We start from the raw sequence: 110067 nt of genomic DNA, 5'->3' as shown, positions 1-110067 counted from the left end.
CGGGCACTGACTTCCTTTCGCCGCCCTGGAGATCCACCGATGTCCCACGCGCTCGACGCCGCTGCCCTTGACCAGCTGTTCCGTACGGCCCGCACCCAGAACGCCTTCCTCGACAAGCCGGTCCCCGAGAGCCTGCTGAAGGAACTGTACGACCTGGTGAAGTGGGGCCCGACCGCGGCCAACACCACGCCGGCCCGCTTCGTCTTCGTCACCTCGAAGGAAGCCAAGGACAAGCTGGCCCCGGCGCTGTCCGAAGGCAACCTGGCCAAGACCATGGCTGCGCCGGTCACCGTCATCATCGGTTTCGACCTGGACTTCCACGAGAAGCTGCCGTACCTGTTCCCGCACACCGATGCCAAGGCCTGGTTCGATGGCCCGCAGGAAGGCCGCCACGAAGCCGCCATCCGCAACGGCAGCCTGCAGGGTGCCTACCTGATCCTGGCTGCGCGCGCGCTGGGCCTGGATGCCGGCCCGATGTCCGGCTTCGACCCGGCCAAGGTCGACGAAGCCTTCTTCGCCGGCACCTCCATCAAGTCGAATTTCCTGGTCAACCTGGGTTACGGTGATCCGGCGGGCCTGTTCCCGCGCCTGCCGCGCCTGTCGTTCGACGAAGCGGCGCGCATCGCGTAAGTCGCTGTATCGATTTCGGGCCCGCTGTTCCGCAGCGGGCCATTGCTGCACCGTGTACCCACCCTACGATCCGGAGAGTTCCTCAGATGAGCGCCACCCGTAAACTGCTGCTGCCGCTGGCCCTGACCCTGGCCATCGCCGCCTGCTCCAAGCCGGCCGACACCGCTGCCCCGGCTGCCGATGCCGCCGCCCCGGCCACCACCGAGCAGGCTGCCACCCCGGCGGCTGATGCCGCCGCCGCGGCGCCGGCTGCCGAAGCGATCAAGATCGCCTCGGGCACCTACAAGCTGGACCCGAGCCACACCGACGTGCTGGCGCAGTGGAGCCACTTCGGCTTCTCCAACCCCAGCGCGCACTTCGGCAACGTCGAAGGCACCCTGGTGTACAACGCCGAAGACGTGACCAAGTCCACCGTGGAAGTGAAGCTGCCGCTGAGCGGCCTGAACAGCTTCACCGCCAAGTTCGACGAGCACCTGAAGAGCGCCGACTTCTTCGACGCCGCCAAGTTCGCCGATGCCACCTTCAAGAGCACCAAGGTGGAAGCGGCCGGCACCAACAAGCTGACCGTCACCGGCGACCTGACCATCAAGGGCATCACCAAGCCGGTCACCCTGGACGTCACCGTCAACGGCGGCGGCGAGCACCCGATGGCCAAGGTTCCGGCGGCTGGCTTCGATGCCACCACCACCCTGAAGCGCAGCGATTTCGGCGTCGGCGCCTACGCCCCGAACGTCAGCGATGAAGTGAAGATCCGCATCACCACCGAAGCCACCGGCGAAAAGCCGGCCGCTTGATGCACCCAGCTCACTCGTCGTGAGAAGGCAGAAGGCCCGCTGAAAAGCGGGCCTTCTTTTTGGGTTCTGCATGCGAGGCACCCGATGCCGATGGGGTTGCCGGCCAGCGGCCGGCACTACCCGGCAGGTGCCATCCTGCATCTGGTGGGTGCGGACCGTTGGTCCGCACGATCCTTCAGCGCAGCGCGCCCAACCACACGCCACACGCTTCGCTCGGGCTCCGCTTGGCCTTCACTGTCATCCCGCTCACCCGCACGAACGTCTGCGCCGCCTGCGCCACCCTCTGGCGGGCGATCAGCGCCGCCTGCTTGGTGGCCGCCTGCTGCTTGCGCAGCTGCACGATGTTGATCGAAGGCCGACCCACCGGCGCGTACTTCTGGTCGCGGCGCAGCACGTCGGCCACCTGCGCCACTTCGAATTCGGCCTGCAGGTAGCGGTGCTGTGCTTCCACCAGCTCGCGCAGCGGCGCGCGCAGTGCAGCGGTATCGGCGAAGGCGGCCAGGGCCGCGTCGCAGGCGGCGTCATCGGCGAAGCGGGTACGCAGCGCGTCCACGCTGGCCAGGGTCAGTTTGGCCATGTGGGCCTCGTTGCTGCAGGAAAGGAGCGCGATTGTCGCATTGCTTGCCGGCTGATGCGTTGAACCGGGCGGCGGAATACCTGTAGAGCCGAGCCCACGCTCGGCTCATCGCGCCCAGCACACGGTTTTCCGATGGCGGAGCGGAGAGCAGCCGAGCGTGGGCTCGGTTCTACAATGGCTGCGGTATCACCCACGGAAGGAAGACCCATGCAGGACGCGCAGTACTGGTTGAACGAATTCTGGTCGGGCCTGAGCGTGCTCGATCTGGTGGGCGGCAGCGTGCTCGGTACGCTGCTCGGCCTGGTGCTGGGCATCGCCGGCTGGCGCTGGCTGCATCGCCGTGGTTGGTTGCAGCGGCGCAAGCGCTGGCATCACTGGCTGCTGGCCAGCTACGTGGTGCTGCTGCCGCTGGCCACTGCCTTCTTCGGCCTGCAGCTGGGTTTCACTGCCGGTGCGCACCGCGCGCTGTTCAAGCAGCTCGATCATTTCCAGCCGCACCTGCAGACCCTGGTGGAAGGCTGGAGCGAAGGCTTTACCGATTCGCTGGACGACCCGCGCATGCGCGAGGCACTGCGCAGCCAGGGCACGGTGGGCGACGTCGCCGACACCATCGCCTCGGCCTACCTCAGCGAGCATCCGCTGCCTGGCCTGGACCGTCTTGGCAACGGCCCATTGGCACGCGGCACCGGCTGGGTGATCGGCAGGGTGCGCGAGGGCCTGCTGCGCAGCATGGTGGAAGACACACTGGTGGACAGGGCCGGTAGCCTCGGCCTGGAACCCAAGGTGGTGCGCGAGGCGCTGACCATGCACGTGGATGAGCTGCTGCACACCCGTGGCGTGCTGCGGCTGGTGAAGGCGCAGATCAACGGCATGATGCCGGGCGTGTACTTCGGGCTGCTGTTGCCGTTGTTGATCATCGCCCTGCTGGTGGCGCTGGAGATCTGGGCTGCGCAGCGGTTCGGGTGGATGCGGCAGACGGTAGTGCCGGCCGCTGGCCGGCAATTGCAGGTTCCTGTCGAGGGTTCATGAGGTTGCCGGCCAGCGGCCGGCACTACCCTTCGGAGGGCGTGCGGACCAACGGTCCGCACCCACCGCCTTTTGATCAATCGCCGTCGGTTTCGTCCGGGTGGGCCTTCCAGTAGCCGGTCGAACGAATCCAGTCGCGCGGCACGCCCAGGTGGCCTTCGATGAACTTGCGCATCATCCGCGCGCGGCGCGATTCGGTGGCGATCCAGTAGAAAACATCACCGTCCGGGGCCTCGAAGTCGGTCAGCATGTCTTCCAGCAGCGTACTGCTGGCCGCTGGGAAGCCGTTGCGCTCCAGCCAGTGGATGCGCACGTTCTCGTACTGCGGCAGGTCCTGGCGCTCGGCCTCGTCGCGCACTTCGATGAAGGCCTGCACCTCGGCACTGTCCGGCAGCACGTCCAGCCAACGGGCGATGGCCGGCAGTGCGGTTTCATCGCCGATCAGCACGTAGGCGTCGTAGCTGTCGGCCACCACGAACGAGCCGCGCGGGCCGCCGATCACCAGCACGTCGCCCGGCTGTGCGCGTTCGGCCCATGGCCCGGCCACGCCCTGGTCGTGCAGCACGAAGTCGATGGCCAGCTCGCCGGCTTCGTGGTCCCACCAGCGCGGGGTGTAGTCGCGGGCGGGCGAGGGCTCCTTGCCGTCCGGGTAGCTGCGGCCTTCGGCGGTCAGCACCGGCAGCACCATCTCGCCCGCAGCGTTGGGGAAGAACAGCTTGATATGGTCGTCGGCGCCGGGCGAATCGAAGCCGGCCAGGTCGTCGCCACCCAGCACGATGCGGCGCATGTGCGGGGTGACCTCTTCAGTGCGCAGCACGGTCAGTTCACGGAAGCGCACATCCAGGCGTAGGCGCGTGTTGTTGTGTTCGGTCATGGGGGTTACCTGTAAAGGTGTCGCGCGGGGCGCGCGGCGTAGGGGAGACCTGGCTGGCGTCAGTCTGGCTGGGTCGTTGAAATCGGTGGTTGCTCGCTACCGACCGTACCGTTGAGCAGGGCCGAGGCCCGCGTCAGCAGCGCCGCCACTTCGTCCGCCTCGCCCTCGGCCCAGCGGCCGTGGTGATGCACCAGCGCCCGCTTGAACTCGCGCAGGGCCGCGGCCAGCGGCGGCGGCAGCGAGGCCTTGGTGATCTCGCGGGCACGGTCGAAGGCACGTCGCTGCGCCAGGCGTACCTGGGTGCGCTGCACCTTCAGCTCGAACTCGCCGGCAGCGGTGATGCGGAAGATCCGCTTGCCATCCACTTCCTCGGCCTCGATCCAGCCGGCCTGCTCGAAGCTGGCCAGCAGCGGGTACATGGTGCCGGCACTGGGCGTATAGGCCTGCATGAACTGGTTGCTGATCAGCTGCATCAGCTCGTAGCCATGGCGCGGCTGCTCGCCGATCAGGGCCAGCACCAGCAGGCGCAGGTCGCCGCGGCTCAGCACACGTGGCTGGCCGTTGCGGCGCGGCACATCCGGATCGGTGGAACGGGCTCTGGGAGAAGGGGGGCGGCTCATTTCGATATATCGGTAAACGAGTGTGCAAACGATATATCGATATGTCGAAAGCGACAACATCCGATCCGGCCACAAGCAGGTGCGATTTGGGCCACGGCGGTCCGCGTGCGCACAGCAAAAGGGGCGCCCCCTGCGAGGCGCCCCGGCGATGCTGTGGAAGGGAGCAGGGCCATCGGGCCCATCACTCGCGACCCACCCTGGGCCCGCCGCCGGCAGCGATCCAGAGGCAGGTGCGACATGTTGTCGCCGGTTCAGAACCGCTGCCCGGCGCCCACCTACGGCGGTTCCGGAGTTGCCCTACAACCGTCATCGGCAGAAGTAACACTGCGTCCTGCGCATGGGCGCAGCGGCCCGCAAGCGACAGCCCGCGCCGCCGCCAAGGCCCGCCGCAGGGCCATCAGCGGGCCCGGCAAGCCCCTTGCGGACACTGGCCGGTTGCATCCATACGCCTGCGTAGCCAAGTGACGAAAGCCCTTGGTGCGCTACACTTTGCGGTCTAGAAATCTATACAACAGTCGCGCGCGTGCGTGCGGTTATGGGAGCGCTAATGAACTGGTTGAACGAGGTGCTGAACAACGACCCGAATCCTGTGGAAACCCAGGAGTGGATCGAGTCGTTGAAGGCCGTTATTGATGTCGAGGGCTCCGAGCGCGCGCATCAGCTGCTGGAAGGCATGGTGGAACTGACCCGTCGTTCGGGCGCCTACCTGCCGTTCTCTCCCACCACCGAATACGTCAACACCATCGAACCGCAGTTCGAGGCCAAGAGCCCGGGCAACGCCGAGCTGGAATGGCGCATCCGTTCGATCATCCGCTGGAACGCGATGGCCACCGTGGTGCGCGCCAACCGCAAGCCGGGTGACCTGGGCGGCCACATCGCCTCGTTCGCCTCCGGCGCCACCCTGTACGACGTGGGCTTCAACCACTTCTGGCGCGCCCCGAGCGAAAACCACCCGGGCGACCTGCTGTTCATCCAGGGCCACAGCGCCCCGGGCATCTACGCGCGTTCCTTCCTGGAAGGCCGCATCAGCGAAGAGCAGCTGGACAAGTTCCGCATGGAAGTGGACGGCGGTGGCCTGTCCTCGTACCCGCACCCGTGGCTGATGCCGGACTACTGGCAGACCCCGACCGTGTCGATGGGCCTGGGCCCGCTGGCCGCCATCTACCAGGCGCAGTTCATGCGCTACCTGGAAAACCGTGGCCTGATCGAGAAGTCCGACCGCAAGGTGTGGTGCTTCATCGGCGACGGCGAGAGTGACGAGCCGGAAACCCTGGGTGCCATCGCCCTGGCCGGCCGTGAAGGCCTGGACAACCTGATCTTCGTGGTGAACTGCAACCTGCAGCGCCTGGACGGTCCGGTGCGCGGCAACGGCAAGATCATCCAGGAACTGGAAGGCGTGTTCCGTGGCGGCGGCTGGAACGTGATCAAGCTGCTGTGGGGCGGTTACTGGGATGCCCTGCTGGCCAAGGACACCAACGGCGTCCTGAAGAAGCTGATGATGGAAACCGTCGACGGCGAGTACCAGAACTGCAAGGCCTTCGGCGGCGCGTATACCCGCGAGCATTTCTTCGGCAAGTACCCGGAAACCGCTGCGATGGTCGCCGGTCTTTCCGACGACGACATCTGGCGCCTGAACCGTGGTGGCCACGACCCGCACAAGGTGTACGCCGCCTACCACCAGGCCGTGAACACCAAGGGCATGCCGACCGTCATCCTGGCCAAGACCGTGAAGGGTTACGGCATGGGCAGCGCCGGTGAGGCACTGAACCCGACCCACCAGACCAAGAAGCTGGACGACGAAGCGGTGCGCCACTTCCGCGACCGCTTCAACATTCCGGTGACCGACGCGCAGCTGGCCGATGGCCAGGTGCCGTTCTACCACCCGGGCCCGGATTCGCCGGAAGTGCAGTACCTGCAGGAACGCCGTGCCGCGCTGGGCGGTTACCTGCCGCAGCGCCGCCGCAAGGCCGACAAGACCTTCGTGGCGCCGAAGCTGGAAGCCTACGAGCGCCTGCTGAAGAGCAGCGGCGAGCGCAGCTACTCCACCACCATGGCCTTCGTGCAGAGCCTGAACATCACCCTGCGTGACAAGGAACTGGGCCCGCACATCGTGCCGATCGTGGCCGACGAAGCCCGTACCTTTGGTATGGAAGGCCTGTTCCGCCAGATCGGCATCTACGCGCCGTTCGGCCAGAAGTACAAGCCGGTCGATGCCGACCAGCTGATGTTCTACCGCGAAGACCAGAGCGGCCAGGTGCTGCAGCAGGGCATCAGCGAGCCGGGTGCGATCAGCTCGTGGATGGCCGCCGGTACCAGCTACTCGGTCAGCAACGTGCCGATGCTGCCGTTCTACATCTACTACTCGATGTTCGGCTTCCAGCGCGTGGGCGACATCGCCTGGCAGGCGGCGGACATGCGTACCCGCGGCTTCCTGCTGGGTGGCACCGCCGGCCGCACCACGCTGAACGGTGAAGGCCTGCAGCACGAAGATGGCTTCAGCCATCTGGTGGCCGGTGGCATCCCGAACGTGCGCAGCTACGACCCGACCTTCGGCTTCGAAGTGACGGTGATCCTGCAGCACGGCACCAAGCGCATGATGGAAGACCAGGTGGACGAGTACTACTACGTCACCCTGATGAACGAGAACTACACCCACCCGGAAATGCCGGAAGGCGCGGCCGAAGGCATCGTCAAGGGCATGTACCTGCTGACCGACGCCGGCAAGCCGAAGAAGGGCGAGCTGCGCGTGCAGCTGCTGGGTTCGGGCACCATCCTGCGCGAAGCCATTGCCGCGGCCGAGCTGCTGGACAAGGACTTCGGCGTGACCGCCGACATCTGGAGCTGCCCGAGCTTCAACGAACTGCGTCGCGATGGTTTCGACGTGGAACGTGCCAACCGCCTGCATCCGGAAGGTGAGCAGCGCAAGGCCTACGTGACCGAGCTGCTGGAAGGCCGCCAGGGCCCGGCGATTGCCGCCACCGACTACGTGCGTGCGTATGCGGACCAGATCCGTGCGTTCGTGCCGATGTCGTACACCGTGCTGGGTACCGATGGTTTCGGCCGCTCGGATACGCGTGCGAACCTGCGCCGGTTCTTTGAGGTTGACCGGTACTACATCGCGCATGCCGCGATTGCGGCGCTGGCGAAGGAAGGGAAGATGACCGCGAAGGATGTGGCCCGGGCGATCAAGCAGTACAAGATTGATCCGGAGAAGGCTAATCCTGTTGGGGTTTGATCTCCGGACATAGTCCTATATAAAAAGACGGCCGACTGGCCGTCTTTTTTTTTGTATCATGAATTTCTGTGGAGTGAGGAGTAAGGGCCTGATGGACGCAGCATTGACGAAGTTCGAGATTACCGGCTTGCACGGAAAATTCGATGTTAGCATTCCCATTAGGGATAACAGGCTAATACTTGTCGGTGTTAATGGTCTCGGTAAGACGACCGTGGTTAATTGCCTGTACTTCCTTCTTACATCGCAATGGCAAAGGCTACTTGATATCGAGTTTGATGAAATCGCGGTCGAGATAGATTCTGAGTATGTTCGCCTCGGTCGGGCCGATATTCAGCAAAAAATAGATTCGGTAGACAGGCATTACGATAGCCTTATGAGGCTGTCCTCCAAATCTGTGCTTCCGGCGCGGATGGTTAGAAGATTAATAGATAGTAGAAACTTCGCGCAAGCTCAGTTCTCGACGGGAGCTGCGCTGGATCGCCATGTGCAATCTATTTCCAAAGAAACAGATATACCTGTTCCTTATGTTAGAAAGCTAATTACCGAATTTGAGGGTGCTAGAGATCTTTTTGGAGGAGCTGCCCAGGATTCGCAGAATATGGCCGAATTTCTTCACAGGATGCAGGGGTTCGGTGACTACCAAGTTCTCTATCTTCCTACATATCGAAGGATTGAGCAGGACATCAAATCCATATTCCCAGCGCTTGATGAGTCCGATCTAAAGAAGTTTCATGTGCGGTCGGATCAGGTGAATTCGAACAGTGGCAGGGGCTATATCGAACTCGTCCAGTTTGGAATGCAGGATGTTGAATCAAAAATTCGAGAAGGGTTGGAGGAGATTCGTGAGACCGCTCGGAGTCAAATGACGAATCTCACGGCGACATACTTGAAGGATATTATTTCGAATAGAGCAGATGAGGTGCGGTCAGAGTTCTTCCATGGTGTTGACGATGGTATGGTTGAATACGTTCTTGGAAGAGTAGAGGAAAATACTCTAAGTGAGAACGATAAGGTCGAAGTCCGTATTTCTATCGCCAAGATGAGGGAGGGGCGCTCTGGATACACTGCTCGAGATAAATATCTTGCCTATTTCTTCCACCGGCTTTTGAATATTTACGTTGGCCTGGATAGGGTGGAGCAAAATATCAGGGCGCTGATGGATACATGCAATAGATACTTGGTTGGCAAGCGCATGATATACGACGATGTTAGTTTCTCGTCATCTATCGTTGGCGGGGATGGTGGCGCGCTTACTTGGAAAATGCTCTCCTCTGGAGAGAAGCAAATTGCTTCATTATTCTCGCATCTAATTCTTTCAAGGAATGAATCTCAGATAGTAATTATTGACGAGCCAGAGTTGTCGCTGTCGGTTCCCTGGCAGAAAAGGCTTTTGCCAGATGTGGTGGCCACAGAGCGCTGCCGTCTTTTGGTTGCAGTTACCCACTCTCCATTTATCTATTCCAATAAGTTGGACGGGTATGCCATCGATCTTTCGCGCTGCATTACTCGATACGGTAAGGCAGGGTGAGACTATGGATTACGTTCAGCAGTTAAAGGATGAAGCTGCGTCTGGGCATGCGGCGTTCCACGAGTATGTGCTCCTTCTTGATATTTCAGGCTCTAGCTCGCTTTTTCTATTTTTTGAGGGAGAAGACGATCCTGCATTCTATGTGCCCTATGTTTTGACTACAGTTCCTTCTGCGGAGTATTACGAATTCGTATGCCTTGGGCGCGATGAGGTGCTAAAGGCTGCCGAATTAGCTGCGCGAGATGGTCGAAGCCAAGGTAGGGCCAGATTCTTTATTGATAAGGATCATTCGGATATCGTTGGTGGCAAGCAACCCGAGCTTGAATCAATTTATCAAACAGATTTTTACTCTTTTGAAAATTTTGTTGTTTGCAGTAGCGTGTTTAGGCGCTATTGGGTTGAAAGGCTTAGGCTCCGTATAACGGATAAGCGCTACCCGGAGTGGCTAGAGAGGTTTGAACGGTCGCACAGGCAATTTTGCAAGAGGTCGAAAGTCCTCATGTCATGTGTTCTCATCGGTCGCGGGTATTTGGGTGATAACTCGGTTAAGTTGAATCTGAACAACGCAGATTTGTCTGAAGTGTTCGTGCTCGATGCATTGTCGGCTACAGTGAAGTGGAAAGGTGATGGGCTTTCATACTTTCTTAGGTCTGTGAATATGCAGAATTCAAATTGTGCTCCGGGCCGGATACGTAAAGCTGCGAGCAAGGCGCTTTCTGGTGACCCAAAGGGATATGTTCGCGGAAAATATGAAGTCTGGTACTTCGTAAAATTTCTTCAGCTGATGACTTCCATCCTTTCAAATAAGGCGGCGGCTAAGAGTAGCGGCTGTGATAGGGCCAAACCCTCTGATTCAATCTCAATGAACAATTTTCTATCGGTAATTGGATCGCTAACTCCATTCCCCGAGAGTCTAAAAGAATTCATGGCGGACCTGGCATGATTGTGGGACAGTTCTGCATTAAATTGGCGCTCGAGCGTAATGAATATTGCCATGCTATTCGAGAGAGATTAAATCTGTATGCAGTAAAGGTTTCCATAGAGACGAAATGATGCAGGTCACTTTGTCTTTCATCTATTGCGTTGTGTGGAGGAGGGCCTGCGTGCATTTTTGACGTCAGCTTCAGTACCACCATGGCCGTGCAGCAACAGTCCAACTGCCGGGCGCGAAGCGCCGACGGTGGCGGCGTGCAACAGTGGCAGCTACCGCATGAGGACGCGACTTGCAAAATGGCGATCCTGCTGAGCAGTCTAGAATTGATTGCGAAGAACGCCTTGTTGATCGTGAGCGTCAAGAATGGCCTAGAGCGGAACAGGGCGCGAATGAAAGCAAGATTGGGATGCGGTTGTAAGGACTTTTTCCTCGCAAGGAAACGCTAGGAAGAAGGCAGGTCAAGCTCAGCCTCATTTCAAGTCCCGCAAAGCGTGCTGATTGCGACATAGATAGGTAACATCCCGTCTCGGAGGCCAATGGCCACATGAACCAGGTGAGACAGGGGAAGTAAGCATGGCATACTGGTGGGTGAACCAGAAGCAAACGTTTGATAGAGCTGTTAAGGCGGGTTACCTGTGGTCCCCGAAGACCAATGTGAAGGGCGATGCGAATCCCTTCTATGAGCACATGACTCAAGTACAGCCAGGTGATGTGGTCTTTGCTTTTGCCAATACCCGCATCCAGGCCATCGCTATTGTCAACGGCGCGCATTATGCGAAGGATCGCCCCGAGAACTTCAAAGCGACGGACAACAATTGGGGTAACGATGGTTGGGCCGTCCCGGTCGACTATCGCCTAGTGGATGAGCCACTGAAGGTGAGCGACCACATGGACCGGATTGGGCCATACCTTCCCGGGAAGTACTCACCGCTAAGGGCCGACGGCAAGGCCAATCAGGCTTACCTTTTCCCCGTGCCCGACGCGATGGCTGCCGAACTACTAGCGCTTCTCAATGTCGATCAGGAAGATTTGGACGAGTGGCGAGACGAAGGCCCGGTCAAGGAGCTCGCGGAGGACATGCGCATTAGCGAGACCGAGAAGTCCCAGCTCACCAAGGCAAGAAAGGGTCAGGGCATCTACCGAAAGAACGTGAGCGCTATTGAAAAAGCTTGCCGCGTTACGGGTACAAGCGATGCTGATTTTCTGATCGCTAGCCACATCAAGCCATGGGCGAAGAGCGATAATCGCGAGCGCCTAGATGGAAGTAATGGGCTGCTGCTGGCGCCCCATATCGACCGGTTGTTCGACCGGGGGTACATCTCTTTTGAGGATGACGGTGGTCTGATTCTGAGCAAGGCGCTGCCGGAGGCAGTACGGTTGCAGTGGGAAGTGTCTCAGAAGACCTCGCCCGTTCCGTTCTCGGCAGCGCAGGTCCAGTACCTGAATTATCATCGGACCGTGTTGCTGCGTAAGTAGACAAGAATCACCGGCTGCAGGTATCCCCGATGCGGGGATGCTTTGCGGGACATGCTAAAGTGAACTTCTGCCGACGGTCGCTGCCGTTCCAAAGCTCAACTACTCAGTGGGGCGGAAGGAGAAATTAGCTTCAGTAACGCCCGATAGGCAAAACCGTCACCTGCTACGACGCAAGAACGCCGCATGTCGTAGATGGGGCCTGTGAGGAGCCGAATGATCTGATTCGTAGGCATCAATTGCACTGAGAGATTGCACTGAGAGACTACTCCGGCAGAAGCCGCATGCACCAATGCGAGAGCAGTGGCAGAACGCAGGGAACATCAATCTTCCTGCCCGCATACAGCACAATCAAAAGCTGCTCCAACGAGTTGTCCACCAGCATCACGGGCTTGCCGTCGCAACTGACCTCGAAGTATCTCTCTCCCGCGTATCGCGCGTCCTGCACCATGCTCTCGCGCACAGGTCGAACGGCTTCCTCGCGCATTACAGCAAATTCAGCGTCGGACACCTTCCGAAACGTCAGCAGTTCCAGGTCGGCCTTGGGTACATGCCGGCTCGCGATCGCCGCAGACAGCGCCGCCAGCAGCACAGCGCCATAGATCAGAAGCTTCATTCGACGCTCTGCAAACAGGGGATGGACTGGAGGGCGAACGGTCAGTCGATGGCACGCGGATGGCCGGCAGCCGCGCGACGGACGGCCAGGTCCAACTGGGCTACTCCCGCACGTGCAGCCGCTCAGCAACCTGCGCAGTCAACGCCACACACGCCATCTTCAACCCTTCCATCACTCGATCCCCGAGGTATTCCTCGGGCGCACCGTTCTGCCGAGTCCGCTCCGCAGCCAGCATCAGCTCCGCCACCACGCGCAGCCCCGCCAGCGCGCAATCCGCATCCGCCAGCTGAAGACACCGCCCGGGCAGTTGATGCCGTTCCGGCCAAGGCTGGCTATTCGCAGCTGCACCAGTTCCGATGCGGTGCAGCGTGGCGACGAAGGCGTTGGGATCGACGGACGGTTCGCGCTCGGGTTCGGCGTTGTCCGGATCGTACTGCGCGTGCAGGGAACGGAAGTCCGATGTGTTCATGGCAATGCTCCGTACAGGACAGATAGCAGCGCCACCAATAAAGGTGGCGGACGGTGCGGGCTCGAAAACCGGTAAATGCCAGACCGGCGGGTCCGAAGACCCCCACGCACCGCCCGCCATGGAACACGAACGGATTGCCAGCCGGCGCCACACAAACGGTGGCGCCGGCTGGCAAGCGCATACAGCTGGCATAAACACGGGTTTTCGAGTCCCGCGCCACCCTTTTCCGGTGGCACACCAAGGTGTACTCGCATGGTTGCGAGATGCCAAGAAACCGTAGGCCGCAACGGCCGCAAATGCTGACGCTTACGGCATTGTTGCATGGCGCGCGCGTGGCAGAACCCTTGCGGTGCAGTGGTTCCGGCTGGTGTTAAGTTACCGCCCGCATGCGCATTGAAAAGCACGGTTTGCAGAGGATCGGGGTCTCAAAAGCGACAATCCGCCCGCATGGCTGAGATCCGAAGTTGGCCGATTGCGACACAGCTTAACGTTGCAGCGCCATACCCGGCCGTGGCCACAGCGCATCGTCGCGCTCCAGGTCGTAGTCGCTGCCGAACGCCAGCGCCGCCTCGCGCGGCGGAAGGTCTGCGTAGCAGCCCAGCAGGTACTCATCCATGCCAGCATCGCGGTGGTCGATGGCGAACAGGTGGAGAGGCTCCTTGTCGAACGCTTCCAGCCATGCGGTGTCGATCCTGGTCATGGTCATCCTCCAGAGTGCGGGAATAGTGCCTGCATCATCGCGTGCCTGCTAACACAAGAACTGGCCCATGCAATGTTCATCGGCAGGAATCCCCATCCCGCCTCCGGCTATGTGAAGCCAGTTCAGATCCTGCCGGCCGGCGCGGTGTATAAACTGCCGACACGTGAGTGCCCGAATGTGAGGAACGGATGCGACACCTACTGAGGCCATGGATGGTACTGCTGCCCCTGCTTATGGGCGGCTGTGGTACGCAGACACCCCGGATGTATGGCGATGGTTTCCCCGTCGCCAAACCGATGGACCTGGTCCATGCAGGTGCGACGGTAGAGGCGCGTTTTGAACTGCCGCCGCCTTGGGAGAAGGATCCCAAACCTCGCTCGTTCCTGATTGGATTCCGTACCGGTGGACCAGCCAAGCGCCCGGACATGAAACCGGGCGATGTCGACTTCCTTGAAGACGCCCGGATTCCCCTGAAGGTGCAGCTATGGAAGTTGGATGGGGACACCGAAACGCCCATAGCACTACAGGTATTGAATCGCGATCTGCCTGCTGTCTGGCAGGGCAGCCGCTATCAACCGTCCAAGGGCGATGTGTACGAGTACAGGAGCGCCGTCGGCGCGGATTCGAACAGTCTTGTCAATGCAGGAAAGTACGACATGTCCCTGGCCTACAGGGAGTACGAGGTGGCCCGTGCTGATTCCGGGGATCTGACGGCTGGTAAGTACCGGCTGAAGGTGACCAACCTTCAGGGAAACCCAGACGTTGCGCATCTCAACTTCGAGCTTCTCGTCGCCAACTACAACGTGAAATAGGGCTATGTACAGTCAACAGCCTCAACGATTGGGTGTTTCATAGGCTGCGCTGGGACAAGCCCGCATTGGGTCGTCAATGCCTCGTGCTCTGCAGCCCACGGCGACTGATCAGCCGCTGTCGCATTTGCAGCTCTCCCGTTCTGTGGTGGCAGTCGTCATGGATTGCTTCCAGGCCTGCGTGTATAAGAAGGTCTGGTGAGAAAACACCTATCAATCAAAGTTGAAGCGAGGACGGACGATGCTGCGACTGGGACGACGGATGCTGGGGGCAAGCGCATGCTTGGCCTTACTACTGCTAAGCGCTTGCCAGGCTCAGACAGCTCCGCCGCGATCTGAGCCTTCTTCCGGTGCTGCGCAGAACATTGTGCCGCTTGTCAGGCCGCTTACGTTGACGTCAATGGCCGAGCCCATGGTTGTAGAGTTCAATCTTGAGCCGCCCGGTAGAAACGCCGCGCCAACACTCCTGGTTGCCGTCCGCGTAAGTGGGGAGGATGGCGCAGCAGCGCTCGAGCGCGCCTTGATGATTCGACGCGCTGGCCTGCCTGCACGCGTGCACCTCACTCGGCTCGGGGAAATGGGTGAGGCAGATGCTCCACTCGTGCGTGTCGAGCAGCAGCCAGGAACGGCCGCCACTCTTGTGCCGATCAGCGCTGATGGGCAAGTTTCAACGGTGTGGCTCGATGACGTGGACGACACTTCACTTGAGGCGGCGGGGCTGTCCAGTCCGCAAGGGCACTACAAGCAGTTGGCGATGGCTTGGGGCCAGAATCTCTCTCCAGGCCGGTATCGCCTGAGTGTGGAGTTACTTGACCCCTCAGTGCGCCTTGCGCCAATCCCGGCAGAATTGCTGGTCGCCTACAAGCACAAGTCAAAATAGGAGCGCTTCATGGACGAACGATATCGCGTGACAATCTACGTTGCGGCGCCAGGAACCCCGATGTTGGGGGGCGGAACGTCTGCCGCGGGTCACGTCTACTACACGGTGGACGATGGCCGTGAGAGCATCAGCTATGGCTTTGCGCCGAAGGAGCACGGGGCAACGACCGGTCCCGGCAAGGTTTATGACTCCGACGCGGGTGATTACCAGAATCCCTTTTACCAGCGAACGCTCGAAATCTCGAAAGATCAGTACGAAAAGCTCAAAGAATTTGGTGATGCGCCGGGCAAGCACGGGTTCAATACGGAGTATCACGGGCTCAACAATAGTTGTATTGATTTCACTTGGGGTGCGTTGAACCACGCGGGACTTCATCGCACCAATGCGCTTTTCATGCAGGACAAGGATTTCCAAGGCGGCCTCAAGCCTCTCACCAACATCGAGTACATCCGTAGTATCCGCGCGCCTTTTCCGGACAGCGCGTTGAATACCGAGCACTACAACAAAATGCCGGAGAGAACGCTGTTCCAGCGAATCATCAGCGATGAGCAACTGCCGCGGGGCGATCGGGATATGCTTGATTCCATCCGCAAGGGCGTGGCGGGCATCGATGAGGGGCATGGCCGTTCCTACGATGCGACCAGCGAGAGGATCTCAGTGGGGTTGTTGGCCACGGCCAAGGAGAGCGGGCTGGAGCGCGTTGATCATGTGGTATTGGGCAATGCGCCAAGCGATGGTTCGGCGCAGCGACTGTTCGTTGTGCAGGGGGAGCTCAACGATCCGGCCCACGTGCGGGCGTCGATGGCGGCGGAGGAGGCCGCGCGAACGCCAGTGGAGCAGTCCTTTGCCAAGGTCGAGCAGATTTCGAAAGCCCAGCAGGAGCGCGCCTCGTTGGCGCCGCAGGAGCTGGCCATGGAACAAACCCGGGCGCCGCTGCAGATGGGCTGACTTCCAGCGACTGCACGGCAGATCACAGTTTCGAGCGCCTCGGCCTCGAAACTGCTTTCACCTCCACCTGCCCCCCATCCCACCTATGCCATCATCCGCCCAGGACCGCAGCACCCATCAAGGCTGAACAGGCATGGAGCAGGCAACACGCTACACCGTAACCCTTTATCTGGCCGCGCCCGGCACCCCGCTGAAAAGTGGGGGCATCTCGCCGCGCGGCCACATGTACCTGCAGGTCGCTGCGGGCGACGAGGCTCACAGCTACGGTTTCGCGCCGCCGCGCCAGGCGCCGGGCGAAACCCGCACCGGCGTTCAGTACGCACAGGTGCGCCACGACGATGCCGACGAGCATCTGGACCCGTACTACAGCCGCACCCTGGAAATCACCGAGGAGCACTACGGCTGCCTGCGTGATTTCGCCGAGGAGCCGGCCGAGTTCGAGTTCGATGTGGATCGCCCGGCCACCATCAACCGCTGCAGCGATTTCGTCTGGGCGGCGCTGCACTACGCTGGCCTGCATCCGCTGCCGGCGACGCTGGATGGCGGCAGCAATCTGGGCGAGTTCGCGGTGCTGTTCAACCTGCCGGAGATCCAGTGCATCGCCGCGCCGTTCCCGGGCAGCGACCTGAATGCCGAAACCCATCATGCGATGCCCGAGCGCGAGGCCGAGCATCATCGCCAGGGCGACCGTGCCAGCGATGAACCGCCGCCGACGCCGATTGAAGTGGCCGGCACGCTGCTGGACCCTTCGCATCCCGACCATCGCCTGTTCTCGCAGCTGATCCAGAAAGTGGCCGAGCTGGACGCGGCGCACGGCCGCCCGTTCGATGCGGCCAGCCAGCGCATCAGCGCCAGCCTGCTGGTGCTGGCCAAGCAGAACAACCTCTCGCGCGTGGACCACGTGCTGCTCAGCCGGCCGACCCAGAACAGCCATGCCGCCGAGAGCATCTTCATCGTGCAGGGCGACCGCAACGACCCGGGGCACCGCCGCGCCAGCATCGCCACCGAGGTGGCGGCCAAGACCGATGTGGCCGATTCGCTGCGGTTGAAGGAGCAATGACGCGGCCACTGCGGCGGGGGCTGATGGTACTGGCGGTGCTGGGCGCGCTGGCGGCATGCCGTGCGTCACCAGCGCCTGAGGTTGCGCCGTCCCTGCTGACGCGCGCACAGGCCGAGGCCCGCACGGTTGTGCCGCTCACGCGGGTCGTGCAGTTGCAGAAGGCCGGTCGGATTGCCGAGGTCACGTTTGATTTGCCGGCGCCCCAGAAGCCGGCCATTCCGATCCTGAACATCGGGTTGCGGCTGCAGGATACCGATGGGCGCTCGTTGCTGGACGCGTGGGAGAAGATCAGGCTGGGAAAGCCACCCACGCGATTGCGCCTGGAGCGGATTGATGGCGGCGCACTTGGTCCTGTACAGCTATGGCAGAGCACTCCTGACGGGCGCGACTCACAGAGAATTCCAGAAGATGAGGTTGTGCGATATCTGGCTGATACAAGCTTGGATGACAACACACTGATCGAGGCCGGTTTGCACTCGGATGAGATGCTGTATCAGGTGCTTCAGTTCGCGCAGGTCGGTTGGCTGGAGCCGGGCCGGTATCGGTTGACAGTCGACCTGATGGAGGACCGCCCGCAGCTGGAAGGGCTCCAAGCTGAACTTATTGTTGGATATCAATCGCTAGGGAAGTAAGACATGAGCAAGGAAGCAGAGCGCTATACGGTCACGATTCATCTCGCCGCACCGGGCACGCCGAGAGTCGATGTGGGCGACGCGGGCCAGAAGAGATTGTTGGATCCGTCATTTGCCGGGCACATGTTTCTTTCGCTGGCGCGATCAAATGACCCGGTACCCGTGAGCAGGGGATTCACGATGGGGAACGACCGTGCGAATCCCTCGCTGGGAAAAGTCGATGACACGGATCTGCGGGTCTACGACAAACCCCGCTTCGAGCGCACGATTGAGATCAGCAAGGAGCAGTACGACCGCATCCTCGAGTTTTCGGCGAACCCGAAGAAGCACGGCTTCGACATGGAGTACGACTTCTTCTCCAACGCGTGCACCGATTTCGCATGGGGTGCCCTGAACCACGCAGGCCTGCGCCCGGTCGGGCTGGCCGGGGAGATCAGCAACTACGAGGGCGCTACCAGGGTCCTGGACAACATCCGCGCGGTCAACGCCATTCCGCAGCAGGTGAAGGGCAGCGAACTGGACAGGGTGCAGTGGAACCCGATGCCGAAGCAGACCTTCCGCGAGTGGATGTTCACCGAGAACGGCGAGCAGTGGCGCGGCAACAGCACCCTCGCGGCAAGCGGCACGCCCGCAGACCCGGCGCATGACGATCATGCCCGCCTCAACCAGATCCACCAGCAGGTGGCCGACCTCGGCGCTTTCGGGGCGCGCAACGGCAATGTCAGTGCCAGCCTGCTCGCGCTGTCGAAGGAGCAGCAGTTCTCGCGCGTGGACGAGGTGGTGCTGGGCGAGCAGCGCGGTGATACCGCACCGAAGCTGTTCATCGTGCAGGGGGACCGCAGTGACCCGGCACACCAGCGCGCCAGCATGCCGGCGGAGGTTGCTGCGCAGGCACCGGTGGAGGCCTCGTTCGATCGGGTCGCGCAGTTGCAGCTGAATGAGCCGCAGCGAGACGCGCAGCGCCTGCAGGAGGAGCAGCAGCTTCAGCAGAGCCACGGCCCACGGTTGGCATAGCGGCGGGCGCAGCATCGAGGTCGAGCGTCGGCCATGCCCGCGCCGGCGCACGCCACGCCCCCCACCTGCTACCATTCCCCCGCAACCCCAGCCAGCCCACCCGCGCAGACAGATGCAGGTCGGGCCGTCGCAGTACGGCCCAGCGAGCCAGGACACCTTCCCGTGCCCATTCAAGGACGCTCGCATGTTCAGTACTCCTCTCTTCCGTTCGGCCGCCCTGGCCCTTGCTGTATCGCTCAGCCTCGGCACGCCTTCTGCATTCGCCGACAACGCACCCGCCGCCAGCGCCACCGCCGCTGTGCAGCGCAAGGCCGTGGCCAAGGGCCTGTACGAGCTGGCCTACAGCCCGAAGCAGAACGCCGTGTTCGTGGCCTCGTCCGGCGGCTTCGGTGATGACGCCGGCCCGGCCCAGGTGCTGCGCCTGAACCCGGCCACGCTGGCCGTGGAAACCCGCATCCCGCTGGAGCGCAAGGCGTTCGGCGTGGTGCTGGATGACGCTCACAACCGCCTGTACGTGGGCAACACCGTGGACCTGTCGGTGACCGTGGTCGACACCGCGCAGAACAAGGCCGTCGGCACCATCCAGCTGATGGAGAAAAAGGCCGGCAAGGACGGCAAGGCCGCCTACACCCATGACCTGCGCGAGCTGGTGGTCGACAGCGCGGCCAACCGCCTGTACGTGACCGGCCACAGCAGCCAGCCGGACGTGAGCAGCGTGCTGTTCGTGATCGATACGAACACGCTGAAGGTGATCAACACCATCGACGGCCTGGGCAATGCCAAGGCACCGGGCTTGGCGCTGGATGCGGCCAACAAGCGCGTCTACACCAGCAACCTGCTGGCCGAGCTGGTGGTGGTGGGCACCGATTCGAACACGGTGGTGGCGCAGCACAGGATCGCCGCCGAGCAGCCGATGAACATCGCGCTGGACCCCGCCGGCAAGCGGCTGTTCGTGACCGACCAGGGCTCGGAATTCCTGCGTGGCTACCAGGCCAAGAGCAGCGGCCTGGTCAGCAAGCATCCGGGCCAGCGCGTGCTGGTGCTCGACCGCAGCACCGGCAAGGAACTGGCCAGCATCCCGACCGATGCCGGCCCGCTGGGTATCCTGCTGGATGCACCGCGCAAGCGCCTGTACGTGACCAACCGCGAGGCGGGCACGGTGACGGCCTACAACAGTGACAGCTACCAGAAGGTGGCGACCTACACGGTGCCGACCCACCCGAACAGCCTGGCGCTGGATGCGAAGAACAACGTGTTGTTCGTGAGCATCAAGAACGGCGAGAAGGATGACAAGGGCGCTGACGAGAGCGTGGCGCGCATCCAGCTGTAAGGCGCTGACGCCGGGCTCGCCCGGCAGCGTGCCGCATGAAGAAGGCAGGGTGCCGACCCTGCCTTTTTCTTTGCCGGGTTGCAGTGCCGAGCGCCAACCCGCTAGGGTTGAACCCTAGGGCAGGGAGCCAAAGGATCTGAATCATGCTGGGTAATCACCGCTGGTTGCGCGCCGGCCTGTTGATCATGTTGAGCGCTGGGCTGGGCGCCTGCTCCGCCCGTGATCCTGTCCCACCCGAGCCACTGGACCTGGCCCAGCCGATCGCCGTGGATCAGCCAGGTCAAGGGGTGAGTTTCGAGTTCGAGATGAATGCGCGAAATTACATCCCACATCGCACCTACGCCGTGGAGCTGGAATTGCAGCGCCAAGAGACGCCCAAGCCCGACGAGCCTGACGTGGGCACAATGAGGATCCCGTTCGAGGTAACCCTGCAGCAATGGGGCGCTGATGCCTGGAAAGATGTTCCCACCTACGACAGCTACCAGGCGGGGGCACTCAACGCGGGAGAGCCGCTTCCGGAATGGCATGCGTCCAGCGAATGGCGGTATACGTCGCCGCACATGGGCAGTGACGGCCAGTACACGCTGAGCCTGGTTGCTCTGCCAGTGGAGCCTGATACCCGCTATCGCGTTCGGGTTCGCACGGTACAGGCCACGCCGGAATTGCAGCATTACTCGGCTCAGTTGCGGGTACACGCCGCCCGACTGCCAGGCAAGTAAACGACCTCACCACCGGAAGGAACGAAGGAATCAACTTATGGACAAGCCACGCTACACCGTAGAGATCGTTATCGCTGCACCTGGCACGCCGCTGATCGACCCCAGGACGCACAAGCAGGCCGTCGACGCGGAGGGCATTCCGCAGACGTCCGCCCCCGGCCACATGTTCTACGTCCTGCATGCACCCGGCGTGCCTGCGAAGAGCTATGGATTTGCTCCCAAGGAGCACGGAAGCGTGAATGGTCCTGGCACCATCATGGAGGACGACGCAACGGTCTATAAGGACCCGCGCTATACCCGCACGCTCGAGATCAGCGAAGACCAGTACAGGAAGCTCCAGCAGTTCGGATCGGACCCGGAGAAGTTCGGCTTCAGCAAGCACTATCAGGACGTACGCCACAACTGCGTGGACTTCACCTGGGAAGCCTTGAACCACGCAGGCATCGAGCGGAAAAGAAGTATCGACGTGAACGCGCTGGGAGGTCCTGCTGGGCAGCTTCTTCCGGATGTCCGCATTCCCCTGGACATCAAGGGGGCAGGCAAGGATGGATTCCGACCGCTGCGCAACATCCATGGCGTGGACAGCATTGATCCGCCGTTTCCGGACAGCGAGCTCAATCAGAGGAAAACCAATCCCATGCCGGAGCGTAGTTTCAAGCAACACATGCTGAGTGACGCTGAGGGCATGGGCGAACGAAGCGGTGATCGTCTGGCCCGGCACGGTAACGACCCGCTGCTCTCGCAGATCCACCAGGGCGTGGCCCGGCTTGATGCAGAGCGGGGCCGCAGCTTCGATGCCACCAGCGAGAACATCAGCGCCAGCCTGTACGCCCTGGCCAAGTCAAACGGACTGACCCGGGTCGACCACGTGCTGTTGAGCGATCGTACTGCGCAGGCCGACGCTGCGCAGAACATCTTCATCGTGCAGGGCGAGCGCAACGACCCGGCACAGCTGCGCGCCGGCATGCCTACGGCGGTGGCCGCGCAGACGCCGGCGGAAACATCGTTCGAGCGCGCCGAGCAGTTGTCGCAGTCTGCGCAGGTGCGCACGCAGGACGCGTTGCAGCAGCGCCAGGTGCAGGAGCAGTCCGGGCCGCGCATGGCCTAGCGCAGCAAGCGCCACGGCGAGCCGACGTACTCGCGCTGGGCCGCCAGTAACACTGGAGGCGGCTCAGCCCAGACGGTGTGCCGGGTTCTGCTGCTGCTCCTGCTCACGGGCCTGCTGTTCGGGCACTAACCCCACGGCCTGCTGCTGCGGGGCCAACCCCAACTTCTGCATCGACTGCTCCACCGGCGTCTGCGCCGCCACCGCGGTCGGCATCATCGCGCGCAGGTGCGCCGGGTTGGCCGGGTCGCCCTGCACCACGAAGATGTTGTGCCCGGCCGGGTGCTGGGCCGTGGCGTTGCTGACCAGCACGTGGTCGACCTGCTGCAGGCCCTGTTCGCGGGCGAGCACGGTCAGGCTGGCGGTCAGGCGTTCGCTGGTCTGGTCGAACGCACGGCCATGCTGGGCGTCCAGTGCGGCCACGCCCTGACGGATCTGCTGGTTGAGGCCGTAGTCGGGGTGGTTGGGGGTGATCTCTGCCATGGCGATCGAACGGTAGCGGTGGGGCGGGGTGAACCCCGCCAGTATAGATCCGGCTGGTGAAGGGCGCCGGAAAGGTCAGTCCGCCGGCCGATGGTCGTAGCTGATCACCCGTTCGGCCAGCCAGTGCCCGTCCACGCGGCGCCAGACCTGGATGAAGCGGGCCTGGCCGGTCCAGCGTTCCACGCCGTCCTTGCCGCGCTCGTAAAAGCGGTGGTCGCCGATTTCCAGGGCTCGCTCATCGTGCAGCGGAAACACCTGCAGCGAAGATTCCACCAGCTCGCGGCGCAGCTGCCAGCCACCCTCGCGCGCGCTGCTGCACAGGTTGGCCACGCTGTGGCGGAAGTCCTCGCGGCTGCTGGCCGACTTGCCATCCTTGTCATGGAAGAACTCCATGTCGTCGGTCGTCATCGCCGCAGCCTTGTCGGCATCGCAGGCCTCGAAGGCCGCAGCGAAGAGCTGGGTATCGGCCTGGCGGATCTGCAGGCGCAGGGTGTCGGCGGGCGCTGGCGCGACAACGAGGCCGGCGGCCAGCAGGGTCAGGGTGGGCAGCAGCATGGCGAGGCTCCAGGGAGGATTCACGCAGGCTCGCATGGCGTTTGGGCCACTGCAGCCGGCTTCCGACGAAACGGCCCTGCCACGGAATGAATGCCCATATTGGCGGCCCGGTTCCAGCCTTGAGGGCGTTGCCTGTGCAGGGGATGTCATGAGCGACCGGGATTCCCTCACGGCCGCCACAGGTGACGGCCATTAGCCTGCACTCCTTCCCTTCCACAGGAGCGCCCATGCCTGCTTCCCGCATCCGCCTGCACGTTGAAGACACGGGTGGCGATGGCCGCCCGGTCATCCTGATCCACGGCTGGCCGCTGTCCGCCGATGCTTGGAAGACGCAGGTGGCGATCCTGCGCGACGCCCAGTATCGGGTGATCAGCTACGACCGGCGTGGTTTTGGCCGCTCTGACAAGCCGGCCGAAGGTTATGACTACGACACGCTGGCGGCGGACCTGGCGGGGCTGATCGAGGAGCATGACCTGCGCGACGTCACTCTGGTCGGTTTCTCGATGGGCGGCGGCGAGGTGGCGCGCTACGTGGCGAACCACGGCCAGGATCGCCTGCACAGTGTGGTGTTCGCGGCCGCTGTGCCGCCGTTCCTGCTGCGCAGCGACGACAATCCGCAGGGGCCACTGACCCAGGCCAAGGCCGATGAAATGCGCAGCGGGCTGGAGAAGGACCGCGAAGCGTTCTTCGATGACTTCACCCGCGACTTCTTCAGTGCCAACGGCCAGTTGATGGTGACCGAAGACACGCGCCAGGCGGCGATCGCGCTGTGCCATCAATCCGACCAGGCGGCGGCGCTGGGCTGCATGAAGGCGTTTGCTACGACCGATTTCCGGGATGACCTGAAGAAGATCACGGTGCCGACGCTGGTCCTGCACGGTGACAGCGATGCCATCGTGCCGTTCGAGGGCTCCGGCCAGCGCACCCATGAGGCGATTGCGGGCAGCGAAGTGGTGATCCTGGAAGGTGCACCGCACGGCTGCAACACCAGCCACGCCGACCGCTTCAATCTGGCGCTGCTGAACTTCCTGAAGCGGTAAGCTGCCGCGATGCGCGAGCCAAAGACACCCCCGTGGAAGAAGCCCAGGTCCAAGGGGCAGACGTCGCAGCCGCTGTCGGATGCGCAGAAGGCCGCGGCGCGGCAGCGGGCGGAGGAGAACGGGCGGCGCTATCCGAACCTGGTGGACAACATGTGGGCGGCGAAGCTGCCGCGTGGGTCGTGATTCACAGGCTGGGTGCGGGCCTGGTGTAGAGCCGAGCCGATGCTCGGCTGGCGCGCGCAGCGCGTGCCAGCCGGGGAAGGGGCAAAGGGCCGCCGAGCATGGTCTCGGCGCTACGGGCCGGGCAGTGGCCGCCAGCCCGACTCCCGCCATGGCGCTACGTCGCGCCTCTGCACGTTGATCGCCTCGACCGGCAATCCTGCCTGTCGCGCCAGTTCGGCACGCAGTACGTCGCTGTCCACCGGCAGCGCGATGGCCACCTGCAGCTGGTCGCCCTGCTGACGGACCTGGGTGGGCACCACCGCATGGGCTTCATGCTCGCCGCCGGTGCGAGCAATCGGATAGCGCATCGCCACGGGCCTTCCCAGGTGTGCCAGTACCGGGCGCCATGCCTGCAGCACGACAGACTGTGCTGCTGCGGGAACCCGCACCTCGATGATCGTTCCCGGGTAGCCAACGACATTGCCCACCATCACCTGGAAGCGCGCGCCATCGGGGATGGCGACCACAGTGGCGGCCAGCACGCCTATCGACAGGACAGCTGCGGCGAAGCGCCAACTGCGCGGCGCGGCGGCGGCGCGGGTCGCCGTGCGCAGCCCCGGCTTGCGCCGCAGCTTGCGCGCGTAGATGCGCCGATCCTTCCTGCGCGGGCTGCTGCTGTGCGCCGGCAGGTTCAACGGGACGCGTGGCAGCCGGGCGGCGCGCGCGTCGATCAGGCGCGCGAGCAGCCACCACGCGAGCACGAATGCCAGCAGGGGCAGCAGCGTTCGTACGATCAGGTACAGCATCACCATCGGGAATACCAAGGAAAATTCGCATTCAAACAACCGTGCCATCGTAACGGCGCCGCGTAGTGTGTGTCGCATCCGCCAGCCGACACGTGCGAACTGCTTGGTTAGGATGGCTCTTTGCTGTCATGGATGAACCGATGAGCGCTGCCACCTCCCGAATCCGCCGCATCTGTGGGCAGGGGCCGATCCTGCTGATGCTGCAGCTGGTCGCGTTGCTGTCCGTTGCACTGGCTTCCGGGTTCTTCCATTGCCGCGTCGACCTGCTGCTGGAGCCGATCACCGCGGCGTGCGGTGGCCCGGACGAGCAGGCGCGGTTGCAGATGGCCGAACAGGTGATGGCGCGCGCCGGTGCATTGGACGACTGGCAGCCATTGAGCTGGATTCCATTGGCGGGCATCGTGCTGGCGCTGCTGGGTGCGATGGCGGTGTGCGCGAGCCGCGCGCTGTGGCTGCGCGATGGGCTGCGCACGGCGAACGTGGCGCTGCTGCTGCTGCATGGCGGCGCACTGTGCTTGGCCGGGTGGACGCTGCACCTGTACGAGAACGCATGGAACAGCGTGGCGCGCTTGTCACCCACGGCATGCCTGATGGACCTGGTGGCGGAGGGCGATACCCCGCTGGTGCAGGCGCAGTCCGTGGTGTTCCACATCCTGGCGCGTGAGAACGCAACGCTGATGCGCAATCCGGACGACCTGGCGCTGGTGCTGGTGGCGTTGCTGATGGCGACGATGGTGGGCGGCATCTCCCTGTGGCGGGCGATCGTGCGGGTTCGGGCGGCACGATCGGCAGTGGCCTGACGGGCCTCTGCGGCCGACCGGATCCGAGACATGCAGGGCGCACGCTCGGCGGCGCGCGGCAATCGCGCTACAGTCGACGCCTCGCCACTCCAGGGAAGACCCGATGCGCTTGTTGCTGCGTGCGTTGCCGTTGTTGCTGTATTCGCTGGCCGTACACGCCGCCGAGGTGGACCGTCGTATCGCGGTGACCATCGATGATCTGCCATGGGCACGGCTGGACCAGATCGTGCCGCCGGATCTGCAGGCGCGGCACGAAGCGTTGATGGCCCAGCTGCGCGAGGCCGGCGTGCCGGTGGTGGGCTTCGTCAATGAGAACAAGCTTGAGGTGAATGGACAGGTGCAGCCGGCGCGGGTGCAGATGCTGCGCGACTGGCGCGATGCGGGCTATGTGCTGGGCAACCACACGTACTCGCACATGGATCTGAATGCGAAAGGCGTGGCGGCGTTCCAGCAGGACTTCCTGCGCGGCGAGACGGTGCTGCGACCGCTGCTGGCCGAGAAGGGGCAGACGCCGCAGTGGATGCGCCACCCCTACCTGCGCGCCGGGCGCACCGCGGATGAGCGCGTGCAGATGGAGGCGTTCTTCAAGCAGCAGGGCTATCGCGTGGCACCGGTGACGGTGGACAACGGGGAATGGGTGTGGGCGTTCGCCTATGCCAACGTGATGAACGAGCAGGCGGATTCGCCGGCGCGCGACGCGACGCTGGCGCAGCTGCGCAAGGGCTACGTGCCGTACATGCTGAACAAGCTGGATTACTACGAGAAGCAGTCGCAGGCGCTGCTGGGGTACGCGCTGCCACAGGTGTGGCTGATGCACGCCAACGAGCTCAACGCGGCCACCTTTGCCGAACTGGTGGCGGCCACAAAGCGCCGCGGCTATCGCTTCATTTCGCTGGACGAGGCGATGCGTGATCCCGCGTATGCGCGGGGTGCTGAAGGCTACGACGGCCGCTATGGCCCGAGCTGGCTGCACCGCTGGGCGATGGCGGAGAACAAGCCGAAGGACTTCTACGCCGGCGAACCGGAGGTGCCGGCGTGGGTGATGAAGCTGGCCAAGGTTGATTCGGAGTGAGGCTCAGCGCTTGACGGCCAGCACGCCGTCCAGCGCCAGTTCCGCCTTGAAACCAGCCTTTTCCAGGCGTTTGGCCACTTCACGCGGCACGTCGCGGCCGCTGGTCAGCTTGTTCGGCGCGCCGGTGTAATGGAACAGGCGACCGCCCTTGCGGATGACGCGGGCGAGGTGGCCGTAGAACACCTGCGAGTACAGCTCGCCGGCGATGCCGAAGCGCGGTGGGTCGTGCAGGATTGCGTCGACACTGTTGCTGGCCACCCGTTCGATCTGCTGCGAAACGTCACCGTGGCTGAACTGCAGGCGACCACCGGCGGCAGCCGAGTCTGGATCCGGCGACCACGGGTTGAGCGTGCGCAGCCACATCACATCGGCGTTCTTCTCGAACGAGCGGATCTGGCCGACACCGGCTTCCAGCGCACAGGCGGCGAAGTAGCCCAGGCCACCGCAGGTATCGAGGATGACCTTGCCGGCCGGGGCGACCAGCTCCACCTTGCGGCGTGCATCCTCGAACGGCGACAGCTTCGAGGTCGGCAGCATCTTGATGCCGTCGATCTCGAAGGTCGGTGCGCCCCATTCGGTCGGCACCAGCTTGATCAGCGAGCCGCTGTAGCGCGAGATCGGCGCGAATTCCTCGCCATCCCAGTAGTACAGCGTGCGGTCCTTCAGCTTGCCCGGCCAAGGGTAGGGCTGGCCCCGGAAGTGGAAGCCGTCCGCATCCAGCGCCACGCTGTCCTGGCTGCGGCCGAGGTCGAGCGAGCCCTGCCAGTCGGCGGCGCCCTTGTCATGGGCACGGCGCAGGGTGTCGGCGCTGTCGCGGGTCAGCAGGGGGCCGGTGTAATGGGGCACGGCGGGTACCGGGGCGGTTCGGGGGAGGGCATGGTACCGCAGCTGTTGTAGAGCCAAGCCGATGTCAAAGCAGGTCCACGCCATGCGTGGATGCAGGCAGGGAGGAGTCGGGCGTGGGCCCGACGCTAGCGCTGGTGCAGCTGTAACCGTGTGTGGTCCCTTCCCCCGCGATCATGCCGACGCCACGCGACGGCTGCATGCCCTGCCGCGCGCACGATCGGCGATGGACCTCCTGGGTTTGCGGTGGCTGCCGATCGAAGTCGTAGCGCATGCGGCCGTCCTCCTGCAGCAGCCAATGCACGGTAACGCGCTCCTTCGTGCCATCGCCGAGGTCCCAATCCAGAGTGCGCATTATCAGGATCTGGCCATCGGGCAGTTCCCGGACTTCGTCATAGGCGCCCTGGGTCTTCAGGGCGCTCGCCGCAAGCAGCAGGAACAGCAGCATCCGCATCGATCCTCAAAGAAGACAGGATGTTCCCACTCCGCTCCAGGCAGCTATCAGAATCGTTGCGGATTACGGGCACTTCACCGCATACACCGGCCCGGCCCCGATCAGCATCAGCGCCATGTAGTCGCTGTCGCTGGCCTTGCCCTTCAGCGTCGCGCCCTTGTTGAAGTGGAAGATGCCGAAGCCGCCGGCCATGCGGATAAGCGCACTGTCGATCTGGTCGGCGTCGTCGCGGAAGTAGCGGCTGATCTCGCTGGACGTGGCCTTGTGCAGGGCATTGGGTTCGCGCTGCCACTGCTCGCCACGGCTGAAGGAAACGAAATACTGGCCACCTTCCTTGTCGATGCGGAAGTCGGCGGGTTTGCGCGCGCTGGTGGCGAAGCAGCCCTGCAGCGGGTCGGTGGAAAACGGAAGCCCGGCGTCACCGCTGCAGGCGGCGGTCGCCAGCAGGAGGGCACCGGGCAGCAGCAGGCGGAGCGTGCGCATGGGATGTCCCTACAGGGCAGGTGCGGCTAGTGTAGGCGGCATGCGGGCGTGGCCCGTACAGAAATTCGGCAAGGACACAGGGTTTTCGGATGACGCAGGGCAAGGCACCGTGGTGCGGCGTGGCCAGTTGGCTGGGTATTGCAGTGGGGTGGGGGGCAGGCACCGTGGCGGCACAGGCAGCGGTCGCTGCGGGTGGCAATGGCATGGCCGCAGGGCTGGGCGTGGGCGTGCTGGGTGCGGCGCTGGTGGGTTGCGGCCTGGCGGTGGCCTCGCGCGTGCGCGGCGAGCGCTGGCCGTGGATCGGTATCGGCGGTGCGGTGCTGAGCGCGCTGCCGCTGCTGATGTACCTGCTGCGGATGATGTTGAAGCTCTGACTGTAGAGCCGAGCCCGTGCTCGGCTGATGGCCTGCGACAGCCGAGCATGGCTCGGCTCTACAGATTCGACCGCATTCGCGCAGGATCAGCTGCGGTGGATCTCCACCGTTACGTGCACCAGCTCTTCATGGATCGCCAGCGCGTTGCGCACGGTATCGGCATCCAGCGTGGCGTCACTGGTGACCACGCTGGCGCTGACCGCGTACTTGCCGCGACCCACCTGCCAGACGTGCAGGTCGGCCAGGCGCGCCGGCCACGGGCCCTGTTCGATCACCTCGCGTACTTCGGCCACCACCGGCGCGTCCATCTGCGCGTCGAGCAGGATGCGGCCGCTGTCGCGCAGCAGGCCGATCGCCCACACCGTGACCAGTACGGCGCCGACCAGGCCCATCACCGGGTCCAGCCAGGTCAGGCCCAGCAGCTTGCCGCCGAGCAGGGCGATGATGGCCAGCACCGAGGTGGCGGCGTCGGCCAGCACGTGCACATAGGCCGAGCGCAGGTTGAGGTCGTGACCGTGCGCATGGGTGTGATCGTGGTTGTGGCCGTGGTGATGGCCATGGTCATGCCCGTGGTGATGGTGCGCGTGGCCCGGGCTGTCGTGCAGCCACCAGGCGCACAGCAGGTTCACGCCCAGCCCGACCGCAGCAATGGCGATGGCTTCGTTGTAGTGGATCGGTGCCGGTATCCACAGCCGCTCCAGCGATTGCACCGCCATCAGCGCGGCGACGCCAAGCAGGGCGATGGCGCTGGTATAGCCGGCCAGGATCTCGATCTTCCAGGTACCGAAGGCGAAGCGCGGGTCGTGCGCGTAGCGGCGCGCGCAGCGGTAGGCGAACACTGCCAGGCCCAGCGCGAGTGCGTGCGAACTCATGTGCCAGCCATCGGCGAGCACGGCCATGGAGTTGAACCACCAGCCGCCGACGATCTCCACCAGCATCATGCTGACGGTGAGCCACAGGGCGCGGCGGGTATTGCGTTCGGCCAGCGGGTTGCCGTCGTCGAAGCGGTGTTCGTGGCGACGGGCGGCGGCGAGGGCGTCCAGATGCATGGAAAGACCAGGGGGTGGAAGGATACCCCCATAGGGTATACGATCCATCCATGGCCCATGTACACAAGAATCGAAAGCAGCTGCTGACCCGGGTACGCCGTATGGGCGGCCAGGTGGCAGCGTTGGAGCAGGCGCTGGACAAGCCCGAGGGTGAAGCAGGTGACTGTGCGGACGTGCTGGTGCAGGTTGCCGCCGTGCGCGGTGCCGCCCACAGCCTGCTGATGGAGCTGCTGCACGAGCACCTGCAGGAACATGTGGTCGGCGCCGACGACCCGCAGCAGCGGGCGGCCGAGGCCGAAGTGCTGGTCGAGCTGCTGCGCCGCTACGGCAAATGAGCGGGTGTTGCCGGCCGCTGGCCGGCAACTGCAGGTTGCGTCCGAAGCTCACGCAGTTGCCGGCCAGCGCCCGGCACTACCCATGCCGGTGCCGCGCGTTCCAGATATGCGTGGCGGCCAGCAGCAGGCTGCCGGTGACGGTCATCGGTGTTTCCCAGTCGTGCGAGGGCAACGCCAGCGCGCCGGCCAGCAGCAGGCCGAGCCCGGCGCCGGCGGTGGCCCAGGCCAGCACCGGCAACGGATGGCGGCGCTCCGCCCGCCATAGTGCATACCCGGTCAGCGGCAAGGCGATGGCCACGAACAGCAGGTGCACCCATTCGGCTTCGGCCCAGCTGCCGAACAGCGGCAGCGCGGCTGCAAGCAGGGGCAGCGCCAGGCAGTGCAGCAGGCACAGGCTGGACAGCGCGACCGCGCCGGCATCGAGCAGGGCGGCAGACGGCGACTTCATCAGGGGACGCTCCTTGCGCAGAGAGTGTTATACAGTAACATTTCCGTTCCGTAGCCAACCCGCTCCGACATGAACACTGTTTCCCGCGCCGACCGTCGCCTTCCGGTCACCGTGCTGTCCGGCTTCCTCGGGGCCGGCAAGACCACCCTGCTCAACCAGATCCTGCGTAACCGCCAGGGCCTGCGTGTGGCGGTCATCGTCAACGACATGAGCGAGGTCAACATCGATGCGCAGCTGGTGCGCGAGGGCGGCGCCGAACTGCGCCGCACCGAAGAGACGCTGGTGGAATTCAGCAATGGCTGCATCTGCTGCACGCTGCGCGATGACCTGCTGCAGGAAGTGCGGCGCCTGGCCGACGCCGGGCGCTATGACTACCTGTTGATCGAGTCGACCGGCATCGGCGAGCCGATGCCGGTGGCGGCCACGTTCGCGGTACGTGACGAGCAGGGCTTCAGCCTGAGCGACATCGCGCGCCTGGATACGATGGTGACGGTGGTGGATGGCAGCGCGTTTCTCGCCGACTTCGGCTCCACGTTGCGCCTGGCCGAGCGCGGCCAGCAGGCCGGGCCGGATGACGACCGGGGGGTGGTCGACCTGCTGTGCGAGCAGGTCGAGTTCGCCGACGTGATCGTGGTCAGCAAGGTCGACCAGGTGGATGACGACGTGCTGCAGGACACGCTGGCCGTGTTGCGCGGCCTGAACCGCGACGCGAAGCTGCTGCTGTCCCGCTTCGGTGATGTTCCCCTGGCCGAGCTGTTGGACACCGGCCGCTTCGATTACGAGCGTGCGCAACGTGCGCCGGGTTGGGTGAAGGAACTGCGTGGCGAACACACGCCCGAAACCGAGGAGTACGGCATCGCCAGTTTCGTCTACCGCTCGCGGCGACCGTTCCATCCCGCGCGTTTCGCCCACGCGCTGCAGTCGGGGATGCCCGGCGTGATCCGCAGCAAGGGCTGGTTCTGGCTGGCCAACCGGATGGACTGGGTGGGCGAGCTGAATACCGTGGGCGCCGCGACGCGGACGCAGGCGGCGGGGTTCTGGTACGCCGCGCGTGATCGCGTGCGGGCTGGGCTGGAGGACACCGCGCCATTGCTGCCGCCCACGCCACTGCCATACAGCGACCTGGGCTGGGCGCGGCAGCAGGCCGACTGCTGGAGCGCACCGTTGCCGGGTCTGGAAGACTTCCCGGATGCGGCCGCGCATTCGGCGATGCAGCGGCTGTGGCACCCGCTGTGGGGCGACCGCCGCCAGGAGCTGGTGGTGATTGGCGTGCACATGGATGAGCGCGCGGTGCGTGCGGAGCTGGACGCGTGCCTGCTCAACGATCAGGAACTGCGTGCGGGGCCGCTGCTGTGGCAACAGCTGCCGCAGGCATTCCCGGTGTGGAAGCGGTGACGGTGCACTGAGGATCCATGGGTTGCCGGCCAGCGGCCGGCACTACCCCTGGTCGATAGGCCACGCGTGGATGGATGCATGGCGGAGTCGAGCATGGCTCGACTCTACAGTGCGATCCGTTGCGGACAATCCTGTAGAGCCGAGCCGACGCTCGGCTGCTGCAGCAGGTCCACGCATGGCGTGGATCTACAAGCCGTCACGCCACTGCCAACCCCCGGTGCCCACCTGCAGCACGTGGGTCGGCCGCAACGCCTGCAGCAGGTGCCGGTCGTGGCTGACCATCAGCAGCGCGCCCGGCCACGCCGCCAGCAGTTGTTCCAGTGCCTGCAACGCGCTCAGATCCAGCGCGTTGCCCGGCTCGTCCAGCAGCAACAGCTGCGGTGCGGGATCTGCATACAGCACGCTGGCCAGCGCGCCTTTCACCCGTTCACCATCACTGAGGCTGTGGGCTGCACGCTGGATGCGCTGTGCGTCCAGCCCGAGCAGGGCCAGCCGTGTGCGCAGTTCACCCGCATCCGCCACCGGGTTGGCGGCCTGCACGGTGTCGAGAATGCTGCGTTCGCCGGACAATCCCAGCAGCTGCTGGTCGAGCAGCGCCAGTGGTGCATGGCGCTGCACGATGCCGCTGCGTGCAGGCAGCTGGCCCGCCAGCACGCGCAGGAGCGTGGACTTGCCACTGCCATTGTCACCGACCACGGCGATGCGCTGGCCGCGGCGGATCTCCAATTGCAACGGTGCACTGCAACCCTGCGGCAGCACCAGCGACTCCGCCTGCAGCAGACGTGCGTTGCCGCGTTCACCGTCACCGGCGAACAGCGCCAGCTCCGGCGCGGCGTGAACTGCCGAAGCCGCTGCGCGCAGCTGGTCGGCGCTGGCCTGAAGACGATCGGCCTGTACCTGTTGCGCGCGCCCGTGGCTGGCCTCTGCACGCTGTTTCTGCCGGCCAAGCAGGATCGGTGCCTGGTTGGCCTGCTTCGCATCGCGATTGCCACGTGCCTGGCGCTGCTGCTGGCGTTCGTGCTGCTCGCGCGCGCTGCGCTGTTGCTGCCGGTGCTGGGCGCGGGCGTGGTCGAGCTGTGCGGCGGCCGCTTCGCGTTCGGCGGCCCGCGCGTCGGCGTAGTGCTGCCACGGCCCGCCATAGCGATGCAGCCCGCGCGCGTCGAGCTCGACGATCTGCTGCATCTGCGCCAGCAGCTCGCGATCATGGCTGATCACCAGCAGGCCGCCGCGCCACTGCTGCAACCGTTCGTACAACTGTTGGCGATGGCGGCCATCGAGGTGGTTGCTGGGTTCGTCCAGGATCAGCCAATCGGCGCCGCTGGCCCAAGCGCCGGACAGCGCCACCTGCATGGCCTGGCCGCCACTGAGCCGCGCGGCGGGTTGGGCGGGATCGAGATCGTCGGGCAGGCGGAGCGCCTGCCATTGCTGCTGCAGGCGCTCGCGCAGATCCCAATGGTCGCCGACGCAGGCGAAGTCGGCCTCATCCACGCTGCCGGCTTCGATGCGTTGCAGCGCGGCCAGTTCCGCGCCGACGCCGGCCAGTTCACCGACCGTGCCGGCGGGGGGATAGCCGGGCGTCGGCAACAGGAACACGCGGCCGCTGCTGCGCACCTGCCCGTTCTCTGGCCGTACCCGACCGGCCAGCAGGCGTGCGAGCACGCTCTTGCCGGTGCCATTGGCACCGACCAGACCGGTGGCGACCGGATCGAAGGAAAACGACAGATCGGAAAACAGCGGGCGGCCGTCGGCCAGCCGATACGACACGCGATCGAGCGTGAGGGAATGTGTGGTCATGCGACCTCCATGGATGCCGGGTTCTCCCCTGCGCGCAGGGGCGGGAAGAGTCAGGCCGTCTGTTGGGAAGACGGCGGCATCAATGGCGCATTGGTCGCGAGCCTCTGGGAGGAATGAGCGGCCAGTATAGCGGGGTTGGCTGAATGGTCGGGTTGGCACCGCCGAGCATGGCTCGACTCTACAAGAAGCATCCACGCATGGCGTGGATCTACGGTGGGCCGGGCATGCGGTGGATCGATCGCGGCTACGGCACGGTGTCCAGGCGGGCGCCGACGAAGTCGATGAACACCCGCAGCTTCGGCAATACGTGTCGGCCCGACGGCCACAGCAGGTGGAAGGTGCCGCAGGAGTGCACATGATCCTCCAGCACGGTGACCAGGCGGCCGTCGGCCAGCGCATCGCGTACCGAGTGCACCGGCACGAAGGCCAGGCCGGTATCGCGCAGCGCCAGCGCCACTCGCGCCTCGATGGTGTTGGCCACCATGTGCACCGGCAGCTCCTGCGGTGTTTCGTGGTCGGGCCAGTGGATCGGCCACGGCTCCAGCTTGCCGGTGCTGGGGAAGCGGTAGTGCAGCAACGTGTGCTGCAGCAGGTCGGCCGGCGTGCGTGGAACGCCGCGACGCTGCAGGTAGCCCGGCGAGGCGACGACACGCCGCGGGAATACCCCCAGCCGGCGTGCGTTCATCCGCGAGTCGCTGGGTTCGCCAACGCGCAGCACCGCATCGAAACCTTCCTCGATGACATCGACCAGCCGGTCGCTGAAATCCAGGTCGAGGCGGATGTCCGGATACGCGGCCATGAATTCGGCCATCAACGGCAGGGTCAGGTCGCCTACCAGTGGCAGGCTGATCCGCAGCGTGCCGCTCGGTGCAGCGTGCGGTTGCGCCAGTTCGGTGCGCGCGGCATCGCGTTCGTCGAGGATGCGCCGGCAGCGCGCCAGGAACAGCTGGCCCTCGGCGGTGAGGGTGATGCTGCGCGTGCTGCGGTGGAACAGGCGCACGCCCAGTGCGTGCTCCAGCCGCGCAACGCACTTGCCGGCGGCCGATGCGGAGATGCCCTGCAGGCGCCCGGTCTCGACGAAGCTGCGGGTGTCGGCGGCGTGGACGAAGGTCTGCAGGTTGGCGAGGTTGTCCAGGACTGACATGGGCGTACCGGCAATGAAAACGGCAGGGTAGGGGCGGGTGATCGCGGCACGCGGCGCGGCCATCGCAACACTGTGGTGCGGGGCCTCGGGCAGCCCTTGCGGCGTTGCAGTTCCGGGCATGATGCCGATTGCGGACTGCACGGTCCATGATGCCCGGAGCGGCAACCGGCTTTTTGCAGCGCCGCGCGCTGCCTAACGTGGCGGGCCTCTCCTCAGGGATCACCATGATGAATGCCGCTCTTTCCCTTGAACCTGCACCGACGCTGCCTTCGGTGCAGCGGCTGCTGCAGCAGGTCCATCCGTTGCGCCTGGTTGGTGCGGTGGTGCTGGTGCGCGAGCACGGCGTGCTGCGCCATGCCAGCGCGAGCGGGCTGGCCGATCGCGAGTCGGCCAGGCCGATGCAGCGCGATCAGCTGTTCCGGCTGGCATCGGTCAGCAAGCCGTTGCTGGCCACGGTGATCGTGCGCCTGGTGGCTGAAGGCGTGCTCGACCTCGACGCGCCGGTGCAGCGCTGGCTGCCGGACTTCCGCCCGGCGCTGGCCGATGGCAGCACGCCGCCGATCAGCCTGCGCCAGCTGCTCAGCCACAGCAGCGGACTGGGCTATCGCTTCCTGGAGGCGGATGCGGAGGGCCCCTACGCGCGCGCTGGCGTCAGCGATGGCATGGACGCCAACCCGTTGACCCTGGCCGAGAACGTGCGCCGCATCGCGCAGGTGCCACTGCTGTTCGCACCGGGCAGTCAGTGGCTTTACTCGTTGGGCGTGGACGTGGCCGGTGCGGTGGCCGAAGCCGCGACCGGTGAAACGCTGCAGGCGCTGTTCCAGCGTCTGCTGGCTGCCCCGTTGCGCCTGCGCGACACCGCGTTCGTTGCGCGCGATGCAGAGCGGCTGGCCACGCCGTATGTGAGCGACACGCCGCAACCGCATCGCCTGCAGGAAGGCGAGGTGGTCGCACCTTTCGAGGGAACGCTGGGCATCGAGTTCAGTCCCGCGCGTGCCACCGACGCCAGTCGGTTCGCTTCGGCCGGCGCCGGCCTGGTCGGTACCGCCGATGAGGTGATGGCGGTGCTGGAGGCTTTGCGCGACGTGCAACGCTCCGGCCTGTTGCCGCCCGCGCTGGCGGCGCAGATGGCCAGCCCGCAGGTGGGCGAGCAGGGGCCGCCGGAACCGGCCGGCTGGGGCTTCGGGCTGGGCTTTGCGGTACTGCGCGATGCCGCCGCCAGCGGCACACCACAGCGCGAAGGCAGCTGGCGCTGGGGCGGTGCCTACGGGCACAGCTGGTTCGTCGACCCGTCGCGTGGGCTGAGCGTGGTGGCGCTGACCAACACCCTGTACGAAGGGATGGATGGCGTTTTCGTCGATGACCTGCGCGATGCGATTTATGCCGACCTGGGGGCAACGCGATGAGCGGCCATGCCATCGATGCCGCCAGTCCGGCCGGCGAGGCCACGCGCCTGCCGTGGGCGGGCCTGCTTGCCTTGGCCGGTGGTGGCTTCATCACCCTGTTGACCGAGACCCTGCCGGCGGGTGTGCTGCGGCCGATGGGCGAAAGCCTGGGCGTGAGTGATGCGGCGGTCGGCCAGCTGGTGAGCGTGTATGCGCTGGGTTCGGTGATGGTAGCACTGCCGATGACGGCGCTGACCCAGCGCCTGCCACGGCGTCCGCTGCTGCTGGCGGCCATCGCCGGCTTCGTGGTGGTCAATACGCTGACCGCGTTGAGCAGCAGTTACGCGCTGATCCTGGCTGCGCGCTTCCTGGCCGGTGTGAGCGGTGGATTGCTGTGGTCGCTGGTGGCTGGCTACGCCGCACGCATGGTGGTGCCGTCGCTGCAGGGACGGGCCATCGCAGTGGCGATGGTCGGTTCGCCGCTGGCGCTGTCGCTGGGGGTGCCGGCCGGAACGCTGCTTGGCCAGCAGATCGGCTGGCGCTGGGCGTTCGCGTTGATGAGCGTGCTGGGTCTGCTGCTGCTGGCCTACGCGCGCTGGGCGTTGCCTGCGCTGCCGGCCGCTGGGGCCGGGCAACGCACTTCGCTGGCGACCGTGTGGCGCCTGCCCGGTGTACGCAGTGCGCTGCTGGTGATGGCGCTGTACGTGCTGGCGCACAACGTGCTGTACACCTACATCGAGCCGCTGGCCGTCGACTCGGGTGCCGGTGCGTGGCTGGACCGGCTGCTGCTTGCTTTCGGCATGGCGGCGATTGCTGGCATCGCGATGGCCGGCTGGGGCGTGGATCGCTACCTGCATGCGCTGGTGTGGGCGGCGGTGATCGGTTTCATCGTTCCGGTGCTGGCCTTGCTGGTGTGGCCAGGCGTGGCGAGCGCGCTGCTGCTGGCGACGATCCTGTGGGGCGTGGCGTTCGGCGCCGTGCCGACCCTGTTCCAGACCGCCTTGGCACGGCGCGCCGGGGCCGCTGCGGACCTGGCGCAATCGATGCTGGTGACCGGCTGGAACCTGTCCATTGCGGCCGGCGGCGTGGCAGGCGGGGTGCTGCTGCAGGCCAGCGGCCCACGCCAGCTGGGATGGCTGCCGTTGCTGTTGCTGGCGGTGACCGCCGCGTGGTTGCTGGCACGGCCGAAGGCGTGGGCGTAGCTATTGATCAGTGATGAGGCGGTGCCGGCGAGCGGCCGGCACTACCGTGGGCCTTGCTTTTGCCTTGCTAATCCAGCGGTACCTGCTCGATCGGCACGCTGCGCGGGTTCTGCATGTGTTCGCGTGCAGCGCCGTACTGCTGCTGCCGCTTCTGATGGAAGGCGACGAACTCATCGCGCGGCAGCGGCCGCGAGAACAGCCAGCCCTGTCCGAATTCCACATGCCGGCTGTGCAGGTAGGCCAGCTGCGCTTCGGTTTCCACGCCCTCGGCCACCACCCACAGGCCCAGCTCCTTGGCCATGTCGATGATGTGCGGCGTGACCGGGCTGGTGGCGCTTTCGGTACCGATCGCATCGATGAATGATTTGTCGATCTTCAGCGCATCCAGTGGCAGCTGCTGCAGGTATTGCAGGCTGGAGAAGCCGACCCCGAAATCATCGATGGCCACGCTGTGGCCGGCGCGGCGGGCGGCGGCGAGCATGGTGCGCGCGCGGTCCAGATCGAGGAAGCCACGTTCGGTGGCCTCCATCCAGATCTGCTGCGGCAGGATGCCGCTGCCGGCCATGTGCCGGGAGATCATCTTCAGGGCGCGACCGCTGCTGATGTCTTCGGCGGCGAGGTTGATCGCGATGTGCGCGCTGCGGTCGGCGACCAGCAGCTCGCGCATGTCGCGCACCACGTTCTCGATCACCAGGTCGGTGACGTCGGCGATCATGCCGGCCTCTTCGGCCAGTGGAATGAACAGGTCAGGGCGCACCTGGGTGCCATCCGGGCGTTGCCAGCGCACCAGCGCCTCGGCGCCGACGCAGATGCCGGTGTCCAGTTCGATGATCGGCTGGTAATGCAGGTACAGCTCGCGGCGACGGATGGCGGTGGCCAGTTCGCCGCGCAGGGAAAGGCGGCGCCGCGACAGCCAGATCACCAGGCCGGCCCCGGCGGCGGCCAGCAGCAGGCCCGCCGGCACGTACAGCCAGGCCTGTTGGCGGAAGGCCGCGGCAAGCGCGGTGCGCGGTGTAGTGGCGACGGCCAGCCATTCCTCGTTGCGCGCGGTAGCGAACAGCGTGGTGTGGTCCAGGCCTTCGCCCGGGTCGCGCAGCAGTGCCTGCAGCAGGTCCGGATCCAGGCCGGGCTGTTTGGCCAGCAGGCGTCCATCGGGGCTGGCCAGTGCCAGCCGCACATTCGGGTCGGCGATGACATCGACGAAGCGGCGTGGGTCCACCAGAGCGTCGTAGGACCCATACAGGATCGCCAGCACCTGGCGTCGCCCGCTGATTTCCGGGCGCACGTCCACTGCGATGCCGGCGCCGTCGCTGGTGACGTGGTCCGGCCTGGGCTGATCCACATCCGACAGGAACGGCCCCCAGGAGGTGCAGCGCAGCTTGCCTCCTTCGAAGTAGCCCATCTGGTCAATCGATGGGGTGGTCATTACCAGGGTCTGCATGCGCCGGATGTGCTCGGGGCTGCAGGACACGTAGGCACCGGCTTCGGCGGATTTCAGCGCCGCCAGCGCCTCCTGGTAGGACAGGTCGGAGCGGCGCAGGGTGCGATCGGCGATGTCGCGCAGGCGCTGCTGTTCGACGCTGACCGCGCGGTCCCAGGTGGCGTAGGCCATGACCGCGATCGGCACCGCAGCGGCCAGCAGGGCCAGTGCGGTACCGCCGATGATGACGCGCAGGCGGCTCATGGCCGGGGCTCCAGCAGGGCGGGCGGGGCAGGGCGCATGGTCGGGCCGGTCCTTGGGCAGGTGCGGCTATCTGAGCATGGCACCGGGCCGGGCGGAATGGGATCAATACGGTATTCGGTCACATTGTGGTGAAAGCGGCCTGCTTTGACGCAATGGGGCCGTCTGGCGCTGGCGCTCGGCGCCGCGGAGGACTACCGTCGAACGCTTCGCCCGCCCCTTCCCGCGCCCATGACCGAGCCCGCCACGCCCCCCGAGCACCTGCGCCGCAGCCTGTCCAACCGCCACCTGCAACTGATCGCCATCGGCGGTGCCATCGGCACCGGCCTGTTCATGGGCTCGGGCAAGACCATCAGCCTGGCCGGCCCGTCCATCGTCTTTGTCTACCTGATCATCGGCGCGATGCTGTTCTTCGTGATGCGTGCGATGGGCGAGCTGCTGCTGTCCAACCTGCAGTACAAATCCTTCATCGACTTCTCCACCGACCTGCTCGGCCCGTGGGCCGGGTTCTTCTGTGGATGGACCTACTGGTTCTGCTGGATCGTCACCGCGATTGCCGACGTGATCGCGATTGCCGCCTACGCACAGTTCTGGTTCCCCGGGCTTGAGGCCTGGAAACCGGCGCTGGCCTGCGTGATGCTGCTGCTGGCGTTGAACCTGGTGACGGTGAAGCTGTTCGGTGAAATGGAATTCTGGTTCGCGCTGATCAAGATCGTGGCGATCTGTGCGCTGATCATCACCGGTGCCGGGCTGGTGGCGTGGGGCTTCACTTCACCCAGCGGCCACACCGCGTCGCTGTCGAACCTGTGGAATGACGGCGGCATGTTCCCGATGGGCCTGGTCGGCTTCTTCGCCGGGTTCCAGATTGCGGTGTTCGCCTTCGTCGGCATCGAGCTGGTCGGCACCACCGCCGCCGAAACCGCCGATCCCGAGCGCAACCTGCCCAAGGCAATCAACTCGATCCCGGTGCGCATCATCATCTTCTATGTGCTGGCGCTGATCGCGATCATGGCGGTCACCCCGTGGCGCCAGGTGGTGCCGGACAAGAGCCCGTTCGTGCAGCTGTTCGTGCTGGCCGGCATTCCCGCCGCCGCCAGCCTGATCAATTTCGTGGTGCTGACCTCGGCCACGTCCTCGGCCAACAGTGGCATCTTCTCCACCAGCCGCATGCTGTACGGCCTGGCCGAAGAGGGTCACGCCCCGCGCGGGCTGTCGAAGTTGTCACGCGCTGCCGTGCCCGCCCGAGGCCTGCTGTTCTCGTGCCTGTGCCTGCTGGGCGGCACGCTGCTGATCTACCTGATTCCGAACCTGGTGACCGCCTTCACCCTGGTGACGACGCTGGCCACGGTGCTGTTCATCTTCGTCTGGTCGCTGATCCTGGTGGCCTACATGGCCTATCGCCGCCGCTACCCGGAGCGCCACGCTGCCTCGATCTTCAAGATGCCCGGCGGCGTTGCCATGTGCTGGGCCTGCCTGGTGTTCTTCGCCGCCGTGCTGGTGCTGCTGAGCCTGCAGGGCGACACCCGCCAGGCGCTGATCGCCAGCCCGGTGTGGTTCGTGCTGCTGGGCGCGGGGTATTGGGTGCGCCGGAGGGCCGCGAAGTGATCCGAAGTGGGGTCAGATCCCGTTGCTCAGCAACGGGATCTGACCCCGGCAGGTCGCGGGACCCACCGCGCCTCCTCGCGGGAAAACGGCTGTTGCTGTTGAGGTTGCCGGCCAGCGGCCGGCACTACCACGGGTGCAGGACGCAGCCCTGCCGGCCCCCATTCACCCAACATTCGCGGGCGCGGCCGGATCATCCGGCCGCCATGTCCCATCGACCTCTCCTGCTTGCACTGGTGCTGCTGCCCATCCTGTGGCCCGGGATGGCTGCCGCGCGCACGGTCTATCGCTGCGTGCAGGGCAACACCGTCAGCCTGGCCACCGCGCCGGAGCCGGGATCGCGGTGCACGCCGAAGGAGATCGACGACAACGCCGTCCAAACCCCGAACCTGTGGGGCAACATGGGCGTGTTCAGCGGCGTGCTGTACGAGCGCGAACAGGACGGAGCGCTGGTCTACTCCACGCGCAACCTGCCCGGCTCACGGGTGTTCCTGAAGTTCACCGTGGCCACGCCGCCAGGCGAGCCGGCGCACGAAGGCCTGGGCAAGGTCGGCAAGCCGCAGCTGGCGCAGCACGCCAAGCAGTTCAAGGCCGCGTCCAAGGCCACCGGCGTCGATGATGCCTGGCTGCGTGCCATCGCCCACGCCGAAAGCAATTTCGATCCGCTGGCGGTCTCGACCAAGGGCGCACAGGGCGTGATGCAGTTGATGCCGGAGACCGCACAGGAATATGGCGTGCGCGATCCGTTCTCGCCACAGCAGTCGATCGAGGGCGGCGCACGCTACATGCGCGCGCTGCTGCGCCGTTACAACGGCGATCGCCCGTTGGCGGCGGCTGCCTACAACGCGGGCATCGGTGCGGTCACCCGCTACAAGGGCGTGCCGCCCTACGCCGAAACCCTGGCCTATGTGGACAAGGTGATGGCGCTGTACGCGCGCTACCGCGAAGCGATGGGCATCCGCACCGAAGTGCCAGCCCGCTAGCGGACGGTGCTGCCTGCACGAGGCGTTGTAGAGCCGAGCCGACGCTCGGCTGCGCCAATTGCAGCCGAGCATCGGCTCGGCTCTACACAAAAAGCCGCTCAGCGCGAGGTGGAAGTGCTGACCAAGTCGTAGCGCTCGATGCGGCCGACGCGTGCCACCTCCGCCTGCACGTCGGCACGCTGCCTGAGTGCACGCCACGCGGCATCGATGCGCACATCGCCCGGCAATGAGGGATAGGTGCGCATGTCCTGCAGGCTGGCCAGGGTTTCACCGCGTTCAACCGGCGAGCGCAGCTGTTCGATCAGCACGGCGGCGGCACCGTCCAGGTCGCCTTCCTCCAGCAGCATTTCGCGATGGAACAGGCGGGCATCGTCGCGCTGGGCCAGGATCACCGCGCGTGCTGCATCGCGCGCCTTGGCATCGCCGCGCTCGCGGGCGGCGGCGAACTGCAGCAGCGCCTGTGCGGCCTTGCCGTAACCGGCGAGGCCCGGCATGTCATTCACTGCCTGCGCAGCGTCCTGCATGCGCCCCAGCGAACTGAACACGAAGCCGACATTCATCTGGTGCTCGACACCATCCGGGCCGAGCGCGCCGATGCGGGCGGCCTGTTTCGCCGTGGCCAGTGCCTCATCGGTGCGGCCCAGCCGGCGCAGTGCGGTGAGCCGGCTGTTGAGCAGCCAGGCCACCCATTCCGCCTCCGCAGCGGCAGGCGATTCGCCGTTGCTGGCGGCACCGGCCATGCCCTCGGTCAACGACAGCACTTCCTCGTTGCGGTCCAGCATCAGCAAGGTGGTGCTGAACTCGGCCATGCGCGCGTCCAGTGCGCGGTCGAGCAGGCCGGAAACACGCAGTTCATCGAGGTGGCGCTGTGCCGCCTGCACCGGATCGAAACGCGCGTCACCGCGATCGACATAGCGATCAAAGCGCTTGTCGCTGCGCAGGCGGATGATCTCGGCCGGGCTGTCGATGCGCGCCAGCGTGGCCGGAATGCTGTCGCCACGGCCGTTGTCGGCCTGCAGCGTGGCCAGCGCCAGCCACAGCCCGGTGGGTTCCAGGCCGCCACTCTTCCAGCCGTTGTCAAACAGCGCCTGCAGCAGGTCCATGCGCTTCTGCGGCTGCTCACGCAGGCGGTACTGCAGGTAGTTGATGGCGTGGTGATCGATCGGCAGCGGTGCGTCGGCGTGCTGCAGTGCCTTCACCAGGAAAGTGGTGGCTGCGGCCGGCTGGTTGTCCGACAGTTCCACCGACACCTGGGTGAGCAGGATCTGTGCATCCTCCGGCAGGGCCTCCTGCGCCCGCTGCAGGTAGCGGCGGGCCTGGTCCGGCTTCTTCTGCATCAGCGCGGTCCAGCCGGCGACCTGCGAGGCGCGGCCGCGATGCTCGGCATCGAAGTCGTCCAGCAACGGATCTTCCATCAGCCGCTCCATGCTGATCAGCGCACCCAGCGTGTTGCCATCGCGTGCCTGCTGGATGGCTTCATCCCAACGCGTGGCGTACGCCGCGTGTACTGCATCGGCGGTGGCCGATGGCTTCTGCGGGGCCACCGTGATCGAAGCGGAGGCGGGCGCGCTGGCCAATGCGGCCAGCAGCAGGGCGGTGAGGGGGAGAACGCGGGGCATGGAGAATCTCCATCCGTGGGAACCGCATTGAACCTGCTACGGCCAGCGAGGACAAGCACGACGAAGCGAATCCTGGTGTTCAGCCGCATGATCGGCCGTGGCGGATCGCACGCGCAGCGTCTATTGTCGGTGCCTCTTCAAGCAGCAGGCAGAGGCAGCGCAACACGATGGCACGGTGGCAATGGATGGCGGCAGGGGTGGCGTTGGCAACGGCGGTGGGCTTGGCTGCAACCTGGTGGGATACCCCGCTGAAAACGCTGGCCGGCCCTGCCGGCCCGGTGCCCACGCCGCTGGCCTGGACCGCGCAGATCGAGCCGCTGGCCGGCGATGGTCACCCCGGCGACCGCGACGGTGCGTCCGCGCAGGCGCGCTTCGCCGACCCGTATGCACTGCTGCGCGGCACCGATGGCAGTGTCTATTTCACCGATGCCGGTGACAACAACCGGATCCGCCGCCGCCTGCCCGATGGCCGCGTTGAAACCGTGGCCGGGCAGGGCGAGGGCCGTATCGATGGCCCTGCGCTGCAGGCCAGCTTCAATACGCCTTCGGGCATTGCCGGCGATGCGCAGGGCAACCTGTACGTGGCCGACACGGGCAACCATGCGATCCGCCGCATCGGCACCGATGGCCAGGTGACCACGCTGGCCGGTGGTGAACAGGGCTTCGCCGATGGCCCTGCCATGCAGGCCCGCTTCGATGCACCGATGGGCGTTGCGGTGGACGCGCAGGGCCAGGTCTACGTGGCGGACACGTTCAATGACCGCATCCGGGTGATCGGTACCGATGGCAGTGTGCGCACCCTGGCCGGTGGTGATCGGCCAGGCTTTGCCGATGGCGCGGGCGCCGCTGCGCGTTTCGATACGCCGGTGGCGCTGGCCTTCGACGCGCAGGGTGCGTTGCTGGTGGCCGATCTGTTCAACAACGCCGTGCGCCGGGTGGGCGCCGACGGCACGGTCAGCACCGTGGTTGCCCCCGGTGGCGTGATCAATGGGCCGCAGTCGCTGGCCACCACGCACGACGGCGTGCTGTACGTGGGCGATCTCGATGGCCGCATCGTGCAGGTGACGCCGCAGGGCCACCAGATCGCACTGGTCGGCAATGGCCGCCTGCCGCGCCTGGCCCGCCCCAGCGGGTTGGCGCTGGAGGCCGATGGCAGCGTGCTGGTGGCCGACGCCGCAGGCTACCGCCTGCATCGTCTGCGTCCGCTGCCGGTGGGCGAACTGCCGGCGCCGGCACTGGTCGGCCCGGCCGCCGATGCCGCGCTGCCGAAGACGGGCGGCCGTTGGCCGCTCGCACCGCAGGACGGCTGGCACGAAGTGGTCGGCACCCTGGGTGAAGTGCGCGGCAACTTCAGCGGTGAGAGCCGCCACCACCTGCATGGCGGCTTCGACGTGCGCGGTGATGTGGGCCAGACCGTGCTGGCGATTGCCGATGGCAAGATCAGCAGCCCGGTGGCGGCCTGGAACCTGGGCGAGCAGGCCGAGGGCCTGGCGGTGGACCGCCTCAAGTACATCCACATGCGTGTCGGCCGCACCCCGCGCGATGTGCCGTTCGACGCGCGCTGGCAGGCGCTGTATGACGAGCAGGGCAAGCTGCAGCGGATGCGCGTGCGCCGTGGCATGCGCATCCACGTGGGAGACCGCCTGGGCAGCATCAACAACCAGGCGCACGTGCACCTGGCGGTGGGCACCGGTGGTTTCGAAACCAATGCGGTGGCGCTTGGCTTCCATAACTACGCCGATCACTTCGCACCGCGCATCACTGATGTAGCACTGCTGGACGACAACGACCAACCGATGGCCGCCGGCAGCGATGGCGTGGTGATGGTTGCGCGGCAGGGGCGTGGCGTGCAGATCGTGGTGGAGGCCTGGGACCAGGTCGACAACAATCTGCCACGACGCCGGCTGGGCATGTACCAGGTGGGTTACCAGATTCTCGATGCTACGGGACATCCGCTGCAGGGCTACGAGCAGCCGCGCTGGAACATCGTGTTCAACCGCATGCCGCCGCAGCGGGAAGCGGTGCGCGTGGCCTACGCACCGGACAGCGGCATCACGGTGCATGGCAGCGCGGTGACCCGGTTCCGCTACCTGGCCACCAACACCGTGCGTGATGGCCTGATGGAAACCGGACGCTGGCAGCCGGCGGCGTTGCCGCCGGGCGAGTACATCGTGCGTGCCAGCGTGCGCGACTACAGCGGCAACGAAGGCGTCGGCCCGCGCGAGATCAGAGTACGGCTGCTGCCATAGCCGCAGCCGGGGCGCCGCAGCGTTCGCGCTCGGCGTCCATGTCTTCCAGCGGCCGCACTTCGATGCTGCCGAAGCGTGCCCACGGGAAGTCGCGGGCGATGCGCATGGCGTCGTCGCGGTCGCGCGCCACGATCAGGTTGAAGCCGGCCAGCAGCTCGCGGGTTTCGGCAAACGGGCCATCGAGCACGCGGCTGTGTCCATCGCGCACGCGCAGGGTCTGTGCGGTATCGACCGGCTGCAGCTTCTGGGCGGCCAGCAGCGTGCCTTCGGCCTGCAGCTTGTCGGCGTGGGCCAGGCAGTCGCGCATCAGCGCGTTGAATTCTTCGGTGGGCAGCGCCTGCAGCAGGGCAGGCTCGATATAGATCAGAAGCAGGTACTGCTGCATGGCGTGGTCCTGGCGGGGGCGGGGGACCATGATGGCGCAGGATGGCGCGCGGGCATGTTGCAGCGCGGAAGCGCGCCTTCGGCGGGGGGCGGCGAACGGCGGAGCCCCTCCGTGGTGGCGCTACAGCGTGATTCTTGGGCTTGGCCGGGTGGGTAGGCGGGTCGGGGGACGCCGTAAACCCATCCATGGGGGCTTGGCCGCGGCATCCATGCCGCGGACACCCCCGCCCCGCCTACCCACCCGGCCTTGGACAGTTTCCTGCGGCGTTCACCACGGAAAATCACAAACAAGAGCAAAAGCGGGTCGCTTCGCTCGCAAAGCCGAGGCCGCCAGCCAACCGCCGTTGCTGTTGCCTTTGCTTTTGCTTTTGCCTTTTCTCTTGATTTTCCCGTGGTGGGGCAGCCGCAGAGATCTGTCTGGGGGCGGGAGGGTGGGGTTGGCGGGGTATCTGATCTGGCCCCCAGGGACGGGTTCACAGCGTCCCCGCCAGCCCCAGCCGCCCGGCCCACCCACGGGAACCCGAGCTTTCAGCGACCAACCCAACCCCACCACGGAGGGGCTCCGCCGTTCGCCGACCACCGCCGAAGGCGCGCTTTCCGCGGAAGAAAAAAATTTCCAACAGACGTGTCGATTCCCAGCCCCCTGGTTCGTTGTACCCAGTGAAGGGCACGCACCACGCGTCCCACGGGAGACCGAAATGAAAGTGATGGTGATCGTGAAGGCCAACGCCGACTCCGAAGCCGGCCGCATGCCCAGCGAACAGGAACTGTCCGAAATGGGCGCCTTCAACGAACAACTGGTGGCCGCCGGCATCATGCTGGCCGGTGAAGGCCTGCACGCCACCCAGCGCGGCCGTCGCATTCATTTCGGCGGCGGGGCACCCAAGGTCGAGGCCGGTCCGTTCGGTCCTGCCAGCGAACAGATCGCCGGCTTCTGGCTGTGGGAGGTGCGGTCGCTGGACGAGGCCGTTGAATGGGCCAGCCGTGCGCCGTTCGGCGAGGGCGGCACGCTGGAACTGCGTCCGCTGATCTCCGCAGAAGACTTTGGTGAAGCCTTCACCCCCGAATTACAGCAGCAGGAACAGCGTCTGCGTGCACAGCTGGAAGGCTGATCCGATTCCTCTCCCTGCCGGGCACGCCCCGGCACTATCGCCCTGAACCGCACAACGGAGTATTGCCATGAGACTGATTCCCTTCCTCGGCTTCAGCGGCCAGGCCCACGAGGCAATGGCGTTCTATGCCAAGGCACTCGGTGGCCAGGTCACCTCGGAAATGAAGTACCGCGACATGCCGCCCTCCGATGGCTCGCCGGGCTGCAACGAAATGCCGCCGGAAACCCTCGACCACGTTGCGCACAGCCAGCTGGAGATCGGCAGCGCCATCGTGATGGCGGCCGACGGTCCCGGCGGTGGCGAGGGCGGCTCGACCACCATCAATGTCGACGTCGACAGCATCGAAGAAGCCGAACGCGTGTTCGCTGCGCTGGCCGAAGGTGGCCAGGTGCAGATGCCGATCGCCGAAACGTTCTGGGCACATCGCTGGGGCATGCTGATCGACCGTTACGGCAAGCCGTGGATGGTCAATTGCATGAAGCAGCCCTGATCCCTCCCTCTTTCCTCTTCATCCACAAGGAGCGTTACCAATGAGTGCACCACAACCGCAGATGATCTTCGTCAACCTGCCCGTGCAGGATCTGGAGAAGTCCAAGGCATTCTTCACCGCGCTGGGCTACAGCTTCAATCCAACCTATACCAATGACGATGCGGCTGGCATGGTCATAAGCGAGAGCATCTATGTGATGCTGCTGACCCAACCTTTTTTCCAGCAGTTCACCAACAAGCCGATTGCCGACGCGCACACCCACACGGAAGTGATCAATGCGCTCTCGGCACCCAGTCGCAAGGCCGTTGACGAGCTGGTGGACAAGGCACTGGCCGCCGGCGCCAGCGAGCCGCAGCCGGCGCGCGACCTGGGCTTCATGTACCAGCGCGGCTTCCAGGACCTGGATGGCCATCTCTGGGAAATCGCACACATGGACGGCGAGCCGGGCTGACGGCCGCCGCAAGGGAGAACCCTCATGGCTTACGTGGATGCGTACGTGCTGCCGTGCCCGCAGGACAAGGTGGCGGCCTACCGCCGCCTTGCCCGCAAGGCCGGCGTGGTGTGGAAGGACCATGGCGCGCTGCAGTACATGGAATGCGTGGCCGACGATGTGGAACCGGGCAAGAGCACCTCGTTCCCGCGCGCGGTCAAGGCGAAACCGGGCGAGACGGTGATCGTCGCCTTCGTGGTGTTCCGCTCGCGCGCGGCACGCGACCGCATCAACGCAAAGGTGATGGCCGACCCGCGGCTGGCGTCGCTGGGCCCGAAGGACATGCCGTTCGATACCCGGCGCATGTTCTGGGGTGGCTTCAAGCCGATTGTTGAAGCGTGAGCTGCGGCGCTTGTGCGGGCCGGGCGTGCGTGCTGTGATCGGCGCATGCTCGAGCCCGCACTGACGCAGCGTCTGGAAACCCTCTGGCGGATGGAGTCGCCAGTGCTGATCGCGCGCCTGGCGCGGCTGCTCGGTGGCGATGTCGGCCGTGCCGAGGAACTGGCCCAGGACACCTGGCTGGCCGCGCTGGAGCGTTGGCCGGAGCAGGGCTTCCCGGACAACCCCGGAGCCTGGCTGATGACCACCGCGCGCAACCGTGCCATCGATGTGCTGCGCCAGCACCAGCGCGTGGCGCAGCAGCACGCGCAATGGGGCGAGGAACTGCATCCGGCGGCGCTGCCGGCACCCGATGACAACCAGGCGCTGGAGGATGACCTGGGCGATGACCTGCTGCGGCTGATGTTCGTGGCCTGCCATCCCGTGCTGCCGGCCGATGCGCGCGTGGCACTCACCCTGCGCCTGCTCGGTGGCCTGACCACCGTGGAGATCGCACGCGCGTTCCTGCAGCCGGAACCGACCATCGCCCAGCGCATCGTGCGCGCCAAGCGCACCCTGGCGCAGAAGCAGGTGCCCTATGAAGTGCCGCGCGCGGAGGCGATGCCGGAGCGCCTGGCTTCGGTGCTGGAGGCGATCTACCTGGTGTTCAACGAAGGCTATGCGGCCAGCGCCGGCGATGACTGGATGCGTCCGGCACTGTGCGATGAAGCGCTGCGCCTGGCCCGCATCCTGGCCCATCGGTTGCCGGTGCCGCCGGTACTGGGCCTGCTGGCGCTGATGGAGCTGCAGGCCTCGCGTGCAGCGGCGCGGGTGGACGCGCAGGGCGCGCCGGTGCTGCTGGACCGTCAGAACCGCGCGCGCTGGGATTGGCTGCAGATCGAACGTGGTCAGCAGGCACTGGCACGTGCGCTGGCCGCAGGCGGCGGGCAGGATCCCTACGTGCTGCAGGCGCGCATCGCGGCCTGCCATGCGGCTGCGCGTCGCGCTGACGCTACCGATTGGCCGCGCATTGCTGCGCTTTATACACAGCTTCTGCAGGTGCAGCCTTCGCCAGTGGTGGCATTGAACCGGGTGGTGGCGATCCTGCGCAGCGACGGTCCCTTCGCCGCGTGGGCGCAACTGCAGCCCTTGCTGGTCGACGCGCGCCTGCGTGACTACGCGCCACTGCAGGTGGTGCGTGGCGAGCTGTTGCAGGCACTGGGGCGCGAGCAGGATGCGCGTGACGCTTTTGGCGAGGCGGCTCGGCTCAGCCACAACCAGGCCGAGCGCGGACTGCTGCGGCAACGGGCCGGCCTGCCCCCCACGGACTGAGCCGACAAGGACAGCACTTGTCGCCGCGCGCCTGAGCGGCTATGTTTCGCGCCCAGCGGACGCATCAGCGCCCGCATTCCGTGCGTATTGACCGAGGAGCGGTTGGATGTATTCAAGGACGAAGAGCGCATCGCGCGCTTTTGCGCGCCTGCTTGCCTGTGCCCTGTGCCTGGCCGTATGGCCGACGGCCGTGCAGGCCGCGGACAAATCGCAGCAGGCCTATTGGGCCGGTTTTGCCTATACCGCTGACGCCGCCGCCGTGCAGGCGACCACGCCACATGCGCATGCGGTGCTGGAACGGCGTGGCCTGGTCCCGCTGAACCAGACGCTGGCGCAGTCGCTCAAGCGCCGCGCACCGGCCCACCTGGAGCTGATCGACCAGCCGGTGGCGATGCTCGACGGCACCACCAGCGCCACCGTGCTGGCCGCCGCGCTGGACCGCGAACTGGTCTCGGTCGAGCCGATCGGTGACCAGTACAAGGTGCTGGTGGAAGTGGCGCTGCAGGCGTTGTTCTTCGACTTCCGCGAGCGCCAGGTGATCGCGTCCTATCCGCTTACGCTGCAGCGCATCGACGTGCAGGATTACCGACCGGACAACGACGATATCGACGCGATCGTCGCCGATCTGCTGTATGGCGGCGCCGATACCAGCCTGTCGCAGGTGCTGGCGGCCAGCCTTGCCCAGGCCAGGTTGCCCGACGCGGCGGTGCGCCGTCTGCAGGTCGGTGGTGTAACCCTGTCCGACGCGGTCCGCGCCAAGCTGCCCGACCCGAAGTGGGAAGCGCCGCTGCGCGCCACGCTGGCCCATGAACTGTCCAAGACGCTGTCGTCCAACACCGGCGTCGGGTTGCTGCCGCCGGCTTCGGGCCAGGCGATCGGTGGCGCGATGGCTGCCCGCTTTGCCGACGGCAAGGTCTACCAGCTGAAGATTCCCGAACCCGACTACGTCATCAACCTGCAGGTCGATGCACTGAAGAACGGCGTGATCGAGGAAACCCCGGCGATGAAGACGATGCTGTTCGGCGCCTTCTTCACCGCCAAGGTGACCGAGCCGTTCTCGGGGAAGGTCTATTTCGAACAGCCGCTGCGCAAGGGGGCCACCAAGGTGGTTCCGGCCACGCAGTGGCAGGTCGACCAGTGGTCGGCCAGCTACGAAACCCTGCTGGCCGGGCTCGATGCCTTCGCCGGCGCCGCCGCCAAGCGTGCCGATTCGCGCGCCTGGCTGGACGAACAGAAGCCGGGCGGCCGCCCGTTGCAGCAGCAGACCCAAGCCCTCCAGGAGTTGATCAAGTCATGTCGTTGATGCGTACCATCCTGCTCATCCTCATCGCGCTGGTGGTGGCCTCGCCGGTCGCTGCGCAGACCGCGAGTTCGCGCGGCACCGGCTCGGCCAGCTACGGCCTGCGCCTGAGTGCCGATACCCGTGCCCAGGCCCTGAACAAGGCCAAGGTCAACGCCCTGGAGGCATACATCGCCGAAACCGGTGCGGCCAAGCTGCGCCTGTTCGAAGCGCGTCGCGCCGAGTTCATCGGCGAGATCGACCGCTACGTGCTCAGCGCCGTGCAGCTGTCGGACACCGAAGACAAGAAAGCCAAGACCTACACCGTCACCGTCCGCGCCGAGATCAACACCACCCTGCTGCAGACCAAGCTGGATGCGGGTTCGGCCGTGGCCGGTGCCACCGCCGCGCAGCGCTCGCTGCTGACCTTCCTGTTCATGGCGCGCTCGCAGGACACCGTGCAGTCGTTCCAGGACAAGGAATACCGCCGCGTCGACGCCAGCAGCAGCTACAGCGAGAACACCCGTGAGGGCGACAGCTTCCGCGGCAACTCGGTCAGCACCAACGGCAGCATCAACCAGAACGGATCGGTGTCGGTCACCAGCGGCGGCAGCACCACCGCACGCGCCGACAACATCACCTGGAAGGTGGCCAACGCCGCCGAGGTCAACACCGCGATGACCGGTGCCTTCAGCGCCGCCGGCTACGAAGTGGTTGAAGCCGAATACGTGGAAGGCGAGTCGCGTGGCCTGCTCAGCATCGAGCGTATCCGCAAGGACTTCAGCACCGGCAACGACCTGGCCCCGGCCACCCTGCGTGACACCGCCAACGGCATCCGTGCAGCCAACATTCCGTACATCGCCGTCGGCACCCTCGACATCGGCATGCGCGACCGTGATCCGGCCAGTGGCAACACCCGCGTGTTCGTCACCGTCACCGGCAAGGTGCTGGACGTGACCGGTCGTTTCCCGCGCACCGTGTCGTCGGTCGGCCCGGTGCAGTTCTCCGGCACCGGCCCGAATGAAACCGTGGCCCGTACCAATGCCCTGCAGCTGGCTGCCGAAAAGGCCGCCCAGCAGATGATCAACGAACTGAACGTCAAGGCAGTGCGCTGATCCGCCGCCCCGGTGGGTGCCGAGCGCGCTCGGCATCGGCCCGGGGCTCACCGATTCCCCACGTGCCGAACCGCGGCCGTCTCTCCCAAAGGACTCTCACATGATCCGCAATACCGCTCTTGTCCTGGCCATCGCGGCCGCCACCCTGTCGATGCCGGCGCACGCTGGCCTTGGCAAGCTGAAGGACCTGGCCGGCGCCGCCACCGGTACCTCCAGCAGCAGCGCCTCCAGCGCCGCCGCACCGGATGAAGCCGCGCAGGAAGCACTGGTGCGTCGTTTCGTCAGCTCGCAGTCGCACTCGCTGCAGGCCCAGACCTCGTTCGCCCGTGCCTTCGGCCTGGCCGAGCAGGTGCAGCTGCTGGAAGCCGAGCGCCAGGCGCTGTCGTCGGGTTCGGTCAGCGTCGATGCGATGAAGAAGTCGGTGTCGGTCAGCGAAGCCGCCCAGGCCGCGATCGACGAGCGCCAGGCCGCGCAGCCGGAGCTGAACGCTGAATCCAAGCAGCACTATGCCGAAGGCCTGGTCTCGCTGCTGGCGTCGGCTGCCGAAGCGCAGAAGCTGGGCGGCGAAGCCAGCAACTTCACCGCCGGCATGAAGAACCTGGGCGCCACCCAGATGGCCACCGTCGGCCGCAAACTGGCTGCCGGTGCATGGGTGGCCAAGGAATCGCCGGGCTTCATCCAGGGCCTGTACGGCTCGACCAAGTCGGCCGTGACCTTCGCCAAGAAGAGCAAGGTGAAGGTGCCGTCGAACGCCGATTCGATGCTCGACTCGATCTGATCCGAGGATCAACCCCATGCGTACGACCTCCCGTTTGATCGGCCTGGGCCTGGCCGCCGTGCTGCTTGCAGCCTGCGGCAAGCAGGACACCCCGGCCGCCGATGCGCCCACACCCGCCAAGGACAAGGCAACCAGTGCACTGGCCAGCAATGCGCCAGTGGAAGCAGCGCCCCTGCGTGGCACGCCGGATTTCGGCGGCACCACCCAGGTCGCGCGCGAGGCCGACGGCATCGGCAGCACCCCGGAACTGGCGGTGCTGGCGGCGCTGCAGTCGGCGGTGGCGCAGGTCAACGGTGTACGCGTGGCCAGCCAGATGCAGGGCCTGCGTGCAGGCCTGCATGTGGATGTGGATGACGAACACGTCGGCGATATCCGCGCCGACGCGTTCACCCAGCAGATGATCGCCGGCTCGCAGGGCGCGGTGCTGGGCTATGAAATCCTGTCGCAGGACGAAGTGCGGCAGCTGGACGAGGAAACCATCGCGCGCGTGCGCGCCAGCGATGAAGGCTGGAGCTTCAAGGGTTCGGCCTCTGCCAGCGCCTCTGGCGAAGCCACGGCCAAGGGCGGCGGTGCCTCGGCCAGTGTCAAGGAGCGCTACGACGAGAAGGTCAGCGTCGATGCCAAGCGTGGCGCAAGCTCGTTCGATTCCGACGTGACCCACCGCAGCATGCGCAGCTACTGGAAGGTACGCGTGCGTGCCCAGATCGCCCAGTACCGCGCACCGGACGAGCAGGGCAAGCCGAAGATCGTGGTCGCGCTGCCGCGTACGAAGGCCGGCAGCTATGCCGTGGGCGATGGCCGCGTGAGCGCCGATGAAGTGGCCGACGCGATCCGCGCACGCCTGTCCGACACGCTGACCCAGACCCAGCGCTTCATCGTGCTGGATCGCGAGTTCGGCGACGAACTGCAGGCCGAGATCGACCACATCAACAGCGGCAACGTGCGTTTGCAGGACACTGCCCGCGTCGGCCAGCAGCTGGCGACCGACCTGATCCTGATCCCGACCATCGAACGCTTCGAGTACCCGCGCAGCGTGCGCAACCTGCGCATGTCCGACCGTCAGGTGACCTCATACTCCGGTGGCGGCCGCATCACCCTGCGCCTGGTCAACGCCACCACTGGCCAGGTGGTGATGTCCGACAGCTTCGATCACCAGTTGGCCTCGACCGGCCCGAGCACCCTGCCGCGTGTGGTCAACGGCCGCAACATGGCTGCGGCGATGATGGAATCGCTGTCCGGCCAGATCGGCACCAGCATCGTCACCACGCTGTTCCCGGTGTCGGTGGTGTCGGTGGACGGTGACCAGGTGGTGCTGAGCCAGGGCGGTGACACCGTGCAGGCCGGCCAGCGCTGGCAGGCTGTGCGCCTGGGCGAGGAACTGAAGGACCCGCAGACCGGCCGTTCGCTGGGCCGCAGCGAACACCCATGCTGCACCATCCGCATCGACCGCGTGGCTGCACAGACCTCGTACGGCACCATCGAAGACGGCGTTGACGCGATGCGCGGCGGCTTCCGTCCGGGCCAGATCGAACTGCGCCAGAAGCTGGGCAGCAAGCCGGCTGCCGCCGCTGCTGCGGGCGCGACCGCCCCGGCTGCAGCCGCCGCCCGCCCGGCCGCCAAGCCGAAGCCCAAGCCTGCTGCCGCCCCGGCCGAAGACCCGAACTGGTAACACGCCCAAGCAACACACAGATGGGGTCAGAGCCCTTTCCCGCCGGGAAAGGGCTCTGACCCCTTCGTGTTTCCGTCCGTGTCGACCAAGGTCGACACCCACCAACAGCAGCAGAGATCTGTCGAAGGCGGGGTGGGTCCGGTTGCGGGGGTGTCCGCGGCATGAATGCCGCGGCCAAGCCCCCAAGGGTGAGGGCGCTTTGCTTGCGAAGCACTGCTTCGCAAGCGTCCGAACGCACAGCCGCCAGCGGCTGGGCCGGACCGCGGAGCGGGGTTTACGGCTTCCCCCGCAACCGGACCCACCCCGCCATCCCACCGAATGCCTGCTTCTGCTGTTGCTGTTGCTCCAGCTGTTGCTGCTGCCCTGGCTTCGGCGGGTGCAGGGCGCAGCCCTGCCGAATCCCATTACACTCCAGAGAGATTTCCCTGCTGGAGAGAGCAATGAAGCGAGTAGCACTGGGCCTGCTGGCCTTGTCAGTGTCGAGCGCACTGATGGCGGCCACCCCGAAATTCGATGGCGCGCGGATCTCCGCCGACGTCAAGGAACTGGCCTCCGACGCCTACGAAGGCCGCTCGCCGGCCACCGCCGGCGAAGAGAAGACCATCGCCTACCTCAGCAAGCAGTTTGCCGACGCCGGTCTGCAGCCGGGCGGCGACCTCAGGGACGGCAAGCGCCTTTGGACCCAGGCCGTGCCGTTGCGCAAGGGCGACATCGTCGGCACACCGCAGCTGGCGCTGCACCAGGGCGGCAAGACCGTTGCGCTGGAGCAGGGCAAGCAGATTGCCGTGCGCGCCGCCATGAACGGCGCCAGCAACGTCGACATCAGCAAGGCCCCGCTGGTGTTCCTCGGCTATGGCGTGAAAGCGCCGGAGCGCAACTGGGACGACTTCAAGGGCGTGGACCTGAAGGGCAAGATTGCCGTCGTACTGATCAACGATCCGGACTTCGAAACCGGCCAAGGTGATTTCGACGGCAAGGGCATGACCTATTACGGCCGTTGGACCTACAAGTACGAGGAAGGCGCGCGCCAGGGTGCACTGGGCGTGCTGATCGTGCACGAGACCGCACCGGCCTCCTATGGCTGGGCCACCGTGGCAGGTTCCAACACCAACACCATGTTCGACGTGGTGCGCGACAACCCGGCCGAAAGCCACCCGCTGCTGGAAGGCTGGATCCAGCGCGACCTGGCCGTGGAGCTGTTCCGCTCCGCCGGGCAGGACTTCGAGGCGCTGAAGAAAAAGGCGCAGCAGCGCGACTTCACCCCGGTGCCGCTGACCGGCGCCAGCCTGGACGCGAAGTACGCGGTGAAGACCGAAGTGATCACCTCGCACAACGTGGCCGCACGCCTGGAAGGCAGCCGCCATCCGGATGAGACGATCATCTACAGCGCGCACTGGGACCACATTGGCGTGGGCGAGCCGGACGCGCGCGGTGACCGCATCTTCAACGGCGCACTGGACAACGCCAGCGGTACCGCCTCGCTGCTCGAGCTTGCCCGTGGCTTCGCCAAGGAAACGCGCCCGCAGCGCTCGCTGCTGTTCCTGGCGGTCACCGCCGAGGAGAAGGGCCTGCTGGGTTCGGAGTACTACGCCACCCATCCGCTGTACCCGCTGGAAAAGACCGTGGCGGTGATCAACATGGACGGCATGGCGCCGTTCGGCCCGTCGCGTGACTTCGGCATCTACGGTGCCGCGCGTTTCGAGCTGCTGGACCAGCTGAAGGACGTGGCCAAGGGCTGGGACATCCGCTACACGCCGGACCCGAAGCCGGAAGCGGGCCTGTTCTTCCGCTCCGACCACTTCCCGTTCGCCAAGCGTGGCGTGCCGGCGCTGTCCTGGTCGGCCGGCCAGGACTGGGTGGACGGTGGCGTCGCCGCAGGCAAGAAAGCCTCCGAGGACTACACCGCCAAGCGTTACCACCAGCAGGGCGACGAATGGCAGCCGGACTGGGTGTTCGCCGGTGCCGCCCGCGACCTGGAAGTGCTGTACACGCTGGGCAACCAGCTGGCCAACTCCCGTGCCTGGCCGAACTGGAGCAAGGACGAGTCGTTCCGCGCCGTACGCGACGCCAGCGCCGACCAGCGCAAGTAAGGGCGTTCGGTAGTGCCGGCCGCTGGCCGGCAACCGCACTCGGTCCGGGCAACCGTCCCCTGAGTCAGGGGGCGGCGCCATAGGCGCGGGGATGTGGGTGCTGGTGAGATGGGGCCCACGGCTTGCGCAGGCGAGCCGTGGGAGCGCCAGCGCGAATGCGCAGGCGCGTTCCCGGCATTTCCATAGCGGCTTCCATCCGCACTTTCCGGCCCTTCGTCGCAGGCCGCTTGCTTGCCCGGCCGGCCGCCCTATGCTCGGCTCACCCCCTTCCTCCAAGGCGCCGCCGTGTTCGCCAGCCTTTCACTCCTGTTCCGTCACCTGCTGGCCTGGGCTGCGGCGCTGTTCGTCGCAGGCATGGTCTGGAGCGGCATCTTCAGTGGCATGAACGATGGCCCGGGCTGGATTTTCGGCCTGCTGGCGATGTTCCTGATCATTTCCGCGCTGGGCAGTGCCATCACCCATATCCGCCGGGTCTGGCTGGTGGCCGGTCGCCTGGATGCCACCACCTTGTCCGGGCGCCAGCGCCGCCAGATAGAACTGCCGATGGACGCCGGCCACGCGTTCTCGGTAGTGGAAGCGGCGATCGCCGAACTTCCCCGCGTGGAGGATGTGGAAAGCTCGGCCGGCAGCCTGCAGGTGCGCGCCTATGTTCGCCGCGTGGATCTCTGGAATGGGCGTCAGCCCTCGCGCTGGAACCTGCCGGCGCGGCTGGCGATCAAGCGCAACAGCGTGCTGGCCACGGTCACGCCGGGGCAGGGCACCAGCACCGTTACCCTGCTGTTCGAACCCGATGCCGGCTGGTGGGCCGACCTGCTGGCGCTGGACGAGGGCAGCAACTTCGAGAACGCCGAAGCAGTCACCCGCGCGATCAGTCGCCGCGTCGCCGACCAGCGCCGCGACGAACAGGCTGCGGCCGAACAGACCCAGGTGGAAAAGGAACTGTCGGTGGCGCGCTTGAACCTGTTGCATGCGCAGGTGGAACCGCACTTCCTCTACAACACGCTGGCCAATGCGCAGGTGCTGACCCGCACCGACCCGGCACGGGCCGAGCAGATGCTCGGCCACCTGATCCAGTACCTGCGCAGCTCGTTGCCACAGGTGGACGAATCGGTGTCCACGCTGGGCGTGGAGCTGGAACGCACCCGCGCCTACCTGGAGATCCTGCGCATCCGCATGGGCGCACGGCTGGCGGTGGAAGTGCAGGTGCCCAACGAACTGCATGGCGTGCACCTGCCGGCGATGGCGCTGCAGACGCTGGTGGAAAACGCGATCAAGCATGGCCTTGAACCCAAGCCCGGCGGAGGCACGATCTGGATCCTGGCGCGCGGCTTCGATGACCATGTGACGGTGACCGTGGCCGACGACGGGCTCGGCTTCGGCCAGGGCACCAGTGGTACCGGCATCGGCCTGAAGAACCTGCGCGAGCGCCTGCGCCTGACCTGCGGTGAGCAGGCCGGCGTGGCGATCGTCGCCAACTTCCCCAGCGGCGTGGCAGCGACCATGACCCTGCCGCAGTCGCACAAGGAGCGCAGCCATGCCGCTTGAAGCCCTGATCGCCGAAGACGAGGATCTGCTGCGGCAGTCACTGGTGGAGCAGCTGGGCCGGCTGTGGCCGGACCTTGCGCTGGTGGCCGAGTGCGAGGATGGTGCCAGCGCGCTGGAGCAGCTGGCCGAGAAGCAGCCGGACATCGCCTTTCTCGATATCCGCATGCCTGGCATCAGCGGCATCGAGGTGGCACGCTCGCTGTCCGAGCTGAGCCCGCGCACCCAGGTAGTGTTCGTCACCGCCTACGACCAGTACGCCATCGATGCGTTCGAGCAGGGCGCGATGGATTACCTGTTGAAGCCGGTCAGCGACGAGCGCCTGCTGGCCACCCGCGAGCGCATCCTGTCGCGGCTGCCATCGACGCGCCAGGACGATGCCGTGCTGGAGCGCCTGCTGCAGCGGCTGGGCCCATCGCAGGGCGCTGCCGAGCGCCCGCCACTGGCCTGGATCACCGCCAGCAACGGGCGCGAGACGCAGCTGATCATGCTGGAAGACGTGGCCTACTTCCGCGCGGACAACAAGTACACCACCGTGGTCACCGCCACCGGCGAAAGCCTGCTGCGCACACCATTGCGCGAGCTGCTGGAAGTGCTCGATGCGCAGCACTTCCGCCAGATCCATCGTTCGACCATCGTCAACATGAAGGCGGTGGCGGCGGTCAGCCGCGACGATACCGGGCGCGGCGTGCTGCGCCTGCGCGGGCGCACGGAGACGCTGGTGGTCAGCCAGCCGTTCATGAGCCTGTTCCGCGGCATGTAGCCGCAGCAGCATCCCCTTCACCGAGGAACGAACATGCCCCGACTGTTGATTGCGTGCATTGTCGTGCTGGCGTTGGCCGGCTGCGAAAGGTCCCGCAACACCTCGATCACGCGCACCCACGCCAACGGCGTGGACACGCTGTACAGCAAGGCTACCGTCGTCGATGGCGAGGCTCGTTTCCAGTGCATTGCCAGCAGCAGTGGTGCCTGCCACTACCTGGTGCTCGATCCGGGCTGCAGCCCCGATGCGGCGTGTACCACACCGCCGCTGCGCCGGTTCGCCGTTGCAGCAGGCAAGACCGAGGCCATGCGTGGCCTGCCCGACGGCTTCCGCCAGTGCGTCAGCCAGGACCCGATAGAACACTGCCACCGTGAGTGATCACGGTGGCAGTGTGGGTCCCCCCGCTTCCCTGAAGGCTCAGTAGGCAGGTTGCAGTGTCAGGTCGTGATGGTGCTCGGTCTCGCCCACATGGTTGAGGCGGCCGACCAGTTCGGAGTGCTGCTTCATCCGGCCGATCTCGGTCATGATGCGGATGTCCTCGTGGCGCAGTTCGCGCCTGGCGGTGACCGCCTGCTTGTAGTCCAGCACTTCCGGGTAGTGCTCGGCCAGGTCCAGCGCCTCGGCCACGTGTTCGACGCTGTCGGCCTTGGAACTGATGCGGGCGCGGCTGTTGAACGCCTTCATCCAGCGCTCGAAGCCGGCCTGCTGATCGAACATGTTGGCCATGAACCAGATCACGAACAGGATCGAGACCCACGAGCCGAACACGATCACCACGCGGGTGAAGGTGATATGGAAGTCATCGCGCCACAGGTAATTGGCGATCAGGCCCAGGATCAGCAGCGAGGCCGCCTGCCAGCCGACGATCGAGGCGATCAGCCACTGGCACTTGGCCTGGGCCAGCACCGCCACTTCATCGCGGATCTGCTGCTCGCTGAGGTTGCGCCAGTGCGCCACCTGTTTGTCGAACGGGCTGCTGTAGAGCTCGTTGTCGCGAAGCAGAATTCCCAAACCCTTGAACAAGGCAATCATGGCTGGCTCCTTGTGGAACGTGCGTCGATCAGCATTGGACGGTGTGGCGGATCCAGTTCTAGCACTTCCAGCGAGCCGTGCAATGGGGGCAATGCCAAGCGGCGCAAGGCTTTGACCGGCGGGAGTGAAAATTGGTGCGATGCAGCATCGCAGTCGCGGCCTGCGACAGGATGTCGCAGGGTGAAACGTGCTGCGGCCGCACATGAAACCGTCGCTGAGCGGGGAGGCTCGCCGCAGGAGGCGTGATCGCCGAGAATCGGAGCCAACCGCGCAAGACGCGACTGTTCTTCCGCCTCTCCTGGACCTGTGATGCCGGCTTTGCTGCAGCGACTCTCCCGCCCCGTCACCGCGCCGATCCGACGCTGGGTACTGGACGCCTTCCCGCGCGGCCAGAGCGGCATCGATTACGACCATCCGCAGGGCGACCCGGGCTGGTTCGGCCCGGACAGCGTCACCTGGCGGCTGCACGCCGAATTCCCCTCGATGCTCGCCGGTGGCCTGTGCGCGCTGATGCTGCAGACACTGCACCCACGCGCGCTGGCCGGGGTCTATGACCACTCCAATTTCCGCCAGGACCTGGTGGGTCGGCTGCGCCGCACCACGGCCTTCGTTGCCGGCACCAGCTATGCGCCCAGCGGCGAGGTGGAGGCGCTGGTGGCCAAGGTGCGCCGCATCCATGCGCAGATCCGCGGGCAGACCGCGCAGGGCGAGCCCTACGCCGCCGACGATCCGCAACTGCTGACCTGGGTGCACGTGACCGAAGCCTTCGGTTTCCTGCAGGGTTTCCGACGCTACGGGCGCAAGGTGCCGGCGCACATCGCCGATCGCTATTACGACGAGTACCGTTGCGTGGCCGAGGCACTGGGCGCGGTGGACGTGCCGCGCAGCGAAGCGGAAGTGGCGGCGTACTTCTGTGCACGTCAGCCGGAGCTGCGTGTGGATGAGCGCTCGCGCGAGGTGCTGGAGGTGCTGTCCGGCGTGCGCCTGCCGGTACCGGTGCCGGGGCTGTCGCGCGAGGTGTTCCTCGGTGCGGGCGCGGCGCTGCTGCCGGACTGGGCCGAAGGCATGCTTGAACGCAGTGGCCGCCAGCGCGCGCAGGCGGCGGCGTCTGCGAAGCTGATGCAGGGCATGGCGCCGCTGTTCCGCCGCGCACTGCCCGATGGCCTGGCCAGTCGCGCCTGCACGCGCATGGGCGTGCCGGTGGCGGTGTTGCGTGAGTGGCCCACCGTTCCCAGGTAGGTGCCAACCTTGGTTGGCACGCCTTTCACGATAGAGCTTCATCCACGCATGGCGTGGATCTACTGACACCATGGTTTTGGTGGGTGCCAACCAGGGTTGGCCGCTACCCGGAAATGAAACGGGCGCCTTGCGGCGCCCGTTCCGGTTACATCACCACACCTTGACCCGCTTGTCCGGGGCCAGGTACAGCTTCTGGCCTTCCTTCACCTCGAACGCCGGGTACCAGGCGTCGATGTTGCGCACGGTCAGTGCGCGGAACTGGCCCGGTGCATGCACATCGGTCAGCAGCGAGTTGCGCAGCGCCTGCTCGCGGCTCTTGCTGCGCCACGCCTGGGCGAAGCCGAGGAAGAAGCGCTGGTCCGGGGTGAAGCCCTCCAGGGTCTGGCCCGGCTTGCCCTGCAGCGACAGCTGGTAGGCATCGTAGGCGGTGCCCAGGCCGGCCACGTCGGCGATGTTCTCGCCCAGGGTCAGCTTGCCGTTCACATGCACGCCCGGGAACGGCTCGTAGCTGCTGAACTGCGCGGCCAGCGCATCACCGGCGGCGTTGAACTGCTTCAGGTCCTCGGCGGTCCACCAGTTGTGCAGCTTGCCGGTTTCATCGAACAGCGCACCGGCGTTGTCGAAGCCATGGCTGATCTCGTGGCCGATCACCGCGCCGATCGCACCGTAGTTCACCGCGTCGTCGGCGGCGCCGTCGAAGAACGGCGGCTGCAGGATCGCCGCCGGGAACACCAGGCGGTTTTCCAGCGGTACGTTCATCGCATTGATGGTCTGCGGCAGCATCGCCCACTCGCTGTGGTCGACCGGCTTGCCCAGCTTGGCGATGTTGCGCTGGTACTCGAACAGCTCGGCGCGCTGCGCGTTGCCCAGCGGGTCATCACGGCGGATCTCAAGGCCAGTGTAGTCGCGCCACTTTTCCGGATAGCCCATGCCCACGGTCAGGCCGGTAACCTTCGCCTTGGCGCTCGCCTTGGTCTGCGGCGACATCCACGCCAGCGCGTCGATGCGCTTGGCGAACGCGGCGATGATGTTCTTGGCCATCTCGTCCGCGCGCTCCTTGGTCTTGGCGTCGAAGTGCTTCTCGACATAGCGCTTGCCGATGGCTTCGCCGACGGCATGGTTGGCATCATCCACGGCGCGCTTCCAGCGGTCGCTCTGCTGCGGCGTGCCGCTCAGCGCGGTGCCATGGAAGGCGAAGCGGGCATCGGCGAACTTCTTCGGCAGGTAAGCGGCGGCACGGTCCAGCGCGTGGAAGGCCAGGTAGTCCTTCCAGGCGTCCAGCGGCTCGGTGGCGACCAGCTTGGACAGGCCGGCCACGGCCTTGGGCTGCCACACGATGAAGTCCTGCTGGTTGCCCAGCGCGGCCGCATCGAGGAACGCGCTCCAGTCCATGCCCGGCGCCTTGGCATTGAAGTCGGCCTGGGTCCAGGGGTTGGCGCCCTTGGTCACGTCGTTGGTTTCTTCCTGGGTGGCATGCGCCTGCGCGATCTTCGTTTCCAGCGCCAGGATGCGCTGCGCCTTGCCGGCCGGGTCGGCCACACCGGCCAGCTGCAGCATCTGCGCGATGTAGGCCTGGTACTGCTTGCGCAGCTCGGCCATGCGGCCATCGCCCAGGTAGAAGTCACGGTCGGGCATGCCCAGCCCGCCCTGCACCAGGTACGGCGCGGTGCGGTCCGGCTGCAGCATGTCCACCGAGACCCACAGGCCGAACAGCCGGTCGGTGTAGAAGTTGGTGGCGTTGAGCAGGTCGACGTCGGCGCGCAGGTCGCCGCCGAGGGCGCGGGCCAGCCCGGCCTTGTCGGCGATCGCATCGATGGCCTTCAGCTGCGGCTGCACCGGCGCCAGACCGCGCTGCTCGATGCCAGCCTCGTCCATGTAGGCGGCGTAGTAATCGCCGATCAGCTTGTCGTCACCGCTGGCCTTGGTGTTGCCGGCCGCCCCTTCAAGGATGGCGCGGGTATCGGCCAGGGTCTTCTCGGCAATGACGTTGAAGCTGCCGAAGCGCGAGCGGTCGGCCGGAATCTCGGTGTTCTTCACCCAGGTGCCATTGGCGAAGCCGAAGAAGTCGTCGCCGGCGGCGATGCTGCGGTCCATGCCGCTGGCATCGAAGCCGAAACTGCCCAGCATCGGCTTGGCCGCAGCGGGGGCGGCATCGGCCGGCGCGGTGGCACCGGCGGCCGGTTCGGCCGGGCGGTCACAGGCGGCCAGGGACAGGCTGGCAACGATGGCCAGCGCCAGGGTGGGACGGCGCAGCTTGGACATGGACTTCTCTTGCAGCGGAAAACCCCAAGTCTAATCCGCTCCGGCGCCACTGGCCGCGTCCTTGCGCCGCCCGTCCTGTGCAGGATCTGGCTGAACGCGCAGACGCGATCTTCACGCCGTCACCGGGGTGGTGCATGCTGGACCCTGGAGCCCTGCGTGGACACGGGGGAGGTGGCCATGCAGGGTGGGGTCAGGCGTCAAGAATGGCGTCCGCCGGCCGTTGAGGTCGGGGACGTGGAGGATTCGTTCGCGCATGAAGCCAGCCGACTGCACAAGGAAGATCAACCGATGCCCGCGCTGAAACGGGCGTTGGCACGGCCGCTGCGCGCCATCACCTGGGGCGGTGTGCTGCTGGGCGTTCTGCTGGTGACCGGCCTGACCCTCATGCTGGTCAATGACTATCACCGCCGCCTGGAAGCGGCGCAGCGGCAGAGCCGCGCGCTGGCGGTGGGTAGCGAGCGCCTGCTGGCGCTGGAGCTGCGCAACCTGGAACGCGCCCTGTCCGGCATCGCCGCCGACGCCGCCGAGGTGTTCCGCAGTGTGCCGGTACAGGCGCCGGCCTTGATGGATGCCTCCATCGGCGGCGTGCTGCGCCGGCATGCCGAGCTGCACAGCATCGTCGTGCTCGACAGCCATGGCCGACCGCTGACGGCCGGCACGGGCGACCTGCAGCTGCCGCTGTGGACCGATCCGCAGCGCCGTGGCCTGGGCAGCGCGCTGTACATCGGCCCGCCGCAGCGGGCCAGCGATGGCGGCTGGGTGGTGCCGCTGGCGCTGGCGATGGCCGACGGGCGCTGGCTGCTGGCGCGGCTGCGCTGTGGCGAACTGCAACGCATCGTCGGCGGCCTCGATGTCGGCCCCAACGGACTGGTTTCGATCAGCGATGCCGAGGGTTACATGCTGGCCCGCGTGCCTGATCCGCACGGCACGGTGGGCCGCCGCTACGACCTGCCGCGCCGTGACCTGCTCGGCACGCAGGCGGTGGTCGAGCTGGGAAGCGTGCCGGGTGTGGTCGACGGCGTACCGCGCATCATCACCATCAGCACGCTGGAACACAGCCCGCTGGCGGTGCAGGTCGGCCTGGCCGACGAAGACGTACTGGCGCCGTGGTGGCCGTACCTGCAGGCGTCGGTGGCGATCGTACTGGCTTACATCGCGGTGTTGCTGGTGCTGCTGTACGCCGTGCGGCGCAGCACCCGCAGCCAGCAGGCCATGGCCGAGGAGCTGAAAACAGGCCACGCCGAGCTGCGTCTTGCGCACCAGGTCGGTCGTGTCTGTACCTGGTACGTGGATGAGGACGCCGCACTGCTGCGCTGGTCGCCGCTGGCGCGCGAGATCTTTGGCGTGCAGACCGATGCGCTGCCGGTTGCCGATTTCTTCGCACGCGTGCACCGCGACGATGCCGCGCGCCTGCAGCATGCCTTTGACCAGGCATTCGCCGGCAGCGCCGTGCTCGACCAGGTGTTCCGCCTGGTATTGCCCGGGGGCGAGGTGCGCTGGGTGGGCGCACGTGGGCAGCGGGTGGAAGTGGCCGACAGCGAGCGGCGCATGATCGGCGCGCTGACCGACCTGAGTGAGCGTTACCAGGCGCGAGAGCAGGTGAGCGAGGTCGAGCGCCGATTCCGGCTGCTGTTCGACCGCAATCCTGCACCGTTCTGGGTGTTCGACCCGGATACGCTGCGCTTCATCGAGGTCAACGACGCTGCGGTGCGCCAGTACGGCTACAGCCGCGACGAGTTTCTGTCGATGAGCATCCTCGACATCCGCCCGCGCGAAGGCTGGGACGAAGTGCGTGGTGCCATACAGCGCGCACAGGTGGGCGATCCACCCGACGCGACCGTACGCTTGCACCGGCGCAAGGACGGTAGTGTGTTCGAGGTGCGCGCACACCTGTCCAGGCTCGATTTCGACGGACAACCCGCGTGCCTCGTGCTGGCCGAGGATGTCAGCGAACGGCTGGCCTACGAGCGCGACCTGGCCTATCGGGCACGGCACAACCCGGCCACTGGCCTGCTCAACGTGCGCGCCCTGACCGAACAGCTGGACGAGCAGCAGCAGGGCTACACCATCGCCTTCGTGCAGTTGCGTGGCCTGCAGCTTGTGGCCGATACGCTGGGCCGTGAGATCGGCGATGCGGTACTGCAGTCGATGGCGACCCGGCTCGGTGGACTGGGGGCGCGTTGCGGCACGCTGGCATTCCAGCCGGCGGAAGACTTCGTGTTCGCGATCGGGGCCGAGCACGATACCCAGCGCGTGCTGGATGACCTGCTGCAGATCGTGTCAGCGCCGATGCGTGGCAAGGATTCACTGCACCAGTTCGAACCGCGCATCGGTGTGGCCGTGCACACTGCCGGTGACGGCCACAGCGCCGAGCAGGTGATCGGCATGGCCGCGCAGGCCGCGCACGCGGCGCGTGCCGAGGGCAACGTGGTGGTCTGGTTCGATGCGGCAGTGACCACGCGGCTGGCCGACCGCCTGCGCCTGGCGGGGCGCATCCACGCCGCCATCGACAACGAGTTCCAGCTGTACTTCCAGCCGATCCGGCACGCCAGCGATGGCAGCCCGGCCGCGCTGGAGGCCCTGCTGCGCTGGCCGCAGGCCGATGGCAGCTTCATCCCGCCCAACGAGTTCATCCAGCTGTGCGAGGACACCGGGTTGATCCTGGCACTGGGCCGCTGGGTGATCCGCGCCGCGGCGAAGGCACAGCGGCGGCTGGTCGAGGCCGGTTGGGGCGAGCTGCCGATTGCAGTCAACGTGTCGGCAGTGCAGTTCTTCAACAGCGACCTGGTGGCCGAATTCACCCGCGTCCAGCAGGAGTTCGGACTGGCCCGCGGCGCACTGCACGTGGAGCTGACCGAGAGCAGCCTGATGCGCAAGCCGGCGCAGGCGATGCAGACCATGCAGCGCCTGCACGAGCAGGGCATCAGCGTGTCGCTGGACGATTTCGGCACCGGCTATTCCAGCATGTCCTACCTGCAGCACCTGCCGCTGGACATCCTGAAAATCGATCGCAGTTTCGTCGCGGACGTGGAAACCAATCCGCGCAACGCTTCGATCTGCCGCGCATTGCTGTCGCTCGGCCACAGCATGGGCCTGACCATCATCGCCGAGGGCGTTGAAACGCCGGGGCAGCTGGACTGGTTGGCTGCGCATGGCTGCGACCAGGTGCAGGGTTACCTGCTGGGGCGGCCGGCGCCGCTGGAGCGGATCATCGACGCGCTGGATGAAGTGGCCGCCTAACTGGTAGTGCCGGCCGCTGGCCGGCATTCGCCCAGGACCGGGACGTGCCTGATTGCCGGCCAGCGGCCGGCACTACCGGCAAACGCCAGACTCGGCTACACCCCAGCCTCCACCAGGTGGTCGATGAAGCTGCGTACCTTCGGCGCCAGGTGGCTGCGGCTGGCATAGACCGCGAAAATGCCGATCGGCGAGGCCTCCCATTCCGGTAGCACGCGCACCAGGCGGCCATCAGCCAGCGCGTCTTCCAGCAGGAAGTCGGGTTGCAGGATCACACCCATGCCGGCGATCGCCGCTTCGCGCAGCACGTCGCCGTTGTTGGCGTGCAGCAGGCTGTTCACCGCCACCTTCACTTCACCGCCGGGTCCCTGCAGCGGCCAGTGGTCGCCAGCGGCCCAGTAGCTGTAGCTCAGGCATGCGTGATCCTGCAGGTCCTGCGGCGTCTGTGGGGTACCGCGTGCAGCCAGGTAGGCCGGCGCCGCGCACAGGCTCACCCGCGATTCGCCCAGCCGGCGCGCGATCAGCGCCGGGCTCGGCTCGCGGGTGATGCGGATGGCCACGTCGTAGCCTTCCTCGACCATGTCCACCAGGCGGTCGGACAGGGCCAGGTCCAGTTCCACCTGCGGGAAGCGCTCGCGGTAGCTGGCCAGCAACGGGCCAAGGCGGGCGATGCCCCAGCTGACCGGTGCGTTGATGCGCAGCGTGCCCGAGGGTTCCAGCGCCTGCGCGCCGATGCTGGCCTCCAGCGCGTCGAACTCGGCCAGCAGGCGCACGCACTGGGCGTAATAGGCGGCGCCGGCGCTGGTGGGGCTGACCCGCCGCGTGGTGCGGTGGAGCAGGCGGGTGGACAGGCGCTTTTCCAGTGCCGCGACCTGGCGGGTGACGCCGGCGGTCGACATGTCCAGGGCCTGTGCCGCGGCACTGAAGCCGTTGCGCTCGACCACCGCTACGAACACACGCATCGCCTCGAGGGTGTCCATTGTTGCGCCTTATGAAATAAATACCGTCAGACGATCGTATTTATCGGCTCGTGAAGTAGCAATAACCTGTATCCACTCCCTTCAAGGTGCTTCCCATGCACACCGCCCCCCCTCCCGTTTCGCCGCTGGCCCCGTACGGTGCCACCCTGCTGCGCCTGGCCCTGGGCGTGCTGTTCCTGGTCCATGCGCTGATCAAGCTGCTGGTGTTCACCCCGGCGGGCACGGCGGCATTCTTCGAATCGCTGGGCCTGCCCGGCGCGCTGGGTTACCTCACCATCGGCGCCGAGCTGGTGATCACCACTGCGCTGCTGCTGGGCATCTACGCGCGCTGGGTCGGCCTGGTCGGCGTGCCGCTGCTGCTGGGCACCATCGTCACCGTGCACGGCGCCAACGGCTTCGGTTTCGCCAATGCCGGCGGCGGCTGGGAATACCCGGCGTTCTGGGCACTGGCGCTGGTGGTGCTGTTCCTGGTCGGCGACGGCAAGTGGACCCTGCGTTCGCGCTGATCGCCGCCTGATCCTGCAACTGGAGCATTCCATGTCCCGCCTGCCTTCGTTGTACATCTCCCACGGCTCGCCGATGACCGCCCTGCATCCGGGCCAGGTCGGCGTGCGCCTGGCCGAGCTGGCGCGCGACCTGCCGACGCCGCGCGCCATCGTGATGGCCTCGGCGCACTGGCTGGGTCGGCAGCCGCTGGTCGGCGCGCATCCGCAGCCGCCGACGATCCATGACTTCGGCGGCTTCCCGCGCGCGCTGTTCGAACTGCAGTACCCGGCGCCCAGCGATCCGGCGCTGGCCGAAGAAGTGGCCCGCCGCATCGCCGCTGCCGGCCTGCCGGTGGCGCTCGACCCTCAGCGTGGCCTCGACCATGGCGCGTGGGTGCCGCTGCGGCTGCTGCGCCCGCAAGCCGACATCCCGGTGGTGCCGCTGTCGATCCAGCCGCTGCTCGGCCCCGGGCACCAGTTCGCGCTGGGCCGCGCGCTGGCACCACTGCGTGAGCAGGGCGTGCTGCTGGTCGGCTCGGGCAGCATCACCCACAACCTGCACGACTGGGGCGACTACCAGGACGGCAAGGAAGCGCCGTACGTGCGGCCCTTCATCGAGTGGGTCGAGCAGCGCCTGGCCGCCGATGATCGCCAGGCCCTGTTCGACTACCGCCGGCAGGCACCGTTCGCCGAACGCGCGCACCCGACCGACGAGCACCTGCTGCCGCTGTTCTTCGCGATGGGCGCAGCCGGCGAGGACCACTTCGGTGCACGCCGCATCGATGCCGGCATCGATGCCGGCTTCCTCGCCATGGACCTGTACCGCTTCGACGGGGCATGAGCCGGGGCTGACGCGCGACCGCCCCGGCCGTCGCGCTCGTGGCCGCATGTGGTAGTTTTTTCCGGGTTTCCGGCGCTGGCCTTCGAGCCTCCCCGCGCGCCGCTTCCTGGAAGAAGCATGCATACCATTGAAGTCGTCCTGGCGATGCTGGTGGCCGTTGTCGCCAGCGGCTACCTGGTTCGCGTCCTCCCGTTCTCGTTGCCGCTGCCGCTGGTGCAGATCGGCCTGGGCGCGGTCATCGCCGGGGTGTTCAACCGCGGCCACGCGCTGGAGCCGGAAGTGTTCTTCCTGCTGTTCCTGCCGCCGCTGCTGTTCCTTGATGGCTGGCGCATCCCCAAGCAGGGTCTGTTCCGCGACAAGGGCGCGATCCTCGAACTGGCGTTCGGCCTGGTGGTGTTCACCGTCATCGGTGCCGGCCTGCTGATCCACTGGATGATTCCGGTGATGCCGCTGGCGGTGTGCTTTGCGCTGGCGGCCATCGTCTCGCCGACCGACCCGGTGGCGGTCGGCGCGATCGCCTCCAAGGCACCGATTCCCAAGCGACTGATGCACATCCTGGAAGGCGAGTCGCTGCTCAACGATGCGTCCGGCCTGGTCTGCTTCCGTTTCGCGGTGGCGGCGGTGATGACCGGCTCCTTCTCGCTGGCCACGGCCTCGCTGACCTTCCTGTGGGTGGCGGTGGCCGGCCTTGCGGTGGGCGTGGCGGTCACCCTCGGTGTCTCCACCTTCCAGCGCTGGTTGTGGCGCCGCTTCGGCGAGGAACCGGGTGCGGCGATGCTGGTCAACCTGCTGATTCCGTTCGCGGCCTACCTGCTGGCCGAAGAAATCCATGCCTCGGGTATCCTCGCTGCCGTAGCGGCCGGTATCGCGATGAGCTACGTCGAGCTGACCGGCCGTGTCTCCGGCAGCATGCGCGTACAGCGTGCGGGCGTCTGGAACATGCTGCAGTTCAGCTTCAACGGCATCATGTTCGTGCTGCTGGGCGAGCAGCTGCCCGGCATCGTCGAGCGTGCCACCACCACCATGAACGAGTCCGGCCACCAGAGTGCATGGTGGCTGCTGGTGTACGTGGTGGTGATCAACCTGGCGCTGATCCTGTTGCGCCTGCTGTGGGTATGGTTGTCGCTGCGCTGGAACCTGCTGCGTGCACGCCGCCGAGGCCTGGAACGCGGCGAGGCACCGAACTGGCGCATCGTGGTGGCGACCTCGGTGGCCGGCGTGCGCGGCGCGATCACCCTGGCCGGCGTGCTGACCCTGCCGTTGTTCCTGCCTGATGGCAGCGCGTTCCCGGCGCGCGACCTGGTGATCTTCCTGGCCGCGGCGGTGATCCTGTTCTCACTGGTCGGCGCCAGCGTGGCGCTGCCGCAGCTGCTGAAGGGCCTGCAGCTGCCGGCCGATTCGGGCGAGCGCAAGGAAGAGGACCTGGCACGCCGGCTGTCGTCCAAGGCTGCGCTGGCCGGGGTCGAGCGCATGCGCCAGCAGTTGGTGATGAACCAGAACACCGAGAACGTGCAGCTGTACAACGACGCTGCCTCGCGGGTGAGCCTGCTGTATCAGCGGCACCTGGAGAAGGACAACGACGGGCCCGACGTGGACCCGGAGAAAGTGCGGCGCATGGAGCTGGGTTACCGCCAGCTGCGCAGCGCCGGTCTCAATGCCGAGCGTGAGGAGCTGTTCCGGTTGACCCGGCGCGGGGTGATCTCCGATGAGATCTCGCGGCGCCTGATCCGCAACCTGGACCTGCTGGAATCGCGCAAGCGCGAATGACGCCTGGGACCGGGCGTTGCAGACGCTGACGCGGATTCCGCCCTGGCATGTAGAGCCGAGCCCATGCTCGGCTGCGCTTGCTTCAGGCGTCATGAACCCGGAACGAAAAGCAGCCGAGCACAGGCTCGGCTCTACATGCCGGTGCCGGTTATTCCGGCTTCTGGTCCAGGAAATACACCTCGACCTTGCCCTTGACCTTGATCGTCATCGGGTTGCCGCGGCGGTCGCGGGCCTTGCCGGCCTGCACGCGGATCCAGCCTTCGCTGACCGAGTATTCCTCGACGTTGTCGCGCTCGACGTCGTTGAAACGCACGCCGACGCCGCGCTCCAGCGCCTGCGCATCATGGAAGGGGCTGGCCGGGTTGATCGCCAGGTGGTCGGGAGGGGTATCGCTCATCGCTTCATTCACAGTGACGGCCACCAAGGCCGGCTTCAGCGGCACAGGATAAACCGTAGAATGCCGGCCTGCCCCAGAGGACGTTCCGCCATGCCCGACAACAGCGACTATTTCGACTTCGAGGAAGACATCCACGACTTCGACGAGGATGGATTCGAGGCGCGGGTCTGGAACCTGCTGGTGCTGATCAACCCGGGCGACGAAGAGTTGGCCCTGCAGCAGTTCAACCGCTGGCGCGAGCACCTGTCCGAGGACGGGCAGCCGCTGGAAGCGGACAGCGACTGGTTGCCGGCGCTGTTCACCGCCATCGCCTGGCAGTCCGGTTTCGAGGTGGAGCGCGACGACCTGGAATCGCTGCAGTCGGCGGTCAACGAGCTGTCGGCGCGCTTCAACCTGCAGCTGGACTGGGGCGGCGACCTGGATGACGAGGACTTCGCCGAGGACCTGGACGGTGTGCAGCTGATGTCCACCGCCTTCGACCGCCTGCGCGAGCACAACTACACGCTGTGGAGCGTGGATACCGGCAGCGACGGCTTCACCGGCGTGATGGCGCTGACCCGTGACGACGACGCGATGCTGGCGCTGTGCTCGCTGCTGAACGTGGAGATCCGACTGGGCAGCGACCCGTTCTGAACGGGCCGGCAGCGCTGCGCATGTAGAGCCGAGCCCGCGCTCGGCTGCAGTCCGCGTAGAGCAGCCGAGCATGGGCTCGGCTCTACAGGAGGCAAACGGCAGCGCGCCTACGGCCGGTACTGCGCCCTGGCGTTGGCAATCACCGCTTTGACCAGGTCACGATCGGTGTGCCGGGAAATCGCTCGCGCGCCAAGCGCGATCGCCTGCGTACGCAGCTCGGCCGTGACATCGTAGTGGGCACCGCTGGCCTTGTTCTGGAAGGCCCGCGGTGGGATGCCGAGCTGCGCCGCCATCGCGTGCAGCTCGGCCAGGGTGTCGGCCATCAGGTGCGCCCAGCGCTGTCCGCGCCAGGGATGCACCGCGTCATCGACGTAGACCGTCACCGCCGCGGCCGGTTCAGGCCTGCGGCTTGCTGTCGCTGTCAGCGGCCGGGCTGGCCTCGGCGTCGGCGTCGGCAGCAGCTTCAACCACATCGCCTTCGGCGGCCTCAGTGGCTTCTTCGCCTTCTTCGGCTTCCACGGTCTCGAACTCGGACACCAGCTTGTCCAGGTACTCGTCAGCGGTCTGGCCGGATTCGGCGGCCAGGGTGTCCAGCAGCTTCTGCAGCAGCTCGGAATACTCCAGGTTGACCTTGCGGCCTTCCTTTTCCTGCACGTTGGACAGGTGCTTGAGCATGGCCAGCATCGGCACCGGGTTCTCGGCGTTGCCCATGGTCTGACCACCGATGGCCAGCAGCCATTCGCGGCCCTGCAGGCCGATGGCGGCGACCACCTGGCCGTCTTCGTTGGTCAGCACGGCATGGTTCTGCACCTGCTGCTGGGCGTTCAGGCGCAGGAACGGGCGCTTGGCCTGCTGCTTCTTGCGCTTGTCGCGCTTGGCCTTGGAGTTCTGGGACATGGGGTGGGGTCACCTGGAAACGGAAAGACCGCCATTGTAGCGGCCGCACGCAGGTGGGGTCAGATCCCTTTCCAGGGGAAAGGGATCTGACCCCGGTTCAGTGCGCCTCACCCTGCGCGGCCTGCACGTCGGGGTCAGCGGCAGGTGCCGACAGCCCGACCTGCGGGCCGGCGCCGGCCAGAGCGGCCGCTTCGGCGGCCTGGGTCATCACCACGATGCTGATGCGGCGGTTGATCGGGTTCTGCGGGTCGGCCTTGTCGAACAGCACCGATGAAGACAGGCCGACCACGCGGGTGATCTTGTTGTCCTCCAGGCCGCCGTCCACCAGCGCGCGGCGGGCGGCATTGGCACGATCGGCGCTCAGTTCCCAGTTGCCGTAGCCACGTGCAGCCGAATAGGCGGTGATGTCGGTGTGGCCGGTCAGGCTGATCCGGTTCGGCACGTGGTTCAGGTAGTTGGCCAGCTCGTGCAGGATCTGCTGCGTGTACGGTTTCAGCGTGGCGCTGCCGAGGTCGAACATCGGCCGGTTCTGCTTGTCCACGATCTGGATGCGCAGGCCCTCCGGGGTCAGGTCCAGCAGCAGCTGGTCCTTGAACGGCTCCAGGGCCTGGCTCCTGCTGATCGCTTCCTGCAGCTCCTTCATCAGTGCTTCCAGCTGCTGCTTGTCGCGCTGCTGCTGGTCCACCGGCTGCGGTACCGCTTCCTTCTGGTTCTGGAAGGGGTCGTTGCTGTTGCCACGCGAAATGTCGGTGGCACCGCCCAGCTTGATCATCGAGGTGCTGGCGCCGCCCGGGCCGGCCATGCCGGGCGCCGGCGTGGCGCTCTGACCGCTCAACGGGCTGGGGTTGCGGAAGTACTCGGAAATGGCCGCACGGTCGTTCTTGTTGGTGGTGGCCATCAGCCACAGCACCAGGAAGAACGCCATCATCGCGGTCACGAAGTCGGCATAGGCCACCTTCCACGAACCACCATGATGGGCGGCGTGGCCGGCCTTCTTGACCCGGCGGACGATGACGGTGGGCTTGTTCTCGGCCATGGCTTACTTGACCGTCTTCAGGTGCTGCTCGAAATCGGAGAAGGCCGGGCGCACGTTCGACGGCAGGGTCTTGCGGGCGAACTCCAGCGCGATCTTCGGGTTGTAACCGCGCAGGCAGGCCAGCAGGGCGGTCTTGACCGATTCGTAGATGCGGCTGTCCTGCTCGGCGCGGGCCTCCATCGCGGCGGCCATCGGGCCGACGAAGCCGTAGCCCAGCAGGATGCCCAGGAACGTACCGACCAGCGCGCCGGCCACGTGGCCACCGACCTCGACGATGTCGCCACCGATCGAGCCCATGGTGATGACGATGCCCAGCACCGCGGCGACGATGCCGAAACCGGGCAGCCCGTCGGCGACCTTGGTCAGCACCTGTGAGGGTGCCATGGCCTCGGCGTGGTGCTTTTCCAGCTCCAGTTCCAGCAGCGGTTCCAGCTCATGCGGCTCGATGTTGCTGCCGATCATCAGGCGCAGGCAGTCGGTGATGAAATCGATCAGGTGGTGGTCGGCCTGCACCTTGGGGTAGTTGCCGAACAGCGCGCTTTCGGCCGGGCGCTCGACATGGTCTTCCAACGCCATGAAGCCTTCGCGGCGGGCCTTGTTGAGCAGTTCATAGAGCAGGCTGAGCACATCGATGTAGTCCTGCTGCTTGTAGCGCGGGCCCTTGAACACACCCACCATGGCCTGCAGGGTCTGCTTGACCGTCTTGGCCGGGGTACCGACCAGGAAGGCGCCGAGCGCGGCGCCGCCGATGATGACCAGCTCATAGGGTTGCCAGAGGGCACCCAGGCGGCCGTGGGCACCGAGGTAGCCCCCGATCACGCTGATGATGACGACCAGGAATCCAACGATGATGAGCATGGGGCGACGCAAGGAGAGGGGATATCTCCTTGTCGGCCCGTCGCCCGGTTTTCTGAAGAGGGAATTCTGTGAAATCGGTCAGCGGGGTGTTTCAGCCCGCCACGCCGCTTTCTGCGCCGCCACGCTGCAACGGATCGGGCCAGGGCTCGCCATTGCCGGTGAACGAAAGTGAGACGGAGTTCAGGCAGTGGCGCTCGTAGGTGGGCGGCGGACCATCCGGGAACACGTGGCCCAAGTGGCTGCCGCAGCGCGCGCAGGTGATCTCGGTGCGCACCATGCCGTGGCTGGTATCACGGATCTCGCGCACGTGCGCGGGGTCGAACGGGGCAAAGAAGCTGGGCCAGCCGGTGCCGGAATCGAACTTGGTGCTGGAGCGGAACAGTGGCAGCGCGCACAGCCTGCAGCAGTAGACCCCCTCGCGCTTGTTGTCGAGGAACACGCCGCAGAACGGCGCCTCGGTGCCGTGCTGCAGCAGCACGCGGCGCTCCTCGCTGCTGAGGCCAGCGATCAGCGCCTCGGTCTGGGTGGCAGTGGGGGGCGTCAGGTCGAAGGCGGTCATGGCGGCGCTCCGTGGGGTCGATGGCCTGGGGATGGCGGAAAACGTGGGGGTGAAGACGCGACCTTGCAAGTGTGATGGCCGTTCATGGGCGGCACACAGGGGCGGGCGCAAGGTGAACGCGATCCACGCCGGAGCGCGCCATGAAACCAATCCTTCCCCTGCTGCTGGCCCTGTTGCCCATCGTCGCGCTGGCGCAGGTGCCGACCGCCGACCCGACTGCGACCCGCAGCGCGACCACCGTGGCGCCGCAGCCCGTGGCACCACCGCCACAGGCCGCTCGCCCGCAACCGCAGGTGCTGCCGTCGCCGCAGCCGGCGCAGCCGATCAGATCCACCGGTCCGGCCCGGGTCGCGCCGACGCCGGTGCCGAAGCCGGCCGACAAGGTCTATGACCGCAATGGCCGCATCGTTCCGGGCGTGCGCCCGGCCGGCCCGAACCGCGTGTTCGATTCGCGCACCGGCCGCTATTACGACAGCGTGCCGGCCGGCGATGGGCAGCAGATCAAGCGCTGAGTCCTGGTGCCACCAAGGTTGGCCGCTACCTGGCGCTGAGCGGGCTGAACGCACGAAAACAACATCCAGCCGATCACTGCTTTTTCGCCTGCGATTAACCGTTCCGGGACCACCGTGGCCCTGCGCCGGCATCCCGCCGCCGCATGTCCTTCGTCCACTGGATCGCGACCATGAAAAACCAGCAGAACCGTCATCCCGGCAAGGAACCGCAGAGCCGCAACCCGCAGCAGCAACAGCAACAACAACAGATGGAGCCGCAGCCGCCGCACAAGGGCGGCAAGCAGCAGGAACAGCGCACGCAGAAGCATCCGCAGCAGCGCTGACTGTCGCCATGACCGGGGTCAGAGCCCGCTGCGCGGGATCCGACCCCTTGCCAGATGCCGACCGGGGTCGGATCCCGCACAGCGGGCTCTGACCCCATCCTGCAACCGCCTCAATCCGGAATCGGCAGGCTCAGCGTCTCCTTCACCTCTTCCATCACGATGTAGCTCTTCGACTCACGTACATGCGGCAGTGTAAGCAACGTGCTGCCGAGCAGCTTGCGGTAGGAAGCCATTTCACTGATCCGTGCTTTCAGCAGGTAATCGAAGTCGCCCGACACCAGGTGGCACTCCAGCACGTTGGGCAGCTTCAGCGCGGCGCGCCGGAATTCCTCGAAGATGTCGCCGGACTTGTAGGCCAGGCTGATCTCTACGAACACCAGCAGGCTGGCCTTCACCGCGGCCGGGTCGAGGTGGGCGTGATAGCCGGTGATTACCCCTTCGCGTTCCAGGCGGCGCACCCGCTCGGTGCACGGGGTGGTCGACAGGCCGACCCGCTCGCCCAGCTCGGTGAAGGAGATGCGGCCTTCGGCCTGCAGGATGCGCAGGATCTTGCGGTCGATCTTGTCCAGTTCGCGGGTACGGGTGGCCATGGCCGTCAACCTTGGGGAATGAATTGCAGGAGAACATCCTGCCGGTTGATTTCAAATCAGGCAAATCAACTGGTATTGGCTGTCTATACTTCCCCAATTATGGTCCCGGCACGCTCCAGTGCAGGGAATGATCGGGTTGGAGAAGTCCCATGCGAGTCCTAGTTCTCGGCAGCGGCGTGATCGGCACTACCAGTGCCTGGTACCTGCGACAGGCCGGGTTTGAAGTCACGGTCATCGACCGCCAGCCCGGCCCGGCGCTGGAGACCAGCTTCGCCAATGCCGGCCAGCTGTCATTCGGCTACACCTCGCCGTGGGCGGCGCCGGGCGTGCCGAAGAAGGCGATCGGCTGGCTGTTCGAGAAGCACGCGCCGCTGGCGATCAAGCCGGGCATGGACCTGGCCCAGTACCGCTGGCTGTGGCAGATGCTGCGCAACTGTACCCACGAGCGTTATGCGATCAACAAGGCGCGCATGGTGCGCATGTCCGAGTACAGCCGCGACTGCCTGAACGAGCTGCGCGCGCAGATCGGCATCGAATTCGAAGGCCGCGACCTGGGCACCACCCAGTTGTTCCGCACCCAGCAGCAGCTGGATGCCTCGGCGCAGGACATCGAGATCCTGGCCCAGTACGGCGTGCCGTACGAGGTGCTGGACCGGGCCGGCATCATCCAGGCCGAACCGGCCCTGGCCCACGTCGATGGCCTGGTCGGCGCGCTGCGCCTGCCGCGTGACCAGACCGGCGACTGCCAACTGTTCACCCGCCGCCTGGCGCAGATGTGCGTGGATGCCGGCGTTGAATTCCGCTTCGACCAGGACATCACCGGGCTGGAGTTCGATGGCGACCGCATCACCGGCGTGCGCATCGACGGCAAGCTGGAAACCGCCGACCGCTTCGTGGTTGCGCTCGGCAGCTACTCACCGGCGCTGGTCGCACCGCTGGGCATGCGCCTGCCGGTGTACCCGCTGAAGGGTTACTCGCTGACCCTGCCGATCACCGACCGGGCGATGGCGCCGACCTCGACCATCCTCGATGAGAGCTACAAGGTGGCGGTGACCCGCTTCGACGACCGCATCCGTGTCGGCGGCATGGCCGAGGTGGCCGGCTTCGACCTGTCGCTGTCGCAGCGCCGCCGCGAGACCCTGGAACTGGTGGTCCGTGACCTCTACCCGAAGGGCGGCGACCTGTCGCGCGCGCAGTTCTGGACCGGCCTGCGCCCGGCTACGCCGGACGGTACGCCGGTGATCGGCGCCACGCCGTTCCGCAACCTGTACCTCAACACCGGCCACGGCACGCTGGGCTGGACCATGGCCTGCGGTTCGGGCCGCTACCTGGCCGACCTGATGAGCGCGCGACAGCCGCAGATCAGCACCGAAGGCCTGGATATTTTCCGCTACGGCCAGTACGGTCACGCGCCGCAACACGAGAACCGCACATGCGTCCTGCCCGCGCGCTGATCGATCTGGGCGCCCTGCGCAGCAACTACCGGCTCGCGCGTGAACTGGGCGGTGGCAAGGCCCTTGCGATCATCAAGGCCGATGCCTATGGGCACGGCGCGGTGCGCTGTGCGCAGGCGCTGGAAGGCGAGGCCGATGGATTCGGCGTGGCCACCATCGAAGAGGCACTGGAGCTGCGCCAGGCCGGCATCCGTGCGCCGATCCTGCTGCTGGAAGGCATCTTCGAGCCCAGCGACATGGCGCTGGTGGCCGAGCATGACTTCTGGTTCGCCGTCGGTTCGCCGTGGCAAGTGGAGGCACTGGCGGCGTTCGACAGCCCGCGCCCGTTGACGGTGTGGCTGAAGCTGGACAGCGGCATGCACCGCCTCGGCCTGGACGTGGACAGCTTCCGCGCGGCGCATGCACGCCTGTCGGCGCTGCCGCAGGTCGAGCGCATCGTGCTGATGACCCACCTGGCACGTGCCGACGAACTGGACAGCGAGCGCACCCGCGAGCAGGCCGCGACCTTCGCGCGCGCCATCGACGGCCTGCACGGCGAGACCAGCGTGTGCAATTCGCCGGCGCTGCTGGGCTGGCCGGAGGTGCGCAGCGATTGGGTGCGGCCCGGCCTGATGCTGTACGGCGCCAACCCGCTGCCGGACAGCACCGCGCTGACCGCGCGCCTGCGCCCGGTGATGACGATGCAGTCCAAGGTGATCGCCGAGCGCTGGATCGAAGCCGGTGAACCGGTGGGATATGGCGCACGCTTCGTGGCCAAGGCACGCACCCGCGTAGGCGTGGTCGCGCTTGGCTATGCCGACGGTTACCCGCAGTTCGCCCCGAACGGCACCCCGGTGCTGATCGACGGGCAGCCCGGCGGCCTGATCGGGCGCGTGTCGATGGACATGTTGACGGTGGACCTGACCGCGCATCCGCAGGCCGGCATCGGCAGCGTGGTGGAGCTGTGGGGTTGCGCGCCGACGCTGTCGGAGCTGGCGCCGCGCTGTGGCGTGAGTGCCTACCAGCTGCCGTGCGCGGTCAAGCGCGTGGCTAAGGTGTACGTGTAGAGCCGAGCGCACGCTCGGCGCCTTGAATGCGTGTCGACCAAGGTCGACACCTGCCGATGGGCTTTACGCGTAGCGGTCGCCCGGTACGGGGCGCCGGGCGCGACTCTGGTAGCGGCCGACCTTGGTCGGCGCCTTGAATGCGTGTCGACCAAGGTCGACACCTACCGATGGGTTTTACGCGCAGTGGTCGCCTGGTACGGGGCGCCGGGCGCGACTCTGGTAGCGGTCGACCTTGGTCGGCGCCCTGTAATGCGTGTCGACCAAGGTCGACACCTGCCGATGGGCTTACGGCCTACCGTGCTGCGGTGGCCTGCGCTGTCAGCTGCCGCTTCACCCAGTCGTCGATCAGGCGCTTTTCGTAGCGCAGTGGATCGCTGTCGCTCTTCAGGCCGATGTTGTGCAGGTAGCCGGTATCGCTCAGGCGCGCGTCGCCCTCGCTGACGATGCGGCCGCTGGCGTCCTTCAGCGTGTACTGCAGGCTGATCCGCGGTGGGTAGATGTCGCGCATGATCCGGATGTCGCGGCCGCGCGGGCCGTGCCACGGCTCGTAGTCACCGGCGCGCTTGATGTCGACCAGGGTCACATCAAGCGTCTGTCCCGGTTGCAGCGGTTTGGCGGCAGCGGTCTGCAGGTAGCGTGCCAGCTGCTGCACCCAGTCGCCACGCTCGGCCTCGAAGCGGTTGGTACTCTGGCGGATCTCGGTGAATTTGGCCGGATCCTCCCACTTCACGCTGACCGGGCCATCGGCCTGCAATGCGCGGGGAGCTTCCGGGTCGGTCACGGTGCGCGGTGCCGCGCTGGCGCCGCCCGCCACCAGGGCGCCTGCCAACAGGGCAATCGCGAGTGAGCGTTTCATCACGGTCTCCTGCGTCCCCTCGACGGGGGCGATGTTGATCTCAGATCGAGTGTGATCCTGCTTCCCGGTATCGGCAATGGCCGGATGCGTCGTGTGCAAGAGCGGTTGTCGCCAATTCATCGACGTCAACCATGACTGACGGCGCTTGACGCTGTGAATACGCCCTTTGGAAGATGCTGTGCCTCCAACCTGGCCTGCACAGACACCCTTGTCCACACTGCCGCCCCTCGTGGAGCGCCCACCGATGATGGTGCCGGCGCCCGAACCTGACCTGCATCATGGCGTGCTTGAGCGCATCAACGCGGGTTTCTGCGTGATCCAGGTGCTGTTCGAGGGTGAACGTGCGGTCGACTACCGCTTCATCGAGGTCAACGATGCCTTCGAGCGCCACACCGGGCTGAAGGATGCGCGCGGAAAGCGCATGACGGCGCTGGAGCCCGGCCATGAGCAGGACTGGTTCCGCATCTATGGCGAGGTCGCACGCAGCGGCCGCCCGGCCCAGTTCGAGATGGAGGCGCGTGCGCTGGGCCGCTCGTTCGCGGTGGATGCGGTGCGCGTGGGCCGGCCGGGCGAGGACAAGGTCGGCATCCTGTTCTTCGACATCACCGCACGCAAGCAGATGGAAGTGGAGCTGGGCGAAAGCGAAGCCCGCTTCAGCGCGCTGGCCGATGGCCTGCCGATGCCGGTGTGGGTGCTGGACGAGCGCGGCCATGCCCGTTTCGTCAACAGTGCCTTCAGCGAGTTCTTCGGCGGTGACGAGACGCGCGTGCCGGAGGACGTCTGGCGCGGCCTGGTGCATCCGGACGACGCATCGGTCTTCGAGTACGAGCTGCAGGAAGCATTGAAGGCGCAGCGCTCGATGCACGCGCTGGTGCGTGCGCGCCGTGCCGATGGCCAGTGGCGTTGGCTGGAGATGAATGCCCGCCCGCGCTTCTCGCGCATGGGCCGTTTCATCGGCCTGGCCGGCAGCAGCCCGGACGTGACCGAACGCCGCGAGATCGAGCTGGCCCGCGAGGAACTGCTGCAGTCCGAGCGTGCCGCGCGCAGTGCTGCGGAAAACATGGCGCGGCTGAAGGATGAATTCCTGGCCACGCTGTCGCATGAGCTGCGTACGCCGTTGACCACCATCCTCGGCTGGAGCGAATTGCTTCTGCAGCGCGTGGACAACACCAGTCCGCTGTACAAGGGCCTGAACGTGATCGCCAACAGCGCCGGTGCGCAGAAGCGGCTGATCTCGGACATGCTCGACCTCAGCAGCATGCTGCTGGGCAAGGTGCAGCTGGAGGTGGAAGTGCTGGACCTGTGCGCGGTGCTGGGTGAGGCGATCGGCGCGCAGGAACTGGTGGCCGAAGGCAAGGCGCTGGACGTGCACCTGCAGCTGCCCACGCAACCCAGCCTGGTGCTGGGCGACGCCACGCGCCTGCAGCAGGTGTTCTGGAACCTGCTCTCGAACGCGATCAAGTTCACCCCGGCTGAAGGCCGCATCGACCTGCAGCTGCGGGCCGACGGCAACTACTGGGAGATCACCGTGCGTGACAGCGGTGATGGCATCGCACCCGAATTCCTCAATCATCTGTTCAGCCGCTTCCGCCAGGCCGACGGCACCACCACCCGCCGCCATGGCGGCCTGGGCCTGGGCCTTGCGATCGTGCAGCAGCTGGTCGAACTGCATGGTGGCACGGTCACTGCGGCCAGCGAGGGCCACGGCCACGGGGCGACCTTCACCGTGCGCCTGCCCCAGCATGTTCCCGATGCCGAACGGCGGCCGCTGCGTGAAGTGATCAGCGGGCCGATCCTGGAGCCGGTGATCGTCGAGCCGTATCCGCTGCGCGGCATGCATGTGCTGGCGGTGGAAGACCAGCCGGAAGTGCTGGAGTACCTGCGGCGCATGCTGGAAGAGCAGGGCGCCAGCGTGTCTGCGGCCAGCTCGGCCGGCGAAGCGCTGGCATTGCTGGCCGACACCGGGCACCTGCAGTACCACGTGCTGCTGACCGACATCGGCATGCCGGGCATGGACGGCTATGGCCTGGTGCGCACGCTGCGCGAGGACATGGGCGTGGATGCGGCGACCTTGCCTGCGGTGGCGGTGACTGCACTGGCGCGTGCCGACGACCGCCGCCGCGCGCTGGCGTCGGGCTTCCAGGAGCATGTGGCCAAGCCGTACTCGGTAGCGCAGCTGGTGGCTGCCGTGCGCAAGGTGCAGGTGCCACGCGCGGACAGTGCGCTGCACTGAACATTCACGGCCGATCGGCGACCCTGCAGTCAGGAGGTCACCGATGTCCCGAACAGCTCCCCGCATCCATACCGATCCGGCGCAGATCGCGCGCCTGGAAGCCCTGCTGCCGCAACTGGAAGGCGAAACGCAGGTGGAACTGACCCTGCACGATGGTCGCCGCCTGCTCGGTACCGTGGCAGTGAAGCCGACCGTGCAGCAGTACCGCAACGAGGCCGGCGACGAAGGCAGCAACGGCCAGTTGCGCCTGGATGACTACGACACGCCGGTGCAGCAGCACCATGTCTGGCTGGATGAAATCGCCAGCATCAACCGCCTGCCACCCAAGGCGCCTTGATTCGAGGTGGAGCCGAGCCCACGCTCGGCTCTGCCGCCGTCCGAGCGTGGGCCAGGGCGCTACGGATGTGTCAATGCTCGAACAACGTCGGCGTCGCCTCGAACCGCCGCGCGTAGGCGCGCTCCTCCGCGACCCGGGCCACCTCGTCATCAGCCAGGTCCGGCGCGCCGTACACCGCATAGGCCACGCTGCCGTCGGCGCCATGGCCGACCTGGTGCAGCCGGTAGCGCGAGTGGCCGCCGCCGGTGTCCTCGGGGTAGTGCACGGGCGGATGGCTGCCTTCCAGGTCCATTTCACTGTTGTCGACCACGCCACCGACGAACAAGGCTCGCATGCAGGTTCTCCTGGGTTTCCGGGGGAGCCTCTACCCTGAACGTTTCAATGTTTCTGGCGGATCAAGGCCCCGTTCGGGTTTCGCAAAGCGGGCCGCCGGGGCCGGCCCGGCCAAGCCGGTACAATGGACGGCCCTCACGCTTGAAGTACCCGCGCCGATGGCCTCCAGCGACGACGCCCCCCTGCAGACCCTGCTCCTGCCGTTCTCCCAAGGCGCCCTGCGCTGGTCGGAGGGCCCGGTGGCCTTCCTGCGTGCCCGCGATGGCTGGCCATTGCGCGAAGTGGCCGGTGATCGCGAGGTGCACTGCGAACAGAGCTTCGCCCCGTTCGCGCAACCGCTGCAGCAGGCTGCCGGCTGGACCGTCAGCGGGCAGCTGGATGACGTGGCCGGCAAGGGCCGCTACCCGTTGGTGCTGGTGCTGCCGCCGCGCCAGCGCGAAGAAGCCCGTGCGCTGTTCGCCCGTGCGCTGGCGCTGGTCGCCGACGGCGGCCGCATCGTTGCCTGCCAGTCCAACAACGAAGGTGCGCGTTCGGGCGAGGGCGACCTCAAGCAGTTGGCCGGCCTCGGTGGCTGCCTGACCAAGAACCACTGCCGCGTGTACTGGACCGCCCCGCTGCAGGGCCAGCACGACGTTGACCTGGCCAAGCGCTGGTCGGCGCTGGATGCGGTGCGCCCGATCGTGGGCGGTCGCTTCCTCAGCCGCCCGGGCGTGTTCGCCTGGGATCGCATCGATCCGGCGTCGGCGCTGCTGGCCGAGCACCTGCCGGCCGACCTGGCCGGACGCGCCGCCGACCTCGGCGCCGGCTACGGCTATCTGTCGCGCGAACTTCTGGAACGCTGCCCGAAGATCACCGCGCTGGACCTGTACGAGGCCGAGCAGCGCGCGCTGGCACTGGCCGAGCTCAATCTGGCGCCGCCGCCGCCGCCGCGACCGCTGCCGCTGCGTTTCCTGTGGCAGGACGTCACCGCCGGCATCGAGCCGGGCTACGACGTCATCATCAGCAACCCGCCGTTCCACACGCCTTCGCGCGCTGACCGCCCGGACATCGGCCAGCGCTTCATCGCCGTGGCTGCGCAGGCGTTGCGCCCGGGCGGGCGCCTGTACGTGGTGGCCAACCGCCACCTGCCTTACGAGCACACCCTCAACGACAGCTTTGGCGCGGTGCGCGTGGTCGCCGAGCGCGACGGTTTCAAGCTGGTGGAAGCAGTGAAGGGGAAGGGCAAGTGAAGCTGGTCAAGCACATCGCCAACCTGGGCTATGGCAGCCGCAAGCAGGTGCAATGGATGTTCCGCGAAGGCCGCGTCACCGACGCCGATGGCGAGGTGCTGTATGCCGACGACCAGGTGCCGCATGACGCCATCCGGGTCGATGGCGAGCCGCTGGACCCACCGCCGGGGCTGTCGATCGCGCTGCACAAGCCGGCTGGCTACACCTGTTCGACCAAGGACACCGGGCGCCTGATCTACGACCTGTTGCCGCCGCGCTTCCGCGACCGCGATCCGGTGCTGTCCACGGTCGGCCGCCTCGACCGCGAGACCAGTGGCCTGCTGTTGCTGACCGACGATGGTGGCCTGCTGCACCGGATCATTTCGCCGAAGTCGAAGCTGCCGAAAGTCTATGAGGTCGAGTTGAGCGAGGACCTGCGCGGCGACGAGGTGGCGCTGTTCGCCAGCGGCACGCTGATGCTGGAATCGGAGAAGACGCCCCTGCTGCCGGCTGAACTGGAGGTGCTGGATGCGCGCCGTGCGCGGCTGGTGCTGCACGAAGGCCGCTACCATCAGGTACGCCGCATGTTCGCCGCCACCGGCAACCACGTGCAGGCCCTGCATCGCAGCCGCGTCGGCGGGCTGGACCTGCAGGGGCTGGACGAGGGGCAATGGCGGCAGCTCACTTCCACCGACCTGGATACGCTGTTCGCTTCATGACCAACATTGCTGCGCTGCCGTTCCTGCCCGACGCCGTCATCTTCGACATGGACGGCCTGATGATCGACAGCGAGCGCGTTTCGCTGGCCTGCTGGAGCCAGGCCGCCGACGAGTTCGGACTGGGCCTGGATGAAACGGTGTTCCTGCGCATGGTCGGCCTCGGCGACCGCGATTCGCACGCGCTGCTGCGCGCGCAGGGTATCGAGGACAGCGTGATCGATGCGGTGGCCGCACGCTGCCACGACCTGTATGAGGCACGTACGCAGACCGGTTTGCCGTTGCGTCCTGGCATCCTGGAGCTGCTGGAGCTGCTGAAAGCGCACGCGGTACCGCGGGCGGTGGCCACCACCACGCGGCAGCCGAGGGCCAACCGCAAGCTGGCCGCTGCCGGTCTACTGCCGTATTTCGATGCGGTGATCACCAGTGGCGATGTGGCGCGGCCGAAGCCGGCGCCGGACATCTACCTGCTGGCCGCGCAGCGGTTGGGCCAGGCGCCCAAGCGCTGCCTGGCGCTGGAGGATTCACCGGCCGGTACGCGCGCGGCGCTGGCGGCTGGCATGACCGTGATCCAGGTGCCGGACCTGGTGCATCCGGATGAAGAGTTGCGTGCCCTGGGCCACCGCATCGTTGGGTCCCTGGTGGACGCGCACGCGCTGCTGCTGCCGTTGCTGCCGAAATAAGCAGTAGGTGCCGACCGTTGGCCGGCACTGAGCCGAGCATGGCTCGGCTCTACATCTTCTGGTGGGTGCCGACCGTGGGTCGGCACACCTGCCCCCATCACACCCGCCCGAACACCAACGCGGCGTTTGTGCCACCGAAGCCGAAGCTGTTGGACATCACCGTATCCAGTTTCTGCTCGCGGCTCTCGCGCAGGATCGGGAAGCTCTCCACCTTCGGGTCCAGCTCGCCGATGTTGGCCGAACCGGCAACGAAGCCATCGCGCATCATCAGCAGGCAGTAGATCGCCTCGTGCACGCTGGCTGCACCGAGCGAGTGCCCGGACAACGCCTTGGTCGAAGACAGCGGCGGCACTGCATCGCCGAACACTTCGCGGATCGCGTTGAGCTCGGTGACATCGCCCAGCGGGGTCGAGGTGCCGTGGGTGTTCAGGTAGTCCAGTGGGCGATCGACACCCTGCAGCGCCATCTTCATGCAGCGCACCGCACCTTCGCCGGAGGGCGCCACCATGTCGGCACCGTCGGAGGTGACGCCATAGCCGATCAGCTCGGCATGGATGTGGGCACCGCGTGCGACGGCGTGGTCGTAATCCTCCAGCACCAGCATGCCGCCACCACCGGCAATGACGAAGCCGTCGCGGTCCTTGTCGTACGGGCGCGAGGCGCTGGCCGGGGTTTCGTTGAAGCTGGTCGACAGGGCACCCATCGCATCGAACATCACACTCATTGACCAGTGCAGGTCTTCGCCACCGCCGGCGAACATGATGTCCTGCGCACCGTGCCGGATCATGTCCGCAGCGGCGCCGATGCAATGCGCCGAGGTCGCGCAGGCGGCCGACAGCGAGTAGCTGACGCCCTTGATCTGGTAGGCCGTGGCCAGGCAGGCCGAGACCGTCGAACACATCGTGCGCGGCACCATGTACGGGCCGACCTTGCGCACGCCACGTTCGCGCAGCAGGTCGACGGCACCGATCTGCCATTCGCTGGAGCCGCCACCGGAACCGGCGATCAGGCCGGTGCGCAGGCTGCTGACCTGCTCGGGGCTGAGCCCGGCATCGGCGATGGCATCGCGCATGGCCAGGTAGGCGAAGGCCGCCGCGTCGCTCATGAAGCGCTTCTGCTTGCGGTCGATCAAGGCGTCCAGGTCGAGGTCGACGCGGCCTCCGACCTGGCTGCGCAGGCCTGCTTCGGCGTGGTCGGCCAGGGCGGTGATGCCCGAGCGTCCTTCACGCAGCGCGGCCGAAACGGTATCCAGATCATTGCCGAGGCAGGACGTGATGCCCATGCCGGTGATGACGACGCGACGCATCAGAAGCTCCCGGTTTCGGTGAACAGGCCGACGCGCAGGTCGCGCGCGCTGTAGATTTCGCGGTCGTCCACGTACATGCGGGCGTCCGACTGGGCCATCACCAGCTTGCGGTTGATGACCCGGCTGATGTCGATCTCGTAGCGTACGAGCTTGGCGTCCGGCAGTACCTGGCCGGTGAACTTCACCTCGCCGCAGCCCAGCGCGCGGCCCTTGCCGGGCGCACCCAGCCAGGTCAGGAAGAAGCCGGTCAGCTGCCACATGGCATCCAGGCCCAGGCAGCCTGGCATCACCGGGTCGCCGATGAAGTGGCAGCCGAAGAACCACAGGTCCGGGCGGATATCCAGTTCGGCGCGTACCATGCCCTTGCCATGCGGTCCGCCGTCCTCGCGGATGTCGGTGATGCGGTCGAACATCAGCATCGGGTCGTTGGGCAAACGGCCGGCGGCGGTGCCGAACAGTTCACCGCGTGCGCTGGCCAGCAGCTGTTCGCGGTTGAACGCGTGGAGACGGGTCATGAAGCACAATCCTGGAAGCGGAGAACAGGGAAACAAGCGCCCGAGAATGCCCGTGGAAACTGTCCCGATCAAACATTTCAACCGTACGCAACCGTAGTGTTTTCAAGGGAATACGCGCATCCTGTTGATGTGCAACGACCATACTTCGGCGTGTGGCCCACCCGGCCCGGCCCCGCCTTTTTCACCTGACATGACCCGACTGCGCAAGATCATCCACGTTGACATGGACGCGTTCTACGCGTCGGTGGAGCAGCGCGACGATCCGTCACTGCGCGGCAAGCCGGTGGTTGTGGCATGGCGCGGCGCACGCTCGGTGGTGTGCGCAGCTTCGTACGAGGCACGCGTGTTCGGCGTGCGTTCGGCCATGCCGGCAGTGCGGGCCGAACGCCTGTGCCCGGATGCGATCTTCGTGCCGCCCGACTTCGCACGTTACAAGGCGGTGTCACGCCAGGTGCGCGAGATCTTCCTGCGCCACACCGAGCTGGTTGAGCCGTTGTCGCTGGACGAAGCCTACCTGGACGTGACCGAGCCGAAGAGCGGCATCGAACTGGCTACCGATATCGCCCGTACCATCCGCATGCAGATCCGTGAGGAGACGAACCTGACTGCTTCAGCCGGGATCGCGCCGAACAAGTTCCTGGCCAAGATCGCCTCGGACTGGCGCAAGCCCGATGGCCAGTTCGTGATTCCGCCGCAGCGGGTGGACGCCTTCCTGCTGCCGTTGCCGGTGAGCCGGGTGCCTGGCGTCGGCAAGGTGATGGAAGGCAAGCTGGCCGCGCGCGGCATCGCCACCTGCGGCGACCTGCGGCAGTGGGCACTGATCGATCTGGAAGAAGCGTTCGGCAGTTTCGGCCGCAGCCTGTACAACCGCGCACGCGGCATCGACGAGCGGCCGGTGGAACCGGACCAGCAGGTGCAGTCGATCTCCTCGGAGGACACCTTCGCCGAAGACCTGCTGCTGGAAGACCTGGGCGAGGCGATCGTGCAGTTGGCGGAGAAGACCTGGAATGCCACACGCAAGACCGAACGTGTCGGCCATACCGTGGTGCTGAAGTTGAAAACCGCGCAGTTCCGCATTCTCACCCGCAGCTTCACCCCGGAACGTCCGCCGGAGTCGATGGAAGAACTGCGCGACATCGCACTGGCCCTGCGCGCCCGCGTCGACCTGCCAGCGGAGACGCGCTATCGGCTGGTGGGTGTCGGGCTGGGCGGCTTCCGCGAAAAGGAACCGGTGGTGCAGGGGGAATTGTTCGAGCACGCCCAGACCGATCGTTCCTGATCGTTCATCCACGCATGGCGTGGATCCACGTGTCGACCAAGGTCGACACCCACCAGGAGCAGGTCATTCCATCCAGACAGATTGCGCAGACATGCCACCCCGCCCACCCTCAGGAAACCAGCTTCGGCTGTTGCTTCGGCTGTTGCTGTTGCCTCTGCAGGTGCAGGGCGCAGCCCTGCAGAAGAACCCCGTTACCTCATGGCCACTGCATCTCGCCCTTGGCCACCTTCGCACTCAGCTCCAGCGACGCCACGCCGGCCAGCGTCGGGTAGCGCGCCTGCATCGCCTTCACCAGTGCCGCACTGTCCTTGGCCTTTGCCGCCTCGGCGTCGAACGCGCGGATGTAGTCCGCGGTGAAGCGCAACGCACTGGCATCCAGCGCCGCACCCGGCGCGTAATGCCCCGGCACCACCACCTTCGGCTTCAGTGCCTGCAATCGCTGCAGGGTCTGCAGCCAGTCAGTGTGCGACTTCGGCGTCTGTGTGTCGGCCATCCACACGTGCTCACCGGCCACCACCGGAATGCCACCGACGATCGCACGCAGCGACGGCACCCACAGCACCGTGCGGTCCGGGGTCGGGCCGTCCAGGCCGATCAGCGGCAGGCGCTGACCTTCCAGCTGCAGGGCATCACCGTCCAGCACCTGCGGCACCACCACGCGCGCAGGCACGTCGGCCCCCATCTTCGGTCCCCAGTAGGCCAGCTTGCCGGCCTGGGTCTGCTGGATGTGGGCAACGGTCTGCGCGGTGGCGACGATGCGTGCCTTCGGGAACGCATCCTGCAGCGTGGCCAGGCCGAAGTAGTAGTCCGGATCGCCGTGGCTGATGTAGATGGTGGTCAGCTGCTTGCCGCTGGCGCGGATCCGTTCGACCAGCTTGCGCGCGTCGCTGGCACCGAACTGCGCATTGACCAGGATCGCGTCGTGGCGGCCTTCGATCAGTACCGAGGACACCGAGAACATTGCCTGCGGTCCGGGATGGAAGGTCTGCAGGTGCAGCTGGGATTTCGTCGCCGCCGTCTGCGCCGCGGTGGCCGGTGCGGCCAGCAGCGGCGCACTGGTGAAGCTGGCGGCCAAGGCGAGGGGAAGCAGCAGGGCAGCGGTACGCATGGGAATTCCTTGTGTAGAGCCGGGCCAATGCCCGGCTGCATGTTCGCGTAGAGCCGAGCGCGGGCTTGGCTCTACAAGGGGCGTAGCTGGATCAGTACGCGGCGGTGATGATCTGCTTCGGGTAAGCGTGCGCTTCCAGCTCGGCGACGAACGCGGCGCCGTAGTCGGCATAGCTGATGCGGCTGTGGCCGCTGGCGTCGGCCAGGAAGGCCTTGGGCTGCACGCGATACTGGCCACGCTCTTCGCCCGGGCCGATTTCGGCGGCCGGCGAGAAGAAGGTCCAGTCCAGGTCGTCCACTGCCTGCAGGCGATTGAAGGCTTCACGATGGGCCAGCGCGTACGGCTTGTAGGCTTCCGGGAAGTTGGGGGTATCGACCAGCTGCACGCCCGGCGCGACTTCCAGGCTGCCAGCGCCACCCACCACCACCAGGCGCGGTACGCCGGCTTTGCGCGCGGCGGCCGCCAGCTGCGCGGCGATCTCGCCCACGCGGCCGATGTCGTCGCCCGGGCGCGGGCCGTAGGCGCTGGCCAGTACGTCGTGGCCCGCGATGGCGGCGACCAGCGCGTCCTGGTCATCCAGCGAGGCGATCACCGGATGGGCGCCGGCCAGTTCGGCCGGGAGGTCCTGCGCGCTGCGCACGATGACGGTGAGTTCGTGGCCGTGGGCCAGCGCGTGGCGGGCGATCTGGCGGCCGATGTTGCCGGTGGAACCAACGAGGGCGATCTTCATGGCAGGACTCCGTGGGGCGATGTGGGCTGGGAATGGGGCCACTCTAGGCTGCTGCAGTCGCTCGAAAAACAGCGTATAACGCGCTTGTTTGTTGCGTGGATCGAGCATATGGACCGATTGACCGCCATGACCGTGTTTGTCGAGGTGGCCGAGCGCGGCAGCCTCACCGCCGCCGCGGAAGTGCTGGACATGTCGCGGGCGATGGTCAGCCGCTACCTGGCCGAGGTCGAGGGCTGGCTGGGTGCACGCCTGCTGCACCGGACCACGCGCCGGGTCAGCCTGACCGGCCCGGGCGAGGCGGCGTTGGCGCGCTTCCGGCAGATGCTGGCGATCGGCGAAGAACTGCAGGGCGAGCTGGCCAGTGATGATCCCGAGCCGCACGGTACGCTGCGCGTGACCGCCAGCGTGTCGTTCGGGCAGAGCCACCTGGCACGGGCGGTGGCCGGTTTCGTCGCGCGCCATCCGGCGGCGCGCATCGAGCTGCTGCTGGTCGACCGCACGGTGAACCTGGTCGAGGAGCGCGTGGACCTGGCCGTGCGCATCGCGCGCCAGATCGACCCCAGCCTGATCGCGCGGCGGCTGGCCACCTGCCGCTCGGTACTGTGCGCGACGCCGTCGTACCTGCAGGCGCGTGGCACGCCGACCGCGCCGGAGCACCTGGCCGCGCACAACTGCCTGACCCACCACTACGTCGGCAAGAGCCTGTGGCAGCTGCACCGCGATGGCCGTTCGCTGTCGGTGGCGGTGGGCGGCAACATCAGCGCCAACGAGGCCTCGCTGCTGCTGGAGGCGGTACGCGCCGGTGCCGGGATCGCCATGCTGCCGACCTACCAGGTGGCGCCACTGCTGCGCAGCGGCGAGCTGATCGAACTGCTGCCCGGATTCAGTCTGGACGAGCTCGGCATTCATGCCGTGTACGCGTCACGGCGCCAGCAGCCCGCTATCATGCGGCGATTCCTGGATTACCTGGCCGAGTGTTTCGCCAGCCCGGCCTTCCAGGATCTGGATTGGCGCCCACCGGGCAAGGAGAACACATGAACCATGGACAGGCCTTGATCGACCACAACCGTGCTGCCTGGGACCGCCAGGCCAGCGAAGTGCGCGAATGGTCGCGCCCGGTGGAGAGTTCAACCATTGCCGCCGCGCGCGAAGGCCGCTGGCAGGTGCATCTGACCCCACGCGCGCTGCCACTGGACTGGCTGGGCGACGTGCGCGGCCGTCGCATCCTGTGCCTGGCTTCGGGCGGCGGCCAGCAGGCACCCGTGCTGGCCGCTGCGGGCGCCGACGTCACCGTGTTCGACCTGTCCGACGGGCAGCTGGAACAGGACCGCAGGGTCGCTGCGCGCGACGGCCTGCAGCTGCGCACGGTGCGGGGCGACATGCGCGACCTGCACGTATTCGCCAATGACAGCTTCGACGTGGTGTTCCATCCGATCTCCAACCTGTACGTACCCGACGTGCGCCCGGTGTGGACCGAATGCCGCCGCGTGCTGGCGCGCGATGGCATGTTGATGGCCAGCTTCTACAACCCGGTGCTGTTCGTCGGTGCACGTGATCCGCAGCTGGATGCACAGGGTTTGATCCGGCCGCAGTACGCCATTCCCTATTCGGACCTGGAAGACCTGCCCGCCGCAGAGCGTGAGGCGAAACTCGCCCGCGGCGATGCGCTGACCTTTGGCCACAGCCTGACCGAACTGATCGGCGGTCAGCTGGATGCAGGCTTCGTGATTGATCGGTTCATGGAAGACTGGCAGCCGAAGCCGCGCTTCCTGATCGACCGTTACCTGCCCACCTTTCTGGCCACCCGCGCACGCAGGATCGGCTGAGGCCGATCCCGGGGAAAAAGCGCGGCGTACAATGGACGGCCCCACGTTGTACAGGCGTCGTCCCTTGTCGTATCCCTATCCGCTGGTCGTATTCGATCTCGATGGCACGCTGGTCGACAGCGCAGCTGACATCGCCGAAGCGCTGAACCGCACGCTGGAAGCCATCGGCATGGCACGGGTGCCGGAAGCCACCGTGCTCGGCTGGATCGGCGACGGTGTGCGCCGCCTGGTCGAACAGGCCGTGCACGCCGCCGGTCGTGAGGTCGACCTGGCCGAGGTCATGCCGGTGTTCATGGTGCACTACCGTGAATGCCTGCTGCGCAGCCCGCGCCTGTTCGATGGCGTGGCCGACGCACTGGCGCAGCTGCGCGCGCGCGCCGTGCCACTGGCGATCTGCACCAACAAGCCCGAAGCACTGGTGCCGCCGCTGCTGCAGCACCTGGGCATCGGTGATGCGTTCGCGCTGGTACTGGGCGGCGATTCACTGCCGCAGCGCAAGCCCAGCGGTGAGCCGCTGCGGCATATCGCTGCGCACTTCGGGCTGCCGGTCGATGCCTGCCTGATGGTGGGTGATTCGCTGACCGACTACCGCGCCGCCGAAGATGCGGGCATGCCGATCGCGCTGGTCCGCTACGGCTACCCGCGCGGTCTGGACCTGGCCACCGCGCATGCGGTGGCGGTGATCGATGACCTGCGTGAACTGCCGGGGTTGACCGCCGGCGTCCCGGTGTAGAGCCGAGCCCATGCTCGGCTGCTTTGCTGCCTGAGCCGAGCATGGACTCGGCTCTACAGAGAAAGCGCCGGGCAATGCCCGGCGCCTTCTCTCATTTCGGCTGGTAACGCACGCTCACCTGGTACTCACGACCGGGCTGGTTGAACCACGCCACGGTCTCGTATCGTCGGTCGAACACGTTGGCGGCACGCGCCAGCAGCGACCACGACGGCGTCAGCGCGTACTCGGCGCGCAGATCCAGCGTGCCGTAACCCGCCACCTTCACCGCGTTGGCGGCATCGTCATAGCGCTTGCCCGCTCCCTGAACCGTCAGGCCTGCGCGGAAGGCCCCGAAACGTCGATCGAGGTCCAGGCGCGCGGTCTGCTGTGCACGACGCGGCAGCCAGTTGTCGAACTGGGTGCTGCCGCCGGTGCGGTTGCGTGGGTCGGTGTAGCTCAGCTGGGCGTTGATGTCGAAGCCGGCCAGCAGCACGCCACCGGTCAGTTCGGCACCGCGGATGCGCGCCTTCTCCACCTGCTGCATCCTGAAGGTCGCCGCATCGTAGGTGATCAGATCATCGATGCGGGTTTCATAGACGTCCAGGCCCCAGTGCCAGCCCTGTCCCTGCTGCGAAACGCCCAGGTTGGTGCTCTTGGACTTCTCCGGGTTCAACGTCGGCACACCGCTCCACGGGTCGTACAGGTCGCTGAAGGTCGGCGCCTTGAACGCAGTGCCGTAACTGGCATTGACACGCAGGCCGTGGCCGAGTTCCATCGCCCAGCCGAGGCTGCCGGTGGCGTGGTTGCCGAACTGCTGGTTGTCGTCGTTGCGCGCGCTGGCCTGCAGCTGGTGGCGACCGAAGCGTCCCTGGTACTGCACGAACACGCCGGTGTTGCGGCGGCTGTCGACCCGATATCCGGCACTGCTGCCATCCAGGTTGTCTTCGCTCCAGTCCACGCCGGTGCTCAGCAGCTGGCTTTCTGCCAAGGCGAAGTCACCCTGCAGCGAGGCACTGTCGCGGTGGGTCTGAGCGCTGCCACGGGCACCGAAGTCACCAAAGTTGTCCGACTCGTTGTCACTGCGCCCGACATTGGCGGTGAACGCCAGGCGTTCGGACGGGGTGTAGCGCACCTTGCCGGCCAGCACCTGCTGGCGGGTTTCCGAATAGTTGTAGTAGCCGTCGTAATGGTTCTTTCCGTCGGCACGCAATGCACTGCCTTCCACGTTCCATTGGTCGTTGAAGGTGTAGCCACCGCGCAGGCTCTTGGACAGGTTGCGGTAGCCATCGCGGTCATGTTCGTCGGCAAAGCAGCCGGTGAACAGCGTTGCCGAGCCGCGGCAGGCATCGATGCCATCGGAATGCTGGTAGGCGATGTCGGCGCCGAACCAGCCGCGTTCGGTCCCGCCGCCGATCCCGCCGCTGGCTTCGCGCAGGCCGTTGCTGCCGCCACCGAGCTGGAAGTGCGGGGCGAAATCACCCTGGTTGCGGCGGGTGAAGATCTGGATCACGCCGCCAATGGCATCGGCGCCGTACAGGCTCGACTGCGGGCCACGCACGATTTCCACGCGCTCGATCTGCGCCAGCGGCAGGTCCTGGTACATCGCCAGGCCGAGGTCGGCACTGTTGATGCGCACGCCGTCGACCAGCACCACGGTGTGGCCCGAGTTGGTGCCGCGCAGGAACAGCGAGCTCTGCTTGCCGAGCCCGCCGGCATTGGTCAGGTTGATGCCGGCGCGGCCGCGCAGCAGTTCCTGCAGCGAGGTGGCCTGGCTGGATTCGATCTGCGCGCGGTCGATCACCTGGGCCGGCGCGATGCTGTCCTGCAGGGCGATCGGGGTGCGCGTGGCGGTGACCAGGATCTGGTCGAGCGCGGTGGTGTCATCGGCGGCCTGTGCCAGCGCGGGCAGGGCGGCCAGTACGGCCAGGGACAGCATTCGGGACTGCAGCTTCATGGGGGAACTCCAGGTGCCACGCACGCCCGCGTGGCGAAGGGGAGGAGCCGCGAAGGCAGGCACGCGCCGATGCCGCAGCGCACGCCACGGTCATCCAGCGCCATGCCCACCGCATCGCGACCTGAGGCTTCCGGGCCGGTCTCCGGGCTTGCCGCCGGGTGGCGCGAGGCCACCGTCCAGGCGCCTTCCCATGCCTGCGGCACAGTGGCGGTGTTGCCTGGAACTGACGTGCTTACCGTTGCGGGGGCAGCGCCGGCCTGGCGTGGAATCACGCGTCACCGGCTTCCCGTTTCAACCTGCCGGCCACGGCCGCAGGTCACCTGGAAGTGCGCGCAGTCTACGGCATCGCAGGCCGTCCCGTTGCGTCGCGCCTGCGCGGCTGCCTTTGCTGTGCCTTTAGAATGGTTGCTCGATCCCGTGGTGCCGTTACCGATGTCTGCCCGTTCTCAGTTGTACCTGCCTCGCCCGTCCGGGACGCACGCATGATCCTCGACCTGGTCCGCCATGCCGGCAACGGTCGCGATGAGTTCCTTGATGGCCGCAGCGATCCACCGCAGCTGGCCGGCCTGCCGCAGGAGCTGGTCGAGGCCTATGCCGAGCAACGCTGGGAGCGGGTGATCAGTTCACCGCGGTTGCGCGCCCTGCACACGGCGATGGCGCTGGCCACCCCACGCGGGCTGGACGTCGAAGCGGACGAGGAATGGGAAGAACTGGATTTCGGCGATTGGGACGGGCAGTCGCTGTTCGACCTGCCGGAAGATGCGCTGGCCGCCTTCCATGCCGATCCGCATGCGTTCCCGCCGCCGAACGGCGAGAGCTGGGGTCATTTCGAGCGGCGTATCGCGCGCGCGCTGGATCGCCTGCTCGATGATGATGATCCGGTGCCGACGCTGGTGGTCAGCCATGGTGGCCCGCTGCGCATGGTGTTGTCGCAGGTTTGCGGCCTGCCGATGTCGCTGTGCTGGGCCCTGCGCATCGACCACGGCACGCGCCTGCGGGTGTGGCTGGAGCGGGGCGAGGTCGGGCTGGTGGGCGAGCTGCTGGAACTGCAGCAGCCGTAGTCCATCGGTAGTGCCGGCCGCTGGCCGGCAGCCTCAGGAACGTTGCAAGGATCACGCAGTTGCCGGCCAGCGGCCGGCACTACCGGTGCAGTCAATCCTCGTCCGCGCGCTCGGTCACGCTGTCTTCCGCCTCATCGTCGGCATCGAAGCGCTGCTCATGCACCGGGCCCGACGCCGGGCCGGCCGCCTTCAGCGGATGCGCGGCGATGCGCGCTTCGTAGTCCTGCACCAGCGCTTCACGCTGCGGCTCGCTCAGCTCCTGCCAGTGGCAGTCCAGCAATGCGCCTTCCAGCGAGTACAGCAGGTTCAGGCTGGGCTTGAAGCCGGCCCGCTTGACCTTGACGAAGGCGCCAACTGCGCCGATCGCAACCAGGTCCTCGCGGCTGCGCAGCCCGACCTGGCGCAGCCACGCTGCACTCTTCGGGCCGATGTTGCGCAGCTTCGGTGCGCTCATCCCAGTGCCTCGACGAACACGCGGGCGATGGCTTCCAGGCCGGCCTGATCGTCGGCATCGAAGCGGCCGACCTTCGGGCTGTCGATATCGAACACGCCGATCAGTTCATCGCCGCGCAGCAGCGGCACCACCAGCTCCGAACGCGAGGCCGAATCGCAGGCGATGTGGCCGGGGAAGGCATCGACGTCGTCCACGCGCTGGGTTACGCGCTGGCTGGCGGCGGCACCGCACACGCCCTTGTCCAGCGGGATGCGCACGCAGGCCGGCAGGCCCTGGAACGGGCCGACCACCAGTTCCTTGCCGTCATACAGGTAGAAGCCCACCCAGTTCAGGTCGGGCAGGGCGTGATAGACCAGTGCGGAGAGGTTGGCCGCGTTGGCGATGCGGTCGGACTCGGCGTAGACCAGGCCACGGGCCTGTTCCAGCAGCTGGGCGTATTGTTCCGGCTTGCTGCCGGTGAGCGAGGCATTGGCGAACATGCCTGCAGTCTAGCAAGTGCACCGGGCCGGCGATAATGCGCGCACTGTTGCCCTGTTGGAGCCCATCGATGCCGTTGCCCGCTACGCTGCCGCCCGCCCTGTTCGTTACCGGCACCGACACCGAAATCGGCAAGACCGCGGCCAGCACGGCGCTGCTGCATGCACTGCGCCAGCGTGGCCTGCGCGCGGTGGGCATGAAGCCCGTGGCCAGCGGCAGCGAGGACCTGGGGCAGGGCCTGCGCAACGAGGACGCGCTGGCGCTGCAGGCGGCCAGCTGGCCGGTGCCGGACTATGCCGACCTGAACCCCTATGCGCTGCGGCAGCCGCTGGCACCGGAGCTGGCCGCTGCCGAGGACGGCGTGCAGGTGGCGCTGGCGCCGATCGTGGCCGCGTTCGAACGCCTGCGCGCGAAGGCCGATATCGTCGTGGTGGAGGGCGTGGGCGGTTGGCTGGCACCGGTCTCGGCCACGCTGGACCAGCTCGACCTGGTGCGTGCGCTGCAGCTGCCGGTGCTGCTGGTGGTGGGCATGCGGCTGGGCTGCGTCAACCACGCGCGGTTGACTGCGCAATCACTGCAGGCCAGCGGCGTGGACTGCCTGGGCTGGATCGGCAACCACATCGACCCGGCGATGCAGCGCCAGGACGAGAACATCGCCACGCTGCAGCAGCGCTTGCCGATGCCGTGCTGGGGACGGCTGCCGCATCTGCCGGGGGCGGATGGTCAGATCCTGAGTACGCACCTGCTCGACTGACCTGCTTCCTGTAGAGCCGAGCCCATGCTCGGCTCAGCGGGGACCGTCAGCGAAGGGCAGCCGAGCGTAGGCTCGGCTCTACAGGAGCTGGCGCACTGCCAGCTCCCGCGCGATCGCACCCAGCCGTTCCACCGCACCGATGAAGCGCGCATCCAGGCTCTGGCAGCACGACAGCCGCAGGCAGTGGCGATAGCGCGCACCACGCGAATAGACCTGGCCGGGCATGAACACGATGTCCTCCTGCAGCGCTCGCTCGAACAGCTCTCGCGTGTCCACGCCCGGCAGTTCCAGCCACAGCAGGAATCCGCCCTGTGGTTCGGTGGCGCGGGTGCCTGCCGGGAAATGCTCGGCTACCAGCTGGCGCAGTCGTCCCACCTGTTCGCGGTACAGCCGGCGCATGCGATGCAAATGGTGCTCGTAGCTGCCTGCTTCCAGATACGCGGCCACCGCATCGCCGAGCAGCTGCGGCTCGCCGCCGGTGGACTGGAACTTCAGCAGCGCGATGCGCGCTGCGAAGCGGCCGCCATCCAGCCAGCCGATGCGGTAATCCGGTGCCAGTGTCTTTGAGAAGCCACCGACCACCATCACCCAGCCATCGCGATCAAAGGCTTTCAGCAACGGGGCCGGTGGCTCGCAGAACTGCAGCTCGGCGTACACCGCATCCTCGATCAGGGGCAGCTGCCGTGCGTTGACCAGCTCGGCCAAGCGTTGCTTGGCGGCGGTCGGCATGGTGCAGCCGAGCGGGTTGTGCACGGTCGGCATCACCACCAGTGCGGCCAGCGGCGTGTGCTCCAGCAGCGCATCCAGTGCATCTACATCCAGTCCGTGCTGCGGGTGGGTGGGTAACTCGATGGCCTGCAGGCCGAGATTGGCCAGCAACGGATACAGGTTGAAGTAGGACGGCGCCTCGATGCCCACCGCATCACCGGGCTGGGTGACCGCGCGCAACGCCAGCTGCAGGGCTTCCATCGCACCATGGGTCAGCAGGAGTCGCTCGGCGTGGGTGTGCAGGCCCATGCGCGGACTGCGGCGCACGATCTGCGCCAGCAGCCGCGGTGAACCATTCGGGCGCGCGTAGGTCTCCACCGTCTGTTGGCCATGGCGCAGTACCTGCGCGGTGTGCTTGGCCAACTGCGCGCCGGGGTAGAACTGGCGACCACGCGGGCCGGCGAAGGCCAGGTCGACCACACCCGGCCGGCGCTGCGCTTCCAGCACGCGCGCCATCAGCACCTGCTGCAGCGGTGCGGTGGGTGCCGAGGGCGCATCGCGCAATGATCGTTCCGGCACCGATAGCCGCGGCGCCACCTCGAAGCCGGCCTTGGGCCGCGGAATGACCAGGCCGGCATCTTCCAGCTGGCGATAGGCGGCGATCACCGTGTTGAGGCTGAGCCTGCGCTGCGACGCCATCTGCCGCAGCGAGGGCAGGCGGCTGCCGACCGGAAGGCGACCGCCGTGGATGGCCTCGGCCAGTTCGTCGGAGAGCCGCTGGTAGCGTGGAGGGATCATCGTGGCCTGGTCATCTGTATCCATCGAACATCCCGCCATCTGGTTCTGTACCCATGATGATGGCGAGCCTAGCATGTCGTCGTCGGCCGGGCCTGATCGGGGCGTGGCCGGCGCATTCCAAGCGCACGGCGGGACCGCCGTGCGTCTTTTTTGTGTGTAGAGCCGAGCCCGCGCTCGGCTGCTTTTCCGCCAACAGCAGCCGAGCGTGGGCTCGGCTCTACAGAAGCGCAGCGCCGAGCACCGATCAGCCCCAGGGCAAATGCCGTCAGCGCATCGGCACCAGCACCGCCTCGCGCCGGTACAGCGCCGGGAACTGCCTGGCCAGGGCCGCCAGCTTCGGTGCGTCGTAGTAGCGGATGTAGGCGGCCTGCGGGTAGTTGGTCATGTAGTTCTGGTGGTAGCTCTCGGCCGGATAGAAGCGCTGGCCGCTGACCAGCTGGGTGACGATCGGTGCGCGGTAGCTGCCGGCCTGGCCGAGCTGGGCAATGTAGGCACGGCTGGCCGCCTGCTGGCGGGCGTCATCACTGAAGATCGCCGAGCGATACTGGCTGCCGTGGTCCGGACCCTGGCGGTTGAGCTGGGTCGGGTCGTGCGCGACCGAGAAGAACACCTGCATCAGCTGTCCATAGCTGACCTGGCGCGGGTCGTAGTCAATCTTTACAGCTTCGGCATGGCCGCTCTGTCCACCGCTGACGCGCTCATAGCGCGCATTGGCTGCACTGCCACCGATATAGCCGGACACCGCATTGCTCACGCCCTTGACGTGCTGGAACACGCCCTGCACGCCCCAGAAGCAACCGCCGGCAAACACCACGCTGGCGTGGGTGGCGTCATCGCGGAACGCCGCATCGCCGGTGGGGGCCGGCAGTGCCTGGATCTGCGCGCTGGCTTCGACCGGCGCCGCAGCCGCACCGTGATCGACCAGCAGCACCCCGGCAATCAATGCCATGGCCACCAGGCCGGCCACACCGGCGGCGATGCCCTGTTCAAAGGAGAGTTTCATCATGTGCTCCCGGTTCAACCGAAGGTGAAGGCATAGGCCTGCACGCCCGCATCGAGGAATTCGATCTCGAAGCGATGCGGACCGACCGTGCCGCGCTGGCGTACCAGCTGGTACAGGCGATGCTCGTCGACCACGCCACTGCCATCGGCGCCGACATCACTACCGGCATCGGCGGCGGGCAGCGCCTTGCCATCCAGCCAGACGCGGAAGCGCACCGGCCTGCCGTCGCGGCTGGGCGCCAGCACCAGGTGCAGGTCGCGCGCATGGAACTGGAAGGCAATGCGGCCACCGGCCTGCTGCAGCTGTGCGGCTTCATCGGTGACGGTCCAGCGCCCCGACAGTCCCCACTGGTTCAGCGCCAGGGTCGTCGGCAAGGAGTAGTCGAACGCGGCATCACTGCGCTGCCCGCCGGGCGAGGCGAACTGTTCGGCGCGGGCGTGGCCCAGATACGTTTCCGGCGAGCGCAGGTTGCCCATGTCGGCCTGCACGGCCACGCCTTTCAGGTCGGCGGCCGCAGGATCGGCAGGCGGCGGCAGGTTGGCCTGCCCGGCTTCGGTCAGCAGGCGACGGATCATCTGTTCCGAACGCGCATAGTTGCCTTCGCCGAACTGGTGGCCGCGGATGTTGCCCTGCGCATCAACGAAGTACTGCGCCGGCCAGTAGCGGTTGTTGAACGCGCGCCAGATCGTGTACTGGTTGTCGAGCGCCACCGGGTACTCGACCTTCAGCTGCTGCACCGCCTTCATCACGTTGCGCGGGTCACGCTCGAAGGCGAACTCCGGCGTGTGCACGCCGATCACCACCAGGCCGTGGTCGCGGTAGCGGCGCTCCCATTCGTGAACGAACGGCATCGCACGCAGGCAGTTGATGCAGGAGTAGGTCCAGAAATCGACCAGCACGACCTTGCCGCGCAGCTGCTGGACCGTCAGCGGTGGGCTGTTGAGCCAGCCGGTGGCCCCGTCCAGCGCGGGCAGGGTGCCTTCGACCGGCAGCGGTGCATCGCCAGCGGCGTCGGCACCGGCCATCATCATCATTGGTGGTGCCGCCGGTTGCGCGCCGGGTACCGCGTCCAGCAGGCCCTGCTCGATACGCGCGGTGCTGAGCGTGGAAAGACGGGTCAGCAGGCCGGTATCCCAGCCCAGGCCGATCGCTACCACCGCCAGCAGGGCGGCCACGCCCAGCACCTTGCGCAGTGCATCGCCGAGGCCAAGCCGCGCCTGCAGCGCACGGAACACCCGGCCGCCCACCCACACCGCCAGTGCCAGCGCGGTGATCGCGCCCAGCGCATACGCCAGCAGCAGGGCACTGGTACCCACGCTGGCACCATGCAGGGCGGCACCGGTCAGCACCAGGCCGAGGATCGGACCGGCGCATGGCGCCCACAGCAGGCCGGTGGCGATGCCGATCAGCAGCGAGGTCCACGCGCCGCCGCGCCCAGCGGCATCCGCGGCATCGGCGCGCGCGCTCAGACGGGCACCCACGCGCTGGAACGGCGCCAGCAGATGGTCGGCCAGTCGTGGCCACAGCAGGGCGACCGCGAACAGTGCCATCAGCAGCAGGGCGATCCAGCGCCCGACCTGGTTGGCCTGTGCCACCCATTGGCTGCCCACCGCGGCCAGGCTGGCAACCACGGTGAAGGTGAGCGCCATGCCCAGCAGCAATGGCAGCGTGCTGCGCAGGAACGGGCGATCGGCACGCGCGAACACGAACGGAAGCACCGGCAGGATGCAGGGACTGAGCAGGGTCAGCGCGCCCCCCAGGTAGGCAAGCAGCAACAGCAGCATCGTCAGGCTCCGGAAACAGGGGAAGAACCGACCGGCACCCGCCAGCCGTCGGCAGTGCCATCCGTGGCGCCGGGAACGAACACCATCGCTGCGCCGTTCATGCAGTAGCGCAGCCCGGTCGGGCGTGGGCCATCGTTGAACACATGGCCGAGGTGGCCGCCACAGCGACGGCAGTGCACCTCCACCCGCAGCATCCCGAAGGTGACGTCGCGGTCTTCGCCGATGGCGTTGTGCAGCGGCGCCCAGAAGCTGGGCCAGCCGGTGCCGCTCTCGAACTTGGTGGAGGAGGAAAACAGCGGCAGCGCACAGCCGGCACACGCGAAGGTGCCCTGGCGGTGTTCCTTGTTGAGCGGGCTGCTCCACGGCCGTTCGGTGGCCTGCTGGCGCAGCACCGCGTACTGCGCCGGGGTCAGGCGCTGGCGCCAGTCGGCATCGCTGTGCATGACCTCGAACTGTCGCGACGGGCGCGCTTCGGCGGCGGCCGGGGCGGCGCGGCTGCAGGCCCCCAGGCCGAGCAGGCCGGCGGCGGTGGCAACACCTCCCAGGCCCAGCAGATGGCGGCGGGACAAGGACATGGCGGACTCCGGGAAGGGGATGACGGGGCCATGCTGCGCCCGCCCGGGTCAACGAATCCTCACGCAGGATTCAATTTTTCGTGAGGTATCGGCGGCCGTCCCGCGCCACAATGCAACCCGCCTCCCCACTGGCCTTGAGCTGACGATGTCGACCAAACGCGTGCTGATCGTTGAAGACGATGCCCACATCGCCGACCTGCTGCGCATGCACCTGGGCGATGAGGGCTACGATGTCGCCCATGCTGCCAGCGGCGATGCCGGCCTGCGCCTGCTCGAGCAGGAAGGTCCCTGGGATGCGCTGGTGCTGGACGTGATGCTGCCCGGCGTGGACGGCCTGCAGGTGTGCCAGCGCGCACGCGCGATGGCGCGGTATGTGCCGATCATCATCATCAGTGCGCGCGGCAGCGAAACCCAGCGCATCGTCGGCCTGGAACTGGGCGCGGACGATTACCTGGCAAAACCCTTCTCGATGCCGGAACTGGTGGCACGCGTGCGCGCGCTGCTGCGCCGCGCCGAGGCGATGGCGCAGAGCGCACGCATCGATGCCGGCGCGATCGAGCTGGGGGGACTGCAGCTGGACCCGGTCGCGCGTACCGCCTCGGTGGATGGCAATCCATTGGAGCTGACCCCGCGCGAGTTCGACCTGCTGTTGTTCTTTGCCCGTCACCCGGACCAGGTGTTCGCGCGCATGGAACTGCTCAACCAGGTCTGGGGCTACCAGCACGATGGCTACGAGCATACGGTCAACACCCATATCAACCGCCTGCGCAGCAAGATCGAGCCCGATCCGGCCAATCCGCGGCGGCTGCTGACGGTGTGGGGCCGTGGCTACAAGCTGGTCGACCCGGCCGGAGCAGCGGCATGATCAAGCCGAACCTGTGGCAGAAGCTGGCAGTGGTGACCGCTGCGCTGATGCTGACGTGCTGCATGGCGCTGCTTGCACTGCAGATGCGCGCCAATACCCGCCACGAGCAGGAGGTGGTACAGCGGTTGTCGCTGGGCCTGGCCGAGCACATCGCCCAGCGCAGCGAGCTGATGGATACCAGCGGCATGCGTGATGCGGCGGTGCGGGCGTTGTTCGGCCAGTTGATGGCGGTCAATCCCAGCGTCGAGGTCTACCTGCTGGATGACCAGGGCCGCATCCTCGGCCACGATGCACCCAGTGGGCACCTGGTGCGAAACCGGGTGGACGTGGCGCCGCTGCGCCACCTGCTGGCCGGTGCGCCGTTGCCGATCCTCGGCGATGACCCGCGTAGCGCGAATGGCCGCAAGGTGTTCAGCGCGGCACCTTTGATCGTGCAGGGCCGGCCGGCGGGCTACGTGTACGTGGTGCTGGTCGGCGAGCACCGGCAGATGCTGGCCGACGATCTTGCCGCCGGCAGCCAGTGGAACACCACGCTGTGGTCGGTGGTGCTGGTCGGTGGCCTCGGCCTGCTGGCCGGGCTGGTGGCGTTCTACTGGGTGACCCGTCCGCTGCGGCGGCTGACCCGACGCATCCAGGCCTTCGACATCGACGCACCCACGCCGTTGCCACCGCCGGAGCCGCTGCGCCCCGGTGAGCGCGACGAGCTGGTGATCCTCGAACACGCGCATGCGCAGATGGCGCAGCGGCTGGGCGAGCAGTGGCAGCAGCTGCGCCAGCAGGACCTGCAGCGCCGCGAACTGGTTGCCAATATCTCGCACGACCTGCGCACGCCGCTGTCGTCGCTGCATGGCTACCTGGAAACGCTGGCATTGAAGGACGCCACGCTGTCAGCGGACGAACGCCGCCGCTATCTCGGTATCGCGCTGGCGCAGAGCGCCAAGGTCGGCCGGCTGGCGCGCGCGCTGTTCGAGCTGGCGCGGCTGGAGCATGGCGAAGTGCGGTTGGAGTGGGAGGTGTTCGCGCTGCCGGAGCTGCTGCAGGACGTGCTGCAGAAGTTCGAACTGGCGGCACAGGCGCGCGGCCAGCAGCTGCACGCAGCGTTCCCCCCCGGCCTGCCGCTGGTGCGCGCCGACCTGGGCCTGGTCGAACGGGTGTTGACCAACCTGCTCGACAACGCGCTGCGCCATGCACCCGACGGTGGACAGATCGAGGTGCGCCTTTGCGCAACTCCCGACAGCGTGGAGGTCAGCGTGGCTGATGACGGCCCAGGGGTGGCGCCGGCGTTGCGCACCCAGCTGTTCCAGGCACCGGCCGCGCTGGGCGCGCGGCGCGGCGAGAACGGCGGATTGGGGCTGTTGATCGTGCAGCGCATCGTGCAGCTGCACGGCCGCCGCATCGAACTGCGCGACAGCGAGCGTGGCGCGCTGTTCGTGTTTGCCTTGCCGCGTGCGGAACCGGCGGCCTAGCAGGCCGCTTCGCATTCGACGATGCCGCCGCCGTTTTCCAGCGGCAGGTGCAGGCGGATGCAGGCACCGCCCAGCGTCGAATCGGTCACTTCGACGTGGCCGCCATGCTTGTCGGCCACCACCTGCACCAGTGCCAGGCCGAGGCCGAAGCCGGGACTGCCCGGGTCCAGCCGGACGTAGGGCTGCAGTACCTGGCCGCGCAGTTCGGGTGCAATGCCGGGGCCGTCGTCCTCCACCTGCAGGCATAGCCAGCCGTCATTGACGCTGCTGGCAATACGGATCTGCCGGCGCGCGTAGCGCAGTGCATTGCCGAGCAGGTTGCGCAGTGCCAGCTCCAGCATATGCCGGTTGACGTTGACCAGGCCCACCGGTGACAGCGCCTGCTGCACCGGCATCGGCAGCGGCGCGAACTGGGCGACCACGCCGCGCACCAGCGCCGCCAGCTGCAGGCGCTGGCGGGTCAGCTGATGGCAGCGGCCCAGTGCGGCGTACTCGACGCCTGCATCGGTCAGGTGCTGCAGCCGATCCACATCGGTGCGCAATCCGCCCAGTGCATCGCGCTGCCCATCATCGAGCGCGGTGTCCTCCAGGTCGGCCAGGCCGAAACGCATCCGCGCCAATGGCGTGCGCACTTCGTGCGCCACCGCCTGCGCCAGCACACGCTGGCTTTCCAGCAGCTGCTGCAGCTGCTCGGCCATGTGGTTGAAGGCATTGGCCAGTGGCCGCACCAGCGCGGTGCCCGCACGCGGCGCACGCGTGTCCAACTGGCCATCGCGCATCTGCCTGGCCGCCTGCGCCAGCTGCGAGACGTCGCGCCACAACCGATAGACCATCACGTACATCGGCAATGCCACCGCCACCATCAGGATCAGCAGCAGGATCGCCACGCCGGATACTTCGCTGTCCTGCCAGCCCTCGTCCGGCAGCGCTTCATCCAGCGGCCCCAGCATCACCGCGTAGTCGCTGTCACCGATGCGCTGCAGGCTGCGCATGTGCTCCAGGTCGATCTGCACGCGGCCGTTGTTGAACGGCGGACGTTGGCTGGCCGGCAACGCCTTCACTGCCTCAGCCAGCGGCACCATGCGCAGCGCGTAGGCGAAATCGGCGTCGAGTTCGCGTGCCAGCACCGGCCACTGGTCGTGCGGGGTTTCGGCGAAGCGGTGCTGCAGCAGGGCATGGGTGCCACGCATTTCGGCCTGCAGCCCGGCTTCGGTGCGGTCCTCCAGCAGGGCATCCCAGGCCCACAGGCCCAGCACGATCAGCAACAGGTGGGCAACCAGGAAGCCGATGCCGTAGCGCAGGAAGTGGAAGGCGTGGCCGCGCATCGCCGAGGGCGTGCGCTTCATCCCCATGCCGAGCGGCTGAACAGGTAGCCGCGGCCACGGACGGTCTTGATCCGTTCCGGCTGCTCGGGGTTGTCGCCCAGTTTGCGGCGCAGGCGCGAGATGCGGGCATCGATCGAACGGTCCAGGCCGTCGAAGGCGATGCCACGCAGGCCGCGCAGCAGCGCGTCGCGGTCCAGGATCTGCCCGGCGTTGCTGGCCAGCAGGAACAGCAGGTCGAACTCGGCCGTGGTCAGCTCCAGCAGGCTGCCCTGCAGGTGCACGTTGCGGGTGGACGGGTCGATGTTCAGCTCGCCGAAGCGCAGGCTGCCGTCACGCGGTTCGACCCGGCGGTGGCGGCGCAGGTGGGCGCGCAGCCGCGCCAGCAGCACCCGCGGTTCGATCGGTTTGCCGATGTAGTCGTCGGCCCCCAGCTCCAGCCCCAGAACCTGGTCGATGTTGTCGGTGCGGGCGGTCAGCACGCAGATGATGCCGTCATAGAGGGGCCGGATCTGCCGACACACTTCGAAACCATCCTGGTCGGGCAGGCCGACATCGAGCAGCACCAGGGCTGGTTTCTCGGCCAGGATGCGGGCCACTGCGCGCTCGCCGCTGCGCTCGTGGGCCACCTGGTAGCCATGCCGTTGCAGGTAGTCGCTGACCATCGTTCCCAGGCGGGCATCGTCTTCGACCAGTACGATATCCAGCATTTCCAAGGCCTCCGTAGGCGCAAACGTACCGCCACGGCACGAGCGCGGCGATGCTATCCCAGCCATCGGGCCGCCCGGGTCCCGGGGGCGGGCGCCATTCAGCCGGGGTTGCTGGCGCAGGGGCCGGGTCTCAGTCCCGGCAACAACTTGGCGTTCAGCATAGCCTGATGCTGTTACAAAACGTTACCTTCGTGATACGACAGGTGACGATCGCTGACAGCAAAGCGACTGACGCCGCGCGGCCCGGCGCCGAGCATGGAGTCTCCTCCGCTCCGCGTGCCGTCCCCATGTCGCCCGCCGCCCCCTGCCTGCTGAACCCGTCCCGCCGCCGCCAGTGCGGAGGCTCCCGATGAGCGGCGTGGTCGGGGCCTGGTTGCCGCCCGCCGAGGACGAGCAGTTGCTGCAGCAGCTGGCGCCGATGCTGCGGGCGCTGCAGCAGCGTGGGCGTGGCCGCATCGGCTACTGGACCGACGCCGAGGCCGGCCTCGCGCTGGGCCACTGCCGGGCGCCGACCGATACGCCGTTGCAGCCGCTGAGCTCGGACTGCGGTCGCTACGTGCTGTGCCTGGACGGCCGCCTGTACAACCGCGCTGACCTGCAGGCGCAGTTGCGCGATCTGCCACGCAGCTGCAGCGATGCACGGCTGCTGCTGCAGGCGATCGTCGAATGGGGCGTGCAGCGGGCGCTGTCGCGTATCGAGGGCGCCTTCGGTTTCAGCGTCTGGGACCGCGAGTCGCGCGTGCTGTGGCTGGCCCGTGATCCGGTGGGCGAGCGGCCGCTGTACTACGGCTGGTACCAGGGCCAGTTCCTGTTCGCCTCGGAGTTGAAGGCGCTGCAGGCCTTCGCCGGGTTCGCACCGAGCATCGACCAGGATGCGCTGAGCCTTCTGCTGCGTCACGACTATGTGCCGGCGCCGCACACCATCTACCGCGGCATCCACAAGCTGGTGGCGGGCGCGATGCTGCGCATCGATCTCAGCGACCATGCCGCGGGTTGCTCCAGCCAGGCCGAGCAGGGGGGCGCGCGTTACTGGTGCGCACGCGAAGCAATGCAGCGTGCACTGCAGGAGCCGCTGCAACCGGCGCCGAGCCTGGAACAGGCCACCGACCAGCTTGAGGCGGTACTTCAGAAAGCCATCGCTTCACGCATGCACTCGCCGCTGGCGTGTGGCGCGTTCCTGTCCGGAGGCACCGACTCCTCGCTGGTGACGGCGATGATGCAGGCCCAATCCACGCTGCCGATCGAAGCATGGACGGTCGGCTTCGACGATCCGGGACATGACGAGAGCGACTGGGCGTCGCAGGTCGCGCGCCATCTGGGTGTGCAGCACCACCTGCACCGCATGGACGCGCGCCAGGGCCTGGATCTGCTGCAGCGCCTGCCGCAGGTCTGGTGCGAACCGTTCGCCGACGCCTCGCAGCTGCCGACGCTGCTGGCCAGTGAACTGCTGGGGGCACGCAAGCCGGTGGCGCTGACCGGTGACGGTGGCGATGAACTGTTCTTCGGCCACCCCAGCTATGGCCGCGCGCTGCGCAATGCGCGCCTGTGCGGTGGCTTGCCGGACTGGGTACGCGACCTGGCGCGGCGCAGCGGCAACCGCATGAACGCCGAGCGTGGTCGTCTCGGTGGATGGCGTGCCTTGGTGGCCGAAGTTGCTGCCAACGATGTGGAAGGCCACTACCTGCAGCGGGTGACCCGCTGGCGGCAGCCGGCGCAGGTGGTGCTGGGCGCGCGTGAACCGGTGACGATCTTCCAGCAGCAGGACTCGGCGTTGCCGGCCGAAGCGCGCATCCAGCTGCTGGATTTCCGCATGGACCTGGCCGAGGGCATCCTGGCCAAGGTCGACCGCGCGGGCATGGCGGCGGGCGTTGAAACCCGTGCGCCACTGCTGGACATGGAGGTGGTGCGACTGGCCTGGCGCCTGCCGCAGCACCTGAAGTACCACGACGGCGAACACAAACTGATCCTGAAGCACCTGTTGGCACGCTACCTGCCCGAGCCGCTGGTGTACCGTCCCAAGCGCGGCTTTGGCCCGCCGATGGCGCGCTGGCTGGCCGGTCCGTTGCGCGATTGGGCGGAGGCGCTGCTGGACCCGCAGCTGCTTCGCAATCAGGGCTGTTTCGATCCGGCACGCGTGCGCGGCATTTGGGAAGCGTTCCTGCGCGGCGAGCGCAAGTGGCACACGCACCTGTGGAACGTGTTGATGTTCCAGGCGTGGCACCAGCACTGGCACGGTGGTCGCGGGCGCTGAGCCCTTCCTGCATCGCGTGCGGCGGGTTCATTCTGCGTGGCGCAGGGCGGAGGCCCTCGCGTACGAATGTCCTCCGGCGCCGGCTGTTGGCCGTCACCTCCTCCTTTACTTCGTACGCAAGGGCCTCCGCCCTGCGTTCGGAGTTCGTCGGCGCGTCATTGAAAGGTTGCCGCGAGCACTGCGCTCTACCCACCGCAAGCCGAGCCTCGTCGGGGCGGGCAGGGGTCTGGGCAAAGTAAAGGAGGAGGTGACGGCCAACGGTCGGCGCCGGGGGACATTTGCCCAGACCCCTGCCTGCCCCGGCGGGGCCCATCAGTTCGCGGGGAATCGAGACGAAGACACGCTTGTGGCGGATTCATTCTGCGTGGCGCAGGGCGGAGGCCCTTGCGTACGAATGTCCTCCGGCGCCGGCCGTTGGCCGTCACCTCCTCCTTTACTTCGTACGCAAGGGCCTCCGCACCGCGTTCGGAGTTCGTCGGCGCGTCATTGAAAGGTTGCCGCGAGCACTGCGCTCTACCCACCGCACGCCGAGCCTCGTCGGGGCGGGCAGGGGTCTGGGCAAAGTAAAGGAGGAGGTGACGGCCAACGGCCGGCGCCGGGGG

The 110067-nt window shown here is 66.7% G+C and carries 109 protein-coding genes and 1 riboswitch; of the genes, 65 read left to right on the top strand and 44 right to left on the bottom strand.

Going from position 1 to position 110067, the window contains the following annotated elements; translation table 11 throughout:
• Positions 1-39 precede the first annotated feature (39 nt).
• Both AC5P74_RS17065 and AC5P74_RS17060 read left to right on the top strand, forming a co-directional pair.
• Positions 40-630, top strand: coding sequence for a malonic semialdehyde reductase (locus AC5P74_RS17065; RefSeq protein ID WP_005415046.1), 591 nt, complete (start codon positions 40-42; stop codon positions 628-630).
• An 86-nt stretch (positions 631-716) separates the two neighbouring features.
• Positions 717-1424: a YceI family protein gene (locus AC5P74_RS17060; RefSeq protein WP_005415047.1), complete on the top strand. Its 708-nt coding sequence runs from the start codon at positions 717-719 to the stop codon at positions 1422-1424.
• A 175-nt stretch (positions 1425-1599) separates the two neighbouring features.
• Here AC5P74_RS17060 and AC5P74_RS17055 read toward each other — a convergent pair whose 3' ends face one another.
• Positions 1600-2001: a hypothetical protein gene (locus tag AC5P74_RS17055; protein ID WP_346607783.1), complete on the bottom strand. Its 402-nt coding sequence runs from the start codon at positions 1999-2001 to the stop codon at positions 1600-1602.
• Positions 2002-2208: 207 nt separating this feature from the next.
• Between AC5P74_RS17055 and AC5P74_RS17050 the strand changes: the two genes are divergently transcribed.
• Positions 2209-3030 (top strand): hypothetical protein, encoded by an 822-nt coding sequence (locus AC5P74_RS17050; protein ID WP_346607784.1) that lies wholly within the window; start codon positions 2209-2211, stop codon positions 3028-3030.
• 73 nt (positions 3031-3103) lie between these two features.
• Here the strand turns inward: AC5P74_RS17050 and AC5P74_RS17045 are convergent, their stop codons facing one another.
• Positions 3104-3901: a siderophore-interacting protein gene (locus AC5P74_RS17045; protein ID WP_235642963.1), complete on the bottom strand. Its 798-nt coding sequence runs from the start codon at positions 3899-3901 to the stop codon at positions 3104-3106.
• Between the two features lie 59 nt (positions 3902-3960).
• Complete coding sequence (locus AC5P74_RS17040; protein WP_346607785.1) at positions 3961-4521, bottom strand: PadR family transcriptional regulator; 561 nt, start codon at positions 4519-4521, stop codon at positions 3961-3963.
• Positions 4522-5068: 547 nt separating this feature from the next.
• Between AC5P74_RS17040 and aceE the strand changes: the two genes are divergently transcribed.
• From aceE to AC5P74_RS17020, 4 genes are all read left to right on the top strand, one after another.
• Positions 5069-7756, top strand: coding sequence for a pyruvate dehydrogenase (acetyl-transferring), homodimeric type (gene aceE / locus AC5P74_RS17035; RefSeq protein ID WP_012478970.1), 2688 nt, complete (start codon positions 5069-5071; stop codon positions 7754-7756).
• Between the two features lie 91 nt (positions 7757-7847).
• The gene (locus AC5P74_RS17030; RefSeq protein ID WP_346607786.1) at positions 7848-9284 is read left to right on the top strand and encodes an AAA family ATPase; all 1437 of its coding nucleotides are present in this window, start codon (positions 7848-7850) and stop codon (positions 9282-9284) included.
• Between the two features lie 4 nt (positions 9285-9288).
• On the top strand, positions 9289-10227 hold the full coding sequence (locus tag AC5P74_RS17025) for a DUF4435 domain-containing protein (RefSeq protein ID WP_346607787.1): 939 nt from the start codon (positions 9289-9291) through the stop codon (positions 10225-10227).
• A 564-nt stretch (positions 10228-10791) separates the two neighbouring features.
• The gene (locus AC5P74_RS17020; protein ID WP_346607788.1) at positions 10792-11694 is read left to right on the top strand and encodes an HNH endonuclease; all 903 of its coding nucleotides are present in this window, start codon (positions 10792-10794) and stop codon (positions 11692-11694) included.
• Positions 11695-11956: 262 nt separating this feature from the next.
• Here the strand turns inward: AC5P74_RS17020 and AC5P74_RS17015 are convergent, their stop codons facing one another.
• From AC5P74_RS17015 to AC5P74_RS17005, 3 genes are all read right to left on the bottom strand, one after another.
• Positions 11957-12307: a hypothetical protein gene (locus AC5P74_RS17015; RefSeq protein ID WP_346607789.1), complete on the bottom strand. Its 351-nt coding sequence runs from the start codon at positions 12305-12307 to the stop codon at positions 11957-11959.
• Positions 12308-12407: 100 nt separating this feature from the next.
• On the bottom strand, positions 12408-12776 hold the full coding sequence (locus AC5P74_RS17010; protein WP_346607790.1) for a hypothetical protein: 369 nt from the start codon (positions 12774-12776) through the stop codon (positions 12408-12410).
• Between the two features lie 484 nt (positions 12777-13260).
• A complete protein-coding gene (locus AC5P74_RS17005; RefSeq protein WP_346607791.1) occupies positions 13261-13476 on the bottom strand; it encodes a hypothetical protein in 216 nt (71 codons plus the stop codon).
• Between the two features lie 212 nt (positions 13477-13688).
• Here AC5P74_RS17005 and AC5P74_RS17000 point away from each other — a divergent pair, with 212 nt between their 5' ends.
• The 9 genes from AC5P74_RS17000 to AC5P74_RS16960 all read left to right on the top strand — a co-directional run bounded on the left by AC5P74_RS17000 (position 13689) and on the right by AC5P74_RS16960 (position 21976).
• Complete coding sequence (locus tag AC5P74_RS17000) at positions 13689-14288, top strand: hypothetical protein (RefSeq protein ID WP_346607792.1); 600 nt, start codon at positions 13689-13691, stop codon at positions 14286-14288.
• 409 nt (positions 14289-14697) lie between these two features.
• A complete protein-coding gene (locus tag AC5P74_RS16995; protein ID WP_346607793.1) occupies positions 14698-15165 on the top strand; it encodes a hypothetical protein in 468 nt (155 codons plus the stop codon).
• Between the two features lie 9 nt (positions 15166-15174).
• Positions 15175-16113 carry an XVIPCD domain-containing protein gene (locus tag AC5P74_RS16990; protein WP_495205000.1) on the top strand — a complete coding sequence of 313 codons (939 nt, stop codon included), beginning with the start codon at positions 15175-15177 and terminating at the stop codon, positions 16111-16113.
• Between the two features lie 133 nt (positions 16114-16246).
• Positions 16247-17173 (top strand): XVIPCD domain-containing protein, encoded by a 927-nt coding sequence (locus AC5P74_RS16985; RefSeq protein ID WP_346607795.1) that lies wholly within the window; start codon positions 16247-16249, stop codon positions 17171-17173.
• Positions 17170-17805 carry a hypothetical protein gene (locus tag AC5P74_RS16980; protein ID WP_346607796.1) on the top strand — a complete coding sequence of 212 codons (636 nt, stop codon included), beginning with the start codon at positions 17170-17172 and terminating at the stop codon, positions 17803-17805. Before AC5P74_RS16985 ends, AC5P74_RS16980 begins: the two co-directional genes overlap by 4 nt.
• A 3-nt stretch (positions 17806-17808) precedes the next feature.
• Positions 17809-18819 carry an XVIPCD domain-containing protein gene (locus tag AC5P74_RS16975; RefSeq protein ID WP_346607797.1) on the top strand — a complete coding sequence of 337 codons (1011 nt, stop codon included), beginning with the start codon at positions 17809-17811 and terminating at the stop codon, positions 18817-18819.
• A 184-nt stretch (positions 18820-19003) separates the two neighbouring features.
• The gene (locus AC5P74_RS16970; protein WP_346607798.1) at positions 19004-20149 is read left to right on the top strand and encodes a YncE family protein; all 1146 of its coding nucleotides are present in this window, start codon (positions 19004-19006) and stop codon (positions 20147-20149) included.
• A 143-nt stretch (positions 20150-20292) separates the two neighbouring features.
• A complete protein-coding gene (locus AC5P74_RS16965) occupies positions 20293-20868 on the top strand; it encodes a hypothetical protein (protein ID WP_346607799.1) in 576 nt (191 codons plus the stop codon).
• Positions 20869-20905: 37 nt separating this feature from the next.
• Positions 20906-21976, top strand: coding sequence for an XVIPCD domain-containing protein (locus AC5P74_RS16960; RefSeq protein ID WP_171957907.1), 1071 nt, complete (start codon positions 20906-20908; stop codon positions 21974-21976).
• 63 nt (positions 21977-22039) lie between these two features.
• Here AC5P74_RS16960 and AC5P74_RS16955 read toward each other — a convergent pair whose 3' ends face one another.
• Both AC5P74_RS16955 and AC5P74_RS16950 read right to left on the bottom strand, forming a co-directional pair.
• Positions 22040-22456 (bottom strand): XVIPCD domain-containing protein, encoded by a 417-nt coding sequence (locus AC5P74_RS16955; RefSeq protein WP_171957908.1) that lies wholly within the window; start codon positions 22454-22456, stop codon positions 22040-22042.
• A 75-nt stretch (positions 22457-22531) separates the two neighbouring features.
• Complete coding sequence (locus AC5P74_RS16950; RefSeq protein ID WP_171957909.1) at positions 22532-23011, bottom strand: nuclear transport factor 2 family protein; 480 nt, start codon at positions 23009-23011, stop codon at positions 22532-22534.
• Positions 23012-23238: 227 nt separating this feature from the next.
• Here AC5P74_RS16950 and AC5P74_RS16945 point away from each other — a divergent pair, with 227 nt between their 5' ends.
• Both AC5P74_RS16945 and AC5P74_RS16940 read left to right on the top strand, forming a co-directional pair.
• On the top strand, positions 23239-24051 hold the full coding sequence (locus AC5P74_RS16945) for an alpha/beta fold hydrolase (protein ID WP_346607800.1): 813 nt from the start codon (positions 23239-23241) through the stop codon (positions 24049-24051).
• Between the two features lie 9 nt (positions 24052-24060).
• Positions 24061-24234 (top strand): hypothetical protein, encoded by a 174-nt coding sequence (locus AC5P74_RS16940; RefSeq protein WP_495222499.1) that lies wholly within the window; start codon positions 24061-24063, stop codon positions 24232-24234.
• Positions 24235-24344: 110 nt separating this feature from the next.
• On the opposite strand, the gene AC5P74_RS16935 is transcribed toward AC5P74_RS16940, so the two are convergent.
• On the bottom strand, positions 24345-25025 hold the full coding sequence (locus AC5P74_RS16935) for a hypothetical protein (RefSeq protein ID WP_346607801.1): 681 nt from the start codon (positions 25023-25025) through the stop codon (positions 24345-24347).
• Positions 25026-25159: 134 nt separating this feature from the next.
• On the opposite strand from AC5P74_RS16935, the gene AC5P74_RS16930 reads away from it, so the two are divergent.
• Together AC5P74_RS16930 and AC5P74_RS16925 are read left to right on the top strand one after the other, a co-directional pair.
• Positions 25160-25819, top strand: a complete 660-nt coding sequence (locus AC5P74_RS16930; protein ID WP_171956381.1) for a hypothetical protein — start codon at positions 25160-25162, stop codon at positions 25817-25819.
• Between the two features lie 103 nt (positions 25820-25922).
• Positions 25923-26891: a polysaccharide deacetylase family protein gene (locus AC5P74_RS16925; protein ID WP_329843409.1), complete on the top strand. Its 969-nt coding sequence runs from the start codon at positions 25923-25925 to the stop codon at positions 26889-26891.
• A 3-nt stretch (positions 26892-26894) separates the two neighbouring features.
• Here the strand turns inward: AC5P74_RS16925 and AC5P74_RS16920 are convergent, their stop codons facing one another.
• The 3 genes from AC5P74_RS16920 to AC5P74_RS16910 all read right to left on the bottom strand — a co-directional run bounded on the left by AC5P74_RS16920 (position 26895) and on the right by AC5P74_RS16910 (position 28671).
• Positions 26895-27821 carry a class I SAM-dependent methyltransferase gene (locus tag AC5P74_RS16920; RefSeq protein ID WP_425520255.1) on the bottom strand — a complete coding sequence of 309 codons (927 nt, stop codon included), beginning with the start codon at positions 27819-27821 and terminating at the stop codon, positions 26895-26897.
• Complete coding sequence (locus tag AC5P74_RS16915; RefSeq protein WP_070490103.1) at positions 27802-28182, bottom strand: hypothetical protein; 381 nt, start codon at positions 28180-28182, stop codon at positions 27802-27804. Before AC5P74_RS16915 ends, AC5P74_RS16920 begins: the two co-directional genes overlap by 20 nt.
• A 69-nt stretch (positions 28183-28251) precedes the next feature.
• The gene (locus AC5P74_RS16910) at positions 28252-28671 is read right to left on the bottom strand and encodes a hypothetical protein (RefSeq protein WP_346607802.1); all 420 of its coding nucleotides are present in this window, start codon (positions 28669-28671) and stop codon (positions 28252-28254) included.
• A gap of 89 nt (positions 28672-28760) precedes the next feature.
• Here AC5P74_RS16910 and AC5P74_RS16905 point away from each other — a divergent pair, with 89 nt between their 5' ends.
• Positions 28761-29045, top strand: coding sequence for a hypothetical protein (locus tag AC5P74_RS16905; RefSeq protein ID WP_171957915.1), 285 nt, complete (start codon positions 28761-28763; stop codon positions 29043-29045).
• A gap of 86 nt (positions 29046-29131) precedes the next feature.
• Here AC5P74_RS16905 and dmeF read toward each other — a convergent pair whose 3' ends face one another.
• Positions 29132-30094 carry a CDF family Co(II)/Ni(II) efflux transporter DmeF gene (gene dmeF, locus AC5P74_RS16900; RefSeq protein WP_346607803.1) on the bottom strand — a complete coding sequence of 321 codons (963 nt, stop codon included), beginning with the start codon at positions 30092-30094 and terminating at the stop codon, positions 29132-29134.
• 50 nt (positions 30095-30144) lie between these two features.
• Between dmeF and AC5P74_RS16895 the strand changes: the two genes are divergently transcribed.
• Positions 30145-30429, top strand: coding sequence for a metal-sensing transcriptional repressor (locus AC5P74_RS16895; protein ID WP_346607804.1), 285 nt, complete (start codon positions 30145-30147; stop codon positions 30427-30429).
• A 76-nt stretch (positions 30430-30505) separates the two neighbouring features.
• Here the strand turns inward: AC5P74_RS16895 and AC5P74_RS16890 are convergent, their stop codons facing one another.
• Positions 30506-30877: a MerC domain-containing protein gene (locus AC5P74_RS16890; protein WP_053499005.1), complete on the bottom strand. Its 372-nt coding sequence runs from the start codon at positions 30875-30877 to the stop codon at positions 30506-30508.
• Positions 30878-30946: 69 nt separating this feature from the next.
• On the opposite strand from AC5P74_RS16890, the gene AC5P74_RS16885 reads away from it, so the two are divergent.
• Positions 30947-32272, top strand: a complete 1326-nt coding sequence (locus AC5P74_RS16885; RefSeq protein WP_346607805.1) for a GTP-binding protein — start codon at positions 30947-30949, stop codon at positions 32270-32272.
• A gap of 186 nt (positions 32273-32458) precedes the next feature.
• Here AC5P74_RS16885 and AC5P74_RS16880 read toward each other — a convergent pair whose 3' ends face one another.
• Both AC5P74_RS16880 and AC5P74_RS16875 read right to left on the bottom strand, forming a co-directional pair.
• Entirely contained in the window at positions 32459-34066 is a 1608-nt protein-coding gene (locus tag AC5P74_RS16880; RefSeq protein WP_053499009.1) for an ATP-binding cassette domain-containing protein, read from the bottom strand.
• 244 nt (positions 34067-34310) lie between these two features.
• Complete coding sequence (locus AC5P74_RS16875) at positions 34311-35210, bottom strand: LysR family transcriptional regulator (RefSeq protein WP_032953875.1); 900 nt, start codon at positions 35208-35210, stop codon at positions 34311-34313.
• A 227-nt stretch (positions 35211-35437) separates the two neighbouring features.
• On the opposite strand from AC5P74_RS16875, the gene AC5P74_RS16870 reads away from it, so the two are divergent.
• The gene (locus AC5P74_RS16870) at positions 35438-36616 is read left to right on the top strand and encodes a serine hydrolase domain-containing protein (protein ID WP_346607806.1); all 1179 of its coding nucleotides are present in this window, start codon (positions 35438-35440) and stop codon (positions 36614-36616) included.
• Positions 36613-37797, top strand: a complete 1185-nt coding sequence (locus AC5P74_RS16865; RefSeq protein WP_346607807.1) for an MFS transporter — start codon at positions 36613-36615, stop codon at positions 37795-37797. The genes AC5P74_RS16870 and AC5P74_RS16865 overlap by 4 nt, the downstream gene beginning before the upstream one ends.
• Before the next feature lie 67 nt (positions 37798-37864).
• On the opposite strand, the gene AC5P74_RS16860 is transcribed toward AC5P74_RS16865, so the two are convergent.
• The gene (locus tag AC5P74_RS16860; RefSeq protein ID WP_005415082.1) at positions 37865-39481 is read right to left on the bottom strand and encodes an EAL domain-containing protein; all 1617 of its coding nucleotides are present in this window, start codon (positions 39479-39481) and stop codon (positions 37865-37867) included.
• Between the two features lie 228 nt (positions 39482-39709).
• On the opposite strand from AC5P74_RS16860, the gene cycA reads away from it, so the two are divergent.
• Entirely contained in the window at positions 39710-41083 is a 1374-nt protein-coding gene (gene cycA, locus AC5P74_RS16855) for a D-serine/D-alanine/glycine transporter (protein ID WP_005415083.1), read from the top strand.
• A gap of 203 nt (positions 41084-41286) precedes the next feature.
• Positions 41287-42063, top strand: coding sequence for a lytic transglycosylase domain-containing protein (locus AC5P74_RS16850; protein WP_346608145.1), 777 nt, complete (start codon positions 41287-41289; stop codon positions 42061-42063).
• 98 nt (positions 42064-42161) lie between these two features.
• Here the strand turns inward: AC5P74_RS16850 and AC5P74_RS16845 are convergent, their stop codons facing one another.
• Positions 42162-43682, bottom strand: coding sequence for a tetratricopeptide repeat protein (locus AC5P74_RS16845; RefSeq protein ID WP_346608146.1), 1521 nt, complete (start codon positions 43680-43682; stop codon positions 42162-42164).
• A 167-nt stretch (positions 43683-43849) separates the two neighbouring features.
• Here AC5P74_RS16845 and AC5P74_RS16840 point away from each other — a divergent pair, with 167 nt between their 5' ends.
• Positions 43850-45931 (top strand): gluconolaconase, encoded by a 2082-nt coding sequence (locus AC5P74_RS16840; RefSeq protein ID WP_346608147.1) that lies wholly within the window; start codon positions 43850-43852, stop codon positions 45929-45931.
• Here the strand turns inward: AC5P74_RS16840 and AC5P74_RS16835 are convergent.
• Positions 45909-46316 carry a YciI family protein gene (locus AC5P74_RS16835; protein WP_053499021.1) on the bottom strand — a complete coding sequence of 136 codons (408 nt, stop codon included), beginning with the start codon at positions 46314-46316 and terminating at the stop codon, positions 45909-45911. The genes AC5P74_RS16840 and AC5P74_RS16835 overlap by 23 nt on opposite strands.
• A 697-nt stretch (positions 46317-47013) precedes the next feature.
• On the opposite strand from AC5P74_RS16835, the gene AC5P74_RS16830 reads away from it, so the two are divergent.
• The 13 genes from AC5P74_RS16830 to AC5P74_RS16770 all read left to right on the top strand — a co-directional run bounded on the left by AC5P74_RS16830 (position 47014) and on the right by AC5P74_RS16770 (position 59671).
• Positions 47014-47427 (top strand): YciI family protein, encoded by a 414-nt coding sequence (locus tag AC5P74_RS16830; protein WP_053500761.1) that lies wholly within the window; start codon positions 47014-47016, stop codon positions 47425-47427.
• A 67-nt stretch (positions 47428-47494) separates the two neighbouring features.
• Positions 47495-47917 carry a VOC family protein gene (locus tag AC5P74_RS16825; protein WP_005415090.1) on the top strand — a complete coding sequence of 141 codons (423 nt, stop codon included), beginning with the start codon at positions 47495-47497 and terminating at the stop codon, positions 47915-47917.
• Between the two features lie 40 nt (positions 47918-47957).
• Complete coding sequence (locus AC5P74_RS16820) at positions 47958-48368, top strand: VOC family protein (protein WP_021202152.1); 411 nt, start codon at positions 47958-47960, stop codon at positions 48366-48368.
• A 24-nt stretch (positions 48369-48392) separates the two neighbouring features.
• A complete protein-coding gene (locus AC5P74_RS16815; protein ID WP_005415092.1) occupies positions 48393-48749 on the top strand; it encodes a DUF1428 domain-containing protein in 357 nt (118 codons plus the stop codon).
• Between the two features lie 45 nt (positions 48750-48794).
• Positions 48795-50057 carry an RNA polymerase sigma factor gene (locus AC5P74_RS16810; RefSeq protein WP_346608148.1) on the top strand — a complete coding sequence of 421 codons (1263 nt, stop codon included), beginning with the start codon at positions 48795-48797 and terminating at the stop codon, positions 50055-50057.
• Positions 50058-50163: 106 nt separating this feature from the next.
• The gene (locus tag AC5P74_RS16805) at positions 50164-51360 is read left to right on the top strand and encodes a hypothetical protein (protein ID WP_005415094.1); all 1197 of its coding nucleotides are present in this window, start codon (positions 50164-50166) and stop codon (positions 51358-51360) included.
• Positions 51351-52451 carry a hypothetical protein gene (locus AC5P74_RS16800; protein WP_032953880.1) on the top strand — a complete coding sequence of 367 codons (1101 nt, stop codon included), beginning with the start codon at positions 51351-51353 and terminating at the stop codon, positions 52449-52451. Before AC5P74_RS16805 ends, AC5P74_RS16800 begins: the two co-directional genes overlap by 10 nt.
• 100 nt (positions 52452-52551) lie before the next feature.
• The gene (locus tag AC5P74_RS16795) at positions 52552-53229 is read left to right on the top strand and encodes a hypothetical protein (RefSeq protein ID WP_005415096.1); all 678 of its coding nucleotides are present in this window, start codon (positions 52552-52554) and stop codon (positions 53227-53229) included.
• Positions 53230-53245: 16 nt separating this feature from the next.
• On the top strand, positions 53246-54898 hold the full coding sequence (locus AC5P74_RS16790) for a CsgG/HfaB family protein (protein ID WP_111126875.1): 1653 nt from the start codon (positions 53246-53248) through the stop codon (positions 54896-54898).
• A gap of 440 nt (positions 54899-55338) precedes the next feature.
• Positions 55339-56988 (top strand): M28 family metallopeptidase, encoded by a 1650-nt coding sequence (locus tag AC5P74_RS16785; RefSeq protein ID WP_346607816.1) that lies wholly within the window; start codon positions 55339-55341, stop codon positions 56986-56988.
• Between the two features lie 285 nt (positions 56989-57273).
• Positions 57274-58533, top strand: coding sequence for a sensor histidine kinase (locus AC5P74_RS16780; protein WP_206620142.1), 1260 nt, complete (start codon positions 57274-57276; stop codon positions 58531-58533).
• On the top strand, positions 58523-59293 hold the full coding sequence (locus AC5P74_RS16775) for a LytR/AlgR family response regulator transcription factor (RefSeq protein WP_005415102.1): 771 nt from the start codon (positions 58523-58525) through the stop codon (positions 59291-59293). The genes AC5P74_RS16780 and AC5P74_RS16775 overlap by 11 nt, the downstream gene beginning before the upstream one ends.
• 33 nt (positions 59294-59326) lie before the next feature.
• The gene (locus tag AC5P74_RS16770) at positions 59327-59671 is read left to right on the top strand and encodes a hypothetical protein (protein ID WP_139726671.1); all 345 of its coding nucleotides are present in this window, start codon (positions 59327-59329) and stop codon (positions 59669-59671) included.
• A gap of 39 nt (positions 59672-59710) precedes the next feature.
• Here AC5P74_RS16770 and AC5P74_RS16765 read toward each other — a convergent pair whose 3' ends face one another.
• Positions 59711-60325, bottom strand: coding sequence for a hypothetical protein (locus tag AC5P74_RS16765; protein WP_049411437.1), 615 nt, complete (start codon positions 60323-60325; stop codon positions 59711-59713).
• 309 nt (positions 60326-60634) lie between these two features.
• Between AC5P74_RS16765 and AC5P74_RS16760 the strand changes: the two genes are divergently transcribed.
• Positions 60635-61564: an oxygenase MpaB family protein gene (locus AC5P74_RS16760; RefSeq protein ID WP_346607815.1), complete on the top strand. Its 930-nt coding sequence runs from the start codon at positions 60635-60637 to the stop codon at positions 61562-61564.
• 150 nt (positions 61565-61714) lie between these two features.
• On the opposite strand, the gene AC5P74_RS16755 is transcribed toward AC5P74_RS16760, so the two are convergent.
• On the bottom strand, positions 61715-63826 hold the full coding sequence (locus tag AC5P74_RS16755; RefSeq protein WP_346607814.1) for a M13 family metallopeptidase: 2112 nt from the start codon (positions 63824-63826) through the stop codon (positions 61715-61717).
• A gap of 177 nt (positions 63827-64003) precedes the next feature.
• Here AC5P74_RS16755 and AC5P74_RS16750 point away from each other — a divergent pair, with 177 nt between their 5' ends.
• Positions 64004-67066, top strand: coding sequence for a bifunctional diguanylate cyclase/phosphodiesterase (locus tag AC5P74_RS16750; protein WP_346607817.1), 3063 nt, complete (start codon positions 64004-64006; stop codon positions 67064-67066).
• A gap of 95 nt (positions 67067-67161) precedes the next feature.
• Here the strand turns inward: AC5P74_RS16750 and AC5P74_RS16745 are convergent, their stop codons facing one another.
• Positions 67162-68043 (bottom strand): LysR family transcriptional regulator, encoded by an 882-nt coding sequence (locus AC5P74_RS16745; RefSeq protein ID WP_053498076.1) that lies wholly within the window; start codon positions 68041-68043, stop codon positions 67162-67164.
• A gap of 95 nt (positions 68044-68138) precedes the next feature.
• Between AC5P74_RS16745 and AC5P74_RS16740 the strand changes: the two genes are divergently transcribed.
• The 3 genes from AC5P74_RS16740 (at position 68139) to AC5P74_RS16730 (ending at position 71136) form a co-directional block, all read left to right on the top strand.
• Entirely contained in the window at positions 68139-68549 is a 411-nt protein-coding gene (locus AC5P74_RS16740) for a DoxX family protein (RefSeq protein WP_329842854.1), read from the top strand.
• A 31-nt stretch (positions 68550-68580) separates the two neighbouring features.
• Positions 68581-69369 carry a dioxygenase family protein gene (locus tag AC5P74_RS16735; protein WP_346607813.1) on the top strand — a complete coding sequence of 263 codons (789 nt, stop codon included), beginning with the start codon at positions 68581-68583 and terminating at the stop codon, positions 69367-69369.
• A gap of 117 nt (positions 69370-69486) precedes the next feature.
• Positions 69487-71136 carry a Na+/H+ antiporter gene (locus AC5P74_RS16730; protein ID WP_005415111.1) on the top strand — a complete coding sequence of 550 codons (1650 nt, stop codon included), beginning with the start codon at positions 69487-69489 and terminating at the stop codon, positions 71134-71136.
• A gap of 148 nt (positions 71137-71284) precedes the next feature.
• Here the strand turns inward: AC5P74_RS16730 and AC5P74_RS16725 are convergent, their stop codons facing one another.
• The gene (locus tag AC5P74_RS16725) at positions 71285-71533 is read right to left on the bottom strand and encodes a DUF3297 family protein (protein WP_005415112.1); all 249 of its coding nucleotides are present in this window, start codon (positions 71531-71533) and stop codon (positions 71285-71287) included.
• A 90-nt stretch (positions 71534-71623) separates the two neighbouring features.
• On the opposite strand from AC5P74_RS16725, the gene AC5P74_RS16720 reads away from it, so the two are divergent.
• A complete protein-coding gene (locus AC5P74_RS16720; protein WP_053498070.1) occupies positions 71624-72166 on the top strand; it encodes a DUF6630 family protein in 543 nt (180 codons plus the stop codon).
• Positions 72167-72273: 107 nt separating this feature from the next.
• On the opposite strand, the gene AC5P74_RS16715 is transcribed toward AC5P74_RS16720, so the two are convergent.
• From AC5P74_RS16715 to msrB (AC5P74_RS16695), 5 genes are all read right to left on the bottom strand, one after another.
• Positions 72274-72549, bottom strand: a complete 276-nt coding sequence (locus tag AC5P74_RS16715; protein ID WP_005415114.1) for a DUF4031 domain-containing protein — start codon at positions 72547-72549, stop codon at positions 72274-72276.
• Between the two features lie 13 nt (positions 72550-72562).
• Positions 72563-73063 (bottom strand): hypothetical protein, encoded by a 501-nt coding sequence (locus AC5P74_RS16710; RefSeq protein WP_346607812.1) that lies wholly within the window; start codon positions 73061-73063, stop codon positions 72563-72565.
• 97 nt (positions 73064-73160) lie between these two features.
• The gene (gene motB / locus AC5P74_RS16705) at positions 73161-74099 is read right to left on the bottom strand and encodes a flagellar motor protein MotB (protein ID WP_053498068.1); all 939 of its coding nucleotides are present in this window, start codon (positions 74097-74099) and stop codon (positions 73161-73163) included.
• 3 nt (positions 74100-74102) lie between these two features.
• A complete protein-coding gene (gene motA, locus AC5P74_RS16700) occupies positions 74103-74957 on the bottom strand; it encodes a flagellar motor stator protein MotA (protein WP_005407915.1) in 855 nt (284 codons plus the stop codon).
• A gap of 91 nt (positions 74958-75048) precedes the next feature.
• Positions 75049-75516, bottom strand: a complete 468-nt coding sequence (gene msrB, locus AC5P74_RS16695; RefSeq protein ID WP_005415117.1) for a peptide-methionine (R)-S-oxide reductase MsrB — start codon at positions 75514-75516, stop codon at positions 75049-75051.
• Positions 75517-75656: 140 nt separating this feature from the next.
• On the opposite strand from msrB (AC5P74_RS16695), the gene AC5P74_RS16690 reads away from it, so the two are divergent.
• Both AC5P74_RS16690 and AC5P74_RS16685 read left to right on the top strand, forming a co-directional pair.
• A complete protein-coding gene (locus tag AC5P74_RS16690; RefSeq protein ID WP_053498066.1) occupies positions 75657-76028 on the top strand; it encodes a hypothetical protein in 372 nt (123 codons plus the stop codon).
• A gap of 143 nt (positions 76029-76171) precedes the next feature.
• The gene (locus AC5P74_RS16685) at positions 76172-76351 is read left to right on the top strand and encodes a hypothetical protein (protein ID WP_053498064.1); all 180 of its coding nucleotides are present in this window, start codon (positions 76172-76174) and stop codon (positions 76349-76351) included.
• A 110-nt stretch (positions 76352-76461) separates the two neighbouring features.
• Here the strand turns inward: AC5P74_RS16685 and AC5P74_RS16680 are convergent, their stop codons facing one another.
• Positions 76462-76941 carry an Lrp/AsnC ligand binding domain-containing protein gene (locus AC5P74_RS16680; protein ID WP_005407919.1) on the bottom strand — a complete coding sequence of 160 codons (480 nt, stop codon included), beginning with the start codon at positions 76939-76941 and terminating at the stop codon, positions 76462-76464.
• Between the two features lie 149 nt (positions 76942-77090).
• Between AC5P74_RS16680 and AC5P74_RS16675 the strand changes: the two genes are divergently transcribed.
• On the top strand, positions 77091-78395 hold the full coding sequence (locus AC5P74_RS16675; RefSeq protein ID WP_053498062.1) for a D-amino acid dehydrogenase: 1305 nt from the start codon (positions 77091-77093) through the stop codon (positions 78393-78395).
• On the top strand, positions 78374-79441 hold the full coding sequence (gene alr, locus AC5P74_RS16670; RefSeq protein WP_053498060.1) for an alanine racemase: 1068 nt from the start codon (positions 78374-78376) through the stop codon (positions 79439-79441). The genes AC5P74_RS16675 and alr overlap by 22 nt, the downstream gene beginning before the upstream one ends.
• 292 nt (positions 79442-79733) lie before the next feature.
• Here alr and AC5P74_RS16665 read toward each other — a convergent pair whose 3' ends face one another.
• A complete protein-coding gene (locus AC5P74_RS16665) occupies positions 79734-80297 on the bottom strand; it encodes a DUF3016 domain-containing protein (RefSeq protein ID WP_171957933.1) in 564 nt (187 codons plus the stop codon).
• Positions 80298-80541: 244 nt separating this feature from the next.
• On the opposite strand from AC5P74_RS16665, the gene AC5P74_RS16660 reads away from it, so the two are divergent.
• Together AC5P74_RS16660 and AC5P74_RS16655 are read left to right on the top strand one after the other, a co-directional pair.
• The gene (locus AC5P74_RS16660) at positions 80542-82530 is read left to right on the top strand and encodes a hybrid sensor histidine kinase/response regulator (protein WP_053498056.1); all 1989 of its coding nucleotides are present in this window, start codon (positions 80542-80544) and stop codon (positions 82528-82530) included.
• 43 nt (positions 82531-82573) lie between these two features.
• Positions 82574-82867 (top strand): DUF3247 family protein, encoded by a 294-nt coding sequence (locus tag AC5P74_RS16655; protein ID WP_053498054.1) that lies wholly within the window; start codon positions 82574-82576, stop codon positions 82865-82867.
• Positions 82868-82937: 70 nt separating this feature from the next.
• Here the strand turns inward: AC5P74_RS16655 and AC5P74_RS16650 are convergent, their stop codons facing one another.
• Complete coding sequence (locus AC5P74_RS16650; RefSeq protein WP_005407925.1) at positions 82938-83201, bottom strand: hypothetical protein; 264 nt, start codon at positions 83199-83201, stop codon at positions 82938-82940.
• 157 nt (positions 83202-83358) lie between these two features.
• On the opposite strand from AC5P74_RS16650, the gene AC5P74_RS16645 reads away from it, so the two are divergent.
• From AC5P74_RS16645 to AC5P74_RS16635, 3 genes are read left to right on the top strand one after another with little or no spacing between them, the layout of a single operon-like run.
• Positions 83359-84429 (top strand): class I SAM-dependent methyltransferase, encoded by a 1071-nt coding sequence (locus AC5P74_RS16645; protein ID WP_495204999.1) that lies wholly within the window; start codon positions 83359-83361, stop codon positions 84427-84429.
• Positions 84426-85127 carry a pseudouridine synthase gene (locus AC5P74_RS16640; protein ID WP_053498050.1) on the top strand — a complete coding sequence of 234 codons (702 nt, stop codon included), beginning with the start codon at positions 84426-84428 and terminating at the stop codon, positions 85125-85127. Before AC5P74_RS16645 ends, AC5P74_RS16640 begins: the two co-directional genes overlap by 4 nt.
• A complete protein-coding gene (locus AC5P74_RS16635) occupies positions 85124-85807 on the top strand; it encodes an HAD family hydrolase (RefSeq protein ID WP_053498048.1) in 684 nt (227 codons plus the stop codon). The genes AC5P74_RS16640 and AC5P74_RS16635 overlap by 4 nt, the downstream gene beginning before the upstream one ends.
• 97 nt (positions 85808-85904) lie before the next feature.
• Here AC5P74_RS16635 and fabB read toward each other — a convergent pair whose 3' ends face one another.
• Together fabB and fabA are read right to left on the bottom strand one after the other, a co-directional pair.
• A complete protein-coding gene (fabB, locus tag AC5P74_RS16630) occupies positions 85905-87113 on the bottom strand; it encodes a beta-ketoacyl-ACP synthase I (protein ID WP_005415129.1) in 1209 nt (402 codons plus the stop codon).
• Positions 87113-87628: a 3-hydroxyacyl-[acyl-carrier-protein] dehydratase FabA gene (gene fabA / locus AC5P74_RS16625; RefSeq protein WP_005415130.1), complete on the bottom strand. Its 516-nt coding sequence runs from the start codon at positions 87626-87628 to the stop codon at positions 87113-87115. The genes fabB and fabA overlap by 1 nt, the downstream gene beginning before the upstream one ends.
• A gap of 190 nt (positions 87629-87818) precedes the next feature.
• On the opposite strand from fabA, the gene dinB reads away from it, so the two are divergent.
• Positions 87819-88907 carry a DNA polymerase IV gene (gene dinB / locus AC5P74_RS16620; protein WP_053498044.1) on the top strand — a complete coding sequence of 363 codons (1089 nt, stop codon included), beginning with the start codon at positions 87819-87821 and terminating at the stop codon, positions 88905-88907.
• A gap of 196 nt (positions 88908-89103) precedes the next feature.
• On the opposite strand, the gene AC5P74_RS16615 is transcribed toward dinB, so the two are convergent.
• Together AC5P74_RS16615 and AC5P74_RS16610 are read right to left on the bottom strand one after the other, a co-directional pair.
• Positions 89104-90015 carry an MBL fold metallo-hydrolase gene (locus AC5P74_RS16615; RefSeq protein ID WP_346607811.1) on the bottom strand — a complete coding sequence of 304 codons (912 nt, stop codon included), beginning with the start codon at positions 90013-90015 and terminating at the stop codon, positions 89104-89106.
• A gap of 91 nt (positions 90016-90106) precedes the next feature.
• Positions 90107-90745, bottom strand: coding sequence for an NAD(P)-dependent oxidoreductase (locus tag AC5P74_RS16610; RefSeq protein WP_065186286.1), 639 nt, complete (start codon positions 90743-90745; stop codon positions 90107-90109).
• Positions 90746-90853: 108 nt separating this feature from the next.
• Here AC5P74_RS16610 and AC5P74_RS16605 point away from each other — a divergent pair, with 108 nt between their 5' ends.
• The 3 genes from AC5P74_RS16605 to gph all read left to right on the top strand — a co-directional run bounded on the left by AC5P74_RS16605 (position 90854) and on the right by gph (position 93304).
• Positions 90854-91783, top strand: coding sequence for a LysR family transcriptional regulator (locus AC5P74_RS16605; RefSeq protein ID WP_005415135.1), 930 nt, complete (start codon positions 90854-90856; stop codon positions 91781-91783).
• Positions 91780-92571 (top strand): class I SAM-dependent methyltransferase, encoded by a 792-nt coding sequence (locus AC5P74_RS16600; RefSeq protein ID WP_346607810.1) that lies wholly within the window; start codon positions 91780-91782, stop codon positions 92569-92571. Before AC5P74_RS16605 ends, AC5P74_RS16600 begins: the two co-directional genes overlap by 4 nt.
• A gap of 64 nt (positions 92572-92635) precedes the next feature.
• Positions 92636-93304 carry a phosphoglycolate phosphatase gene (gene gph / locus AC5P74_RS16595; protein ID WP_053498038.1) on the top strand — a complete coding sequence of 223 codons (669 nt, stop codon included), beginning with the start codon at positions 92636-92638 and terminating at the stop codon, positions 93302-93304.
• A 91-nt stretch (positions 93305-93395) separates the two neighbouring features.
• Here gph and btuB read toward each other — a convergent pair whose 3' ends face one another.
• Entirely contained in the window at positions 93396-95237 is a 1842-nt protein-coding gene (btuB, locus tag AC5P74_RS16590; RefSeq protein ID WP_253136966.1) for a TonB-dependent vitamin B12 receptor, read from the bottom strand.
• A gap of 116 nt (positions 95238-95353) precedes the next feature.
• Positions 95354-95576, bottom strand: a riboswitch (cobalamin riboswitch).
• 143 nt (positions 95577-95719) lie between these two features.
• Between btuB and AC5P74_RS16585 the strand changes: the two genes are divergently transcribed.
• On the top strand, positions 95720-96298 hold the full coding sequence (locus AC5P74_RS16585; protein WP_005415139.1) for a histidine phosphatase family protein: 579 nt from the start codon (positions 95720-95722) through the stop codon (positions 96296-96298).
• 91 nt (positions 96299-96389) lie between these two features.
• Here the strand turns inward: AC5P74_RS16585 and AC5P74_RS16580 are convergent, their stop codons facing one another.
• Both AC5P74_RS16580 and AC5P74_RS16575 read right to left on the bottom strand, forming a co-directional pair.
• The gene (locus AC5P74_RS16580) at positions 96390-96752 is read right to left on the bottom strand and encodes a TfoX/Sxy family protein (RefSeq protein WP_061478647.1); all 363 of its coding nucleotides are present in this window, start codon (positions 96750-96752) and stop codon (positions 96390-96392) included.
• Positions 96749-97231 (bottom strand): GAF domain-containing protein, encoded by a 483-nt coding sequence (locus AC5P74_RS16575; protein ID WP_004140850.1) that lies wholly within the window; start codon positions 97229-97231, stop codon positions 96749-96751. Before AC5P74_RS16575 ends, AC5P74_RS16580 begins: the two co-directional genes overlap by 4 nt.
• 68 nt (positions 97232-97299) lie before the next feature.
• Here AC5P74_RS16575 and bioD point away from each other — a divergent pair, with 68 nt between their 5' ends.
• Positions 97300-97983, top strand: coding sequence for a dethiobiotin synthase (gene bioD / locus AC5P74_RS16570; RefSeq protein ID WP_053498033.1), 684 nt, complete (start codon positions 97300-97302; stop codon positions 97981-97983).
• Positions 97984-98061: 78 nt separating this feature from the next.
• Here the strand turns inward: bioD and AC5P74_RS16565 are convergent, their stop codons facing one another.
• The 4 genes from AC5P74_RS16565 to msrB (AC5P74_RS16550) all read right to left on the bottom strand — a co-directional run bounded on the left by AC5P74_RS16565 (position 98062) and on the right by msrB (AC5P74_RS16550) (position 102851).
• Positions 98062-99513 (bottom strand): aminotransferase-like domain-containing protein, encoded by a 1452-nt coding sequence (locus AC5P74_RS16565; RefSeq protein ID WP_346608069.1) that lies wholly within the window; start codon positions 99511-99513, stop codon positions 98062-98064.
• 241 nt (positions 99514-99754) lie between these two features.
• A complete protein-coding gene (gene msrA / locus AC5P74_RS16560) occupies positions 99755-100492 on the bottom strand; it encodes a peptide-methionine (S)-S-oxide reductase MsrA (protein ID WP_032953890.1) in 738 nt (245 codons plus the stop codon).
• Positions 100493-100506: 14 nt separating this feature from the next.
• On the bottom strand, positions 100507-102276 hold the full coding sequence (locus AC5P74_RS16555; RefSeq protein ID WP_188248474.1) for a cytochrome c biogenesis protein DipZ: 1770 nt from the start codon (positions 102274-102276) through the stop codon (positions 100507-100509).
• Positions 102277-102278: 2 nt separating this feature from the next.
• Complete coding sequence (gene msrB / locus AC5P74_RS16550) at positions 102279-102851, bottom strand: peptide-methionine (R)-S-oxide reductase MsrB (protein WP_005415145.1); 573 nt, start codon at positions 102849-102851, stop codon at positions 102279-102281.
• 145 nt (positions 102852-102996) lie between these two features.
• Between msrB (AC5P74_RS16550) and AC5P74_RS16545 the strand changes: the two genes are divergently transcribed.
• Both AC5P74_RS16545 and AC5P74_RS16540 read left to right on the top strand, forming a co-directional pair.
• Positions 102997-103716 (top strand): response regulator transcription factor, encoded by a 720-nt coding sequence (locus AC5P74_RS16545; protein ID WP_005415146.1) that lies wholly within the window; start codon positions 102997-102999, stop codon positions 103714-103716.
• The gene (locus AC5P74_RS16540) at positions 103713-105182 is read left to right on the top strand and encodes a sensor histidine kinase (RefSeq protein ID WP_005415147.1); all 1470 of its coding nucleotides are present in this window, start codon (positions 103713-103715) and stop codon (positions 105180-105182) included. The genes AC5P74_RS16545 and AC5P74_RS16540 overlap by 4 nt, the downstream gene beginning before the upstream one ends.
• On the opposite strand, the gene AC5P74_RS16535 is transcribed toward AC5P74_RS16540, so the two are convergent.
• Both AC5P74_RS16535 and AC5P74_RS16530 read right to left on the bottom strand, forming a co-directional pair.
• Positions 105179-106528, bottom strand: coding sequence for an ATP-binding protein (locus AC5P74_RS16535; protein ID WP_346608068.1), 1350 nt, complete (start codon positions 106526-106528; stop codon positions 105179-105181). The genes AC5P74_RS16540 and AC5P74_RS16535 overlap by 4 nt on opposite strands.
• Positions 106525-107214, bottom strand: coding sequence for a winged helix-turn-helix domain-containing protein (locus AC5P74_RS16530; protein WP_069139418.1), 690 nt, complete (start codon positions 107212-107214; stop codon positions 106525-106527). The genes AC5P74_RS16535 and AC5P74_RS16530 overlap by 4 nt, the downstream gene beginning before the upstream one ends.
• 349 nt (positions 107215-107563) lie before the next feature.
• Between AC5P74_RS16530 and asnB the strand changes: the two genes are divergently transcribed.
• Positions 107564-109465 carry an asparagine synthase (glutamine-hydrolyzing) gene (gene asnB, locus AC5P74_RS16525; RefSeq protein WP_053498027.1) on the top strand — a complete coding sequence of 634 codons (1902 nt, stop codon included), beginning with the start codon at positions 107564-107566 and terminating at the stop codon, positions 109463-109465.
• Positions 109466-110067 lie beyond the last annotated feature (602 nt).

The sequence above is a fragment of the Stenotrophomonas sp. YJH_SMC_94-11 genome, assembly GCF_059370435.1.
Note: the sequence above shows the minus strand (reverse complement) of the source record. Positions and strands in the feature narration are given on the sequence as shown.

Excerpts from the sequence above, each read along its gene's own strand:
- AC5P74_RS16730 (WP_005415111.1), top strand. The coding sequence starts at position 69,487 with ATGCATACCATTGAAGTCGTCCTGGCGATGCTGGTGGCCGTTGTCGCC.
- AC5P74_RS16990 (WP_495205000.1), top strand. The coding sequence starts at position 15,175 with ATGGACGAACGATATCGCGTGACAATCTACGTTGCGGCGCCAGGAACC.
- aceE (WP_012478970.1), top strand. The coding sequence starts at position 5,069 with ATGAACTGGTTGAACGAGGTGCTGAACAACGACCCGAATCCTGTGGAA.
- AC5P74_RS17025 (WP_346607787.1), top strand. The coding sequence starts at position 9,289 with ATGGATTACGTTCAGCAGTTAAAGGATGAAGCTGCGTCTGGGCATGCG.
- asnB (WP_053498027.1), top strand. The coding sequence starts at position 107,564 with ATGAGCGGCGTGGTCGGGGCCTGGTTGCCGCCCGCCGAGGACGAGCAG.
- AC5P74_RS16605 (WP_005415135.1), top strand. The coding sequence starts at position 90,854 with ATGGACCGATTGACCGCCATGACCGTGTTTGTCGAGGTGGCCGAGCGC.
- AC5P74_RS16770 (WP_139726671.1), top strand. The coding sequence starts at position 59,327 with ATGCCCCGACTGTTGATTGCGTGCATTGTCGTGCTGGCGTTGGCCGGC.
- AC5P74_RS16685 (WP_053498064.1), top strand. The coding sequence starts at position 76,172 with ATGTCCTTCGTCCACTGGATCGCGACCATGAAAAACCAGCAGAACCGT.
- fabA (WP_005415130.1), bottom strand. The coding sequence starts at position 87,628 with ATGACCCGTCTCCACGCGTTCAACCGCGAACAGCTGCTGGCCAGCGCA.
- AC5P74_RS16950 (WP_171957909.1), bottom strand. The coding sequence starts at position 23,011 with ATGCTGCTGCCCACCCTGACCCTGCTGGCCGCCGGCCTCGTTGTCGCG.
- AC5P74_RS16775 (WP_005415102.1), top strand. The coding sequence starts at position 58,523 with ATGCCGCTTGAAGCCCTGATCGCCGAAGACGAGGATCTGCTGCGGCAG.
- dinB (WP_053498044.1), top strand. The coding sequence starts at position 87,819 with ATGACCCGACTGCGCAAGATCATCCACGTTGACATGGACGCGTTCTAC.
- AC5P74_RS16820 (WP_021202152.1), top strand. The coding sequence starts at position 47,958 with ATGAGTGCACCACAACCGCAGATGATCTTCGTCAACCTGCCCGTGCAG.
- msrA (WP_032953890.1), bottom strand. The coding sequence starts at position 100,492 with ATGAAACTCTCCTTTGAACAGGGCATCGCCGCCGGTGTGGCCGGCCTG.
- AC5P74_RS16545 (WP_005415146.1), top strand. The coding sequence starts at position 102,997 with ATGTCGACCAAACGCGTGCTGATCGTTGAAGACGATGCCCACATCGCC.
- AC5P74_RS16870 (WP_346607806.1), top strand. The coding sequence starts at position 35,438 with ATGAATGCCGCTCTTTCCCTTGAACCTGCACCGACGCTGCCTTCGGTG.
- AC5P74_RS16975 (WP_346607797.1), top strand. The coding sequence starts at position 17,809 with ATGAGCAAGGAAGCAGAGCGCTATACGGTCACGATTCATCTCGCCGCA.
- AC5P74_RS17065 (WP_005415046.1), top strand. The coding sequence starts at position 40 with ATGTCCCACGCGCTCGACGCCGCTGCCCTTGACCAGCTGTTCCGTACG.
- AC5P74_RS16760 (WP_346607815.1), top strand. The coding sequence starts at position 60,635 with ATGCCGGCTTTGCTGCAGCGACTCTCCCGCCCCGTCACCGCGCCGATC.
- AC5P74_RS16915 (WP_070490103.1), bottom strand. The coding sequence starts at position 28,182 with ATGCTGCTGTTCCTGCTGCTTGCGGCGAGCGCCCTGAAGACCCAGGGC.
- AC5P74_RS16565 (WP_346608069.1), bottom strand. The coding sequence starts at position 99,513 with ATGGATACAGATGACCAGGCCACGATGATCCCTCCACGCTACCAGCGG.
- msrB (WP_005415145.1), bottom strand. The coding sequence starts at position 102,851 with ATGTCCTTGTCCCGCCGCCATCTGCTGGGCCTGGGAGGTGTTGCCACC.
- motA (WP_005407915.1), bottom strand. The coding sequence starts at position 74,957 with ATGCTCATCATCGTTGGATTCCTGGTCGTCATCATCAGCGTGATCGGG.
- AC5P74_RS16815 (WP_005415092.1), top strand. The coding sequence starts at position 48,393 with ATGGCTTACGTGGATGCGTACGTGCTGCCGTGCCCGCAGGACAAGGTG.
- AC5P74_RS16845 (WP_346608146.1), bottom strand. The coding sequence starts at position 43,682 with ATGCCCCGCGTTCTCCCCCTCACCGCCCTGCTGCTGGCCGCATTGGCC.
- AC5P74_RS16955 (WP_171957908.1), bottom strand. The coding sequence starts at position 22,456 with ATGGCAGAGATCACCCCCAACCACCCCGACTACGGCCTCAACCAGCAG.
- AC5P74_RS16860 (WP_005415082.1), bottom strand. The coding sequence starts at position 39,481 with ATGAGCCGCCTGCGCGTCATCATCGGCGGTACCGCACTGGCCCTGCTG.
- AC5P74_RS16600 (WP_346607810.1), top strand. The coding sequence starts at position 91,780 with ATGAACCATGGACAGGCCTTGATCGACCACAACCGTGCTGCCTGGGAC.
- AC5P74_RS17040 (WP_346607785.1), bottom strand. The coding sequence starts at position 4,521 with ATGAGCCGCCCCCCTTCTCCCAGAGCCCGTTCCACCGATCCGGATGTG.
- AC5P74_RS16830 (WP_053500761.1), top strand. The coding sequence starts at position 47,014 with ATGAAAGTGATGGTGATCGTGAAGGCCAACGCCGACTCCGAAGCCGGC.
- AC5P74_RS16875 (WP_032953875.1), bottom strand. The coding sequence starts at position 35,210 with ATGTCAGTCCTGGACAACCTCGCCAACCTGCAGACCTTCGTCCACGCC.
- AC5P74_RS17010 (WP_346607790.1), bottom strand. The coding sequence starts at position 12,776 with ATGAACACATCGGACTTCCGTTCCCTGCACGCGCAGTACGATCCGGAC.
- AC5P74_RS16680 (WP_005407919.1), bottom strand. The coding sequence starts at position 76,941 with ATGGCCACCCGTACCCGCGAACTGGACAAGATCGACCGCAAGATCCTG.
- AC5P74_RS16910 (WP_346607802.1), bottom strand. The coding sequence starts at position 28,671 with ATGCGCACGCTCCGCCTGCTGCTGCCCGGTGCCCTCCTGCTGGCGACC.
- AC5P74_RS16810 (WP_346608148.1), top strand. The coding sequence starts at position 48,795 with ATGCTCGAGCCCGCACTGACGCAGCGTCTGGAAACCCTCTGGCGGATG.
- AC5P74_RS16740 (WP_329842854.1), top strand. The coding sequence starts at position 68,139 with ATGCACACCGCCCCCCCTCCCGTTTCGCCGCTGGCCCCGTACGGTGCC.
- AC5P74_RS16655 (WP_053498054.1), top strand. The coding sequence starts at position 82,574 with ATGTCCCGAACAGCTCCCCGCATCCATACCGATCCGGCGCAGATCGCG.
- AC5P74_RS16750 (WP_346607817.1), top strand. The coding sequence starts at position 64,004 with ATGCAGGGTGGGGTCAGGCGTCAAGAATGGCGTCCGCCGGCCGTTGAG.
- AC5P74_RS16755 (WP_346607814.1), bottom strand. The coding sequence starts at position 63,826 with ATGTCCAAGCTGCGCCGTCCCACCCTGGCGCTGGCCATCGTTGCCAGC.
- AC5P74_RS16635 (WP_053498048.1), top strand. The coding sequence starts at position 85,124 with ATGACCAACATTGCTGCGCTGCCGTTCCTGCCCGACGCCGTCATCTTC.
- AC5P74_RS16575 (WP_004140850.1), bottom strand. The coding sequence starts at position 97,231 with ATGTTCGCCAATGCCTCGCTCACCGGCAGCAAGCCGGAACAATACGCC.
- AC5P74_RS16690 (WP_053498066.1), top strand. The coding sequence starts at position 75,657 with ATGAAACCAATCCTTCCCCTGCTGCTGGCCCTGTTGCCCATCGTCGCG.
- AC5P74_RS16800 (WP_032953880.1), top strand. The coding sequence starts at position 51,351 with ATGTCGTTGATGCGTACCATCCTGCTCATCCTCATCGCGCTGGTGGTG.
- msrB (WP_005415117.1), bottom strand. The coding sequence starts at position 75,516 with ATGACCGCCTTCGACCTGACGCCCCCCACTGCCACCCAGACCGAGGCG.
- AC5P74_RS16850 (WP_346608145.1), top strand. The coding sequence starts at position 41,287 with ATGTCCCATCGACCTCTCCTGCTTGCACTGGTGCTGCTGCCCATCCTG.
- AC5P74_RS17015 (WP_346607789.1), bottom strand. The coding sequence starts at position 12,307 with ATGAAGCTTCTGATCTATGGCGCTGTGCTGCTGGCGGCGCTGTCTGCG.
- AC5P74_RS16865 (WP_346607807.1), top strand. The coding sequence starts at position 36,613 with ATGAGCGGCCATGCCATCGATGCCGCCAGTCCGGCCGGCGAGGCCACG.
- AC5P74_RS16960 (WP_171957907.1), top strand. The coding sequence starts at position 20,906 with ATGGACAAGCCACGCTACACCGTAGAGATCGTTATCGCTGCACCTGGC.
- AC5P74_RS16710 (WP_346607812.1), bottom strand. The coding sequence starts at position 73,063 with ATGTCCCAGAACTCCAAGGCCAAGCGCGACAAGCGCAAGAAGCAGCAG.
- bioD (WP_053498033.1), top strand. The coding sequence starts at position 97,300 with ATGCCGTTGCCCGCTACGCTGCCGCCCGCCCTGTTCGTTACCGGCACC.
- AC5P74_RS16585 (WP_005415139.1), top strand. The coding sequence starts at position 95,720 with ATGATCCTCGACCTGGTCCGCCATGCCGGCAACGGTCGCGATGAGTTC.
- AC5P74_RS17050 (WP_346607784.1), top strand. The coding sequence starts at position 2,209 with ATGCAGGACGCGCAGTACTGGTTGAACGAATTCTGGTCGGGCCTGAGC.
- AC5P74_RS16720 (WP_053498070.1), top strand. The coding sequence starts at position 71,624 with ATGCCCGACAACAGCGACTATTTCGACTTCGAGGAAGACATCCACGAC.
- AC5P74_RS16970 (WP_346607798.1), top strand. The coding sequence starts at position 19,004 with ATGTTCAGTACTCCTCTCTTCCGTTCGGCCGCCCTGGCCCTTGCTGTA.
- AC5P74_RS17030 (WP_346607786.1), top strand. The coding sequence starts at position 7,848 with ATGGACGCAGCATTGACGAAGTTCGAGATTACCGGCTTGCACGGAAAA.
- AC5P74_RS17005 (WP_346607791.1), bottom strand. The coding sequence starts at position 13,476 with ATGACCAGGATCGACACCGCATGGCTGGAAGCGTTCGACAAGGAGCCT.
- AC5P74_RS17020 (WP_346607788.1), top strand. The coding sequence starts at position 10,792 with ATGGCATACTGGTGGGTGAACCAGAAGCAAACGTTTGATAGAGCTGTT.
- AC5P74_RS16935 (WP_346607801.1), bottom strand. The coding sequence starts at position 25,025 with ATGGTGATGCTGTACCTGATCGTACGAACGCTGCTGCCCCTGCTGGCA.
- AC5P74_RS16905 (WP_171957915.1), top strand. The coding sequence starts at position 28,761 with ATGACGCAGGGCAAGGCACCGTGGTGCGGCGTGGCCAGTTGGCTGGGT.
- AC5P74_RS16985 (WP_346607795.1), top strand. The coding sequence starts at position 16,247 with ATGGAGCAGGCAACACGCTACACCGTAACCCTTTATCTGGCCGCGCCC.
- alr (WP_053498060.1), top strand. The coding sequence starts at position 78,374 with ATGCGTCCTGCCCGCGCGCTGATCGATCTGGGCGCCCTGCGCAGCAAC.
- AC5P74_RS16885 (WP_346607805.1), top strand. The coding sequence starts at position 30,947 with ATGAACACTGTTTCCCGCGCCGACCGTCGCCTTCCGGTCACCGTGCTG.
- AC5P74_RS16895 (WP_346607804.1), top strand. The coding sequence starts at position 30,145 with ATGGCCCATGTACACAAGAATCGAAAGCAGCTGCTGACCCGGGTACGC.
- AC5P74_RS16930 (WP_171956381.1), top strand. The coding sequence starts at position 25,160 with ATGAGCGCTGCCACCTCCCGAATCCGCCGCATCTGTGGGCAGGGGCCG.
- AC5P74_RS16790 (WP_111126875.1), top strand. The coding sequence starts at position 53,246 with ATGCGTACGACCTCCCGTTTGATCGGCCTGGGCCTGGCCGCCGTGCTG.
- AC5P74_RS16795 (WP_005415096.1), top strand. The coding sequence starts at position 52,552 with ATGATCCGCAATACCGCTCTTGTCCTGGCCATCGCGGCCGCCACCCTG.
- AC5P74_RS17060 (WP_005415047.1), top strand. The coding sequence starts at position 717 with ATGAGCGCCACCCGTAAACTGCTGCTGCCGCTGGCCCTGACCCTGGCC.
- AC5P74_RS16615 (WP_346607811.1), bottom strand. The coding sequence starts at position 90,015 with ATGCGTACCGCTGCCCTGCTGCTTCCCCTCGCCTTGGCCGCCAGCTTC.
- AC5P74_RS16785 (WP_346607816.1), top strand. The coding sequence starts at position 55,339 with ATGAAGCGAGTAGCACTGGGCCTGCTGGCCTTGTCAGTGTCGAGCGCA.
- AC5P74_RS16665 (WP_171957933.1), bottom strand. The coding sequence starts at position 80,297 with ATGAAACGCTCACTCGCGATTGCCCTGTTGGCAGGCGCCCTGGTGGCG.
- dmeF (WP_346607803.1), bottom strand. The coding sequence starts at position 30,094 with ATGCATCTGGACGCCCTCGCCGCCGCCCGTCGCCACGAACACCGCTTC.
- cycA (WP_005415083.1), top strand. The coding sequence starts at position 39,710 with ATGACCGAGCCCGCCACGCCCCCCGAGCACCTGCGCCGCAGCCTGTCC.
- AC5P74_RS17055 (WP_346607783.1), bottom strand. The coding sequence starts at position 2,001 with ATGGCCAAACTGACCCTGGCCAGCGTGGACGCGCTGCGTACCCGCTTC.
- AC5P74_RS17000 (WP_346607792.1), top strand. The coding sequence starts at position 13,689 with ATGGTACTGCTGCCCCTGCTTATGGGCGGCTGTGGTACGCAGACACCC.
- AC5P74_RS16980 (WP_346607796.1), top strand. The coding sequence starts at position 17,170 with ATGACGCGGCCACTGCGGCGGGGGCTGATGGTACTGGCGGTGCTGGGC.
- AC5P74_RS16650 (WP_005407925.1), bottom strand. The coding sequence starts at position 83,201 with ATGCGAGCCTTGTTCGTCGGTGGCGTGGTCGACAACAGTGAAATGGAC.
- AC5P74_RS16995 (WP_346607793.1), top strand. The coding sequence starts at position 14,698 with ATGGTTGTAGAGTTCAATCTTGAGCCGCCCGGTAGAAACGCCGCGCCA.
- AC5P74_RS16805 (WP_005415094.1), top strand. The coding sequence starts at position 50,164 with ATGTATTCAAGGACGAAGAGCGCATCGCGCGCTTTTGCGCGCCTGCTT.
- AC5P74_RS16610 (WP_065186286.1), bottom strand. The coding sequence starts at position 90,745 with ATGAAGATCGCCCTCGTTGGTTCCACCGGCAACATCGGCCGCCAGATC.
- AC5P74_RS16725 (WP_005415112.1), bottom strand. The coding sequence starts at position 71,533 with ATGAGCGATACCCCTCCCGACCACCTGGCGATCAACCCGGCCAGCCCC.
- AC5P74_RS16765 (WP_049411437.1), bottom strand. The coding sequence starts at position 60,325 with ATGATTGCCTTGTTCAAGGGTTTGGGAATTCTGCTTCGCGACAACGAG.
- AC5P74_RS16540 (WP_005415147.1), top strand. The coding sequence starts at position 103,713 with ATGATCAAGCCGAACCTGTGGCAGAAGCTGGCAGTGGTGACCGCTGCG.
- AC5P74_RS16835 (WP_053499021.1), bottom strand. The coding sequence starts at position 46,316 with ATGCAGCAGTACCTGCTTCTGATCTATATCGAGCCTGCCCTGCTGCAG.
- AC5P74_RS16745 (WP_053498076.1), bottom strand. The coding sequence starts at position 68,043 with ATGGACACCCTCGAGGCGATGCGTGTGTTCGTAGCGGTGGTCGAGCGC.
- AC5P74_RS16735 (WP_346607813.1), top strand. The coding sequence starts at position 68,581 with ATGTCCCGCCTGCCTTCGTTGTACATCTCCCACGGCTCGCCGATGACC.
- AC5P74_RS16825 (WP_005415090.1), top strand. The coding sequence starts at position 47,495 with ATGAGACTGATTCCCTTCCTCGGCTTCAGCGGCCAGGCCCACGAGGCA.
- AC5P74_RS16925 (WP_329843409.1), top strand. The coding sequence starts at position 25,923 with ATGCGCTTGTTGCTGCGTGCGTTGCCGTTGTTGCTGTATTCGCTGGCC.
- motB (WP_053498068.1), bottom strand. The coding sequence starts at position 74,099 with ATGGCCGAGAACAAGCCCACCGTCATCGTCCGCCGGGTCAAGAAGGCC.
- AC5P74_RS16840 (WP_346608147.1), top strand. The coding sequence starts at position 43,850 with ATGGCACGGTGGCAATGGATGGCGGCAGGGGTGGCGTTGGCAACGGCG.
- AC5P74_RS16530 (WP_069139418.1), bottom strand. The coding sequence starts at position 107,214 with ATGCTGGATATCGTACTGGTCGAAGACGATGCCCGCCTGGGAACGATG.
- AC5P74_RS17045 (WP_235642963.1), bottom strand. The coding sequence starts at position 3,901 with ATGACCGAACACAACAACACGCGCCTACGCCTGGATGTGCGCTTCCGT.
- AC5P74_RS16945 (WP_346607800.1), top strand. The coding sequence starts at position 23,239 with ATGCCTGCTTCCCGCATCCGCCTGCACGTTGAAGACACGGGTGGCGAT.
- fabB (WP_005415129.1), bottom strand. The coding sequence starts at position 87,113 with ATGCGTCGCGTCGTCATCACCGGCATGGGCATCACGTCCTGCCTCGGC.
- AC5P74_RS16580 (WP_061478647.1), bottom strand. The coding sequence starts at position 96,752 with ATGAGCGCACCGAAGCTGCGCAACATCGGCCCGAAGAGTGCAGCGTGG.
- AC5P74_RS16645 (WP_495204999.1), top strand. The coding sequence starts at position 83,359 with ATGGCCTCCAGCGACGACGCCCCCCTGCAGACCCTGCTCCTGCCGTTC.
- AC5P74_RS16890 (WP_053499005.1), bottom strand. The coding sequence starts at position 30,877 with ATGAAGTCGCCGTCTGCCGCCCTGCTCGATGCCGGCGCGGTCGCGCTG.
- btuB (WP_253136966.1), bottom strand. The coding sequence starts at position 95,237 with ATGAAGCTGCAGTCCCGAATGCTGTCCCTGGCCGTACTGGCCGCCCTG.
- AC5P74_RS16535 (WP_346608068.1), bottom strand. The coding sequence starts at position 106,528 with ATGAAGCGCACGCCCTCGGCGATGCGCGGCCACGCCTTCCACTTCCTG.
- AC5P74_RS16555 (WP_188248474.1), bottom strand. The coding sequence starts at position 102,276 with ATGCTGCTGTTGCTGCTTGCCTACCTGGGGGGCGCGCTGACCCTGCTC.
- AC5P74_RS16940 (WP_495222499.1), top strand. The coding sequence starts at position 24,061 with ATGCGCGAGCCAAAGACACCCCCGTGGAAGAAGCCCAGGTCCAAGGGG.
- AC5P74_RS16660 (WP_053498056.1), top strand. The coding sequence starts at position 80,542 with ATGATGGTGCCGGCGCCCGAACCTGACCTGCATCATGGCGTGCTTGAG.
- AC5P74_RS16965 (WP_346607799.1), top strand. The coding sequence starts at position 20,293 with ATGCTGGGTAATCACCGCTGGTTGCGCGCCGGCCTGTTGATCATGTTG.
- AC5P74_RS16880 (WP_053499009.1), bottom strand. The coding sequence starts at position 34,066 with ATGACCACACATTCCCTCACGCTCGATCGCGTGTCGTATCGGCTGGCC.
- AC5P74_RS16675 (WP_053498062.1), top strand. The coding sequence starts at position 77,091 with ATGCGAGTCCTAGTTCTCGGCAGCGGCGTGATCGGCACTACCAGTGCC.
- AC5P74_RS16920 (WP_425520255.1), bottom strand. The coding sequence starts at position 27,821 with ATGGCGTGGACCTGCTTTGACATCGGCTTGGCTCTACAACAGCTGCGG.